Genomic DNA, 105,923 nt, shown 5'->3' on the forward strand with positions numbered 1-105,923 from the left:
GTGCGCCAGGGGAACAACGCGTACTGCTGGAACACGACCCCGCGGTCCAGACCCGGTCCGGTGACGGGTTTCCCGTCGATCAGGACCTCGCCGGACGTGGGCTTCGCGAGGCCGCCGAGGAGGTCGAGCAGCGTGGACTTGCCGGAACCGCTGGGCCCGACGAGGGAGAGGAACGTGCCTTCCTCGATGTCGAGGGAGACGTCGTCCAGCGCGGTCAGGGCGCCGAAGGTCTTGGTGACCGAGCGGAGGCTGATCTTGGCGGTCACGCGCCACCGCCTTCACGGAAGGGGTTGAACTCGTTGGTGTAGAGCTTCTTCAGATCGACCCGGTCGTTCTTGATGAACCCGGACTGCTTGAGCCAGTCCGTCCAGAGCGTGTAGTCGTTGTCGGAGATCAGCCCGCCCTTGGTGACGCCGACGCTCTTCCAGTATTTGAGCGTTTCGGTGTTCTCGTTGCGGCCGCGGTGCTGGATGATCTTGGTGAACCGGGCGATGACCTCGTCACGCGGCGTGGTGCGCGCCCATTCGATCGCCTTGGCGACCCCGGTGACGAAGGTCTTCGTGGTCTCCGGGTACTTCTTGATGAAGTCGGTCCGCAGCACGTACGGCCCACCGTTGTAGGGGCCGAACGCCTCGACGTCCTTCACGATCGGCCGCACCCCGCCGACGGAGAGGGCGCGATCCTGCAGGACCCCGTTGAGCGCGGCGACGTCGATCTGGCCGTTGCGCAGGGCCTGTTCGGTGTTGATCGGCGGCAGGACGACCAGTTGCACCTGGTCGATCTCGGCGTCGGAGAGGCCGTTGCGTTTGAGCCACGTGTCGAGGGCGGCCTCCAGGTTCGCGCCGACGGTGTTGACGCCGACCTTCTTGCCGATGAGGTCCCGGGGGTTGCGGATCGGGCTGTCTTCCTTGACGTAGAAGCCCAAAAAGGTCTTCGCGTCGGAGCCGTAGTAGTTGACGACGGCCTTGATCGGGGCGCCGGCGTCGACGAGTTTGGCGACCGCGCCGGTGAAGGCGCCGCCGAAGTCGGTCTGATCGGTCGCGGCGGACTGGATGTCCTGCGGTCCGCTGATCGTGTTGCCGACCCACTTCAGCTTGACCGGACCGAAGTACCCGAGATCTTCGGCCAGTTCGGGGAAGGTGACGTTGTTCGCCGAGCCTTGGTAACGGAGTTCGAGTTTCTCCGGTTGCCCGGCGGCGCCCGCCGGGGTCGCGGAGGCGCCGCAGCCCGACAGCGCCAGTCCGGCGAGGAGCGCGGCGATCAAGGGCACTGGTTTCTTCACGGTGGGCTCTTTCGTTCGGTTTCGCGTCGTCGAAGAAGATTCTTCGCAGGCCCGGCGGAGAGCGTCAATTTTGCGATTAAATGAAGTAATCCGGCTTTACGATGCGTTGGCGAGCTTCGTCAAAAGAGGATCTTCGTAGAGGGCGTTCAGCATGACGGCACCACCGGCCGTCGCCAGTTCTGTGCCCGGAAAACTAGACGCCACAACATTTTTGTCCGCGCCCTGGCAGATCCAAGACCGCTGGGAGACCTCGTCCCGGATCGTGGAAAGGCAGCCTTCGACGTCACGTACACTCTGGTCGAGCACGATGAGGATTTCCGGATTGAGGACGTCGAAGAGCAAGGCTGCGGCCTGTCCGATTATCCGCGCGCGTTCGTGAAAAAGGGCGACGGCGCCGTTGTTTCCCGACGCTGCCAAATGGAGCACGTCGGCGAAATTCGGCTCTTCGATGATTTGTGCTTCGACGGCTTTCCGGGCGACCGTGCGCTCGGACACCGTAGCCTCAAGACAGCCGGAACGCCCGCAGCGGCAGGGTTCTTCGCTGTCGTCGACCCGCAGATGCGCGACGGCGCCCGCGGCCGAACGCGGACCATGATGGACGGTGTCGCCGGTGGCGAAGGCGGCGTCGACCACGTTGCCGGTGAACAACTGCACGACGCTGCTGCGCGCTCTCGATTGCCCCCAAAGGCGTTCGGCGTGGATGAGTGCCCGCGAATGCCCGTCGACCCGGACGTCGAGCCCGGTGACCTCGGTGAGCAGATCGCGCAACGGGACGCCGTCCCAGCCGAGCAACCCGTGCTCCACCACCGTCCCCGAGGCCTCGTCGACCCACCCGCCGGTCGCCACCCCCAACCCGAGCGGCGCCCGCTCCGGCGCGTGTCCGATGAGGAGGTCGTCGAGCAGTTCCGCGATCTGTGCCACCTGCACGGCGGGTTCGGCGCCGTGGTGTGGTGCCTCCAGTTGCGCCAGCACTTTCCCACGCAGATCCAGCAGCCCGACGGTGAGATGGTCGACCGCGATATGCGCCCCGCACACCACGAACCGCTCCGTGTCGAGGTCCAGCGGCACACGCGGCCTGCCGACCGCGCCGGCGACCTCGGGCAGCTCGGTGAGGAAGCCACGGCGCATCAGCTCCGCCACATGTCCCGTGACGGCCGCCGCGGACAGTCCGGTGCGGCGCGCGATGGTGCTGCGCGCTATCGCCCCTTCGTCCAGCACCACGCGGAGCACCGCGCTGGCACTGGCGCTCCGCCTGCCGGTCACGGTGCCGATGTTCGCAAGCCGGTGCCGGGAGGCCTAGGGCTCTCAGCATCCGGGAGCTGTGCGCGAAGCCCTCCCAGGAATGGAACTCGGTCCTGGGAGGGCTTCGGTCAGCGCCGGTGCGGGATCAGGTGATGATGGTGCCGTTGGAGCCGAACAGGCCGCTGATCGGCGGGTAGCCGTCGTTCCAGGTGACCGTCGTGAAGATCACGCTGTCGTACCGGCCCGCGGTGCCGTCGAAAGGCACGCGGTGACCGCACGTCGTGGACGGGCTGGGAGCGGGCGGACAGGGCAGCACCGAGCCGACGACGCGGTTGTTCTTGCGGATGGCGATCTGGATGTTGATGTCCCTGACCTCGGTGGACAACTGGCCGTCGTCGGTCCACCGGCAGGCCACGGCCCACGTGACGTTCAGCGCGCCACCGGACACCGTGACGTCGTTGCCGAAGCCGACCTCGCACCGCACCGGCGCGCCCGGCGAGTTCACGACCATCTGGCCGACGACATGGAACGCGGCACGCGGCGAGCCGAGTTCCCCGGCGCTGGAGGCGGTGGCGAAGAGGGTGAAGCCCGCCATGAAGGCGGCGAGGGCGACGACAAGCCGTCTCAGCGTCCGAGAGTGGAAGAGTTTCATTCGGGGTCTCCTTCGTGAAGCGGAGACTCAATGGTGTTTCCGTGGCGTCGCCCGCGTCTTCGTGACTGAAGGAGAAACCTCACCGGCGCCGGAGCGGCGGGTTGTGGTGATGTGACAAGGCGCGTCAGGCCGTCAGCGTGCGGTAGAACTTGGCGCTGCGCTCACAGCGGTCTTCGTACCCGCGCGCCCGGTAGAAGGCGTGCGCACCGGTCCGGCGGCGGGAACTGCTGACCTCCATGGCGCCGCAACCCCACCGCAGCGCCTCCGCTTCGGCGACGGCGACCAGTTCGCGTCCGACCCCGGTACCGCGCTGGCTCTCGTCCACCACCAAGGCCACGATCCGGCCCACGGAGCCCTCCCGCTCGAGAAGAGGGATCGCGGCCACCGCGATGACACCGACCACGCCGTCGCCCGACACCGCGACGAACGCGGCGCCTTCGGGGTGACGCTCCCAGCGTTCGAGCCGGCGGCGCACGTCCTCCACCTGGTTGTCCGGGTAGCCCAGCTGGGCGAGCAACGGGGTCACGGCGGGGGCGTCGGTGGCGAGCGCCTGGCGGATCTCCATGGGCTCATTAAAGCGAAGGATCACCGAGGGTCGGTCGGTCTGGGGAGGCGGGCGCCTAGTGCTCGTGAGCTGTGACTCGGAGTGAGCGGTGTGTGGAAATAGAGACCTTGAGTGTCCCTATTTCCACACACCCTGCTCGAAGCGGAGGGTCACGCTGGCCCCCGAACCGGCCCGGACAGGCCGAGATACCAATGAACTCGCAGGTCAGAGACCTTGAGTCGGGATGACAGGATTTGAACCTGCGACCCTCCGCTCCCAAAGCGGATGCGCTACCAAGCTGCGCCACATCCCGTGACAACCCCGATCTTCCGGGGGGTGTGCGCACAGCCTAGCGGGTCACGCTAAGCTGTTTTCGCACCCGGTACTTCGGGGGCACGCGGGTGTAGCTCAATGGTAGAGCCCTAGTCTTCCAAACTAGCTACGCGGGTTCGATTCCCGTCACCCGCTCCACCGCTCCGAACGAGACCCGCAAGCCTTTGGCCTGCGGGTTCTTTCGTGTCCAGGTGGTCGTGAGTGGCAAGTGTCGCTAGAACGACACTTGCCACTCACGACCACCTGGACCGAAGCTCAGTCCGCGTTGCTTTCCGAAGTGTCCGAGGGCGTCACGGCCTGTGAGAGGCCGCTGGAAGCGGCATCGGCCTCAAGGTGCACCGCGATCAGGTCCAGCAGCTTGTCCGTGTCCACCGGCTTCGTCACGTAGTCGTCCGCGCCCGAAGCGAGGGTCCGCGCCTTGTCCTCCGCGGTCGCCTTCGCGGTGACGGCGATCACGGGCAGGTCCTCGTGCGCGGCCTCGGCGCGGATCGCGGTGATCGTGGCGTTGCCGTCCAGTTCGGGCATCATCACGTCCATCAGCACCAGCGCGGTGTCCTCGTGCCGTTCCAGCGCCCGGATGCCCGCGACGCCGGTCTCGGCGTAGATGACCTCCAGACCGTTGCGCTCCAGCACGGCGGCCAGCGCGAAGACGTTGCGCAGGTCGTCGTCGACGATCAGGATCTTCTCGCCGTGGAACCGCAGCGACGGGGTCACCGGGATCACCTGCGGGACGGCCATGATCAGCGGGACACCGCTCGCCTGCGTGGTCGGGACGATCAGGTTCGACGCGCTCACCGGAAGGTACAGGGTGAACGTGCTGCCCTTGCCGGGATCGCTGCGGACGCGCAGTTCGCCGCCGAGCAGTTCCGTCAGCTGCTGGCTGATCGACAGGCCCAGCCCGGTGCCGCCGTACTTGCGGCTGGTGGTGCCGTCGGCCTGGCGGAACGCGTCGAAGATGATCGCGAGTTTGTCCGGCGCGATGCCGATTCCGGTGTCCTCGACGGCGAACGCGAGGACGCCGGGGGCCTGGCGGAGCGAGTCGGCTTCGACCTCGCCCGGGTCGGCCATCCGGATGTGCAGGCGCACCCCGCCCTCGTCGGTGAACTTCGCCGCGTTGGACAGCAGGTTCCGCAGCACCTGCTGCACGCGGTGCTCGTCGGTGTGGATCGACGACGGCACCGGCGGGTCGATCAGGACGGCGAACTCCAGCCCCTTGTCCGAAGTGAGCGGACGGCAGATCGATTCGACGTACTCGACCAGTTCGGGCAGCGTGACGTCGGACATCTGCAGATCCAGGTGGCCCGCCTCGACCTTGGCCATGTCGAGGATGTCGTTGATCAGCTGTTGCAGGTCGCTGCCCGCCGAGTAGATCGTCCGCGCGAACTGGATCTGCTTGCCCGAAAGGTTCCCGTCCGGGTTCTCCGACAGCAGTTTCGCGAGGATCAGTGCGCTGTTGAGCGGGGTCCGCAGCTCGTGCGACATGTTCGCCATGAACTCGGATTTGTACTGCGACGCCATGGTCAGCTGCCCGGCGCGCTCTTCGAGTTCCTGCCGCGCCTGCTCGATTTCGCTGTTCTTGACCTCGATGTCGCGGTTCTGCTGCGCCAGCAGGGCCGCCTTCTCCGCCAGATCCGTGTTGGACCGGCGCAGTTCCCGTTGCTGCGCCTGCAACTGCTCGGACCGCGCGCGCAGTTCCTGTGCCAGGCGCTGGGATTCGGTCAGCAGCGCCTCGGTGCGCGAGTTCGACTGGATGGTGCTGACGTTGACCGCGATGGTCTCCTTCAGCTGCTCCAGCAGGTCGATGTGGACGGTGCTGAAGGCGTTGATCGTCGCCAGTTCCAGCACCCCGAGCACCTCGCCCTGGAACAGCACCGGCAGCACGATCACGTTGACCGGGGCGGCCGAACCCAGCCCCGAGGAGATGAGCGCGTACTCCGGCGGAGCTTCGTGGACCAGTATCGTGCGCCGGTCGACCGCGGCCTGCCCGATGAGCGACTCGCCGGGGGAGAACCGAAGGCCCGCTTGGGATTTCGCCAGCCCGTAGGTGGCGATGCTCTCCAGGACCGTTTCCTCTTGCTCGTCCTCGCGGGCGAGGAAGAACGCGCCCTGCTGCGCGGACACCAGCGGGGTCAGCTCGGACAGGATCAGCGACGCCACCGACGCGAGATCGCGGTGACCCTGCATGAGCGCGGACAGCCGGGCGAGGTTGGTCTTGAGCCAGTCCTGCTCGCGGTTCGCGCGGGTGGTCTCCTTCAGGTTCGCGATCATCTGGTTGATGTTGTCCTTGAGCTCGGCCACCTCCCCGGACGCGTCGACGGTGATGTGCCGGGTCAGATCGCCCGCGGTCACCGCGGTGGCCACCTGCGCGATCGCCCGCACCTGGGTGGTCAGGTTCCCGGCCAGCTGGTTCACGCTCTCGGTCAGTCGCGACCACGTGCCGGCGACACCGGGCACCTCCGCCTGGCCGCCGAGCGTGCCGTCCGTGCCGACCTCGCGGGCGACACGGGTGACTTCGGAGGCGAACGCCGAAAGCTGGTCGACCATCGTGTTTATCGTCGTCTTGAGTTCGAGGATCTCGCCACGCGCGTCGATGTCGATCTTCTTCGACAGATCGCCCTGCGCCACCGCGGTGGTCACCGTCGCGATGCTGCGGACCTGGCCGGTCAGGTTGTCGGCCATGACGTTCACGTTGTCCGTCAACGCCTTCCACGTGCCCGCCACGTTCGGCACGCGTGCCTGGCCGCCGAGGATGCCCTCGGTGCCGACCTCGCGCGCGACCCGGGTGACCTCGTCGGCGAACGCGCGCAGCGTCTCGACCATGCTGTTGATCGTCTCGGCGAGGACGGCGACCTCGCCCTGGGCGACGATCGCGATCTTCTTCGACAGGTCGCCGTTCGCCACCGCCGTCGTCACCGTGGCGATGCTCCGCACCTGGTCGGTGAGGTTGGTGGCCATGACGTTGACGTTGTCGGTGAGGTCCTTCCAGGTCCCGGCGACGCCGCGCACCTGCGCCTGGCCGCCGAGCTTGCCTTCGGTACCGACCTCCCGGGACACCCGGGTGACTTCGTCGGCGAACGCCGAGAGCTGGTCGACCATGATGTTGACGGTGTTCTTGAGCTCCAGGATCTCGCCGCGCGCGTCGACGATGATCTTCTGCGTCAGGTCGCCCTTCGCCACGGCGGTGGTGACCTGGGCGATGTTGCGGACCTGGTCGGTCAGGTTCTTCGCCATGAAGTTGACGTTGTCGGTCAGGTCCTTCCACGTCCCGGCCACGCCGGGCACGGCCGCCTGGCCGCCGAGACGCCCGTCGCTGCCGACCTCGCGGGCGACCCGGGTGACCTCGTCCGCGAACGCCGACAGCTGATCCACCATGGTGTTCAGCGTGTTCTTCAGCTCGAGGATCTCGCCCTTGGCGTCGACGGCGATCTTCTGCGACAGGTCGCCCTTCGCCACCGCTGTCGCCACCTGGGCGATGTTGCGGACCTGCGCGGTGAGGTTGTTCGCCATGAAGTTGACCGACCCGGTGAGGTCTCGCCAGGTCCCGGCGACACCCGGCACCTGCGCCTGCCCGCCGAGTTGACCTTCCGTGCCGACCTCGCGCGCCACCCGCGTGACCTCGTCGGCGAACGAGGACAGCTGGTCGACCATCGTGTTGACGGTCGTCTTCAGTTCGAGGATCTCGCCGCGCGCGTCGACCGTGATCTTCTGCGTCAGGTCGCCCTTGGCCACCGCCGTGGTGACCTGGGCGATGTTGCGGACCTGGTCGGTCAGGTTGTCCGCCATCTGGTTCACCGAGTCGGTGAGCCCGCGCCAGGTGCCCGCCACGCCCGGCACGGTCGCCTGCCCGCCGAGACGGCCTTCGCTGCCGACCTCGCGCGCCACCCGCGTGACCTCGTCGGCGAACGCCGAGAGCTGGTCGACCATGGTGTTCAGGGTGTTCTTGAGTTCGAGGATCTCGCCCTTGGCGTCGACGTTGATCTTCTGCGAGAGGTCGCCCTTCGCCACCGCCGTCGCCACCTGGGCGATGTTGCGGACCTGGTCGGTCAGGTTGTCCGCCATCAGGTTCACCGAGTCGGTGAGGTCGCGCCACGTGCCCGCCGCGCCGGGGACCTGCGCCTGCCCGCCGAGACGGCCTTCGCTGCCGACCTCCCGCGAGACCCGGGTGACTTCGTCGGCGAACGCCGAGAGCTGGTCGACCATGATGTTGACGGTGTTCTTGAGCTCCAGGATCTCGCCGCGCGCGTCGACGTTGATCTTCTGGGTCAGGTCGCCCCGCGCGACGGCGGTGGTGACCTGGGCGATGTTCCGCACCTGGTCGGTCAGGTTGCTGGCCATCACGTTGACGTTGTCGGTGAGATCACGCCAGGTACCCGCCACGCCCGGGACCTCGGCCTGACCACCGAGCCGTCCTTCGGTGGCGATCTCGCGGGCGACTCTGGTGACCTCGGTCGCGAACCGCGAAAGCTGCTTGATCAGGCCGTTGACCGTCTTCGCGACTTCGGCGAACTGACCCTGCAGCGGCCGTCCGCCGACCTCCAGGGGCATGGGCGCGGACAGGTCACCCTCGGCGACCGCGCCGAGGACCCGGTTGAGCTCGGCCGTGGGCCTGCTCACGTCCTCGATCAGCCCGTTGACGACGTCGACCGCGGTGGCCCAGCCGCCGGGGCCGATCTCGGCCGCGACGCGCTCGGTCAGCCTGCCTTCCTTGCCGACCGCCTCGCGGACGCGCAGGAGTTCGGTCACCAGCCGCTGGTTGCGTTCGGCGATGTCGTTGAAGGCGCCCGCGAGCTGGGCCGCGAGCCCGTCGCCGTGCGCCACGAACCGTCGCCGGAAGTTGCCGTCCCCGAGGTCACGAGCCGCCGAGAGCAGGCGTTCCAGGGTCGCTTCGTCCACCTGGCCGCCACCACCTTCCACGGGGGTCCGATGCCTTTGGGAGTGCTGTGTCATCTGTGTCGACCCTCTCCACCACGCATGCCAAGCCATGGTCGTCGCATCAGCGTGCCATGATTCGACCTACACTTCGAGCCAGTCCGCCCGCTCACGCTGCGCTACCCGCCAGGCAGGAGGAGGTCCGGGAATGGTGTCACGGCCGGCCCCGGCCTCGACGTCGCTCCCCTCGGAGCCGTCGGCAGGTACCAGCGAGGGCGCGCTGCCCGAATCCGGGAGATTCTGGCGCGAGCTGCTCGAAGACGTGCGTGACGCGGTGCTCGTGCAGGACGTCGACGGCGCTCTGCGCTGGTCGAATCCCGCCGCCCGTGAGCTGTTCGGCGGCGGTCGCCCGGTGCTGACCGCCGAAGGTCCCGACGTCGGCCACGTCGAGCACACCGGCCGCCGGTTCCCCGCGCGGATCCGGACGCTGCCCGGCGGCTGGCACGCGTGGACGGTGACCTCCGAGGTCGCGGCGGACGGTCCGCGCGTGGACGGCTTCCTCGCCTCCTCCGGACCCCGGCTCGCTTCGGCCCGGGGACGGCACGGGACGGCGAAGGTGATCGCCGAACTCGCCGCGGCCGAACTCGGCGACTGCGTGTTCGTCCTCCTGCCGACCACTCGCGGCCGGTGGGAGTGGTGGAGCTGCGACCACCGCACCAACCTCGGGCACGGCCGGATCCGCCGCGTCCCGGCCCAGCTGGCGCCGGTGCTCGCCGGCACCTTCGCCTCCACCGAGGAACCCGAAGCCAAGGCTGTCCCCGAGGAAGAGGTCGCGACGCTGCCCGCCGTCGTCGCCGAGCGGCTCGCCGTCCATCCGTCGGTCACCGTGGTCTCGCTGGGCTCCGACACCGGCACCGGCGTCACCGGGGCGGTCGTCCTCGGCAGGCGCGGCGCGCCCGCGTTCGGCGAAGACCACCCGCGCGCGGTGACCGCGTTCGCCCGCGCGGCCGGGACAGCGCTGGCGAACGCGCATCGCTACGCCCGCCAGGAAGAGGCCACGCGCGGACTGGAGACCACGCTGCGCCCGACGCCGCCGCCGGCGGTGCCCGGCGTCAAGTTCGACGTCTGGTACGAGCCGTCGAGCGGGCTGCTCGACGTCGGCGGAGACTTCTACGACGTCCTGCCGCGGGATGACGGCGGCGCGATGTTCGTCCTCGGCGACGTCTGCGGAAAGGGCGCCGAGGCGGCCGCGCTCACCGGCCGGGTCCGGCAGACCCTCGCCGCGCTCGATCTCGTCGAGCACGACAACACGACCTTGCTGAGACTGCTCAACTCCCTGCTGATCACCGGCGGCAGCGGCCGGTTCGCCACGCTGGTGCTCGGTTCGGTGCTGGCGGGCGAAGACGGCCTCGGCGTCACCCTGGCCTCCGGCGGGCATCCCGCGCCGCTGGTGGTGCGCCGCCGCGGCGGGATCGACGAGATCACCCTGCCCGGCACGCTGGTCGGGATCTCGCCGCAGGCCCGGTTCGCCGAGACGGCCATCCGGCTCGCCGAGGGCGACGTCTGCCTGCTCTACACCGACGGGATCACCGAAGCGCGCCACCACGAGCGGCCGTCGGACCTGTTCGGGGACGAACGGCTGCGCGAACTGCTGACCGGGTGCCGGGGGCTGTCCGGCCGCGAGGTCGTCGGGAGGGTCCGTTCCGCGGTGCGGGAGTGGCTCGGCAGCGGGACGCACGACGACATCGCCGTCCTCGCCATCGAGGCCTCACGCCCCGTTCAGTAGCCGCACCACCGCCCGCTCCACGATGTCGCGGGCCTCGTTCGGATCGGCCGCCTTCTCCGCTCTCCGCGTCGCACGCGCGATGGTCCGGTCCTGGTGGTACGCCGTGATCACGCGAGGGTCCACATAGGACCGGCGGGCGACGGCGGGAGTATTGCCCAAGCCTTCGGCGACCTCCGCCATCACGGCCTTCTCTGTCCGCTTCATGCCTCGCTCGCTGGACGGTTTGTCCAGCCCCGCGAACGCGGAAGCGGCGAGCACCGTGGCGTTCCAGGTGCGAAGATCCTTCGCGGTGAAGCCCTCGCCCACGAGTTCCCGGAGTCGTCCGTTGATGTCGCCCGCCCTGACCTCGTGCCAGTCGCCGCCGTCGCGGTACGCGAGCAGACGGGCGTTCCCGCCGCGCGAACGCCGCAGCGATCGGACCAGCCGCACCAGGGCTTCGTCCGGCAGCCGGACCTTGCGCTGGATCCCGTGTTTCGCGGGGTAGTCGCACACCAGGCACTCGTCGCGGAGTGCGACGTGCTCGCACAGCAGAGTCGCCACACCGTGGGTGCCGTGCTCGTCGGCGTAACTCTCTCCACCGGTGCGGAAGACGCCCAGGTCGATCATGCGCAAGGCGCCGGCGAGCACACGCTCCCGCTTCAGGCCGCGCGCGCCGAGATCCTCTTGCACCGCTTCGCGTAGTTTGGGCAGCTTCCGCGCCAGCGCTAGGACTCGCTCGTGTTTCTCCTCATCCCGAGCCCGTCGCCATTCCCCGTGGTAGAGGTACTGTTTCCGCCCGGCGTCGTCCACCCCGACAGCCTGGATGTGGGCGTTCTCGAGTGGGGAGATCCACACGCGCCGCCACGCGGGCGGGATCGCCAGCGCGTCGATTCGCTCGATCGTGTCCCGGTCCTTGAGCGGCCCGCCGTCCGGGGTCAGATAGCCGAAGCCACGACCTCTGCGCCGCCTCCGGATGCCGGGGGCCCCGAGGTCCGCTCGCCGAAGTCGCATGCGCGGCGAATACCCGCGGTGATCGCGGTTCATACCCATGGTTCGGCGGGCTCGGCCCGGGGTAGTCCGGGGGCGAGGAAGACTTCAGGAGGGAAATCCCATGACGACATCGCTGAACGGACGCCGCGTGGCCATCCTTGCCGCGGACGGAGTGGAACAGGTCGAACTGGTCGAACCGCGCGAAGCGGTCACCGATGCCGGGGCGACGGCCGAGTTGGTTTCGCTGGAATCCGGCGAGATCCAGGCCATGAACGGCGACATCGACAAGGCGGACAAGTTCACCGTGGACCGCGTCGTCAAGGACGTGACGGTCGACGACTTCGACGCGCTCGTGCTCCCCGGCGGCACGATGAATCCGGACAATCTGCGCGTGGACGAGAACGCCGTCCGTTTCGTCCGCGACTTCGTGAACAGCGGCAAACCGGTCGGGGTCATCTGTCACGGACCGTGGACGCTGGTCGAGGCCGACGTCGTCCGCGGCCGCACGCTCACGTCGTATCCCAGTGTGCGCACCGATATCCGCAATGCCGGCGGCACCGTCGTCGACCAGGAGGTCGTCAACGACAACGGCTTGATCTCCAGCCGGAATCCCGGCGACCTGCCCGCGTTCTGCGCCGAGATCGTGACCGAATTCGCCCGCTGACCCCGGATAAACGAGTGGCGCACGTCACAAATATGGGGGATCATGGTGGCAGAGGAGGAGGTGCCGCGATGACCGTGCATTCGAGACGCTACGGCCGGTGGTGCCGTGAGCATTTCGACACCGAGCCGGAGCCGGATCGGAAACGGCCCGCCGAGGCCGCGCCCCCGGACGCCACCGAGGCCCAGTCCGAGCAGGCCCAGGCCGGTGGCGCTCCGGAGGCGAAGCCGGGTTCGCTCAGCTGAGTGGCCGGCGGTACCAGACCCGCTTCGGGCCCGGCAGGCCGATCCGCGAGACGAGGTCGGTCACCACGCCGCCGATGATCAGCCACAGCAGGGCGGCGAGGCCGTCGTTGAACAGGGTGCGCAGTTTGGGGCCCTCCGGGGTGAACAGGTTGCGCAGGCCGAGTGAGACACCGCGCGACCACTGGTCGATCAGCCGCGCGAACCCGTTGGCGGGGTTGGCTTCCCCGAACACGAGCAGGATGTGCACGAGCAGCACCAGCGCGAAGATCCAGCACACCGCGTGGACGACGGCGTTGACGACGCGCACGACGCGGATCCGGGCAGGCGTCCGCTCGACGATCTCTTCCTGCGGTTCACGCGGGTCGTTGAGATAGGTCATCGCCGTCTCTCCCATCATCGTCCACAGTGGACAGCCTGGTCGAGCGGGTGCTCAGCCAGGGGGCTCGGGTCTTGTCTTCGTCTTGCTCCTGGTCTTCGTCTTGCTCGGCTTGACCGAGATGCTCGGGTCGCCGCCCGCCGCGGTCGTGTCGCTCGGTGCCGAGGTGACGCCGACGCCTTCGGTCGCTTGGGGCGGATTCGCGGAGACCGGCACGACTTCGGTCACCACGACGGTGCCGTGGGTTTCTTTCGCGCCACGGGTGGACGTTTCGGCGGCGTCCGGGGGCTGTGCTCCCTGGCTGGCCACCGGGCCGGAAGTTCCCGTCGCCGCCGGAGGAAGCATCCCGCCCGGCTGGACCGGCGGGTTCGTCGCGGTCTGGCTGCCCGTCAGCAGCACGGCGACGGTGATCGCGGCGGCGGGCGCGCTGATGGCGGCGACCACGGCCGCCCGCTTGCGGGTGCTCGGCCCGAGACGCACGACCTTCGTCCCGGTGGAGTCCTCCAGCAGGATCCGGGAGATCGCCGCCGCCGTCGGGCGCTGCGAGGGCTTCTGCGCGGTCATCCCGCGCAGCAACGTCGTCATGGTCACCGAAAGCCTGGAGGGGATCCGGGGTGGCCGGTGCAGCCGCCCGACCGCGGCCTCGACCGGCGTCCCGGTGTACTCCCGTTCCCCGGACAGGCATTCGAGCAGGACCAGGCCGAGCGCGTAGATGTCGGCGGGCGGGCCGACGTTCTCGCCGCGGACCTGCTCGGGCGCCATGTACGCGGCCGTGCCGACGACACCGCCGGTCTCGGTCACCCTGGTCGCGTCGAAGGCGTGTGCCACCCCGAAATCGCCGATCATCGGGCCGTCGTCGGCCAGCAGGATGTTCGCCGGTTTCAGGTCGCGGTGGGTGATGCCGTGCGCGTGGACGTGGGCGAGCGCGTCGGCCAGCCGGGCGGCCAGATCGACGACGGCGTCCGGGGAGAGCGGGCCGGACCGCAGGCGCTGGGCCAGGTTCGGGCCCTCGATCAGGCGCATCGTGAGGTAGGTGTAGCCGTCGTCGGAGCCCGCGTCGTACATCGGGACGAGCCCGGGGTGGCGGACCGAGCTGAGGGTCTGGATCTCCTGCTCCCGGCGGCGCTCGTCGCGGGTCATCGTGTCCGCGTGGAACAGTTTCAGTGCGACCTCACGCCGTTCGCGCAGGTCATGGGCTCGGAAGACCCTCGCGGTGGCGCCGCGGCCGAGCAGATCCCCGATCTCGTACCGGCCGGCGAGTTTGCGGGGCGGATGGTCCGGGTCGTGGACGTTCAGGCTGAAGCGGCGTTGCGTGGTCCCCGCATCGGGCTCCTCGTCGTCACCGCCAGCGCGCGAACCCGCGTCGTCCATCGGTGCTACCTCCGTCTCACCGGCCGAACGCCGGGTACCCGGTCCCGCCCCGGGCGAAACAAGGTTTGAGAGCGTACCGGAGATGATCTGAGGGTTCACCCCGAACGGTGGGCAACCCCCGCGAGGGCCGCACGTCTCGTGGTCATGAAGCCGAACCGGTGGGCCGCGCTCGCCGCCACCGCAGTGACCGCCCTGGCTGTCCGCACTCCCTCCGCCGCCGCCGATTCGCTGGTACCCAAGGGTTTCGCGCCCGCTTCGACGAGCTGGACCGGACCGCTGCGCGGGTTCGTCCTCGGGTTCTCACCGTGCGGGAAACCGGGATGGTGCGCGTCCCTGCTGTCGAGCACCGACGGCGGGAAGCGGTGGCGGCTCGTCGGTGCCCCGCCGATCTCGTTGCCGGACAACCACAATCAGGTCAAACTCACGGTGATCGACGAGCACGAGGTCTTCCTCTCCGACGGCAACCGGTTGCTCGCCAGCCACGACGGTGGCGGCACCTGGTCCGGCGTCCGGCTCGCCGGGATCCGGGAGCCGTTCTATATTTCGAAAATCACCGAAGCGGGCGCGCGGGTGTTCGCGATGGTCACCGGTTTCGGCAGCCCGTCGACGACGACGCTGTATGCCGGGCCATCCGGTACACGGGTCCTCACGCCCGTCCCGGGGTTCACCGTCACCGGCTCCGCGACCTACGGCGACGTCGCCACCAGCGGCGGCGTGCAGGTGTCGATGGGGTCGGACTACCGCGTCCAGAAGTACTGGACGTCGTCCGACGGGCTGACCTTCACCGCCGCGCCGCCGCCCTGTCCGGCGGACAGTTCGGCTCTGCTGAGCGGAATCCGGCAGGGTCGCGTGCTGGCGCTGTGCAGCGGGGGACCGGGGACACCGCATCCGGGCGCGACCGTCCGGCGGCTGTGGCGGGCGCCGAAGCTCGGCGGGCGGTTCACCGGAACGGCGCAAGCGCCCACCCTCGGGATCAACCAAAGTTTCAGTGCCGCTTCGCCCGCGGCGGCGACCGTCGCGGCGGAAGGCGGTGGCACCGGATTCCTGCACAGCACCGTCGACGGCGGGGTGACCTGGAAGACGACGGAGCTCAGCGGCCGCGGGGTCTGCCTCAACGATCTGGACTTCCCGGACGAACGGGCCGGCGTGGTGGTCGACGGACTGCCCGACGCCGCAGGGGGATCGGCCGTCTACCGCACAGTCGACGGCGGCCGCACGTGGCGCGAACTTGTCTTCAAGTGATCATCGCAGGTAGGCAAGGCCCTTGGGGAGGTTCACTTCCTCCCACGCCGTGTCGTAACCTGTGCACTGTCCGTCGATGTCGAGGGAGCCGTGGACCGTGTTCACCACGATCCACATACGGCTGAAGGGTGGAGCGTGTCCATGACTTCGGACGAGGTCCGGTCGATGCCGAGGCGCCCGCTGCCACCCCTCGACTACGACAAGCCCAATCTCGCCCGGATGAAGGACGCCCTCCTCGGCGGACACGACCACTACGAGATCGACAGGCTCGCCGTCGAGGCCTTCCTCCAGGTGGCCCCCGACGGCGCCGCGGTGGCCAAGGAGTTCCGGTCCTGGGCGAGCCGGGTGGTCCGGTTCCTCGCCGGCACCCGTGAGGTCGGCCAGTTCCTCGATCTGGGCTCCGGCATGCCCTACGTCGAGAACACCCACCAGACCGCGCAGCGGTACAACCCCGACGCGCTGGTCATCTACGTCGACGACGACCCGGTGGTCCAGGCACACGGACTGGCGTTGCTGGAAGACCACCTCGTGCACGTCAGCGGCGCGGATCTGCGCGACCCCGAGCAGACCCTGAGCGATCCGGTGATCGCCGAGCATCTCGAACTCGACCGCCCGGTCGCGGTGCTCCTCAACGCGGTGCTGCACCACATCGAAGACCTCGACGAGGCGCGGGCCATCGTCCGCGGCTATGTCGACGCGCTCGCCCCCGGGTCGTACATGCTGCTCACGCACTACTACACCGACGGCGAAGGTCCACGCGGCGCGTTCGCGCGGAAACTCGACGGCCTGATGGCCGGCATCGGCTACCCCACGGCGCACCGCAGCCGCGAGGAGGTCGAGTCGCTGTTCGACGGGCTGGAGATCCTCGATCCCGGCGTGGTCCACCTGCACGAATGGTGGCCGGAGGGGCCGCGTCTCGCGCCGCTGACCCAGTTGAACTACCTGAGCCTGGGCGGCGTTGGGGTCAAGCCGTAGGGACGTCGTAGCGCGACGTGCGCCCAGCGCACCTCAAGCGGGCGGGGCGGCGGTGACGCGTGGGTCGGGTTGGTCGTGAGTGGCAAGTGGGGTTAGAACGACACTTGCCACTCACGACGTCTGTACCGGCGCCACAAGGACAGCCTGGGTCAAGCCTTCAGCGACCTGAAGAACGCCGTCAGTTCGTCGTGGGCGGTCCCGAAGTCCTCGGTGTTGCCGGTCATCGCCAGTTCCAGCGTCTCGCCGTCGGAGAGTTCCAGCGTCAGGTAGCCGGTGAGCTTCCGGCGCGGGAAACCACCCGCGACGATGTCGGTGAACGGGATCCGCCGCGCGCCCGGTTCGGCCCGCAGATCGTCCAGGCCGCGTTCCCGCAGCTTCCGGATCCGCTTGCGGTCCGACACCCCGCGCGCCCCGATCAGCCCGGCGAGCCCCCGGCGGATCAGCACCGCCCGCGCCATCGGCAGCAGCACCACTTCGCTGTCGCAGACGACCAGGTCGTAGAGCTTCCGCTTGGCCTTCAGCGCGGTGAACATCCCGAGCATCCGGGCTTCGGCGGGGTCGGGATCCAGGCGGGGTTCCTGTTTGCAGAAGTATCCGGCGGGCACGTTCAGCAACTGCAGATTGTTGACCAGTTCGTCGACCGCGCGCGGGCTCTGCACCGCCGGGCCGACCAGCTCGGCGACGTCGAAGGGTTCGCCGTCGCCCAGGCAGAGTTCCCAGCCGCCGCCCCAGTTCAGCCGGTGCGCGGCGACCCCGTTGTCGATCATCGCGGCGGTGACGGTGTCGGCGAACAAGTCGGTCAGCAGGTCGCGGCCCTCTTGGCGGGACGGGGCCCGCAGGGGTTTGGCGAGCGCGTCGGCGTCACCGTCGCGCAGGACCCGCACGACCTCGCCGATCGTGCCGCGCGGCGCCAGCCTGCTCTCGATCCCGGCGGAGGTCAGCAGCCTCGCGCCCTCCGCCACCGACGCCCGGCCCGCGCGTTTGACGACCTCGTCCCAGTCCGCTCGCGGCCCGACGTCGTGGACCAGCACGTCCAGTTCCGCCTCGGGCACGTCGACCTTCGGCGCGCCCAGCAGCGACCAGCCCGGCCGCGCGTCCGGCTTCACCGGGTTGTCCGGCACCCCGGCCAGCGCGGCGATCCGGCGTTTCGTCGGCGGATGGCTGTCGTACTTCGAGAGCTCTTCGCCGTCGAGAAGGTCTTCGGCGTACTCGGTCACCCAGTCTCGCTGGGCCGGGTGGTTGAGGTACGAACGGAACCCCAGCAGGACCGCGGGAGTGCGCCGCGCCGTCGCGCCGAGCGAGAGATAGCGCTCGGAGTAGTCCTTCCAGAGCGGGCTCAGCGTCGCGGCCTTCCGCAGCGCGGCGGCCGCCGTCCGGCTTCCCGCGGCGAGCACGGACGCCTCGTCGGCCTGTAGTTCCTGTCGCCGGTTCGCCGACCGCGCGATGAGCAGGTACAGCTTCGAGTAGGCGGAAAGCAGGGCCCTGGCGGGACCGCCGTCCAGCCTGTCGACGGTGAAGGCGAGCGTCTGCGTGCCGCGGTAGGTCAGCGCGAGCAGCCGGGTGTGGCCACCGCTGTAGTGGCCGAGTTCGTGCGCGAGCACCGAGCGCAGTTCGCTCACGCTCATCGCGGCCAGCAACGGCAGCCCGATCAGCATCGTGCGGCGACCCGGCCGCAGGCCGAGGAACCGGGCGTCCTCGCTGACCGCCGCGTTGATCTCGCCGATCAGCACGACCTCGTCCGGCGGCCGCGTCTTCACCTGTGCGGCGAGGTCGTCGATCATCTCCCACAGCGCGGGATGGGCGTCGCGGTCGAGCCGCGGCCCTTCGATCGGGGGACGCCGTGCCCGCAGCGCGCTCACCAGCCCGAAACCGAGCGCGATCATGATCGCGAGCCCGCCGAGCATGACGTAAACGCCGGTTTTGCCCGGGATCCGCAGGCCCGCCAGCACACTGGCGACACCCACCGCGACGACCACCACTGGGAACGCCACGAGCAGAAGTGTCGCGAGGACGGCGCGTCCTCGGGCCTGCATCGTCCGGTTACCTCTTTTCGCACAAGTGCCGTCTGTGCGGCCGAATAGTAACCGGCTACGCAGCGGGCTCGTGCGGAAACAAAGCGCTACGCCCGCGACCTGGGAAAGCCCGCCCAGGACCTCGTGAGTGGCAGGGACGGTTCTAACCCGTCCCTGCCACTCACGAGACCAGACGCTTAGGCGACGTTGAAAGTGTCGGGGTCCGGCCCGGTCCGCAGACCGCGGTCCAGCACGGAAAGCGAAGCGATGTCCTCCTCCGACAGCGTGAACCCGAAGACGTCGAGGTTCTCCTTGATCCGAGACGGCGTCACGGACTTCGGGATCACGACGTTGCCGAGCTGCAGGTGCCATCGCAGGACGACCTGCGCCGGAGTGCGGCCGTGCTTGGCGGCCAGCGCCTTCACCGCGTCTTCGCCGAGCAGGTCGCCGCCCTTGGCCAGTGGGCTCCACGCTTCGGTCGCGATGCCGTGCTTCGCGTCGAACTCGCGCACCGCGGCCTGTTGCAGGTACGGGTGCACCTCGACCTGGTTGACCGCCGGGGTCACGGAACCGGCGTCGAGCAGGCGTTCGAGGTGGACGGGCTGGAAGTTGGACACGCCGATCGCGCGCACCCGGCCGTCGGCGTAGAGCTTCTCGAAGGCCTTCCACGTGTCGCGGTAGAGGTCGCGCTCCGGTGTCGGCCAGTGGATCAGGTAGAGGTCCAGCTGCTCCAAGCCCAGCTTCTCCAGGCTGACGTCGAACGCCTTCAGCGTGGCGTCGTAGCCCTGCTCGCTGTTCCACAGCTTGGTGGTGACGAACAGCTCGTCGCGGGCGATCCCGGACTCGGCGAGTGCCCTGCCGACGCCCGCTTCGTTGCCGTAGACGGCGGCGGTATCGATGCTGCGGTAGCCCGCGTCCAGCGCGGCCTTGACCGCGGCGGTGGTCTCCTCGTCCGGCACCTGGAAGACGCCGAACCCGAGCTGCGGCATCTCCACCCCGTTGTTCAGCTTGACGGTGGGAATGTCGGTCACTTGCGTTCCTTTCGTGGGGTTTGACGGGTCAGGCGGCGGGGGCCAGTTCGGCGCGACGAGCCTTTCGCCGCCCGCGGTCGAGCATGCCTGAGATGACCGCGACCAGCAGTCCGGCGAGTGCCAGCGCGGCGCCGATCCAGTTGGGCGCGGTGTAGCCGAGCCCGGCTTCGATGGCCTGGCCGCCGAGCCACGCGCCCGCCGCGTTGCCGAGGTTGAACGCGGCGATGTTGGCGGCCGAAGCCAGCGCGGGCGCGCCTTCGGCCTTGTCCATGACGCGGGCCTGCAGCGGCGCGACGGTCGCGAAACCGGCGGCGCCGAAGACGGCGATGGTGATCGAGGCGGGGAGCTGGGCGTGCGCGGTGAAGACGAACACGATCAGCACGGCCGCGAGCACGGCGAGGATGACGTAGAGGCTCGGCATCAGCGCCCGGTCGGCCGCCTTGCCGCCGAGCAGGTTGCCGACGAACAGCCCGCCGCCGAACAGCACGAGCAGCCAGGTCACCGCGCCGGGGGAGAAGCCCGCGACCTCGGTCATCATCGGGGCGATGTAGGTGAAGGACGCGAACACCCCGGCGAACCCGAGCGCGGTCATCGCCAGCGCGAGCCACACCTGCGGACGCCGGAACACGGCGAGTTCGCTGCGCAGGCCCGCGCTCTTCGTCGTCGCCTGCGCGGGGACCAGCGCGAGGATCCCGATCAGGCCGATCACGCCGAGGACGCTGACCGCCCAGAACGTCGAGCGCCAGCCGAACGCCTGGCCGAGCGCGGTGCCGGCGGGGACGCCGAGGACGTTGGCGACGGTCAGCCCGGTGAACATCAGGGCGATGGCGCTGGCCTGTTTGTTCGCCGCGACCAGCGAGGACGCGACGACAGCGCCGACGCCGAAGAACGCGCCGTGCGAGAGCGCGGCGACCACGCGGCCGGTCATCAGCAGGCCGTAGGTGGGGGCCAGCGCGGAAACGACGTTGCCGGCGATGAACAGGACCATCAGGCCGACCAGGACGGTCTTGCGCGGCACCCGCGACGCGAGGGCGGTCAGCACCGGGGCGCCGACCACTACGCCGAGCGCGTAGCCGGAGATCAGCAGCCCCGCGGAGGGGATCGAGACGCCGAAGTCGCCCGCGACCTCGGGCAACAGGCCCATGATCACGAACTCGGTGGTGCCGATACCGAAGGCGCTGATCGCCAGTGCGAGCAGAGCGGCAGGCATTGGAGGCTCACTTCTTCCCGTAGAGTGGTGTTGACTGGCGTGAGCAACTACAAGCGTCTGAAATAGTTGCACACGCCGTATATTGCACACGCTTGATGATGCACGACGCAACAAAGCTCGGGCAACCGGGGAAGAGGTGAACCGTGTCACTGGCCGACGACGCCGTGGAGGCGCGCGCGCAAGGCTGGCGGACTCTGGCCGCGCTGCACGCGCGGATCGAGGACGCGCTCGAGCGCGCGCTGGCGCAGAAGCACGAACTGTCCGTCACCGAGTACACCGTGCTGGACGTGCTCGCCCGTCAGGACGGCTTCCATCTGCGGATGAACCAGCTGTCGAACGCCGTCGTGCTCAGCCAGTCGGCGACGACGCGGCTGGTGTCGCGGCTGGAGGACCGGGGACTGCTGCAGCGCTACCTGTGCGCGGACGACCGGCGCGGGATCTACACGGAGGTCACCCCGGCGGGACAGGAGCTTCTCGCGGCCGCGAGGCCGACGCACGACACCGTGCTCGCCGAGGCGCTGGCCGCCGCCGAGGAACTCCCCGAACTCGCGCCCTTGGTCGCCGCGCTCGGGAAGCTCACCTTCGCCCGCTCTTGACCCTTCGCATTCAGAGGACGAAACGCGGACCGGCTGGCAAGGTGGGGGAGTGGACGATCTTCTGGTGCGCCGGGTCCGGGTCGGCTTGGCGGGTTCCCTGTCGGACGTGCTGATCAAGGACGGCCGGATCGCGGCCGTCGCGGGCCCCGGGCAGGCGGGTGAGGCGTCGGAGATCCTGGACGGGCACGGCGGCACGCTGCTGCCCGGCCTCGTCGACGCGCACGTGCACACCGCGCAGTGGTCGGCCGCGCGCCGCCGGATCCCGCTGGGGGAGGCGACGTCCGCCGCGCACACCGTCGATCTCGTGCTCGCCCACCTGCTGGCGCATCCCGTGCCACCCGGCGATCTCGTGCTCGGCGCCGGGTTCCGCGACGGCCTCTGGCCCGACGCCCCGCACAAGGACCTGCTGCAGAAGGCCCTGCCCGGGCACCCCGTCGCCCTGTTCGGCGCCGACCTCCACACGCTGTGGCTCAGCCCCGCCGCGCTCAAGCTCATCGGCCGCGAGCACCCGACCGGCGTGCTGCTGGAGAACGACTGCATGAGCGCGACGGCCGAACTCCCCATCGCCCCCGAAGACGTCATCGACGGCTGGGTCGCCGACGCGCTCGACGCGGCGGCCGCCCGCGGCGTCACCAAGATCGTCGACTACGAGTACGCCGACACGGTCACCGACTGGCGGCGACGGCTGGCCAGGAAACCCTTGCCGGTCCGGGTTTCCTGCGTGATCGCGAAGTACCTCCTCGAGACCGCCGTCGAACGCGGCCACCGCACCGGCGACGTCCTCGAAGACACCGGCGGACTGCTCACGGTCGGCCCGTTCAAACTGTTCGTCGACGGTTCGCTGAACACCCGCACCGCGTACTGCGTGGGGCACTACGCCGGAACCGACTCCCACGGGCTGCTCGAACTGCCGCCCGACGAGCTGGAACCGTTGATGCGCAAGGCTTTCGAGAACGGACTCGCACCGGCGGTGCACGCGATCGGCGACCACGCCAACAAGATCGCGCTCGACGCCTTCGGAGGCGTCGGGTGCCCGGGCCGGATCGAGCACGCGCAGTTGCTGCGCGCCGAGGACGTCGCGCGTTTCGCCGAACTGGGTGTCGTGGCGAGTGTGCAGCCCGCCCATCAGCCCGACGACCGCGACGTCGCCGACAGGCACTGGCACGGCTGGACCGATCGGGCCTTCCCTTACGGCGCTTTGCATCGCTCCGGGGTGACCCTGGAGTTCGGCTCGGACGCGCCGGTCGCGCCGCTGGACCCCTGGGACGCGATCGCGTCGGCGGTCAGCCGCACCGACGACGACCGCCCGCCGTGGCACCCCGAGCAGGCGATGCCGCTGGAAGCCGCGCTCACGGCGGCGTCCGGCGGCCGGACCGGAGTGGCCGTCGGGGACGTCGCGGATCTGGTCGTCACCGCGGTGGATCCGTCGAAGCTTTCCCCGGCCGGGCTGCGCGAGATCCCCGTCGCCACCACCGTGATGAACGGCCGGATCACCTACACGGCGTAAGGCGCGGCTTTTCTTCCTCCGCGGCAACGCCTTAATGGGAAGGCATGGATCACCGCCTGCTCGACCGGCTCCGGGACCTCCACGGCTCCCTGGGCACCGACATCACTTTCGTCACCCGGATGGTCGAGGACGACGTGCCACGCGCCGACGTCCTCCGTGATCTCGGGGAACGGCTCACCGACCTCGGCGCGGCCCTGCTCCGCCGCTCGGACGACGTCGACGCCGACGTGCTCGCGAAGCTGCCCGAAGACGGCTGGCTGCCCGAAGCGGGCGAGCGCCACCAGGCACTGGCCGTGGCACACCACGTCGGCACGCGGCCGTTGCGGTGCGGGCGCATCTACCTCGCCGTCTGCGGTGCGCCGTGCTTTCCCTTCTACGGCAGGGACCCCTCCGGCCGGACGGCGCGCCACGAGCGGTGCCGGACCTGCGGGGACCGCCTGTTCCGGTGACGGCGGCTGCGGCCGGCGGCAGGGTGAGGCAGGGTGAGGTGATCGCGGAGGGAGCGCCCATGAGCACCGAGAAGCTGTTCCGGATCGCCATCACCCTGAAGGGGCTCGATGGCGCCTTGCAGCTGGTGGGCGGGCTCGTCCTGATGGTCGTCCCGGCGTCGGTGATCACCGGTTTCGCGCACGCCGTGGTCACCCGGGACCTGCTCGGCGACCCCGAGGGGGCGCTGGCCCGGCACCTCGAACTCGCGGCCGGTCACTTCGTCGAGGGCCGGACCTTCGCCGTCGTGTACCTCGTCGCGCACGGGCTCATCAAGCTCGGCCTGGTCTGGGCGCTGGCGCGCAAGATCATGCGCGCCTACCCCGTGGCCGCCGTCGTGCTCTCGGCGTTCGTGGTCTACGAGGTCTTCCGCGCGATCCACACGCACTCGCTCGCGCTGCCGTTCTTCGCGGCCCTCGACGTCGTGATCGTCGTTCTGGTGCTGCGCGAGTACCGGCAACTCAAAAGGGATCGCGTCGCGGCCTGACCGCCCGGTTCAGGCCGCGACGCGAAACTTTTCCGTGGTGAGATCCGCGCTGGGCGGATCCACCACGATCGCGGTGGCGTTGTCGGAGCCACCGAGCGAGATCGCCGTCCGCACCAGCTCCGTGGCCGCCCCGCCCGGCATCCCGAGGATGTCGAGCATGGTCGGCCCGTCGAGCGTCTTGTGCACACCGTCGCTGGTGAGCAGGAGCCCTCCGGTCGTGACGGTGGCCGTGCCGATCTCGTGAGTACCGGCCGTGCGGACGCTGGTGGTGACGACGTGTTCCATCCGCGGTGTCACGGGTTGGCCGTGGTCGCGGAAGTACTGCGCGATCGTATGGTCCTTCGTCACCTGCCGCACGGTGTAACCGTCCCAAGCGTACGCCCGGGCGTCCCCGACCCACGCGACGCCATACCCCTCGTCGGTCGGGACGGCCACGACGAGGACGCAGTCACCGGTCCCGCCGAGCTCCAGAACAGCCCTCTGAGCAGCCAAAACAGCCGCGACGGCGCCCTGCTCGACCGGCGCCCGGGCCGCCGCGGAAGCCGCCGTTCGCGCCGCGTGTGCCGCGTTCGGGTGATCTCCGACTCCATCGGCCAGCGCGAACACGATTCCCGCCCCGCCCGCGGCCGCATACGCCCCGACGGCGTCCGCGTTGTGCTTGCGCGGCCCCTGCGCGCTCGCCGTGTGCCAGTGTGGAAGTTCCCTCATGGTCTTCTCCTCACCCCTGGGTGATCGCCTGCTTCCAGCGTCCGCCTGTTTCCTGTGTGGCGGCTGAGGGTTGGGTGATAACCGCCTATCGGTCGGCTACCGCAGGCGCGTGATCAACGTCCGCAGCCAGCTCTCGGCCATCGCGGGTTCGCTCCGCAGGTGCCGCACCAGCAGGTCCCGCGCGGCCCTCGAACGCCCCGCCTCGACGATCGCGACCGCCTCGGCCAGCCCGCGCAATCGCGGCTCCGAATGCTCCGGCGCGCTGCCGTTCTCGTCCGACCAGCGCGGCCGAGGGAAGGAGGCGGTGAGTTTGGCCTGCACGTCGCCGAAGTAGTGCCAGACCGGCCAGCCGAGCGAGATGTTCCGGACACCGTTCGCGGGCAGTTCGGCGGGCCAGCCGAAGTGCTGCTGCCAGCGGAACGCCGACGGGTCCGTGTCTTCGCGGATGGTGATCCCGAGGAAGCGGAGCCTGCCGCGGATGACGTTCCAGGCCTCGCGTTCGTCCTCGATCCAGTCCCGCAGCACCCCGTACAGCTCGGTGAACGTCTGTCCTGTGTAGACGAGGTCGACGAAGACCTTCGGCCGTCCGCGCGCCAGGTCGTGCGGGCTCAGCCCCGCCGCGGTGAGGTTGGCGCGCAGCCGGGCGACGTCGGCGGCCGTCAGGCCTTCGCGGATGCCCGCGAAGGACAGCGGCAGCCGGTGGATCCGTTCCCGCCACGGCGTTCCGCTCAGCAGGTCGTACACGCTGTCCGCCGAGCGGCCGACGAAGTACAGGTCCGCGTCACCGGCGCGGGCGATCACCTTCGCGGCGCATTCGATCAGCTCGTCCAGGAACCACAGCGACGGTTTTCCGGCGCGTTCGACCAGCGTCCCGAGCTGGTCGGGGCGCACGAGGTCCCAGCGGTACGGCCGATTCACGCCGTCCAGGATTCCCGTGCGCCCCAACGTTTGTCGAAGCATTTTCAGGAAAGCAGGTGGTACACCGTCTGCTCGCCGACCGTGGTGGCGGCGAAGTTCGCCGCGACCCATTCGGAGATCTCGTTCGAGCCGCCACCGGGGCCACCGCCGCGGCCGCCTTCGACGTAGTAGGTGATGTCGCCGTCGGCCACGTACTGCTGGAATTCGGCCAGGGTCGGCGCCGGATCCGAGCCGCTCCAGCCGCCGATGCCGATCACCGACTTCCCGCTCGCGAGTTCCAGGTTCGCCGCGGACTGCGAACTCGACGTCGCCGCCGCCCACTTCGTCGTGGTCGCGGCCAGCGCGGCCCCGATCTCGGCGGACGAGCCCTCTTCTTCCATACCCGGCCCGCCCATGCCGCGGTCACCGCCGGTGGCGGGGCCGGACGTCGGGATCGAGCCGGAATGCGCTTGAGAAGCGGTTTCGACGGCATACGCGGCAGTGCCGAGGCCGACGGTCAGCACGGCGACCGTCGCGACGACGGCGACGAGTTTGCGCAGCGGCGGGACACCCACCAGCACGACGGTCGCGGTCACCAGGCCGAGCCCGGTGATGATCCAGCGCAGCGCGGGCAACCAGTCGGCGTTACGGTCCAGCAGGATGTACGCCCAGACCGCACTGGCCGCGATCATCAGCGACAGGAACACCCTCGGCGCGAGATGTGCCCGGCCGCGCCACAACGAGGTCCCGGAGATCGCCACCACGGCGGCGATCGACGGCGCCAGCGCGACGGCGTAGTACGGGTGCACGATGCCGCCCATGTAGCTGAACACCAGCGCGGTGACGAGCATCCAGCCGCCCCAGACGACCAGCGCGGCCCTCGTCCGGTCGGTCCCGGCGGCCCGCCGGGTGAACCACAGCCCCGCGACCAGCCCGATCAGCGCGGCGGGCAGCAGCCACGACACCTCGCCGCCGAAGCTGGCGCCGAACATCCGGGTCAGGCCGCTTTCGCCGCCGAAGCCGACGTTCCCGCCCATGCCCCCGCCTGTGGTCTCGACCATGCCTCCGCCTGTGGTCCCGACCACCATGGTGCCGCCGCCGCGGCCTCCGCCGAAGATCCGGCCGAGCCCGTTGTAGCCCAGTGCCAGTTCGAGCAGGCTGTCGTCGGTCGAACCGCCGATGTACGGCCGTGAGCTTGTCGGCCACAGGTCGACCAGCGCGATGAACCAGCCTGCCGAGACGACCACCGAAACGACCGCGGCGAGCAGGTGGAGCAAGCGTTTGCCCAGTGACGCCGGCGCGGCGATGAGGTAGGCGAGGCCGAACGCGGGCAGCACCAGGAACGCCTGCATCATCTTGGTCAGGAAGCCGAACCCGATGGCGACACCGGCGAGGACCAGCCAGCGCGGGCTCGCCTTTTCGATCGCTCGGATCGTGCAGTACGCGCCGGCGATCAGCAGCAGCGTCAGCAACGCGTCCGGGTTGTTGAACTTGAACATCAGCGCGGCGACCGGGGTGAGCGCGAACGCCGCCCCGGCGAACAGACCGGCGACCGGCCCGGAGGTCCGTTTGACCGTCAGGTACAGCAGGCCGACCGAAGCGACCCCCATCAACGCCTGCGGGGCCAGCACGGTGAAGCTGGAGAAGCCGAAGATCCGGGCGAACGCCGTCGTGACCCAGAGCGCGGCCGGGGGCTTGTCGACGGTCAGCACGTTCCCGGCGTCGAGGGAGCCGAACAGCCACGCCTTCCAGTCCTGCGTGCCGGACTGCACCGCCGCCGCGTAGAACGAGTTGCCGTAGCCGGAGGCGGTCAGGTTCCAGAAGTACAGCAGCGCGGTGGCGGCCAGCAGGCCGAAGACCGCGGGACGGACCCAGCGGCCAGGCGGCTTCGCGACGTCTTCCTCGGCGGGGCGGGGCTCCACCCGGGAAGCGAGTGCGGTGGTCATGGGGTCAGCTCTCCATTTCGGTGGCGGGCCGGCGGCGGGACGAGCGGAAGACCCAGCCGCGCAGCAACAGGAATCGCAGAACGGTGGCCGTGAGGTTCGCGAGCACGAGCACGGTGGTCTCAAGCGGCAGTCCGGGGGCCGTCATCGTGTGCAGCAGCGCCAGCGCGCCGCTGGTGAGCGCGAGCCCGAGGCCGAACACGATGAGACCCTGGAACTGGTGCAGCCCGGCGCCTTCCTTGCCGCGGATGCCGAAGGTCAGGCGCCGGTTGAGCGCGGTGTTGCCGATCGCCGTCACGAGCAGCGCGACGAAGTTCGCCACCTGGGCGCCGGTGAACGTCCGCAGCAGCAGGAAAAGCACGAGGTAGGCGACGGTGCTGGCGACGCCGACGGCGGCGAACCGCACCAGTTGCCGCACGAGGCTCGGCGCCACTCCCGGTGCCTGTACTTGGATCGGGGCGCGGCCGAGCTGTTCGCGCAGGCCGCTGATCGGGATCCGGCCGGTCAGCGTCGCCTTGGTCAGCCGCGCGATGCCTTTGAGGTCGGCGGTCGCGGTGGCGACGATGTTCACCGACGAGTCCGGGTCGTCCACCCAGTCCACCGGGACCTCGTGGATCCGCAGTCCGGCCTTTTGCGCCAGTACCAGCAATTCGGTGTCGAAGAACCAGCCGGTGTCCTGGATGTGGGGGAGCAGCCGCTCGGCGACGTCGGCGCGGATCGCCTTGAACCCGCATTGCGCGTCGCTGAACCTCGCCGCCAGCGTGCCGCGCAGGATCAGGTTGTAGCAGCGGGAAATGAACTCCCGTTTCGGTCCGCGCACCACCCGTGCGCCGCGGGCGAGCCTGCTGCCGATGGCGAGGTCGGAGTGCCCGGACAGCAGCGGCGCGACAAGGGGGCCGAGCGCGGCCAGATCGGTCGAGAGGTCGACGTCCATGTAGGCCAGCACTGGAGCGTCCGAAGTGGACCAGACGGCGCGCAACGCCCGGCCGCGCCCCTTTTCTTCGAGGTGGCGGACTTCGACGTCCTCGAACTCGCGGCTCAGCCGTTCGGCGACGCGCAGGGTGCCGTCCGTGCTGGCGTTGTCCGCGACGGTGATCCGGAACGGGTACGGGAACTGTTCGACGAGGTACGCGTGCAGTCGTCGGATGCCCGGTTCGAGGTCGGTTTCCTCGTTGTAGACCGGGATGACGACGTCGAGAACGGCCGTGCCGGTCGGGGCGATGGCGGGGCGGCGGCCGGTTTCGGCGCCGGAGAGGATCGCGGCTGTCATAGCGTCAATCTCGGCCATCGCGCTGAGGCCGGCTTGTGCCGGAGCTGTGCCGTCGCTGTGTTCCGTCACGGGATTCACCGGCTCAGGTCGTAGACGGTGACACCGTCCACAGTGGTCGGTGTATAGGTCTCCGCGACCCATTCGGCGATCCGCTCGGCGGCGTCGCTGCCGGTCTCCCCGCGCATCATCATGCCGTCACCGAGGAAGTAGTGGATCTGTCCACTTCGGACGTACTCCTGGAACTGTTCCAGGGTGGGGGCCGGGTCCGTGCCGTTGAACCCGCCGACGGCCATCACCGGCGCCCCGCCGCCGAGCTGGTAGCCCGCCGCGTTGTTGGAGCCGACCGTCGCCGCCGCCCAGGTGTAGTCCGCGCTGTCCTTTCCCAGGAGAGCGGCGAGGTTGTCGCCGGGCAAGCTGGTGTCGAGCAGTCCTCCACCCGGTCCGCCGCGGACGATCTGCCCGCCCTGCCCGCCGATGACGAGGCTGCCGCCACCCGGGCCCATGCCGCGTCCGGTCGCCGGACCAGCCGAGGGCAGCGCGCCGGAATGCGGGGTGGCCGCTGTCGCGACCGTGTACGCGCCGGTGCCCGCGAGAACGGTGACCAGTGCGCCGACGGCGACCAGACGCCTTGCCGCATCGGATAATCGTGCGGCGAAGAAGACCAGGAACGCGCACAGGAGGCCGGCCACGAGGATCGTGATCGCCAGTCCGGGAAGCCAGTCGGATTGCCGCGAGAGCACAAGATACGCCGTCAGCGCGGTCAGCCCGATCCCGGCGCTCAAGGCACCCGCGGCGGCCGGATTCCCCCGTGCCCGCCACAACCGCGTGCCCGCGATCCCGACGAGCCCGGCGATCGCCGGGGCGAGCGCGATCATGTAGTAGGCGTGGATGATGCCGCCCATGTAGCTGAACACCACGGCCGTCACCAGGAACCAGCCGCCCCACACGATCAGCGCCGCCCGGCCGCGATCGGTGCGCGGGGCGCGGCGGGTGAACCACAGCCCGGCGCCCAGCGCGATGACGGCGGCGGGGAGCAGCCAGGCGATCCCGCCCGCCATCTCGCTGCCGAACAACCGGTCCCAGCCGGTACCGCCCCAGCCGCCGTTGCCGCCGCCGCCGACACTGCCGACCTCGTCACCGGTGATGCGGCCGAAACCGTTGTAGCCGAAGACGAGTTCCCACAGGCTGTTCTCCTGCGAGCCGCCGATGTACGGCCGGTCGGCGGCGGGCCACAGCGCCACGACGGCGAGGTACCAGCCCGCCGAGACGATCGTCGCGCCCAGCGCTCCTGCCAGGTGCAGCAGACGGCGCCCGACCGACGTCGGCGCGGCGATCAGGTAGGCGAGCCCGAACGCGGGCAGCACCAGGAACGCCTGCAGCATCTTGGCGAGGAAGCCGAATCCGACGGCGACCCCGGCCAGTGCCAGCCAGCGCGGGCTCGCCTCCTCCAGCGCGCGGACGACGCAATAGGCGCCGGCCACCAGGAGCAGGACGAGCAGGGCGTCGGGGTTGTCGAACCGGAACATCAGCGCGGCGGCCGGGGTGAGCGCGAGGACGGCGCCCGCCAGCAGGCCCGCGGCCGGGCCGGACGTCCGGCGCACCGCGGCGAAAAGCAGGGCCACCGAACCGACACCCATCAGCGCCTGCGGTACGAGGATGCTCCAGGGGTTGACGCCGAACAGGCGCGCGGAAAGGCTCATCACCCACAACGCGGCCGGTGTCTTGTCGACCGTGATCGCGTTCGCGGCGTCGCTGGAGCCGAAGAACAACGCCTTCCAGCTCAGCGATCCCGCTTGGGCCGCCGCCGAGTAGAAGGCGTTGGCCCAGCCGGATCCGCCGAGGTTCCACAGATAGAGGACGGCGGTCGCGAGCAGAAGAGCGGCGAGGGAGGGCCGGATCCAGCGCGGGTCGGCGGGCCTGCCTCGGGCGGGTGGAGCGGCTTGATCGGCTTCGTCGCGGGAGGCGAGGAGGGTCATGGCCTCAGCGTCGGATCTCGACCTGGGGTGGGGTTGTGCCGAAGCTGTGCACCCGCTGTGAGGATCCGATCACCGGAAGATGGACGGCGAACTCGGTGTGCCCGGGACGGCTGTGCACCTCGATCGTGCCGTGATGGGCCACGACGATGGCCGACGCGATCGCCATGCCGAGCCCGGTGCTGCCCGCGATCCGCGACCGCGAGGAGTCTCCGCGGGCGAAGCGTTCGAACACGCTCGGCAGGAGTTCGGGCGCGATACCGGGCCCGTCGTCGGTGACGGTCAGCACCGCCGCCCCGGTGCGGGAGCGGCCCAGTTCGGTGATCACCGTGGTGCCCGGCGGGGTGTGCGTGCGCGCGTTGGACAGCAGGTTCGCCAGCACCTGGTGCAGACGCTGGACGTCGCCGCGGACCAGCACGGGTTCCGGGGGGAGACGCAGTTCCCAGCGGTGTTCGGGACCGGCGACGTGCGCGTCCCCGACGGCGTCCGCGGTCAGCCGGGTGAGATCGGCCTCGCCCGCTTCGAGCGGCCGTCCGGCGTCGAGCCTCGCCAGCAGGAGGAGGTCTTCGACCAGGGTGGTCATCCGGGCGGCCTCGGACTGGATCCGCGACATCGAACGCGCGACCTCCGGCGGGACCAGCGCGCTGCCGCGGCCGGCGAGTTCGGCGTACCCGCGGATCGCCGAGAGCGGGGTGCGGAGTTCGTGGCTCGCGTCCGCGACGAACCGGCGGACGCGGGTCTCACTGGCCTGCCGCGCTTCCAACGCCTGTGCGATATGCCCGAGCATGTGATTCAGCGCCGAACCGACCTGGCCGACCTCGGTCCGCGGATCGGTGTCGATCTCGGGCACCCGCACGGAAAGCGCGACCTGGCCGCGGTCGAGTCGCATCGCCGACACGCGGCCCGCCGTCGCCGCGACCCGGTCGAGCGGCCGCAGCGTGCGCCGGACCGCGAACGCGCCGAGGAACCCGGCGCCGGTGACGCCTGCCGCCGCGACCCCGAACAGGATCCACCCGACCGTGGCCAAGGTGTCCTGCACCGGTTCGAGCGGGAGCCCGGTGACGACCACGCCGCCGGGGATCGAGACGGCCTGCAGCCGGTAGTCGCCGAGTTCCCCGAGCGCGAGCGACGTCGGCGGCGTGTCAACCGGAACGGACCGCAACCGCGTCTCCTGCTCGGCCGACAGACCCTCGGGAAGTCCTTTGACCGAAAGGAATCCGGCGTAGAGCACCTTGTCGCCGGTGAAGCGGACGCTCAGCGTCCCCGACGCCTGGCCCGGCGCGTTGAGCGGGTCGGGGCCGAAACCGGGCAGACCATCCGGCGGCCGGTTCGCGTAGTCGTGGGCGCGGGCCGAGGCGGCCGAGAGCTGGCTGTCGATCTGACCGGTGAGGAACGACCGCAGCGCGATTTCGCTCGCGACGCCGATCACCAGGCAGACGAAGGTCAGCAACAGCACCATCGAGCCGGTCAGTCTGGTGCGCAGGGAAAGCCGCCCGGGCCGGGACCACCGGCGCGGGCCGGGGGTCGGGACCGGACCGGGTGCCATGCCCTCGAGCGTGCGCCGAGGTCGTATGTGCGCGTTGTGTCCCGCCTGTGAGCTCGCTGTGTGCTGGGGGGCTGTGCGCGTGGGTCACAGAAAGGTCTGACGGCGGGCACAGGCCCGGCACAGCCGCGATACGGACGGTGGAGGCAACGACGAGACCACAGGAGTCGAAGACCATGAACGAAAACACGCCGACCACCCAGCCCGCTCCGTCCACTCCGTCCACTTCGGACTGGGGTGCTCCGTCGCCCGCTCGGGGCGGGAAGCGCAAGGCCGTCATCGCCGGTGGCGCTGCGGCGGTCCTCGCCCTCGGTGGCGGGGCGGCGATCTGGGCCGCCGGTTCGTCGGCCGACGCCGATGTCGCCTCCGCCGCGCCGGGCGGTGGGGCGGGTATGGGCGGGCCCGGCGGTTCCCGTGCCCTTCACGGCGAGTACGTCGTCTCGGACGGGAATGGCGGCTACACCACGCAGCTCACGCAGACCGGGAAGGTGACCGAACTGAGCGCGACGTCGCTGACCGCGGTGAGCGACGACGGGTTCAGCAAGGTCTACACGATCGACTCGTCGGTGGTGAGCGGCGTCGCGACCGGGGACACCGTCACCGTCGTCGCCACGACGTCCGGCACGACCGCGACCGCGCAGTCGGTGCGGGAGTCGACGGGGGAGGACCAGGGGCCGCCGCAGGACGGGACGCCTCCGGGCCAGTGACCGGGGTGCCATGCGTGGCCGAAGTCCGTGAAGGCCTCCTTCACTACCTTCAGGGTAGGCAAGGAGGCCTTCACGGACCAAGACTCCCTGCCGAGAAGAGCGACCTCAGCGGTCGTAGTCCACGCTCAGCTCGTCCGAAGTCGCCACCGCCCGGCAGGTCAGGATCCGCCCGGCCGCGACCTCCTCGTCCCCGAGCGCGTAGTGCACGTCCATCCGCGCGCTGCCGCGCACCACCGTCGCCCGGCACGTCCCGCAAGCCCCGCCGATGCACGCGTACGGCGCGTCGACGCCGTGTCGCAGCGCGGCGCTGAGGACGGTTTCGCCGTCCGTCGCGGGGATTTCGGCGGTCTTCCCGCCCGCGGTCACGGTCAGCACCGGGCCCGGCCGCCGCGAGGGGCGGACGGGAAGCGCGCCTTGGAACAGCTCGAAGTGGACGTTCTCTTCGGGGACGTCCCGGTCCGCCAGCGTCCGGCGGGCCATGTCGACGAGGTCGCGCGGGCCGCACAGGAACCAGTCGTCCACCTTCGCCGGATGCAGCCGGGCCTGCAGCAGCGCGCGGAGGCGGGTGCTGTCGAGACGGCCGCGCTGGTAGCGCTCGTGCGAGATCGCCAGTGCCTCGCCGACGATGTCGAACGGCTTCTCGAGCCGCGGCGTGCGCAGGTCCGGGTCGCGTTCGTCGGTGCGGTAGTGCACGACGTGCAGCCGCCCGCCCAGTTGCGCGGCGAGGACGCCGAGTTCGGCGGCGAACATCGTGCTGGCGCCGGAGGTGTTGATGTACAGCAGGGTCGCCTTGCTGTTCGGCTCGTCCCGCAAGGTCGCGGTCAGGATCGACAGGATCGGCGTGATCCCGCTCCCGGCGGCGAGCGCGACGTACCGGCCGGAGCGGCCCTTTGCGGGAGTTAGCGTGAACATCCCGTCAGGGGGCAGCACTTCCAGTACGTCGCCCGCGGCGAGCTCCCTGGTGGCGAACGTCGAGAACGCGCCGCCGAGCTGGTGCTTGATCGCGATCCGCAGCACCCCCGAGTCCGGTGTCGAGCAGATCGAGTAGGCGCGCCGCACCTCTTCCCCGTCGACCTCCGCGCGGATGACGAGATGCTGGCCGGGGGTGAACCGGAAGGTCTCCCGCAGCCGTTCCGGCACCTCGAACGTCACGGTGACGGCGCCCTCGCACAGCGGCAGGACGTCGGAGACCCGCAGCGAGTGGAACAGGCTCGGCTGCCGGGGCTCGGGAGCGGGCGGGTCCTCGTCGAACGAACCGGTGAGCTGCCGCCACTCGCGGTACTCCGTCGACGTCAGCTCGCGGCCCCACGCCGTCGCGATCGGGACGTCCCTGGCGAGGTAGGCGTCGCGGTTGTCCTTCCACGCGCGCAGGTACCGGTAGAACGGGATCGCCGGGTGGAGATGGTGCACCAGGTGGTAGTTCTGACACAGCATGATCGGCGTCATCAGCCATTCGAGGCCGACGCGGACGCGGGTGGCGCCGAACCGGTTCTGCCGCTGCTCGCCGAGGTCGTGATGCGGGAGCCAGTCGAACCACCAGGCCAGCACGGCCAGGCCGATGCGCTGCGGGATCAGGTAGACCACCAGCAGTTCCCAGCCGTGACCCGTCACGGCCAGCCAGGCGAACGCGGCGAGGCTCAGCGAGAGGACGGCCGCGGTCTCGACCCGCTCCGACGGCGGCCGCGTGCGCTGCCGCGCCACGTAGAAGCGGGCGTACCAGAAGTCGATGGTCAGCCAGCGCAGCGGCAACTGCCACCACGGGCCGTGCGCGGTCCAGGCGTCCGGATCGGTGTAGGCGTCTTCGTTGGTGTTGCGGTGGTGCTCAAGATGGATGTAGCGCACCAGGGGGAAGGAGCCGTAGCCGGCCACGAACGGCATCGCGAGCCTGCCGAGCAGTTCGTTGACCCAGGTGAACTGCCCGGCCGCGTGATGCGTCGACTCGTGCAGCACGGTGAACATCGTGAAGGTGACGAGCGCGTGCAGGGGAATGGTCACCCAGAGCGGCGCGGCTTCGTTGACCACCAGCCAGGTGGCGCCTGTCCAGACCATGGCGCCGCCGGTGAACAGCAGCACTGTCGGCACCGAGACCACCGGCAGCGGGATCCGCGGGTTGGGCACCCCGCGTCTCAGCTTTCCCGCGGGTATTCCCCCCGTGTCCTCGGACCGGGATACGGCGACGGTCATCGATCGTTCCCCTCGGTCGATGCTACCGGGACGAGCTGTCACACCGTAGACAACTAGTACTGGTTTGTAAACTTCATCTGACTGGCGAAATGCCACGTCACGGCGCCCGATGGTGAGCTGTGCCACGCATCCGTGTCCAGGGAAGGGCCGCTTCGTAACAGAGACGAACCGAAAACTGGTCCGATCGGGTGGTCCAGGTCCGGTTCGCCGGACGGCTCCCGTCAGCTGTGATCGGCGGGGGCGGACGCGGGGATGGCCCCGGGCCCAGCGCGATGAAGGACACGGCCTAGACTCGGACGGCCCGGTCTGCAAGCTGGCCAGGGCACATCCGCTGTCGACCGCTGCGGATGCTCAATCACACCGTTTACCGCTCGAGGAGAATACGTTGAAGAGCACCGTCGAGCAGCTCAGCCCGACGCGAGTCAAGATCAATGTCGAGGTGCCGTTCGACGAGCTCAAGCCGAACTTCGACCGCGCCTACCGCAAGATCGCCCAGCAGGTGCGCATCCCCGGCTTCCGCCCGGGCAAGGCGCCGGCTCGCGTGCTGGAAAGCCGGATCGGGCGAGCCCCGGTGCTCGACGAGGTCGTCAACGAGGTCATTCCGGCCAAGTACATGGAAGCCGTGCGCGCGGGCGAGGTCCGCACGCTGGGCCAGCCCGAGTTCGAGGTGACCAAGCTGGAGGACCGTGAGGTTCTCGAGTTCACCGCCGAAGTCGACATCCGCCCGGAGATCTCGCTGCCCGACCTCGAAGGCTTCTCGGTCAGCGTCGACGACGTCGAACTGACCGACGCCGAGATCGACGAGCAGCTCGACGAGCTGCGCGCCCGCTTCGGCACCCTGACCGGTGTCGAGCGCGCGGCCGAGAACGGCGACTTCGTCTCGATCGACCTCGCGGCCACCGTCGACGGTCAGGAGGTCGAGGAGGCCTCGACCACCGGCCTGTCCTACGAGATCGGCTCCGGCCAGCTCGTGGACGGTATCGACGAGGCGATCATCGGCGCGAACGCCGGCGAGACCAAGACCTTCACCACGAAGCTGGTCGCCGGCGAGCACGCCGGCAAGGACGCCGACGTCACCGTCACCGTGCAGACCATCAAGCAGCGCGAGCTGCCCGAGGCGGACGACGAGTTCGCCCAGATGGCGAGCGAGTTCGACACGATCGAAGAGCTGAAGGGCGACCTTCGCGAGCGTCTCGGCCGCGTCAAGAAGATGCAGCAGGGCGTCCAGGCCCGCGACAAGGTCCTCGAGGAGCTTCTCGAGCGCACCGAGATCGCGATCCCGGAGAAGGTCCTCGAGGCCGAGATCGAGAACCGCAAGCACGACGCGATCCACCCGTTCGACCACGACGAGGCGCAGTTCGCGCAGGCGCTCGAGGCCGAAGGCCGCACCGTCGAAGAGTTCGACACCGAGGTGCGCGAGGAGTCGGAGAAGGCGGTCCGCACGCAGCTGCTGCTGGACACCATCGCCGACGCCGAGCAGACGTCGGTCAACGACGGCGAGCTCACCGAGCGGATCATCTACCAGGCGCAGCGCTTCGGCGTCAGCCCGGACGAGTACGTCCAGCGGGCGCAGCAGTCCGGTCAGCTGACCGCGATCTACGCCGACGTCCGCCGCGGCAAGGCCCTGGCCACCGTGGTCCGCAGGACCACCGTGACCGACGCCTCCGGCTCCGCGGTCGACCTCGAAGAGCTCTTCGGCCCCGCAGCCGAGGAGACGCAGGTCACCGAAGAGCCCGCGAAGACTGCGGCCGAATAGGGAATACCCGGTCCGGTCGAAACGGACCGTAAAGCTGTAAGCGAACTTGGGCGGTGTCAGGCATTCTGCACCGCCCAAGTTCGTTAGGGTCGGTTGCAAGATCCTCAGCACCTGGACACAGCATCTGGACATACAGCGGCGGCCGAGGCACGGCTGGCCGCCGTCGGCGAAAAGGCAGGCAGACGTGACGCAGCACATGCCCGAGGCGCGGACCGGAACCGCGGGGCTCAACCTCACCGACTCGGTCTTCGAGCGGTTGCTCCAGGAGCGCATCGTCGTCCTCGGCTCCGAGGTCAACGACGAGGTCGCGAACCGGATCACCGCCCAGTTGTTGCTGCTCGACGCAGACGACTCCGAGTCGGACATCCGCTTCTACATCAACTCGCCCGGTGGCTCGGTCACCGCGGGTTTCGCGATCTACGACACCATGCAGCTGATCCGCCCGGACGTCGCGACCTACGCGATGGGCCTGGCCGCGTCGATGGGGCAGTTCCTGCTCTCCTCCGGCACGCCCGGCAAGCGGTACGCGCTGCAGCACGCGCGCATCCTCATGCACCAGCCCTCGGCGGGCGTCGGCGGTACGGCCTCCGATATCGCCATCCAGGCCGAGGTGTTCGGCAAGTGGAAGCAGGAGCTCGCCAAGATCACGGCGGAGCAGACCGGCCAGACCGTCGAGCAGATCGTCAAGGACGGCGACCGTGACCGCTGGTTCACCGCGCAGGAGGCGAAGGACTACGGCTTCGTGGATCAGGTCCTCACCCGCGAGAACCCGCTTCCCACCAGCTGACCCGCGCCGGCACACAGGAGAATTTCAATGAGCAACTTCCAGCTTCCGATCGGGTCGCAGGCGCCGGGGATGCAGTCGCGGCTCCAGCTGCCGCAGTCGCGGTACGTCCTGCCCTCGTACGTCGAGCGCACGAGCTACGGCATCAAGGAATCGAACCCGTACAACAAGCTGTACGAAGAGCGTCAGATCATGCTCGGCGTGCAGATCGACGACGCGTCGGCCAACGACGTGATGGTCCAGCTGCTGCACCTCGAGCACGAGGACCCGGACCGCGACATCATGATCCTGATCAACTCGCCCGGTGGCTCGTTCACCGCGCTGATGGCGATCTACGACACGATGCAGTACGTCCGCCCCGACATCGTCACCATGTGCATCGGCCAGGCCGCTTCGGCCGCGGCGGTGCTCCTGGCCGCCGGTACCCCCGGCAAGCGCTTCACGCTGCCGAACTCGCGCGTGCTGATCCACCAGCCCGCCACCGAGGGCACCTACGGCCAGGTGTCGGACCTGGAGATCCAGGCCAACGAGATCCAGCGGGTGCGGCGCCAGATGGAGGTCATCCTGGCGAAGCACACGAACAAGGACGCCGACGAGGTCAAGAAGGACATCGAGCGGGACAAGATCCTGACGGCCGACGAGGCCAAGGCGTACGGGATCGTCGACGAGGTACTCGAGTACCGCAAGGCTTCGAGCAGCTGATCGTGCCGGGGTCCGGTGCGTGTCGGGAGACGACACGCACCGGATCCCTGGTCTAAGGTCAGCTTCTGGCGTGCTCAGATGTGACGCGGGTTCTCCCGCCGACGGCATCGGACGGGTACCGTCAGTGGCAATGTGTGAGGCTCCGAGAGGTCATCCGTGACCGGGGTATGACAGTCAGGCACGACAGTGCAGGCGCAGACACTGCGCCGGAGGGGACGAGGTCAACGGCCATGGCACGGATCGGTGACGGCGGCGACCTGCTGAAATGTTCTTTCTGCGGCAAGAGCCAAAAGCAGGTGAAGAAGCTCATTGCCGGCCCCGGGGTCTACATCTGCGATGAGTGCATCGATCTCTGCAACGAGATCATCGAAGAGGAACTTGCCGAGGCCGGTGAGGTCAAGCTCGACGAGCTGCCCAAGCCCGCCGAGATCCACGAGTTCCTCGAGCAGTACATCATCGGACAGGACGACGCGAAGCGTTCGCTGGCCGTGGCGGTGTACAACCACTACAAGCGTGTGCAGTCCGACGACAAGGCCGGGCCGAAGGATTCCAAGGACGAGACCGTCGAACTGGCGAAGTCCAACATCCTGATGCTTGGGCCGACGGGCTGCGGCAAGACCTACCTGGCGCAGACGCTGGCGAAGATGCTGAACGTCCCGTTCGCGATCGCGGACGCGACAGCACTCACCGAAGCCGGGTATGTCGGCGAGGACGTCGAGAACATCCTGCTCAAGCTGATCCAGGCGGCGGATTACGACGTCAAGCGGGCCGAGACGGGCATCATCTACATCGACGAGGTCGACAAGATCGCCCGGAAGTCGGAGAACCCGTCGATCACTCGCGACGTGTCCGGTGAGGGTGTGCAGCAGGCGCTGCTGAAGATCCTCGAAGGCACCACCGCTTCGGTGCCGCCGCAGGGCGGCCGCAAGCACCCGCACCAGGAGTTCATCCAGATCGACACGACGAACGTGCTGTTCATCGTGGCCGGCGCGTTCGCCGGGCTGGAGAAGATCATCAACGAGCGGGTCGGCAAGCGCGGCCTCGGTTTCGGCGCGGAGATCCGCACCAAGGCCGAGATCGACGAGAGCGACATCTTCTCCGACACGATGCCGGAGGACCTGATCAAGTTCGGGCTCATCCCGGAGTTCATCGGCCGCCTCCCGGTCGTGGCGACGGTGACGCACCTGGACAAGGACTCGCTGGTCAGCATCTTGACCACGCCGCGCAACGCGCTGGTGAAGCAGTACAAGAAGCTCTTCGAGATGGACAACGTCGAGCTGGAGTTCACTCAGACCGCGCTTGAGGCCATCGCCGACCAAGCCGTGCTCCGCGGCACCGGCGCCCGTGGCCTGCGCGCGATCATGGAAGAGGTCCTGCAGCCGGTCATGTACGACATCCCCAGTCGCGACGACGTCGCGAAGGTCGTCATCACCGAGCAGACGGTCCGCGAGAACGTGAACCCGACGATCGTGGCGCGTCAGCCGACACGTCGTCGCAGCAGCGAGCGCGGCGAGAAGTCCGCCTGAGCGGCGATCTTCGTCACCGATGCCCCGGCCGGATCCTTCCGGCCGGGGCATCGGTTTCTCCGGCCAGGTCCGGCCGGTGACCGGGCCGGGATAGGATGCGATGGTGCCGCTGACTTCCACGAAGGACGAGAACGAGGCTCCCGAGCTGGCAGCCGCGAGTCCACGCGAGGTCAGGGGACTCGTCGAACTCACCGAACGCATCGTCCTCGGCGCCTATCGCGGGCATCCGTGGATCCCGCGCGCGCTGACGATCGTGCTCGGCGTGCTGGTCGCGACCTGCCTGGTGGCCGGGGTGGTCCGGCTGTCGCCGCTGCCGCTGATCCCGCTGCCCTTGTTCGCCGGTTCGGCGTACGCGCTCATCCGGATCAAGACCGCGCGGAACGCGGAGGCGAACCGCTCGCTCGTCGCCTGGACCGGATTGTTCACCGCTGCGACGCTCGCCGGGTTCTGGCTGATCTCGATGGCGGGACGCTGGCTCGGCTGAACGGCCCTGCGGACGATTTTCGAAGTTTCCTCCCTTAGCGGGGTTTCAGAACCTCTTCCACGGGGTAAGACGAGTCCGTGACAGTCACCGCGGGCCCCTTCTCTCATGTGGGCCTGCTCTACTCCGGTGACACCGAGTACCTGAACGGTACGGTTCCGTACATCCTGGAAGGCCTGGAGCTCGGCGAACCCGTCGCGGTGGCCGTCCCCGGCCGGAATCTGACCCTGATCGAAGCGGCCTTGGGCGATTCCGCCGCCGACGTCGAACTCATCGACATGACCGAAGCGGGCCGCAACCCGGGCCGCATCCTCCCCGGCGTGCTCCTCGCGTTCGCGGACAACCGGCAGGGTCCGGTCCGGATCGTCGGGGAGCCGATCTGGGCGGGCCGGTCGGCCATCGAGTACCCGGCGTGCGCGCAGCACGAGGCGCTGATCAACTTCGCTTTCGGCGACCGTGACCTCGCCATCCTGTGCCCGTACGACCGGACCCGGCTGCAAGACGACGTGCTCGCCGACGTCGAGCGGACCCATCCGACCCTGTCCGGCGCCGGCGGCGATCGCCCGAGCGAGGGTTACGCCCCCGACGCGGTCGTCGAGAAGTACAACCTGCCGCTGCCCGAACCGCGGGCGGCCGACGCGTTCCGTTTCGACCTCGCCAGGCTCGCGGCTGTGCGCCACTTCGCGCAGGAGAGAGCCGAGGAGAGCGGACTGGCCCCGGACCGGGTGGAGGATCTCGTGCTCGCCGTGGCGGAACTGTCCGCCAACAGCGTGCTGCACGGTTCGGGCCACGGCGTGGTCCGCGTCTGGCGTGACGAGGACCATGTGCTCTGCGAGGTCATCGACGAAGGCACACTGAGCGATCCGCTGGCGGGCCGCCGTCCCGCACCGCCGGGGCAGATCGGCGGACGCGGCCTGGTGCTGGTGAACCAGGTCGCCGACCTGGTCCGGCAGTACCGCAGACCGGGGTCGACCGTGACCAGGATCTATTTCCGCGTCTGACCCGCGGTCAGGCGTTCTTCGGCACGTGTTTGCCGAGGAAGGCGATCAGGCTCGGCACGACCGTCCGGTTGAAGGCGTCGCCGTGCTTGCCGCGCGCGGTGTGCGCGACCATGGGCCGCGCTTCGGAGATGAACTTCCGTACCCCGCCGATGAACGGGTCTTCGGTCCCGCACCAGATCCCGGTCGGCACGCTCTTGGTGACGTCGATGTGGCGCAACGGGTCCAGCGAACCCCAGTCGGTGGCGTCACGGAACGCGCGCCGCTTGCTCATCTCCGTCCACGACGTGATCAGGGCGGGCGCGAGCGCCGCGACCGCGGCGGGCGGGCGGCGGCGTTCCAGGCGGCGCCGGGTGTAGAGCAGGGCGCCGAAGCCGCCCATCGAAAGCCCGGTGGCGGCGAACGGCAGCCCGTCCCGGCCGCCGAGGCCGCGCGCGGCCAGCCAGCGGGGGACCTCTTCGAGCAGCATCGCCATCGGGTTGTCGCCGGGCTGGTTCTCGTGCCAGTAGTGGTCGCCGCCGTCGACCGCGACGAACCCGAACGGGGGCACCGCCTTGCGGGCGACGTCGCTGCCGAGCTGTTTGAGCAGTCCTGTCGGGGCGGCGTGCCGCGCGGTGCCGTGGAGGCCGTGCAGCATCAGCGACATCGGCAGGCCCTTGGGCGGCGCCTTGGTCGGCAGCATCAGCACGAGGTCGACCTCGCGGCCGCGGGCTTCGGAGTAGACGCGTTCGACGCGGGGGCTGCCCAGTTGGGTGGCCGGGGTCGGCGAAGCGACGCCGAGTGCCCGCTGAAGTGCTTCGCTGAACGGCAGGGCTCCGGTGGCCGTTCCGGCGGCGAGCCCCGCGACACCGAGACCGGACGCGCCGGCGATCAGCACGGAACGACGGCTCAGCCAACGGCGGGCGCCTTGCACCCCCGGCAGCGTCGCGTGCCCCTGGTCGTCGTCGTTCACCCGTCCCCGTTCCCCCGTTGATCTTCTACCAGGTCAGACGTGCGCTCTCGCTCGAAGGTTGCACGTGTCACCGACCTGTGACCGGGGTATCGCCGGATCAGGTGCCGATGTTTCCCTCTTTCGCGCGCCAGGCGTCGACCGAGACCCGCGCGGACCTCGTCGCGGCCTCGAAAGTGTCGCCGAGGCCCACCCCGAGCGCGGTGGCCAGGGGAATCAAGATGTGGTCCACACCATTCTCGCCGTCGCCGAAGTGGCCGGCGACCTCCAGCGTGATGTAGCCGTGCACGGCGCTCCAGAGCTGGGCGGCGACGGCGAACTCCGGGGCGGGACGGAACCGGCCCGCCTCGATCAGGCGGTTCGCGGCGCGGACGAGGTAGCCGAAGGCCTCGATGCCCTCTTCGCTGGCGTTCTGGCGGGTTTCCTCGCTGGTCATGTCGCCCAGCGCCGCCTTCTGCCCGTCGGGCTGGCTCTGGCCGAACGTGACCGCGTAGAGCTGCGGGTTGTCCACCACGGTCCGCCGGTACGCCAGCGCCAGGGTGAGGAGGTCGGCCGCCGGGTCCTCGGTCTCCTCGACCTCGCCCAGCTTCGCTGACAGCCGCCGGAATCCCTCGCGCGCGACCTCATCCACCAGCGCGCCCATCCCGCCGAAGTGGGTGTATACGGCCATGGTCGACGCGCCGATCTCGGCGGCCAGCTTGCGGGCCTGGAGCGCCTCCGGGCCGCCGTCCGAGAGGAGCCGGATCGCCGCCTCGATCAGCTTGGCCTTGACCTCGGCGGCGGCGGGTTTCGGTGACATGCTTGCCAGTATCCCATAACCCTGTTATAAATGTATCCATAACCACGTTATAGTCACCGAACCAGGGGGCATGTGATGGGCAACAAGTTCCTCGAGGGCAACTTCGCCCCCGTCCGCCGTGAGCAAACGATCACCGAACTGCGCGTCACCGGGCACATCCCGGAGTACCTGGACGGGCGCTATCTGCGGAACGGGCCGAACCCGCTGTCCGAAGTGGACCCGGAGACCTACCACTGGTTCATGGGCGACGGCATGGTGCACGGTGTCCGGCTGCGCGACGGCCGCGCCGAGTGGTACCGCAACCGCTGGGTGCGTAACCCCAGGCTCGCGCAGGAACTCGGCGAGAACTGGGACGGCGGGCCCGCTTCCATGGGGGCCAACACGAACGTGATCGGCCACGCCGGCAAGACGCTCGCGTTGATCGAGGGCGGCGCGACGAGCTTCGAACTGACCGACGAACTCGACACCGTCGGCGCCTGCGACTTCGACGGCACGCTCCCCGGTGGCTACACCGCCCATCCGAAGCGTGATCCGGAGACTGGCGAACTGCACGCTGTGTCGTACTTCTTCGGCTGGGGCAACAAGGTCCAGTACTCGGTGATCGACGCACAGGGCCGCGCGCGGCGCACCGTCGACGTCGAGGTCACCGGTTCGCCGATGATGCACGACTTCTCCCTGACCGAGAAGTACGTCGTCTTCTACGACCTCCCGGTCACGTTCGAGACCGAACAGGCCGTCGCCGCGTCCGTCCCGTCCTTCCTGCGCACGCCCGCGCGGCTCGTGGTGTCCGCGCTGGTGGGCAAGGTGAAGGTGCCGGACCCCCTCAGCGCGAAGCTGCGGCAGCGGATCTCGGGCAACTCGGGCCTGCCGTACCGCTGGAACCCCCGGTACCCGGCGCGGATCGGCGTCATGCCGCGGGAGGGCGGCGACGGCGACGTCCGCTGGTTCGAGATCGAGCCGTGCTATGTGTTCCACCCGATGAACGCCTACGACGACGGCGACGACATCGTGCTGGACGTCGTCCGGCACCCGAAGATGTTCGACACCGAGCTGCTCGGGCCCGCCGAGGGGCCGCCGACCCTGGACCGCTGGACGATCGACCTGGCCGTCGGCAAGGTCGTCGAGGAACGCCTCGACGACCAGGGCCAGGAGTTCCCGCGCGTCGACGAGCGGCTGGTCGGGCGGCCGCACCGCTTCGGTTACTCGGTGTCCACAAAGGATGGCTCGGCGTCCTCGGGTGCCCTGCTCAAGCACGACCTGTGGAAGCGTTCGGTGGCGTCGAGGGAGTTCGGCGCGGGCAGCCAGGTGGGGGAGTTCGTGTTCGTCCCGTCCTCGGTGGACGCGGGCGAGGACGAAGGCGTGCTGATGGGTTTCGTCTACGACCCCGCGACGCAGAAGAGCGATCTGACCATTTTGGACGCGGGGACGCTGGAGACCGTCGGCGCCGTGCACCTGCCGGACCGGGTGCCCAACGGGTTCCACGGGAACTGGGTGGGCACGGAGGGCTGAGGGGGTCGTGAGTGGCGATTCGGGTTAGAACCCGAATCGCCACTCACGAGGCCTGTACCGACGCAGTCAGGCGAGGCCGAGTACACGCTGTTCGCCGCTGTAGAGGTTCATGCTCTCGCCCCGCAGGAAGCCGATGAGCGTCATGCCGTTCTCCTCGGCCAGTTCCGCGGCCAGCGACGAAGGCGCGGAAACCGCCGCCAGCAGGCCGATCCCGGCCATGGCGGCCTTCTGTACCAGTTCGAACGAGGCGCGCCCGGACACCAGCAGACCGGCGTCCGCAGCGGGGATCCGGCCCTCCTGCAACGCCCAGCCGAGGACCTTGTCGACGGCGTTGTGCCTGCCGACGTCTTCCCGGACGACGGCGAGGTTCCCGTCGCCGTCGAACAGGGCGGCGGCGTGCAGCCCGCCGGTGCTGGAGAAGGCCTTCTGGTGCGAGCGCAGCGTGTCCGGGAGCTTCGCCAGCACGCCGGTACTCACCGTGAACCCGGACTTCTCCGGCGAGAAACGGCTTCTCAGTTTGACCGCGTCGAGCGCGGCCTTGCCGCAGACACCGCACGAAGAGGTGGTGTAGAAGTTGCGCTCGACGCCCGTCTCCGGCGGAGCGACCCCTTCGGCCAGCGCGATGTCCAGGACGTTGTAGGTGTTGCGGCCCTGGTCGTCGACGCCGTCGCAGTACCGGGCGACCGCGACGTCCTCGCGCGTGGTGAGCACGCCCTCGGACAGCAGGAACCCGTGCGCGAGTTCGACGTCGTTGCCGGGTGTCCGCATGGTGACCGCGAGTGCCTTGCCGCCGACGCGGATCTCCAGCGGTTCTTCGGCCGCGAGCGCGTCGGGCCGTCGCACGTCCCTGGTCGCGGAGATCTTCCGCACCGGGCGGCGCACCGTCACCCTGCCCACTTGTCCACCTTTCCGGCCGGTCCTTCGACAGTCGTGTACTGCAACGCCGGGAATTAAGTAATACATTCCCAGTGCACATCCTCAGAGTACGGAGGCGCCGGATGGCTGTCGGCTTCCTGGACCGTTCCCGCATCGTCGCATCACCGGGCTGGAGCCGCTGGCTGGTGCCGCCCGCCGCGCTGGCCGTCCACCTGTCGATCGGGCAGGCGTACGCGTGGAGCGTCTTCAAACCACCGCTGGAGAAGACCCTCGGGCTCAGCGGCACGGAGAGCGCGCTGCCGTTCCAGCTCGGCATCGTGATGCTCGGGCTTTCGGCGGCGTTCGGCGGGACGCTGGTCGAGCGCAACGGGCCGCGCTGGGCGATGTTCGTCTCGATGGTCTGCTTCAGCTCGGGTTTCCTGCTCGCCGCGCTCGGGGTGGCGACGTCGCAGTACTGGCTTGTCGTCCTCGGCTGGGGCGGGGTCGGCGGCATCGGGCTCGGGATCGGCTACATCTCGCCGGTGTCGACGCTGATCAAATGGTTCCCGGACCGGCCGGGCATGGCCACCGGCATCGCGATCATGGGCTTCGGCGGCGGCGCGCTGATCGCGTCCCCGTGGTCTTCGCAGATGCTGGGCACGGCGCCGTGGACGATCGGGACGGTCGCGACGGCGTTCCTCGTGCACGGCCTGGTCTACGCGGTCTTCATGAGCCTCGGCATCCTGCTGATCCGGGTGCCCGCCGACGACTGGAAGCCGAAGGGCTGGGTGCCGAAGACCGAGCACGGCAACGCGATGATCACCACCGCGAACGTGTCGGCGCGCAACGCCATCAAGACGCCGCAGTTCTGGCTCCTCTGGGTGGTCCTGTGCTTCAACGTGACGGCGGGCATCGGCATCCTGGAGAAGGCGTCGCCGATGATCGCGGACTTCTTCCGCGAGACCTCGACCCCGGTCGGCACCGCCGCCGCGGCCGGGTTCGTCGCGCTGCTGTCGCTGACCAACATGCTCGGCCGGTTCGTCTGGTCGTCCACTTCGGACCTGGTGGGGCGCAAGAACATCTACCGCCTCTACCTCGGCGCGGGCGCCCTGCTGTACCTCGTGATCGCGCTGACCACCAACGCCTCGAAGCTCGTGTTCGTCCTGTGCGCCATGCTGATCCTGTCCTTCTACGGCGGCGGCTTCGCGACCGTCCCGGCGTACCTGAAGGACCTCTTCGGCACCTACCAGGTCGGCGCGATCCACGGCAGGCTGCTGACCGCGTGGTCGATGGCGGGGGTGCTCGGGCCGCTCATCGTCAACGCCATCGCCGACAGCCAGAAGTCCGCGGGCAAGGTCGGCCCCGATCTGTACACGACGTCGCTGTTCATCATGATCGGCCTGCTGGCCGTCGGCTTCGTCGCCAACGAACTGGTGCGGCCGGTCAACCCGAAGTTCCACGAGCCGGCGCCGTCCGGCGAGCCCGCGAGGAGTGAGACCCGATGAGCGAACCGGCTCCCGAACGCAGCCGCACCGGGCTGATGGTGTTCGCGTGGCTGTGGGTCGCGCTCCCGTTCGCCTACGGCGTCTACGAACTGTTCCGCAAGGTGGTCCAGCTCTTCGGCGGCTGAGTAGGGTCGGCACGTGGGAGTTCTGGTAACCGGGGCGTCGCGTGGCATCGGCCGTGCGATCGCCCGCGCCTTCGCGGAAAAGGGCGACCGTGTCGCCGTTCACTACGCCTCGAAGCGGGAGGACGCCGAGCGGACGCTCGCCGACCTGCCCGGTTCCGGCCACGGGCTGGTCCAAGGCGATCTCTCGGATCCCGAGGTGGCGCGACGGGTCGCCGACGAGGCCGAGGCGGTCGTGGACGGCGTCGACGTCCTGGTGAACAACGCCGCCTTCGCGCCGTCTGAGGCGTCGGCCCATCCTGTCGCCGAAGTGTCCTATGCGGACTGGCAGCGGATCTGGCGGCGAATGGTCGACGTCAACGTGCTCGGCACGGCGAACGTGACCTACTGCGTGACGCGGCACATGATCGAGCGCGGCGCGCCCGGCCGCGTGGTCAACATCGGCTCGCGAGGCGCTTTCAAGGGCGAGCCCGAGTTCCCCGCGTACGGCGCGAGCAAGGCCGCGCTGCATTCGCTCGGACAGTCGCTCGCCGTCGCCCTCGCCCCGCACGGGATCGCGGTGACCTCGGTCGCACCTGGCTTCACGGCCACTGACAGGGTCGCGATGAAGCTCGATGGCGCGAGCGGTGAGGCCCTCCGCGAGCAGAGCCCGTTCGGCCGGGTCGGCACGCCGGAGGAGGTCGCGGCGGCGGTGCTCTACCTCGCTTCCGGCGAAGCCGCATGGGCCTCCGGCGCGATCCTCGATCTGAACGGTGCGTCACATCTGCGGATGTGAAGTGGATCACTCGTGCAGCAATAAGGGCTTCCCGCGCGTCCTAGGAACGTGCACAAGCTGGGGAAGGTCCTGGTCGCCGTTCTCGCGGTGGCGGTGTTCGGCGGGACCGCGTACGGATACACGACGCTGGAGTCGCTCGACGGCGTCACCCGCGAAGACGTGATCGAGGCGCCGGAGCCGGGAGAGCAGCCCGCCGACGGTTCGCTGGACATCCTGCTGGTCGGGCGGGATTCGCGGACCAACCAGCAGGGCGAACCGCTGGATCCGGCGATGCTGCGTGAGCTGCGGGTGGGCGCGAACGGCGACGACCTGACCGACACGCTCATCGTGCTCCGCATCCCCAACGGCCAGAAGGCGGTGAAGGCTTTCTCGATCCCGCGCGACTCCTTTGTCGCGGAGCCGGGGTCGAAGGACAAGACCAAGATCAACGGGATCTTCGGGCACGCCAAGTTCGCTTCGGCGAGTGCGCAGCGCGAGGCGGGCAAGACCGACAAGGCGGAGATCGACAAGGTGGCGATCACGGCCGCGCGGAAGGCGACCTTGAAGGCGGTCGAGGACCTCACCGGCGTCAAGATCGATCACTTCGCCGAGGTCAACCTGCAGAGCTTCTACGACATCAGCAACGCTGTCGGCGGGGTCGAGGTGTGCCTGAAGCGGGACACCAAGGACATCAAGTCCGGCGCGAACTTCAAGGCGGGCAAGCAGACGATCCAGGGCGCCGACGCGCTCGCCTTCGTCCGCCAGCGCGAGGATCTGCCCCGCAGCGACCTCGACCGCGTGCGCCGTCAGCAGGTGTTCCTCGCCGGGCTGGCGAAGCAGGTGCTCTCCGCCGGGACGCTCGCCAACCCGGCCCGCCTCTCCGAACTGATCGACGCGGTGAAGCGTTCGGTCGTGCTCGACGGCTCGTGGGACCTGCTCGACTTCGTCCGGCAGATGCGAGGCGTCTCCGGCGGCGGCATCGCCTTCGACACGATCCCGGTGGTCAACCCCGACTATCGCTACAACCCCAAGCAGCCGACCGCGACCGCCGTGCAGGTGGACCCGGCCCAGGTGCGGGCTTTCGCCGCGTCCCTGATCGGTGTCCAGCCCACGACACCGCAGGCGCCCGCCGGCCCCAAGGTCGACGTCGTCAACGCGAGCGGCAAGGACGGCCTGGCCGCCCGCGTCTCGGATCTTCTGGCGGAGAAGGGCTTCGGCAAGGGCGACACGACGGCCGATACCGGACGACGCACCTCCGTCGTCCGGTTCAGTGACGCGTCGGGCCCCGCCACGGAGATCGCGAAGGCGCTTGGCGGTCTGGAAACCGAGAAGGTCGCTTCCGTCGCGGCGGGTCATGTACAGGTCGTGCTCGGACAGGTCTACAAGGGACCGGGCGTGTCCGCGGGCGGCGGGGCGGCCGGGGCCCGGACCGATCAGCCGATCACTTCCGACGACACCGGATGCATCAACTGAGCCGGCTCAATCCCTCGGCGGGATCCTGCCGTTCTTGGCGACCGGAAGGCCGAGCTGGACCGGTTCGGTGATGGTGACCTCCTCGCCGGGAAGGTGTGCCAGCACCGGGTTCAGGTGGGTCAGCTTCAGCGTGACCGGTCCGATGACACTCGGCCCGGTGGCGACGTCGTACTTCGCCAGATCCAGCCACTGCAAGGTGTCGAGCACCTCCCGGGGGATCTCGTCACCGCGTTTGGCGACCGGGACGCACAGCTGCCGCGCGTTGCCGACCTTCACATCCGTCTTCGGCCGGTCGGCCAGTACCGGGTTGAGATGCCCCAGCGTCAGCGGGAAGACGCGGCCGGGGATGCCGAGGACGCGCAGGGCGTAGCACTCGAGGTCGACGTGCCGCACGAACGACAGGATCTCCGGCGGTGGCAGGACACCGTTCTTCGCGACCGGGACGCACAACTGCTCCGGCGACAGCAGGGTCACCTGGGCGTCCTGGATCCCGAGCTTCCGCACGACAGGGTTCAGCTGGCTCAGCGTCAGCGGGACGTTCCTCGCGCCGCCTTCGATCCGGTAGCAGGACAGATCCACCCAGCGGACGAAGTCGACGATCCCTGGCGGCGGGATGACGCCGTTCTTCGCGACAGGCACGCAGAATTGCTCGCGTGCCCCCAGTTTGACCGTCTCCGCCGGCAGTCCCGCGAGCACGGGATTGAGGTGGCTCAAGGTGACCGCCGTCGGTGGCGGTTTGTAGCCCTCGGTCCGGTAGCAGGACAGGTCGAGCTGGGAGACGAAGGGGAGTGGCGGTGGTACGGCCGGAGCGGCGGTGGCCGCCCCGGGCAGGACCGCGACGAGCAGGAGCGAGGCCAAGGCGGCGAAACCGCGCAGGATCGATCTTCGTGACATGGCAAGGCCTTTCCGTGAACGGGTCGCGTTTCACGGTGGACCCGGCCCGGCCTCGCCCGGCACCGCCAAGGGGGCAGCCTAAGGTGCGGCCAGCGTGCCCGAAGCCTCGATCACCTCCGGCGCGGGGCCGTCCGGACGCAGCCTTCGGCGCAGCCGCACGATCTCCGCGAGCGGGGCCCCGCCGGTGATCTCGATCGCGGCCAGCGAAGGCAGCGTGACCCCGGCGTCCAGCAGCCGCCGGACCTGCCCGTCGTCCAAGGTGAGCACACGCAGCGAGGACAGCTCGCCGACGCGCTCCAGCTCGGGCACGTCGAGACCGGCCAGACCCAGCCTGAGCAACCCCGGCAACCCGGCCAGCGGGCCGAAGTCGATCGGATGCTTCACCCCGGCGAGCGAAAGGCTCCACAGGGCGGGGTGCACGGCGAGCCGGGTGAGGTCCACCTTCGAGGTCTCGATGCTCGCCGCTTCGAGCAGAGGGAACCTGGAGAAGTCCGTGACGACGGAATCGGCGCGGTTGACCCGCAGATGACGCAACGACGACAGCCGGTTCAGCACCGCCAGATCCACCGAGCCCGGGTCGTTGAGGTACAGCTCCTGGACGAGTTCCGGATCGCCGACCTCGCCGAGATCCGTCGTCTCGCTCAGCACCTGGTCGTGGGCGCGGGCGGACTCGTCGTGGAAAGAGGCGTCGGCGACGAGATAGGGCGACTCGGGCTCGTCGTTGTCGTACTCGTCCGCCTTCAACGCGCGGATGACTTCTTCCATCATCGCGGTGATCGAGGCCGCGACGTACCGGACGGGACCCCAGACGTTCCGCCCGTATTCGAGAATCTGGCCGCTGTCACCGGCTTCCGCCGGATCGAGGTCGACAGCGACGAAATCGCCGGCGTGATCGCTGCCGAAGGTGATCCACCAGTCGTCGCGGGACAAGCGTTTCACCCGGCCCGCGGGCGAGGACTCGAAGACCACGCCCTCTTCGGAGACGGGATCTTCCCAGCCGTAGGAACCGGGATCGCCGTCGAGGTAGCGCTCGACGAGCATCGGGAGCGGATCGTGGGCGTACCGGCCCAGCAGCCCCGATTCGTTGTCCCAGCTTGTCACCCGGAACAGCGCGCGGAGATCCTCGGGCAGCCGTGCGCCTACCCGCTCCTCGGCCTCGGCGAGCTCGGCTTCCGTGTGGCCGGGCTCCCAATCCGGCGCGTGGCCTTTGATCTTCCCGTACAGCCCGGCGAATTCCGTGGCGAGCGCGGTGATCCGCGCGAGCACGGCCGGGTCGGTCGGCGCACCTGTCGGCCGGGAGCGCCCGGGCAGCGGCAGACCCGGCATCGGATGCCCCGGATAGCGGAAGCCGTCGTCGAACACGAGCCAGGCCGGGGACATCGTGCCGACGTCCGGCGTCGCGAGGAAGGCGTACTCCCCGGTGTGGCTCAGCCGGACCTCGTAGATCGACGAAGGCAAGGACCGGAACAGCTTCGAGAGCCCCGCCATGTCGGGGCTCAGGTAGCGGCCGCTCTTCGTCTCCGCCTGCACGGAGAAGCCGCCGCCGGTGTTGTGGATCCGCAGCACGGCGCTCGCGAACTCGACCGAACGCGTGCTCTCCCGCAGAAGGCGCGCCATCTCGCGGGCGATGTCCCCAGGTTCCATGGGCGTGAACCTAGCGGGAGGGTCCGACAAAACCGGTCAGGACACCGGCTCCAACCGCACCACGACCGCCTTCGACACCGGGGTGTTCGACTTGTCCGCCACCGAATCCAGCGGCACCAAGGCGTTCGCCTCGGGGAAGTAGGCCGCCGCGCAGCCTTGTGCCGTCGGATAGGAGACCACCCGGAAGTTCGGGGCCCGGCGGTCGCCGTCCCGCCACTCCGAGACCAGGTCGACCATCGCGCCGTCGGCCAGGCCGAGCGACACCAGGTCGTCGGGGTTGACCAGCACCACACGCCGGGCGTCCTCGATCCCGCGGTAACGGTCGGAAAGGCCGTAGATCGTGGTGTTGTACTGGTCGTGGCTGCGCATCGTCTGCAACAGCAGCCTGCCCTCGGGCACCTGCGGATACTCGAGTCCGGAGACGGTGAAGTTCGCCTTGCCGTTGGCGGTCCCGTTGAACTGCCGGGAATCGCGCGGCGCGTTCGGGAGGACGAACCCGTCGGGCTCGCGGACCCGCGCGTTGTAGTCGTGGCAGCCGGGGACGACGCGCGCGATCCGGTCGCGGACGAGGTCGTAGTCGCCGTGGAAGTCCCGCCACGGCACCGGATGCCCGGCCCCGAACAGCGCTTCCGCGAGATGGCAGATGATCGCGACCTCGGAAAGCAGCCGCTCACTGGCCGGGGCCAGCCTGCCGCGTGAGGTGTGCACCTGCGACATCGAATCCTCGACGGTGACGAACTGGTCGCCGCCCGACTGGGTGTCGCGTTCGGTGCGGCCGAGAGTGGGCAGGATCAGCGCGGTCTTGCCGGGCACGACGTGCGAGCGGTTGAGCTTCGTCGACACGTGCGCCGTCAGCGAGCACGACTTGAGCGCCTTCTCGGTCAGCTCCGTGTCCGGGGTCGCGGAGGCGAAGTTGCCGCCGACGGCGAAGAAGACCTTGCCCTTCCCGTCCCGCATCGCGCGGATCGCGGCGACGGTGTCGTAGCCGTGCTCACGCGGCACCTTGATGCCGAATTCGTCGTCGAGACTGTCCATGAAGGACTCCGGCATCTTCTCCCAGATGCCCATCGTCCGGTCGCCCTGGACGTTGGAGTGCCCGCGCACCGGGCACAGGCCCGCGCCCGGTTCGCCGATCATGCCGCGCATCAGCGCCAGGTTCGCGACTTCGGAGATCGTCTGCACCGCGTGCTTGTGCTGGGTCAGACCCATCGCCCAGCAGTAGATGGTCCGCCGCGACGTCGCGATCATCCGCGCCAGCCGCTCGATCTGCTCGCGCGGCAGCCCGGTCGCCGCGGCGACCTCGATCCAGTCGATCTCCCGCAGATGCTTCGCGTAGTCCTCGAACCCCTCGGTGGACGACTCGACGAACGCGCGGTCGACGATCGTGCCGGGCGTCTCCTGCTCCCACTGCAACAGGAGATGTCCGATCGCCTGGAACAGCGCCAGGTCGCCGCCGAGCCGGATCTGCGCGAACTCGTCGGCCAGTGGGGTCCCCTTGCCGATCACGCCGCGGACGTTCTGCGGGTTCTTGAACCGCATCAGGCCGGCTTCGGGCAGCGGGTTGACCGCCATGATCTTCGCGCCGTTGCCCTTGGCCTCTTCCAGCGCGGACAGCATGCGCGGATGGTTGGTGCCGGGGTTCTGGCCGACCACCACGATCAGATCCGCCTGGTGGATGTCGGCGAGCGTCACCGAACCCTTGCCGATCCCGGTCGTCGCCGCGAGCGCCGCCCCGGACGACTCGTGGCACATGTTGGAGCAGTCCGGAAGGTTGTTGGTGCCGTAGGAGCGCACGAGGAGCTGATAGAGGAACGCGGCCTCGTTGCTGGTGCGGCCGGAGGTGTAGAAGATCGCCTCGTTCGGGTCCTGCAGCGCGCGAAGCTCGTCCGCGACCAGGGTGAAGGCGTCGTCCCAGGAGATCGGTTCGTAGTGCGAGGCGCCCTCGCGCAGCACGAACGGCTCGGTGATGCGGCCCTGCTGGCCGAGCCAGTAGTCCGTCTTGTCAGCCAGCTCCTCGATGGGGTGCTCGGCGAAGAACTCACGGCCGACCCGGCGTTTCGTCGCCTCCTCGGCGACGGCCTTCGCGCCGTTCTCGCAGAACTCCGCGAGCTTGCGGTGCTCGCCGTCGACCTCGCGCGGCTCCGGCCAAGCGCAACCGGGACAGTCGAAGCCGTCGCGCTGGTTCAGCAGGCGCAGCGTCTTCACCGTGCGCGCGGCGCCCATCTGCTCCATGCCGCGCATCAGGGAGACAGCGACCCCGGGGATCCCGGCCGCCCAGCTCTTCGGTTTCCCGACCTCGAGCTGTGTCTCGTCAACGTCGTTCGCGGGTGCTTCGCGGGTCATGACCCCATCGTGCGCCTTGGCGCTCCCGGGCGCGACCGAGGGGTGCCCGGCTCGCCGTCGGGTGGGGTGGTCGTGAGTGGCGATTCGTGTTCTAACCCTCTTTGCCACTCACGACCACCCTGACCGGCGCTCAGCCCGGCGGCCGGTCAGGCGTCGGTGACGAGCCGGGTGATCTGCGATTCGTCCAACGGGAACCACGGCGTCTCGTTGACGCCGCGTTCCTGCACCGCGTTCACCGTCACCGCGGCCACGACCAGCACGATCAGGCCGGCGATCGCGGCGATCCCGGGCCACCGGCTCGCACCCGGCTCTCGGTAGCCGCCACCGGAGGCACCGGCCGCGCGCCGCTGCTTGCGGCGCTTCTTCTTGAGTTCCTTCTTCGCACCCAGCCAGGCGTCCAGCTCGGCGTGCTTCTGCCAGCTCGGGTCGACCAAGTCCGGATGGGTCTCGATCCGCCGGTCCTCTTCGTCCATCTCGGTCCTCTTCCCCAGGATTCGGCCGACTACCCGCAGGTGTCCCTCGACGGCAGGGGTTTCGTCGGGTCGTAGGTGCTGGTCTCGTCGACGGGCGGTACGCCGACGACGGGTCTGTCCTTGTCAGCGTACTGGGGCGCCAGGACGCCGGTCTTGATCGCGTCACAGGCCATGCGTGACTTGTAGCTCGCGCCGTCCCCGAAACCGAGCCCTGCGTCGGCCTTCGCGAACGGCGGCGCCTTGCGGAGCACGTAGTCCTGCTCGTCACGGACGAATGGGACGATGTCGACCGGTGACCTGGCCTCGCCCGAGCCCGCGTCGAAGGCGTAGGCGGTCGCATAGCTCGCGTGGACGATCAGCTCGCCTCCACGGCCGGCCTTCGCCGTGAGGGAGCCGGTCATCCGCGGGCGCGCCGGCAGCAGGCGGTTCGGCCCGATGAGGGTCAGGTAATTGCCCTTCTCGACGGTGAGCGGGCCCGTGAGCATCGGTTCGAGCCGGGTGCGTTCGTTCGGGGCCAGGAGGGCGAGCACTTCCGAGCCGTTTCCGTCCCGCAGCGTCCGGGGACCCAGCTTCGCTGCCGCGATGGCCTCCGTCACCTTTCGATACGCCGCGTCGACCTCCATCGCGGTGAAGTCGCCGATGTCCTGTCCCGGCGGCACGGTGATCCCGGCAAGTCCTTCGCGCCAGTCCGCGGCGGGAGTGCGGTCGAAAGGCCGGTCGAGGTCGACGCTGGTGAGGATCGGAGCCACCTTCGGAGGCTGCGCGGTTTCGGCGCGTCCCCGCATCTGCTGCACGACGATCGTGGCGGCCACGAGCACGACCACGGTCGAGACCAGGAACAGGGCCAGGACGCGACCCCGGGTCATCTGGAACCCCCTCCGGAGACGACGGCGCGGAGCCTGCTTCCGCCGCCGCTTGAGTTCCTTTTTCGCGCCGAGCCGAGCGTCACGTTCGGCGCGCTTGCGCCAGTCCGGATCCATCAGATCCGGATGCGTCTCCAGCCGGCTGTCTTCCACGGATTTCCCGCCCCTCCCCAGTGCTTCACGACAAATCCTCATCGGTGGGGAACAGCGAGCGTTACGGCCGGTGAGCAGTGCGGATGAAAAGCGGCTTACGGAGGTTCGTAGACTTGTCAACTGTGACCGAGAACGCCCAGCCGCAGCAGACCGACCTTCCGGGTACCTGGATCCCGGCCGACGAAGAAGCCTCGCTCTACCAGCGTTGGGTAGACGCCGGCTACTTCACGGCCGACCCCACGTCGGACAAGCCGCCGTTCACGGTAGTCATCCCGCCCCCGAACGTGACCGGTTCGCTGCACATCGGGCACGCGTTCGAGCACACCCTGATCGACGCCAGTACCCGCTACCACCGCATGCTCGGCGACGAGACGCTGTACCTGCCGGGCATGGACCACGCGAGCATCGCCGTCCACGCGCTGGTCGAGAAGCAGCTCCGCGCCGAGGGCACCAGCCGCCGCGAGCTCGGCCGTGAGGCCTTCGTCGAGCGCGTCTGGCAGTGGAAGAACGAGCACGGCGGCAAGATCCTCGCCCAGATGAAGCGCCTCGGCGAGGGCGTCGACTGGTCCCGCGAGCGGTTCACCATGGACGACGGCCTGTCCAAGGCCGTCAACACGATCTTCAAGAAGCTCTTCGACGACGGCCTGATCTACCGCGCCGAGCGGCTGGTCAACTGGTCGCCGGAACTGCGGTCGGTGCTGTCCGACGCCGAGGTGAAGCACGAAGAGGTCGAAGGCGAGCTCGTCTCGATGCGCTACGGCGACGGCGAGAACGCGATCGTCGTGGCCACCACCCGGATGGAGACGATGCTCGGCGACACCGCCGTCGCGGTCCACCCGGACGACGAGCGCTACACGCACCTCATCGGCACCGAGGTCGAGCTGCCGCTGACCGGGCGCAAGATCCCGATCGTCGCGGACAAGCACGTCGACCCGGAGTTCGGCACCGGCGCGGTCAAGGTGACCCCCGCGCACGACCCGAACGACTTCGAGATCGGCCAGCGGCACGACCTGCCGATGATCACGATCATGGACGAGCAGGGCCGCATCGACGGCACCGGCACCGAGTTCGACGGCATGGACCGCTTCGAGGCCCGTGTCGCGGTGCGGGAGAAGCTGCGCGAGCAGGGCCGCATCGTCGCGGAGAAGCGTCCGTACCTGCACAGCGTCGGGCACTCGGAGCGCTCGAAGGAGCCGATCGAGCCGCGGCTTTCGCTGCAGTGGTTCGTCAAGGTCGGCCCGCTCGCGAAGGCCGCCGGCGACGCGGTGCGCGACGGCCGGGTGAACGTCCACCCGCAGGAGATGGAGAAGCGCTACTTCGACTGGGTCGACAACCTGCACGACTGGTGCATCTCGCGTCAGCTGTGGTGGGGCCACCGCATCCCGGTCTGGTACGGCCCGAACGACGAGGTCGTCTGCGTCGGACCGGACGAGGAGCCGCCCTCGGGCGAGGGCTGGACCCAGGACCCGGACGTCCTCGACACCTGGTTCTCCTCGGGCCTGTGGCCGTTCTCCACCCTCGGCTGGCCGGAGAAGACGCCGGACCTGAACAAGTTCTATCCGACGTCGGTGCTGGTCACCGGCTACGACATCCTGTTCTTCTGGGTCGTGCGGATGATGATGTTCGGTCTCTACGCCACCGGCGAGGCGCCGTTCAAGACCATCGCGCTGCACGGCATGGTCCGCGACCAGTTCGGCAAGAAGATGTCGAAGACCGCGGGCAACGGCGTCGACCCCATCGAGTGGATGGACCGCTACGGCACCGACGCGCTGCGTTTCACCCTCACCCGCGGGGCCAACCCGGGCACCGACGTGCCGATCGGCGAGGAGTGGGTCGCGGGTTCCCGGAACTTCACCACGAAGCTCTGGAACGCCACCAAGTTCGCCATGATGAACGGCGCGGACGCGAACGCCACGCTGCCCGCCGCGGCCGAACTCACCGAGGCCGACCGCTGGATCCTCGGCAGGCTCGACAGCGTCGTCACCGACGTCACCGGCTACCTGGCGGACTACCAGTTCGCCAAGGCCACGGACCTGCTCTACCAGTTCACCTGGACCGAGCTGTGCGACTGGTACCTGGAGCTGTCGAAGGTCCAGGTCTTCCAGGGTGACGAGGCCCGGGTGACGGCGACGCGCGCGGTGCTCGGGCACGTGTTCGACACGGTGCTGAAGCTGCTGCACCCGTTCATCCCGTTCATCACCGAGAAGCTGTGGACGGCGCTGACCGGCCGCGAGTCGCTGGTGATCGCCCCGTGGCCGGTGGCGGACGGCTCCTACGCCGACGGAGTCGCCGACAAGCGGATCGCGGACGTGCAGAAGCTGGTCACCGAAGTCCGCCGGTTCCGCGCGGACCAGGGCCTCAAGCCCAGCCAGAAGGTGGCCGCGCGGCTGTCCGGCGACGGGTTCGCCGAGATCACCGGGCACGACGAGCCGATCCGCTCGCTGGTCCGGCTCACGCAGCCCGAAGACGGCTTCGCGCCGAGCGCGTCGATCGAGGTCGGGCTGTCGGCCGGTGTCGTCACCGTCGAGCTGGACCTGTCCGGCACGATCGACGTCGCCGCGGAGCGCAAGCGTCTGCAGAAGGACCTCGGCGCGGCGGAGAAGGAACTGGCGCAGGCCGAAGCCAAGCTCGGTAACCAGGCCTTCATCGACAAGGCCCCGGAGCCGGTGATCGGCAAGATCCGGGCCCGCCAGGAGACCGCGGTCGCCGACATCGAGCGCATCAACGCCCGGTTGGCCGCCCTCCCCGCCTCCTGACGCGTGCTATGAAAGGTCCTTTCCTTGCAAAATTTGCAAGGAAAGGACCTTTCATAGCGTTCAGCGGAGGTGGCGCAGGATCACTCCGGCCACCCCCGCCATCCCGGTGCGGTACGGGTGGTAAGCCGCCGCGGCGAGCAGTTTCGTGTGCTGCCCGTTGATCCACGCGGCCCCCTTCGGCGCGCAGGCGTCGTGCCCGGCGGACGGACCGAACGTGTCCACAAAGGACGAATCGCCGTCGGCGGCGACGGCCTTCTCGATCGCCGAGTTCAACGCCCTCTCGACGTCGTTGAGCCAGGCGTAGTCGCCCTCGGCGAAGGGCAGGATCTTCGGGCAGTAGCCGGATTCCGGCGCGATCCTCGGGTAGCCGATGACGAGCACGTCGGCGCGCGGCGAGCGGGCGTGGATGCCGGCCAGGACCCTCTCGACGTTCTTGCCGGTTTCGGCGATCTTGGCCTTGACGGTGTCGACCCCGCCGACGGTGAACCTTTCCTGGCACGGGTTCCCGGTGGGATCGCTCGCGCGCAGGGACGGGCAGGTGCCGACAAGCGTGCCGAAGACGCCGTAGTCGTTGCCGCCGATCCCGACGGTGACCAGGTCGGTGTTCGCGCGCAGGGCGCTGAACTGGGGCGGGTTGCTGCCGAGGATCACGCTCTGCCGCTCCGTCATGTCGCCGGTGTCGGCGCCGCCGCAGCTGATGTCGGTGAAGGAGCGGACCCGCAGCGCCGCGGCGAGGAGCGACGGGTAGTTCTGCGTCGATTTGCCACAGAACAGCGGGTCGAGGCGGGGGAGCGGGATGAGCGGTCCGGAAGTGTAGGAATCACCCAGCGCGACGTAGTTCCGGTAGGACCGCGTCGCGGCGGTGGCCGCCGTGGTGGAGGCGATCAGCAGGACGACGGTCGATACGGCCGCGAACAGGACGCGTCTGAAGCGCATTTGGACCCCGATCTCTCCGGACAGGATGGCCTCTCAAAAATGAACCGCATGCGCACCGGTCGGCGCCGCCGATCGGGTGGTCGAGCGTCGGGTTCACCCGCTTGGGGTGTCACATCGGGTGGTCGTCCTCCGGTCTCCGGTAGACGAGGAGATAGCGGTAGAAGAGCAGGTTCCGGACCTTGCTCCCCGGCAGCAGCCGGGCCGCGTCGCGCCGGATCCGGTTCATCGGCGGGAAGGTCTCCTGGATGGGGGCCGCGGGCAGCGGATCGATCCCGCCGTTGAGCCGCTCGCCCGCGTACACGATGACCCTGGCCAGCGCGTTGACCGGCGAGGCCACGAGGGCGCGCGCGTAGTCGGCGGCCGTGCTGGGCCTGCCGAGGCCGAGCACGGCCAGCACGCCGCCGGGGACCAGCGCGTCCCGCAGCCTCGTGACCGTGTCGAACGGCACATGATGGAGCGAAGCGAGGCAGGAGATGAAGTCGTACGCCCCCTCCGGCAGCTTCTCGGTGGCGACGTCGGCCCGCCGGTACGAGATCGTGCCGGGACCGGGTGAGCCGGCGGCACCGGCCAGGTCGATCATCGGTCCGGACCGGTCGATCGCCTCGACGTGCATCCCGGTCGCGGCAAGCCGCCGGGCGAACCGCCCGCTGCCGCAGCCCACGTCCAGCGCCACTCCCGGGCCGGGAGGCAGCTGGTCGAGCAGCAGCGGGTGGTAGTGGTCGTTGTGGTTGAACCCCATGCGTCGAGAGTGCCAGCAAAAGCCGCACGTAGACTCGGTCCGACAGGGAGCAAGGCTTAAGAGGAGAGTTCGTGCCGCGTGGTGACGGCCGGGATTCCGAAGAATTCGCGGAATCCCCGGACCTGGCAGATCTGGACAGTTTCGCCGGCGTCGACGAATTGGGGGCACGTGCCCACGATCCGGGCGACGACACCGACCCGGATCTGGACGCACCCGACGCCGCGTACCAGGCCGGTGGCGGGGCAGGCGGCGGGATCGGCGGGATCGGGCAGCTGGGGGACAACCTCGCGCTCGGCCCCGTGCCGGACCTCGTCGCCCCTGAAGACGTGGAACTGCACGAGCTGGACGACCAGGGTGACGAGCTCGCCGCGACCGAACCCAACGGGCAGCAGGCACGCCGCGAACTGCTCGCCGTCGAGGCCGAGCTGAACCTGCGCTGGCCCGAGACCAAGATCGAGCCGTCCCTCGCCCGGATCGCGGCCCTGGTCAACCTCATGGGTGAACCGCACCGCGGCTACCCGGTGCTGCACGTCGCCGGGACCAACGGCAAGGGCTCGACCACCCGGATGATCGACGCGCTGCTGACCCGCATGGGCCTGCGCGTCGGCCGGTACACGAGCCCCCATCTGCAGCTGGTCACCGAGCGGATCGCGCTGGACGGCGTCCCCGTCTCCGCCGCCGCGTACGTCGACCTGTACCGCGACGTCGCGCCGTACGTGACCATGGTGGACAACGCCGGCGGGCCCGACGCGGTACCGATGAGCAAGTTCGAGGTGCTCACCGGGATGGCGTTCGCGGCCTTCGCCGACGCGCCCGTCGAGGCCGCCGTCATCGAAACCGGCCTCGGCGGTTCCTGGGACGCCACCAACGTCGTGGACGGCGACGTCGCCGTCATCACGCCGATCGGTGTCGACCACGTCGAGTACTTCGGCGGCGATCCGGCCAAGGCCGCGGTGGAGAAGGCCGGGATCATCAAGCCCGGCAGCGTCGCGGTCATCGCCGAGCAGGACCCCGAAGTGCAGAAGATCCTGCTGGAACGCGCCGTCGAGGTCGACGCGGCCGTCGCCCGCGCCGGCAACGAGTTCGGCGTGCTGGAACGCGAGATCGCCGTCGGCGGGCAGATGCTGAAGCTGCAGGGCCTCGGCGGGGTCTACGACGAGATCTTCCTGCCGCTGCACGGCGCGCACCAGGCGGCCAACGCCGCGCTCGCGCTGGCCGCCGTCGAAGCGTTCTTCGGCGCGGGCAAGGACAAGCAACTGGTCGTCGAAGCCGTCCGTGAGGCCTTCGCCGAGGTCGAGACCCCCGGCAGGCTGGAACGCGTCCGCGCCGCGCCGACCGTGCTGCTCGACGCCGCGCACAACCCGCACGGCGCCAAGGCGCTCGCCACCACCGTCGCCGAGGAGTTCGCCTTCCGCCGCCTCGCCGCCGTGGTCGGCGTGATGGCCGAGAAGGACGCCCGGGGCATCCTGGACGCCCTCGAACCGGTCGTCTCCGAGATCGTCGTCACCAAGAACTCGTCCCCGCGCGCGATGCCGCTCGACGAACTCAACGAGATCGCCATCTCGATCTTCGGCGAAGACCGCGTCGTGGCCGAGCCGAGCTTGGACGCCGCGATCGAAACCGCCATCGGCCTCGTCGAGCAGAGCGACGACCCCGAGGAGCCCCTGGCGGGCGGAGGAGTGCTGGTCACCGGCTCGGTCGTCACCGCGGGCGAGGCCAGGACCCTGTTCGGTAAGGAGCCGGCGTGACCGACGTGACCCCGAAGCCGCCCGTCAAGGACCCGATGAAGTCCTTCCGCGGCGTGATGGCCGGTTCCCTGATCATGGAGGGCATCACCGTCGCGCTCGCGCTGCCGGTGGTGGCGAAGCTCGGCGGCGGGGTCGGCACCGTCACCGGCTGGTCGATGATCGTGATCGCGGTCGTGCTGATCGTGCTGTGCGGTTTCCTGAAGAAGCCGTGGGCGGTGCCCGCTGTGCTCGCCCTGCAGGTCGCGCTGATCGCGTTCTTCGTCGCGCTGCCCGCCGTGGCGATCCTCGGGGTGATCTTCCTCGGGTTCTGGCTGTGGCTCCTGTGGCTGCGGCGGGACGTGGCCCGGCGGATGGTGGCCGGAACGCTCCCGAGTCAGCAGCAGGCTCAGTAGCCCCGGCCGAACGGGTTGAGTCGGCTACCGTCCGTGCGTTCATCACCAGGTCGACCGCCGTTGGCCCACCGGCCGTGACCGCGGGATAGAACCGCGCCATGACCGCTTCCCACCACAATCGCCGCACGCTGCTCAAAGCCGGTCTCACCGGCGCCGGGGCCGTCGCGGGCGGACTGCTCCTCCCCGGAACTGCGACCGCGAACCCCGTCCCGCTGATCCGCCGTGACCGACCGGTGCTCACCCACGGTGTCCAGTCCGGCGACGTCACCCCCGGCTCCGGCATCGTCTGGTCGCGCGCCGACAAGCCTTCGCGGCTGATCGTGGAGGTCTCCAGGGACCCCTCGTTCCGGCACTCGCGCCGCGTGCGCGGGCCGGTGATGAGCCCGGAGACCGGCGGTACCGGCAAGGTCCGCGTCGCCGGCCTGCTGCCGGGGACCGAGGTCCACTACCGCGTGACCGCCGAATCCCTCGACGGCCGCACCCGCAGCGAGGCCGTCACCGGCCGGTTCGCCACCGCCCCGCTCGGCCGCTCGGACGTCCGCCTGCTGTGGTCCGGCGACGTCGCCGGCCAGAACTGGGGCATCAACCCCGAACGCGGCGGCATGACCATCTACCGCGCGATGGCCGACCGCCGCCCGGATCTGTTCCTCCACTGCGGGGACACGGTGTACGCCGACGCGCCGCTCACCGAGACCGTCGCGCTGCCGGGCGGACGCGTGTGGCGCAACATCGTCACCCCGGAGAAGTCGAAGGTCGCCGAGACACTCGACGAGTACCGCGGCCAGTTCGCCTACAACCTCCTCGACGACAACCTCAAGCGCTTCACCGCGAACGTGCCCGCCTACGTCCAGTGGGACGATCATGAAGTAGTCAACAACTGGTACCCGGGCGAGATCCTCAACGACCGCCCCGAATACACCGAGAAGCGCGTCGACGTGCTCGCCGCGCGGGCGTTCCAGGCGTTCCACGAATGGCACCCGATCGACCGGCGCCAGGCCGTCGACGGCCGCGTCCACCGCAACTTCCGGCACGGCTCCCGCGCCGAGGTCTTCGTGCTGGACATGCGGACCTACAAGGACGCCAACACCGCGGACCAGACCCAACCGGGCCGCATCCTCGGCGACCGGCAGGCGCGCTGGCTCGTCGACGCGCTGGACCGCAGTACGGCCACCTGGAAGATCGTCCAGGCCGACCTCCCGATCGGCCTCACCGTCCCGGACGGCAAGGGCATCGAGGGCGTCGCGAACGGCCTGCCCGGCGCGCCCGGCGGCCGCGAAACCGAACTCGCGTGGGTGCTGCGGGAGATCTCGCGGCGCCGGGTGCGCAACGTCGTCTGGCTGACCGCCGACGTGCACTACACCGCGGCGCACCACTACTCGCCGGATCGCGCTTCCTTCACCGACTTCGACCCGTTCTGGGAGTTCGTCTCCGGTCCGCTCAACGCCGGCGCGTTCGGCCCGAACACGCTCGATGAGACCTTCGGGCCGGAAGCGGTGTTCGTGCACGCGCCGCCCGCCGCGAACACCTCGCCCGCCGATGGCTTCCAGCACTTCGGCGAGGTGAACATCGACGGACGCAGCGGCACGCTCACGGTCGATCTACGGGACGCCACGGGCGCTTCGCTGTGGTCGAAGACCCTGCAGCCCCAACGCTGAGCGGTCCGACGTGAAGTGAGTGACGAAGCACCCAGTAGGCTCCGGGCGAATAGCACGAAACCCACCCAAGGAGAAATACCGCCGTGACTGAACGCACGCTGGTCCTCGTCAAGCCCGATGGCGTCGCGCGCGGCCTCGTCGGCGAGATCATCGCTCGCATCGAGCGCAAGGGCCTGAAGCTCACCGCCCTCGAACTGCGCACCGTCGAGCGCTCGGTCGCCGAGGAGCACTACGCCGAGCACAAGGAGCGCCCGTTCTTCGGCGACCTCCTCGAGTTCATCACCTCGGGCCCGCTGGTCGCGATCGCCGTCGAGGGCCCGCGCGCCATCGCCGCCTTCCGCCAGCTCGCCGGCGGCACCGACCCGGTCGAGAAGGCCACCCCGGGCACCCTGCGCGGCGACTTCGCCCTGGAGACCCAGTACAACCTGGTGCACGGTTCGGACTCGCCGGAGTCGGCCGAGCGTGAGCTCAAGCTCTGGTTCCCCGAGGTCTGACAGACTCGTGGACGGCGCGGGATCGCCGTGCCGTCCACGAATCGGGGGCCGTGATGACACCGGACGAGTACCTGGCACGACTGAGAGACCTCACCACCGGCTTCGCGCAGGTCGTGCGCACCGGTGACCACGAGGCGCCCGTGCCGTGCTGCGGCGACTGGCGGCTGCGTGACCTGATCGTCCACCTCGGCAACGTCCACCGCTGGGCGACGGAGATCGCCCGGACCGGCGAACCCGCCCCGCAGGACTTCGCCGTCGAACCGGGCGCGGATCTCGCCGCCTGGTACGCCGAATGCGCGGACGGCCTCGTCGAGGCGATGCGCGAGGCTTCGCCGGAAGACAGCGCCTGGAACTTCACCGCCGCCCCCAAGCTCAAGGCTTTCTGGTTCCGCCGCCAGGTCCACGAGACCGCGGTGCATCTGCTCGACGCGCATCGCGCGGCAGGGACCAAGTACACCCTCGACCCGGCCGTCGCCGCCGATGGCGCGGACGAGGTCCTCATCGGCATGCTGCCGAAGGTGAAACGCTGGCACACCCCGCCCGCGGTCACCGTTCCGTTGCTGCTGAAGACATCCGACACCGGACACGCCTGGTTGATCACACCGCCGGGCGAAAACGACGTTCCCGGCTCGCGGCAGGCAGATCCCTCCGAGGCGTCCGGCGCCGTCGTCGAAGGGCCCGCGGAAGGGCTGGACTTGCTGCTGTGGCAACGGGTCGAGCTCGCCGAGTCGGGCCTCGAGATCACCGGCGACGTCGCGGCGGCGAAGACTTTCCTCGCCGGGCCTTTCACTCCCTGAGCTTCGGCGCCCTACGCCGTTCGGTTCACGTTCACCCCGGGGTCTTCTCCTGGCGGTTCGCGTCCGCTGTGCTGAGCTGAGCCGCCTGTCACTCGATCGTGGGGTAATCCGTGAGAAGATCACGTCTGTTGTTGCTCGCTGCCCTGCTACCCGGATCGTTCGTCGCCACCCCGGCGTACGCCGACCCGCTGACCGCTCCGCTCGGTCCGGCGCCCGTCGAAGCCGCCCCCGCGGCCTCGTCGGCGAAGGAGGGCCCGTCCGCGTACGCCGTGGCCGCGCCCGACGACGGTCTCGTCACCACCAGCGCCACTTCGCGCGTGGCGCCGGGACTGAGCCTCACCGAGTTCGACCGGTACGACCCGGCGGGCTGGATCCGCGGCGACACCCTCGCCGTCGACCTCACCAGCAAGACGCTCAAGCCGACGTATCTCAGCCCTGGCACGGTTTCCGCGCGGACACCGCTTTCGCAGCAGATCACCAGGGCGGGCGCGGTCGCCGGGGTCAACGGGGACTTCTTCGACATCAACGCCAGTGGCGCGCCGATCGGCGTCGGTGTCGACGCCGGGAAACTCCAGACGGCGCCCGCGCGCGGCCACAACCTGACCGCGTCGATCACCGAAGGAGGCAAGGCGCGCCTCGCGGAGGTGTTCCTCGACGCGTCGGTCACCTTGCCCGATGGCAAGGTCGTGCCCGCGTCGAACTTCAACAGCCCCGTGCTGAGCGGCGCCGCGATCGGCGTCTACACCCCGCTGTGGGGCGCGGCTTCGCGTCGGACTTCGGTCGCCGGAGCCCAGCGAGTCGTCGAGATCGAACTCCGCGACGGGGTCGTCACGCAGGTCCGGCCCCAGCCCGCGGACGGCCCGATCGCCGCCGGGAGCACGATCCTGCTCGCCCGTGACGGCGGCGTGGACACGTTGTCCGGCTTGAAGACCGGCGACCGGGTGGGTGTCGCGTACGCGCCGAAGAGCGACGCCGGGAAGCTGTCCGTCTCGGTCGGCGGCAACGTCGTCCTGCTGCGCGACGGCGCGATCCAGCCGGTCGACAACGTCGCCATGCACCCCCGGACCGCGGTCGGCTTCTCCGCCGACGGCACGAAGATGTGGCTGGCCACGGTCGACGGCCGCCAGGCGGACAGCCGCGGCATGACCGAACTGGAACTCGCCCGGCACCTGAAGTCGCTCGGCGCGGACGACGCCATCAACCTCGACGGCGGCGGTTCCTCGACCCTCCTCGCCCGCGAGGAGGGCGAGCAGGCGCCGCTGGTGCGCAACTCGCCGTCGGACGGCGGGGAACGCCTGGTGCCCAACGGGATCGGCGTCGCCACCATACCCGGCAGCGGCCGCCTGACCGGCTTCTCGCCCCGTCCCGCGCAGGACACCGCCGACGCGACGCGCGTGCTTTCCGGGCTGACGCGGAAACTCGCCGCCGGAGGCCACGACGAGACCGGTGCCGCCGTCGACGGCAAGGCCCAGTGGCTCAGCACCAATCCCTTCCGCGGCACCGTGACGAACGGTGTCTTCACCGCGCACGCCGACCGGTTCCGGCCGGACGCGCCCGCGAACGTCGACGTCCTGGCGAAGCGCGGCGGCGTCCTCGGCAAGTCGACGCTGAACGTCCTCGGCTCACCGGTCCGGCTGGGCACCAGCACCGAACAGGTCGCGTTGTCCGGCGAAGGCGCGAAGAGCACCTTCAAGGTGCTCGGCTACGACGCCGACGGCTACGGCACGTGGATCGAGCCGGACGACGTCAAACTCGACTACGACCCCGCGGTGGTGCGGATCGAGCCGTCCGATGACGGGTTCGCGGTCACCGCGCTGAAGGCGTCGGGCGCTTCGGCGATCACAGCCACCGCCGGCGGGAAGGTGACGCATCTGGCGGCGTCCGTCGGTACGGAATCCCGGGTGGCGGCGTCCTTGGACGGCCCGGCGGGCTGGTCCGCCAGTGTCTTCCCCGCCGTCGTCGGCGCCGCGCTTTCCGAGGCGCCCGGCCGTAACGGCGGACGCGGTCTCGCGCTGGACTACCGGCTGAACGGGACCAACGCCACGCGCGCGGCCTACGTCAACTCGGCGGCGCCGATCGCGGTGCCGCCCGGCACCCAGCGCGTCGGACTGTGGGTCAACGGCGACGCGAAGGGCGCCTGGCTGCGGGCGGAACTCCGCGACGCCGCCAACGTTCCGTCCATTGTGGACCTGTCGCTGAGCGTCGACTGGACGGGCTGGCGCTACGTCCGCGCGGCGGTCCCGGCCGGGCTCCCCGACGGGCAGCGGCTGACGAAGTTCTACGCCGTCGAGAACGTCCCGGACCAGCAGTACGAAGGACGGCTGGTGTTCGACGACCTCACCTTCGAGGTCGCGCCCGCGGCAGCCGTCCCCGCCGATCCGGCGCCGCGTGACCCGGCGATGATCACCGACGGCGTCGCGACCGGCGGACTGCGGATCGCCGTGGTCAGCGACGCGCAGTTCACCGCCGACGACCCGAACGGCCCGCTGGTCGCCCAGGCCCGGCGCTCGCTGCGCGAGGCGGTGGCGGCGAAACCGGATCTCGTGCTGATCAACGGCGACTTCGTCGACCGCGGCACGGCCGCCGATTTCGTGCTGGCTCGCTCGATCATCGACGAAGAGCTCGTCGGCAAGGCGCCCTGGTACTACGTGCCGGGCAACCACGAGGCCGACGGCGGACACGGGATTTCGGAGTTCCAGGCGGCGTTCGGACAGACCCATCGCGTCGCCGACGTCGCCGGGATCAGGCTGGTGCTGATGGATTCCTCGCGCGGTTCGCTGCGCGCGGGCGGGTTCGACCAGATCCGGATGCTGCGCGAGGCACTGGACGGCGCGAAGGCGGACAGGCGGATCCGCGGCGTGGTCGTCGCGATGCACCATCCGGTCAAGGATCCGAGCCCCACCGGGAACTCGCAGCTGGCCGACCGCAAGGAAGCCGCCATGCTGACCGGCTGGCTGACCGCCTTCGAACGCGAATCGGGGAAGCAGGCGGCCGCGATCGCTTCGCACGCGGGCGTGTTCAGCCTGTCGCGCGTCGACGGCGTGCCGTACCTGGTGAACGGCAACTCCGGGAAGTCGCCCGCGGCGGCTCCCGGCGACGGCGGGTTCGTCGGCTGGACGATGGTCCGGTTCGAGCCGGGGGACACGGCGCAGCCGGTGCGGTTCGAGACGCGGCCGAACGTCGATTCCCTGACACTGTCCGGGCCCGCGTCGCTGGCCCGTGGCCAGAAGGCGGACATCCGGGCCGTGGTGACGCAGGGCACGCGTCAGGTGCCGGTCTCGTACCCGGTCAGCGCGGACTGGAAGGGCGGCTGGGGCACGCACGTCGCCGAGGGGTTCCTGCCCGCGATGCCATGGGACGTCGCGTCCTTCGACCCGGCGACAGGGGTGCTGAGCGCGTTGCGGCCGGGCGTGGCGAACCTTTCGGTCACCGTGAACGGCGTGACGAAGAGCCTGTCGGTCACCGTCCGCTAGTGCAATGAACGGTCCGCTCCCGCATCGGTCGGGTGGTCGTGAGTGGAATTCGGGTTCTATTGAGAGGTAAGGCGAAGGTGTCTTGCCGGTCGGGTGAAGGGGGCTTTCGTCGCATCGCCTGCGGGGAAGGTCCCCTTCGCGTCACGTCCGCAAGAGTTCCGGTGCCTGAGCCTCGACGCGGAATGTCCTGAAGGGGCCCTTCAGAGTCACCGAACCCCAGATGCCCCCGATGTGGCATTGGGGACACTCACCGTCCCCAATGCCACATTCGGCGCACACCTCAACGACACACCACTCACGACCCCCTGTACCGAAGGTCCCTTCAGCCCACGAGCGTCAGGCGGCTTCGTGCGCCTCTTCGCCCGAGCCGGGCAGCGCCGGACCCCGCGGCGGGATCGCGTCCGCGGCGGCCGGATCCACCTTCCGCACCGAACCGTCGGCCGCGCTCCGCGCGATCGCCAGCATCGAGGCCAGCGCGTCCTGGATCTGCTGCTGTTCCCGCTCCGGGATGAGGCTGAGCTCGATCAGCACGCTGCCGTTGCCGAGCAGCCCGTACCCGTTGCGCGCGATGCCCTGGTAGTCACCGCCGGGGTACTGCGAGACGTAGCCGCCGTTGCCGTCGATCGACCGCCGCACCACGACCGCGATCTGCTTCGCGAAGTCCACATCGGACGGTTTGACGCCCGCGTTCGTCGGCCACAGCGTCGAAGCGGTGATCTCCTTGCCGTCGGCGTCCCGGTACCGGCCCTGCATGTGGTAGTCGACCATGATGTCCGGCTTGAACGACGCGTTCCGCCGCTGGATCAGGCCAGCCTCGGTGGCCGGGTTGTCCTTCGGCGCCACGGCCGGGTCGTGGTAGCGGTTGATGTCGTACCCCTTGCCCTTCTCGCCGTACTCGGGAGTGGCGCCGGGGTCGAAGTTGTAGCGCCAGTCGTGCTCGTTCCCGTCGGGGTTGGCACGTACGACGATGTCGACGGTCACCTTCGAGAGCAGCTTCCGCGCCCACGGGCTGTGCCCGACGCCGACCTCGCGCAGGAACTCGAGCGCGGCCGGGGTGCCGAGCGGCTCGTCGCCGTGCTGCTGGGTGACGTATTGGATCCGCGTCTTGCCGTGGCCGACCCTGGCCGCCCAGACCGGGCGTCCCTCGTTGCTGCGGCCGATCTTGTCCACCCGGATCTCGCCGTGGCTGAGCAGGGCCAGCTTGTGCAGTTCGAAGGCCAGCTTGGCGGTGGACGGCCGCGGGTCGACGGTCCGGCCGTCCACAGCGGTCCCTGCCGCGGTGTTCTCGACGGCCTGCGCGGCGGGCGCCACCAGGAGCCCGGCGCTGACAAAAACGGACAACAGGGCGATTCTGGGCTTGAGACTCATGGTCGGTGAGTATCGACGAGCCGGGAGCGTCCAACAAGGGTGCGCTTAAACCGGTCGAATTTTGTCGGTGGCAGGTTCTAGGGTGCCTACCGTGGGTGACTCAGAGCACGAACCGGCGATGGTGCAGGCGAAGGCGTTGGTCAAGCGTTTCGGCGACTTCGAGGCCGTACGTGGTATCGATGTCGAGGTCCGCCCGGGGGAGGCCTTCGGCTTCCTCGGGCCCAACGGCGCCGGCAAGTCCTCCACCATGCGGATGATCGCGAGCGTGTCCCCGCGCACCGACGGTGACCTGCGGGTCCTCGGCATGGACCCGGACGTCGAGGGGCCGAAGATCCGCGCCCGGCTCGGGGTCGTGCCGCAGCAGGACAACCTGGACGCTGAGCTCACCGTCCGGCAGAACCTGCAGATCTACGGCCGCTACTTCGGGCTCTCCCGCGCGCACGTGCGGAGCAAGGCCGAGGAGCTGATGGAGTTCGCCCAGCTCACCGACAGGGCGAACGCGGAGGTCGAATCGCTCTCCGGCGGGATGAAGCGGCGGCTGACCATCGCGCGGTCCCTGGTCAACGACCCCGAGCTGCTCCTGCTCGACGAGCCGACCACGGGGCTGGACCCGCAGGCCCGCCACCTGTTGTGGGACAGGCTGTTCCGGCTCAAAGCGGGTGGGACCACGCTGATCATCACCACCCACTACATGGACGAGGCCGAGCAACTCTGCGACAGGCTGGTCGTGATGGACAACGGCCGCATCGCCGCCGAAGGCCCGCCCGCGGACCTGATCAGCCGGTACTCCACCCGCGAGGTCGTGGAACTGCGCTTCCCGAACGGCGAGCAGGAAGCGGCCGCGAAGCAGATCGAGGGCCTCGCCGAACGTGTCGAGGTGCTGCCGGACCGGGTCCTGCTCTACACGATGACCGGCGAGGCCACCCTCGAACAGGCGCACGCGCGCGGGCTGCGTCCGCTGTCGAGCCTGGTCCGCCGGAGTTCACTGGAAGACGTCTTCCTCCGCCTCACCGGCCGGACGCTGGTGGACTGATGACCACAGCGCAGACGAAGGCGTCGACAGGCCGCGTGGTCTCGCGCTGGGCGGGAGCCTGGTTACGGGTCGAAGGCCATTGGATGTGGTATCGCCGGTACTGGGTGTCCACCTTGTATTCGACGGGCCTGCAGCCGGTGCTGTTCCTGGCCGCGATGGGGCTCGGGTTCGGCTCCCAGGTCCAGGCCGGCGCGGCGACGGGCGGGTTCTCGTACCTCGAGTACGTCGCCCCCGCCCTGCTCCTCGCCGGCGCGGCGCAACTGGCGGTGGGGGAATCGAGCTATCCGGTGCTGTCGGGTTTCAAATGGCAGCAGGACTACGTCGCCGTCACCGCCACCCCGATCACCCCGGGACAGGTGCTCGGCAGCCAGATCCTGTGGGTGAGTCTCCGGCTGACCCTCGCCGGCACGATCTACGCCGTCATCGCGGCCTTCTTCGGCTCCTGGACGAGCTTCGGCGTGCTCGTGGTCATCCTGATCGGGACGCTCACCGGCATCGCCTGCGGCACCCCGGTGATGGCGCTCGCCGCGACCACCTACGACGAAGGCGCCCGGTTCGGCCTGGTGTTCAGGTTCGTCCTGATCCCGATGACGTTGTTCTCCGGAACGTTCTTCCCGATCACCGAGCTGCCGGTCCCACTGATGTGGATCGCTTGGCTTTCCCCGCTGTGGCACGGGAACGAGGCCGCCAGGGCGGTCAGCCTCGGCACCGTCGGACCGCTCGCCACGCTGGGCCACCTCGCCTTCCTGGTCGTGCTGGCCGGGGCGGGCTGGGCGCTGGCCCACAAGTACTTCTACCGACGGCTGGTGGTCTGAAATGGCAGTGCTCACCGAGACGTTGCGAAGCGGTAAGCCGAAGCGTGGCGTGCTGCTGCGCGTCCTGCCGCCGTCGATGTACAGCGGCCGGTCGAAAGCGGTGCTGGAACGCACGTTCCTGACGTACTCGCACTTCTGGATGCTGTTCGTGTCCGGCGCCTTCGAGCCGCTGTTCTACCTGATGGCCTTCCAGCTGGGCTTCGGCAAACTCGTCGGAGAGGTCGTCGGCCCCGGCGGCCAGGCGATGAGCTACGTCGCCTTCGTCGCGCCCGGTCTGCTCGCGGCGTCGGCGATGAACGGCGCGATCCTCGATTCGACGTACAACCTGTTCTTCAAGTTGAAGTACGCGAAGCTGTACGACGCCATGCTCGCCACCCCGATCGGGCCGCTGGACATCGCGCTCGGCGAGGTCGGCTGGTCGGTGCTGCGCGGCGGGATCTACTCGGTGACCTTCCTCGGCGTGATGACGGCGATGGGGTTGCCCGGGTCGTGGTGGGCCGTGCTGATGATCCCGGCGGCGCTGCTGATCGCGATGGCGTTCTCGGCCGTCGGCATCGTGCTGGTGACCTTCCTGCGGTCGGTGTCGCAGTTCGACTACATCAACCTCGTGCTGATGCCGCTGTTCCTGTTCTCCACGACCTTCTACCCGCTTTCGGTCTACCCCGAGGCGATCCAGTGGATCGTGCGGATCTTCCCGCTGTACCACGGGATCGAGCTGATGCGCGGCCTCTCGGTCGGCGTGCTGTCGTGGAGCATGGCCGGGAACATCGGGTACCTGCTGGCGCTGGCGGCGATCGGCATCTACGGGGCGTCGAAGCGGTTCGGCAAACTCCTGCTGCGCTGACCATTTCTCGCATTCAGAGGACGAAACGCGGGAAGTCAGGGGGTCATCGGGCCGGATTCGAACTCGCTCGCCGGGGCGCCACCGCGGCCAGCGCGTCGACCATCCCGTGCCCGTAGAAGCCGTTGAACCCCGCGTACCCGGTGCAGTACGCGTCCTGCGTGCCGTCGCCGGTCAGGTCGTAGTCGGCGGGGCAGGCGATCGGTGCCGCCTGGGCGTCCAGCGTCCGTTTCAGCTGCCGGGCGCCGTAACCGGGATGTTTCGAAGCGAGCAACGCCGCGACACCGGCGACGTGCGGCGCCGCCATCGACGTCCCGCACAGCGGCGCGTACCCGCCGGGAACGGTCGAAAGCACGCACTGCCCGGCTTCGCCGCCGGGAGCGGTCACGTCGATCACACCCAGCCCGTACGAGCTGTAGCCGGCCTTGACCCGCTCCGCGCTCACGGACGACACCGCGACGACGTCCCGCAGGCCGGCGGGCAGCGCCTGACAGCCTTCGGCCTGGGTCCGGGAGCCTGACCGCGGCGACGGGGCGAGCCCGACGGCTTCGTTGGTCGCCGCCGCGACGTTGAGCGTGCCCTCCGAGGTCGCGTACTCGACGGCCCGCGCCATGACCTCGTTCACCACACCCCGCTCGTCGTCGTGCGCGCACGAGAGTGACCACGGATCGACGAAGTAACTGCTGTTCGTCACGGCCATGCCCTGTGAAACGGCCCACATCAGGCCGCAGACGGCGGCCTCCGGGTCGGCGTACCCGCGGTCGTCGATCACCTTCACCGAGGCGACCCGCACCCCGGGCGCCACTCCGGTGATGCCCTTGCCGTCGTCGGCCGCGGCGATGATCCCCGCCACATGCGTGCCGTGCACCGACGTCGTCGCGGCCCAGTTCCGGTCGGGGGCGCCGGTCAGGCAACCCGCCGACTTGCCGGGGTCGAGGGCGGTCTTCAGCTCGGGGTGGGTGGCGTCGATGCCGGAGTCGAGGACGCCGACGACGACGTCCGGACTGCCCGGCTCGATCACGTGCGCCTTGTCGGCGCCGATCGCGCGCATGTCCCACTGCTCGTCGGTGCGGTCGGCGGAGGGCACCTTCGCCGGATCCGTCGGCTCGATTCCGGCGCGCGCGGGCGCGGTCTTGGCGGCTGGGGTCCTGGTGGACGGCGTCCTGGTGGATGGCGTGCCGTTGGCCCGCTGCACCGCCAGCCGTTCCGCCTGCGCGCTGAACGCGGCGGCGGGCCGGACCAGTTCGGCGAAGTCCTCCTCGGCCGAGGTCGCCACGGCCACCGCGATCTGCGGGTAGTAGGTCGTCGTGCTGCCGCAGCCACCGGCGACGGCCGCCCTGGCTTCGGCCTCGGAAGTGCCCCGGTCGAAGGCGACGACGTAGCGCAAGGCCCGGCCTTCGGGATGACACGAGGCCTCGGCCTCGGCCTCGGCCGTCGCGACAGCGGCGACCGAGCCGCAGAGCACCATGAAGGCGCAAACGGCCGCTCGCAGGGACTGCCCCAGCAGGGACACCGGACCTCCCACCGGAGAACAGAGGACGACGGGGGCACCGCGGCCTGGGCTGGGCTGGGTTTCGGGACCCCCGAGCGGCACGCTAGCCACCCTCGGCCGGGTCGACAAGCTCTCCCGCGAAGTTCGCTCGGCCGGTGGCCGCGGCGCGCCCGGGAGTCAGGTCTGTGGCACCGAGTACACCGGAGTGGGACAAGGGTGTGGGATACTCGCGGTGGCCGCTGGCCGACGGGCACACGTGAGAGGTGGCGCTCGCGGTCTTGGGGCCCGGTGGTGTGCTGCACATCCTCCACACGCGTCGCCGCTGCATGCGGCTCGACGACGTGGCGGGCGGCCCGATGTCGCGAACGTGGCCAGCGCTCCGCCGAGCAGACCTTCAGCCGTACGCGGCGCCCGGACCATCCCGGCGCCGTCGCGGTGCCGGGCAAGGATTCCCGCTGCTGGTGACCACCACGGCGGAACGAACAGAAAGGGGCCCCTGCGCGGCCGCGTCGAGCCGGTGTGAGCCAGCCGACGCGCCCGGGGGCGGAGGAGATATATGTCGAACGCGGACTCACCCGCCGTCACCGGCGGGAATACCGCCACACCCATCGCAGGCCAGCTGGCCGAACTGCCTCCCCGGATCCGGGTGCACGCCCTGGCGAAGCTCCTGGGATCCAACAGCCGTGAACTGATGGCCAAGCTCGGTGAGCTCGGCGAGACCGTCCGCAGCGCGCAGTCCAGCGTCACCCGCGATGTGGCCCTCAAGCTCGCCGAAGCCCTCACCGGCGGAGACGAGCCCGAAACCACCGAAGCCGCCGAAGCGGCCCCGGCGGTCGAAGCTCCCGTCGTCGAGACCCCGAAGGCCCCCAAGGCCGAGGTCAAGCCGGAGCCCGAGGCCGAGCCGGAGCCCGCTCCGCAGGTCGAGGCGCCTTCGCGGCGTGTGCCGCCCGCGCTGGCCGCCCCGGTGAGCCCGGAGCCGCCGCACCGGAGCACCAGGCCCGCGAAGGCCGCCGTGCACGTCCCGGTGTTCGCGGCGCCGTCGCCGGTGTTCCTGCCGCCGGAGCCCGTCGTGGCGAAGCCCACCCGCAAGCCGGAGCCGGCCTTCACCCCGGTCGAAGAGCCCGTCGCCGACGAGGACGAGACGCAGGACGAGCAGGCCGAAGGCCACGGCATCGACGAGGACGGTGACGACGCCAACGGCCGTCGCCGTCGTCGTCGCGGCCGCCGTGGCCGTGGCCGGGGCAAGGGCGGCGACGAGAACTCGGCCGAGTCCGAGAACGACGACGAGCAGCCCGAGGAGCCGCGAGCCCCGCGTGGCCGTCAGCAGCGCGCGAAGGACAAGGACACCGAGGCCGAAGAGGCCGGCGCCGAGAACGCCGAAGAGGCGTCCGCCGCGTCTGATTCAGTCGAGTCCGATTCGGACAACGACGCCGATTCCGACAACGGCAGCAAGCGCCGCCGTCGCCGTCGTCGCCGCAAGGGCGGGGACGACGACAACGCCGAGGCCACCAGCGACGACCCGCCCAACACGGTCACCCACGTGCGGCAGGCCAAGGCCGCCGAGACCGAGCGCCCCGCGCGCGACGAGGTCCGCAGCGTGCGCGGCTCGACCAGGCTCGAAGCCAAGCGCCAGCGCCGCCGGGACGGCCGCGAGGCGGGCCGCCGTCGTGCGCCGATCCTGTCCGAGGCCGAGTTCCTCGCCCGCCGCGAGTCGGTCGAGCGCACCATGGTCGTCGCCGAGAAGGGCGACTCCACGCAGATCGGCGTGCTCGAGGACGGCGTCCTGTGCGAGCACTTCGTGACCTCGTCGGGCACCGGTTCGATCGTCGGCAACGTGTACCTCGGCCGCGTGCAGAACGTGCTGCCGTCGATGGAGGCCGCCTTCATCGACATCGGCCGCGGCCGCAACGCCGTGCTCTACGCCGGTGAGGTCGACTGGGACGCCGCCGGTCTCGAGGGCAAGGCCCGCAAGATCGAGCAGGCGCTGTCCACCGGCGACTCCGTGCTGGTCCAGGTCACCAAGGACCCGGTCGGCCACAAGGGCGCCCGGCTGACCACGCAGATCTCGCTGCCGGGCCGCTTCCTGGTCTACGTGCCCGCGGGCGGTGCCACCGGCATCTCCCGGAAGCTCCCGGAGAACGAGCGCCGCCGTCTGAAGGACATCCTCAAGCGCATCGTCCCCGAAGACGCCGGTGTGATCATCCGCACCGCGTCCGAGGGCATCAGCGAGGAAGAGCTGGACCGCGACGTCCGCCGCCTCACGGCGCAGTGGGAAGTCATCAAGGAGAAGGCCGAAGCCGGCAACGGCGGCAAGAAGAACAGCGCCCCGGTCATGCTCTACGAAGAGCCGGACCTGCTGGTCAAGGTCGTGCGTGACCTGTTCACCGAGGACTTCGCCAAGCTGGAGATCCAGGGCGACAAGGCCTGGGACACCATCTACAACTACGTGCAGCACGTGGCGCCGGACCTGGCGGACCGGGTCAAGCGGTACACGGGCACCGGTTCGGCCTTCGCCGACCACCGGATCGACGAGCAGATCACCAAGGCGCTGGACCGCAAGGTCTGGCTGCCCTCGGGTGGCTACCTGGTCATCGACCGCACCGAAGCGATGACGGTCATCGACGTCAACACCGGCAAGTTCACCGGATCGGGTGGAAACCTCGAAGAGACGGTGACCAGGAACAACCTGGAGTCGGCGGAGGAGATCGTCCGCCAGCTCCGGCTCCGGGACATCGGCGGCATCATCGTCATCGACTTCATCGACATGGTGCTCGAATCCAACCGCGAGCTGGTGCTGCGCCGCCTGACCGAATGCCTCGGCCGCGACCGCACCCGCCACCAGGTCGCCGAGGTCACCTCGCTCGGCCTGGTGCAGATGACCCGCAAGAAGATCGGCACCGGGCTGATCGAGGCGTTCTCGACGCCGTGTGAGCACTGCAAGGGCCGCGGTGTGGTCATCTCGACCGAGCCGCAGCGCACCGGTGGCGGCGGCAACGGTCACAGCCACGGTGGTGGCAGTGGCGGTGGCGGGGGCGGCAAGGAGCAGGGCTCCCGCCGGTCCCGTGGCCGGGGTAAGGGCGAAGACCAGGGGCAGAACGAGCCCGTGGCGGCCAAGACCGAGGCTCCGCCGGCTTCCGGCCAGCGTGAAGCGGTGGTTTCGGCGGTCCACGCCGTCGCCAACGCCGCCAAGGCGGCCAAGGGCGAGCACCCGCACGAGGTCACCGAGAACGTCGAAGGCGCCGCGCTCAACGGCCACGCCCCGCAGGCGGCTGAGTCGTCGAAGGAAGCTGAGGGGTCTTCGGAGCCCATCGCCGACGCGACCGTCGAGCAGGCGGCCGAGGCGGCCGCTGAGCCGGTTTCCGAGCCGATCGCCGAGGCACCCGCGACCGAGGTCGCCGGCGAACCGGTGACGACTCCGGACGACGAGGCTCCGGCAGCGCGCGAAGAAGAGGTCGCCGCTGTCCGGGAATCGAGCCCGGCACCCGAAGCCCCCGAGGTTCCGGTGGCTCCTGAGGCTGTGGTGACGGAAGAGGTTTCCGAGCCCGAGGTTCCGGTGGCTCGGGAAGAGACCGAACCCGAGGTGGACGTCCCGGCCCCGGCCGGTCGCTCCACCACCCGCCGTCGTCCGCGACGGACGGCTTCGCGGCCGGCCGGTCCGCCGGTCGAGGCGTCGGAAAAGAGCTAGTGAACACCGTGGGGCACCCCGGTGTGATCGCACCGGGGGACCCCACGTAACCTATAGAACGGCCCGCCACCTAGAGGCGGGCACCTTGCGCAGAATCTGGACCACCGAGAATTCCCGGTGGGCCGGTCACGCAAGCCCCCACCCGTTGTCGAGTAAGCAGGAGACTTCCGTGTCGGCGTACGCGATCGTCAAGACTGGCGGCAAGCAGTACAAGGTGGCCGTCGGCGACGTCGTCGAGGTCGAGAAGCTCGAAGGCGAGCCTGGTACCGAGCACACCTTCCCCGCGGTCCTTTTTGTGGACGGTGGCGACGTCACCACGGACGCCGATGCACTGGCGAAGGTTTCGGTCACCGGCAAGGTCGTCGAGCAGACCAAGGGTCCGAAGATCCGGATCCACAAGTTCAAGAACAAGACCGGCTACCACAAGCGCCAGGGTCACCGGCAGAAGCTGACCCGCGTCGAGGTCACCGGCATCTCCAAGTAGAACTTTCTCCGGATCTTCGTCAGAAAGAGGATTGAGCCATGGCTCACAAGAAGGGTGCGTCCAGCTCCCGCAACGGTCGCGATTCGAACGCGCAGCGACTGGGCGTCAAGCGCTACGGCGGCCAGGAAGTCAACGCGGGCGAGATCCTGATCCGCCAGCGTGGCACCAAGTTCCACCCCGGCGTGAACGTCGGCCGCGGCGGCGACGACACGCTGTTCGCGCTGGCCGCCGGTGCGGTCCAGTTCGGCGAGAAGCGTGGCCGCAAGACGGTCAACATCGTGCCGTCCGAAGCCTGAATTTCGGCTTCGAGTTAGAACCTCTGACGAGGGGTGGGCCGGAATATCCGGGCCCACCCCTCGTTTGTTTTGTATATCCCTTCTCGCGAGTGAATAGAGGCAAGTCATGGCGTCCCGTTTCGTGGACCGCGCGGTGATCCATCTGACCGCCGGTGACGGTGGGAACGGCTGCGCCTCGGTGCACCGCGAGAAGTTCAAGCCGCTCGGCGGCCCGGACGGCGGCAACGGTGGCAACGGCGGCGACGTCCTGCTGATCGTCGACCCGAACGTGCACACCTTGCTCGACTTCCACTTCCGTCCGCACGCCCGCGCCGGCAGCGGCAAGATGGGCCAGGGCGGCAACCGCGCCGGAGCGGCGGGCGACACGCTGGAGATGCGCGTCCCGTCCGGCACCGTGGTGATGACCGAGGACGGCGAGATCCTGGCCGACCTGGTCGGCTCCGGCGCCACCTTCGTCGCCGCGCAGGGCGGACGTGGGGGCCTCGGCAACGCGTCCCTGGCCTCCAGCACGCGCAAGGCCCCTGGGTTCGCGCTGCTGGGCGAGCCGGGGGAGAGCCGGAACCTCGTCCTGGAGCTGCGTTCGGTCGCCGACGTCGGCCTGCTGGGCTTCCCGTCCGCGGGCAAGTCTTCGCTGATCTCGGTGCTGTCCGCGGCCAAGCCGAAGATCGCCGACTACCCGTTCACCACCCTGGTGCCGAACCTGGGCGTGATCACCGCCGGATCGACCGTGTTCACCATGGCCGACGTGCCGGGCCTGATCCCGGGTGCGAGCGAGGGCAAGGGCCTCGGCCTGGACTTCCTGCGCCACATCGAGCGGTGCGCGGTGCTGGTGCACGTCATCGACTGCGCGACCTTCGAGCCAGGGCGCGACCCACTGTCCGATATGGACGCCCTCGAAGAAGAGCTGGCTCGCTACACCCCGAGCCTCGGCGGCGACCTCGCCGACCGGCCGCGGGTGGTGGTGCTCAACAAGATCGACGTCCCGGACGCCGCCGAACTCGCCGAGTTCGTCCGCCCGGAACTGGAAGCCCGCGGGCTCAGTGTGTTCGAGATCTCCACGGCGTCCCGCCAGGGGCTGAAGGAACTGACCTACGCGCTCGCCGCCGTGGTCGAGAAGTACCGCGCCGAGCAGCCGGAACCGGAGCCGGAGAAGGTCGTGCTGCGGCCGATGGCCGTCAACGACGCGGGCTTCACCGTCGAAATCGACCCGGAGGAGGAAGGCGCCTTCATCGTGCGCGGTGTCCGCCCCGAGCGGTGGATCCGGCAGACGACCTTCGGCAACGACGAGGCCGTCGGCTACCTCGCGGACCGGTTGCAGCGGCTCGGCGTCGAAGAAGCGCTGGCCCGCAAGGGCGCCGTACCGGGGAGCCCGGTCACCATCGGCGACGTCCAGTTCGAATGGGAGCCGTCGACCCCGGCCGGGGTCGCGGTGCACATGTCGGGCCGTGGCACGGACGTGCGGCTGGAGAACAACAGCCGGATCGGTGCCACTGAGCGCAAGGAAGCCCGCCGGATCCGCCGTGACGGCCCGGACGGCGTCGAAGACGAATCGGACGACGAGTGAGCCCGACCCGGGCGGCGATCGCCGACGCGAAACGCGTGGTCGTCAAGGTCGGTTCGTCCGCGCTGACGACCGCCGGCGACGGTCTCGACGTGGCCAGGCTGGACGCGCTGGTGGACGCGATCGCCGACCGGGTCTCCCGCGGCGCGCAGATCGTGCTGGTGTCCTCGGGTGCGATCGGCGCGGGACTCGCGCCGCTCTCGCTCGGCAAGAGGCCTCGTGACCTCGCCACCCAGCAGGCCGCGGCCAGTGTCGGCCAGCTCGCGCTGGCCCACGCCTACGCCGAGTCGTTCGGCCGGTTTTCCCTGACGGTGGGCCAGGTCCTGCTGACGTCGGACGACGTCGTGCGCCGTGCGCACTACCGCAACGCGCAGAACACGTTCACCCGGCTGCTGGCCCTCGGCGCGGTCCCCGTGGTCAACGAGAACGACACCGTGGCCACCGAAGAGATCCGCTTCGGCGACAACGACAGGCTGGCCGCCCTGGTGGCTCACCTGATCGGCGCCGACGCGCTCGTCCTGCTGTCCGATGTGGACGGTCTGTACGACGGGGATCCCCGTGACGGCGCGACCCGCAAGATCGCCGAGGTCGCCGGGGAGTCCGATGTGGACGGGATCACTGTCGGCATGTCGAGCTCGGGGCTCGGCACCGGTGGCATGGTCTCGAAGCTCGCCGCGGCCCGCACCGCCGCCGGCGCCGGGATCCCGGTCCTGCTCGCCGCCGCTTCCGAGGCCGCACGCGCCCTCACCACCGCCGAGGTCGGCACCGCGTTTGCCGCCGCCGACTCCCGCCTTTCGGCCCGCCGGTTCTGGCTGGGCTACGCCGCGGGCGCGTCCGGGAAACTGCACCTCGACGACGGCGCGGTCGCGGCCGTCGTCCGCCGTCGCCGCTCCCTGCTCGCCGCCGGGATCACCGGTGTCGACGGGGACTTCCAGGCCGGCGACGTCGTCGACCTGGTCGACCTCCGGCAGCGGACCGTGGCGCGGGGCGTCGTGGCCTTCGACTCGGGTGAACTGCCCGACCTCGTCGGGCGCTCCAGCCACGACCTTCCCGCCGAACAGCGGCGCGAGGTCGTCCACGCGGACGACCTCGTCCCCCTTCGCCGCTGAATGTCAAGCTTTTCCTTCGGGGGAGCGGGGGACCTTTGCTATCGCCGTTCACAGCATCTGGTGTGCAGTTGGCGACAGCAGGGCCAGATGTGGTGGCGAAATCAACCTGGGTTGACGCATGACGTGACCGGTCACGCGGTTTCGGGTGTGCTGGTCACGGGGTCAGGCCGTCGGTCAGCGCCATGTCGCGGACCTCGGCCTCGGTCACCGGGGGCGCCGGACTGTCCACGGGGTCGTTGAGCCCGTCGCCCTTGGTCAGGACGCCGCTGTTGTTCGCGGCGACGATGAGGATGTACTTCGGCGTGGTGAGAGTCGCCGCGTGGAGGACCAGGCCTTTGTCGTTGCGATAGGTGACCTCCGTCAGCAGCCCTCGGGGGTACTGGTGCGCCGAGCACTTCTCCGGTTTGGGCGTGCTTTCGTCTTTGCAGTCATACGCCATGGTTCCGGGGAACGGCAGTAGCTTCACGTACACCGACCCCGCGCCGTGCTCGTCGCTCACGCGCACGCCCATGTGGTAGATGAATCGACCGCTGCCCTGGTCTTCGATCGGATCGGCGATCAGCAGGAAGGGATCCGCGGGCGGGATCTCGCCGGGAATCGTGAGCCTCTCGATCCGTTTGCCGGGGGCGATCCGTGACCGCACGGCCGCGCTGACCACGCAGCTCAAGCGGAGTTTCGTCTGCTCCGGAGTCTCGACGGCAGACTTCGGCTTACACGTGGACCCCACGACGTCGCTGACCGGCACAGGAGTGGCGATCGCGTAGGTCGCTCCGATCGCCGCCACCACGGCCAGCGCTGCCCCCGCGACGGCCGTCGTGAGGCGTCGCCGTCGCGACCGCCGGCCGGCGGCGAGCACCGCTTCTCCGGTGAGTCCGATCGGAGGTTCGGCTTCGAGCACATAGGTGTTCAGTGCGGAGCGGACCTCGAGGTCATCCATGGTCACTCCTTGGTCGTAGGGGAGGGCAGGACGGCGCGCAGGGCTGCGATCCCACGAGCCGTCTGGCTTTTGACGGTGCCTTCGGCGACGCCGAGCAACTTGGCCACCTCGGTGACCGGAAGGTCTTCGAGGAAACGGAGCACGACCATCGCGCGCTGGCGAGGGGCCAGGTCGCCGAGTACCCGATCGAGGTCGATCCGGTCGTCGCTGTCGTGGCCCTGCCTCACGGGGCGTTCCGGCGGCTCCGCGGTCACTCGCTCACGGCCGCGTTTCCGCCGTCCGGTAAGAAAGGCGTTCACCAGGATTCGGCGCGCGTAGGCGTCGACCGTGTCCGGGCGGACACGCCGCCAGTGCCGATACAGCTGGACGAACATGCCTTGCACCAGGTCTTCGGCGCTGTGCCAGTCTCCGGACATCGCGAAGGCGAGCCTCCGGAAGCGCTGCACGCGCGCGGCGAAGTACTCGCTGAAATCGACGTCTCTTGGTGTGCCCACTCGGTGCCTCCCCTGGGGTCTTGCCCCTACTAGGGCGTGAGAGGCGCCGGAGGTTCAAGCGATTCCCGAATTTTGCGAGACGGGATCCTTGTCATCGCTTCCCGGGATCGGCGAGGTGGCCGACGAGCCGCGACAGCTGTTCGCCATAGGCCTCGGCGAATTCGGCCGAGTTCGGGTCCTGGCCCGAGACGGCCCGGACGACGCGGGGGAATGCCAGCGCGGCACTGGACGCGGCCATGAAGATCACCAGCAGGAACGCCGGATCGAGGTCGGCGGGGAAGTCGCCCGCGGCCTGGCGGGCCCGGACGTACTCCACCTGGCGCTGGAGGAATCCGCGCTGGCCATCGACGCCGATCGCGTCGGGGGCGCCGTCGGTCAGGTTCTCCCAGAGGAACAGTTTGGCGAGATCGTGGTCCCGGATCCCGGACTGGACGAAGAACCGGACCACCTCCGCGAACGGTGTCGAGTCGTCGGAGGCCGCGACGTAGTCGTCGTACATCGTCGCGGTCAGCGCGTTGTAGAGCCCTTCCTTGCCGCCGAAGTAGTACGAGATCAGCTGCTTGTTCACGCCCGCCCTCGCGGCGATCTCGCTGACGCGTGCCGCGGCGTAGCCCTTCGCGCCGAACTCGGCCTTCGCCGCCTCCAAGAGCTGTGCCTTGGTGCGCTCGGGATCGCGCTGGCGTTCGACGGGAGCGCGGCGAGGACTGCGCGGGACGGCTTCGGGCATGGGGGTCACCTTAGTCGCTGACTCTTTCAAACGTTTGGTTGACTTTATTATCCATATGGTTGATAGTTGCGGCGGAGAGAGGAGATCGCATGACCACGAGAATCGCGATCATCGGCGGCGGAACGGGTGGGCTCTGCTTGGCGCAAGGGCTGCGCAAGGCGGGGATCGACGTATCCGTCCACGAACGCAGCCGCACCCGGACCGAGCGGCTGCAGGGCTATCGCGTGCACATCAACCCGCACGGCTCGGCCGCCCTGCACGAATGCCTGCCACCCGAACTCTGGGAACGGTTCTTGTCGACCACCGGCGCCACGGGCGGTCCGTTCACCTTCGTGACCGAGCGGTTGAAGGATCTGATGGTGATCGACAGTGAACTCACGTCGAGCCCCGATCCCGCGTCGAGCCACCACTCGGTCAGCCGGATCAGCCTGCACCAGGTGCTGTCCGACGGGCTCGACGGAGTTCTGCGCCACGGCAAGGAGTTCGTCGGCTACCGCCGCGAGGGCGAGGTGGTCATCTGCGAGTTCGCCGACGGCAGCACCGTCGAGGCCGACCTGGTCATCGGCGCGGACGGGGCCAACTCCCGGGTGCGCAAACAGTTCCTGCCCGAAGCCGAGCGGGTGGACACCGGGATCATCGCGATCGCGGGCAAGCATCCGCTGGCCGAAGAGACCCGCAAACGCTTGCCCGCCAGGCTCACCGACGGTCCGAGCATGGCGATGCCGCGGACCGGGGCGGGGCTGTTCAGTGCGCCGCATGAGCTGAAGGGCACCCCGTCGGTCAACGACGAGACCGCCGACCACGACCCCGTCCTGTTCGACAACACCTCGAGTTACGTCATGTGGGCTTTCGCCGCGGACAACCGGCGCTACCCGGATGACTTGTCCTCATTGGACGGTGAATCCCTGAGGACGCTGGTGCTGGAATTGATCGATGGCTGGGCTCCCGCGTTCAAGGAACTGGTCGCCGGCTCGCCCGCGGGGTCGGTGTCCCGGCTGCCGATCTTCACCTCGAAGCCCGTCAAGCCGTGGCCGACGAGCAACATCACCCTGCTCGGTGACGCGATCCACAGCATGACACCGTTCCGCGGCGTCGGCGCGAACACCGCGCTCCGGGACGCGCGACTGTTGTGCCGCAACCTCGTCGCGGCACGCGAGACCGGCGCGACGCACACCGCGATCGCCGCCTACGAGCAGCGGATGCGGGACTACGGCTTCGCGGCTGTGCGCGACTCGGAGCGCAGCGCCCGCCAGTTCGTGTCGGAAAACCGCGCGGGCCGCACGATGGCGCGGGGGATGTTCCGCTTCTTCCAGGCCGTTCCCCCGTTGAAGCGCAAGGTCTTCAGCGACCACGGCGACTCATAGCCGGGCCGGAGTGGAGATGCCCAGCAGGGACAGCCCCAGCGTCAGCGTCTTCGCGGTGAGTTCGGCCAGCAGCAGGCGTGAGGCGCGGACGCCGGGTCTTTCCGCGTCCAGCACCGGGCACTGTTCGTAGAACCGTGAGAACACGACAGCGGTCTCGTAGAGATAAGTGCACAGCTTGTGGGGGAGATGTCCGGCGGTCGCCGCGCCGACAGCCTCGGGGAAGCGCGCCAGGGCACGTAATCACGCTCGCGATCGCCGGAAAGGTCGGCGTACTTGATCGCGCCGATCCCGATCGCCTTGGCGACCTCTTCCCTGACCTCGGGGGAGAGGCCGCCCCGGCCGTCGATCACTTCGGCGGCATGGGAAACCGCCTCGGTGAGCAGGTCGGAAAGACGGACCGACGCACCCGCCCGGGTCTTCATGGCATGGCCGTCTTCGCCGAGCACAGAGCCGAACCCGATGTGCTCGGCCCGGTGTTCCTCGCGGAGCCAGCAGACGGCGAACACCATCGCGAAGTGCTGCGCTTGCGGCGCTCCGACGACGTAGAGCAGATCGGTGACCCCGCGTTGTCCCGTCCAGTACCGCAGGGTCGCGAGATCGGTGGCCGCGTAGCCGTAACCGCCGTCCCGTTTCCGCACGATGAGCGGCAGCGGCTCGCCTTCCCGGTTACGGAAACCGTCAGGGAAGACGCAGACCGCGCCGTCGCTGATCTCGGTCAACCCGGCGGCGGTCAGATCGTCCACGACCGCGGCGAGGAACGGGTCGTAGAAGCTCTCGCCGTAGACGTCTTCACTCGACAGGCCGATCCCGAGAAGCTCGTAGACCTGAGTGAAATGCCGTGTCGACTCGTCCACCAGATGCCGCCACAACGACAACGTCTCCGCGTCGCCGCCTTGAAGGAGCACCACACGTTCCCGCGACCGGGTCGCGATGTCCCCGCCGGTTTCGAACTTCGACCGGGCGGCCTGATAGAAGCCGTTGAGATCCCCGATCGTGTAAGGACCCGACGGGTGTTCGTCGAGCAGATGCTCGATCAGCATGCCGAACGGAGTACCCCAATCGCCGAGATGGTTGTGGGGGACGACGTCGTGCCCGGCGAACCGCAGCAGCCGCGTGATCGCGTCACCGATGACGGTGGACCGGAGATGCCCGGCGTGCATTTCCTTCGCCACGTTCGGGCTGCTGTAGTCGATGGCGATCCGCCGCGGCCGCGGTGTCGCCGAACAACACGGTGTCCCTCCTTCGCGCTCGTCGTAGGAGCGCGAGGGTAGCCACCTCGTCTGTCGTCGGCGACGGAGTTTTCAGCGCAGGTCGCTGCCCTTGGTCTCCGGCAGGGTCCGGATGACGAAGAACGCGATCGCCGCTCCGACTGCCACATACCAGAAGAACAACGTCGACAAGCCGGCGTCGGACAACGCGGTGAGCACCAGGGGAGCGGTACCGCCGAACAGCGCGACGGTCAGGTTGTACCAGGCGCCGATGCCCAGACCGCGCAGTTCGGTGGGGAACAGCTCGCTCATGATCGCGGGTGCGATCGACGTCATCGCCGTGTACAGGCAGAGCCCGACGCAGAACACGACCAGCAGCCCCGGCAGTCCTGGACGGACCAAAGTGGACAGCGGGACGATGAGGATCGCGGTCGCCGCCGACCAGACGAGCAGCTGTGGCTTGCGGCCGAAGCGGTCCGACAAGGCGCCCATCGGGTATTGAAGCGCGACGAACAACGCCGTCGCGATCGACAACGCGAGGAACACATCGACGTCGTCGGCCTTGCGGGTCTTGACCGCGAACGAGGTCAGGGCGCTGAAGAACGTGTAGTAGCAGAGGGTCGACAGCATCGAGAAGCCGACGAGCTGCACGACAGCACGCGGGTGCTCACGAAGAGTGGTTCGCAGCGGCCGCTCGACCCGGCGCGCGGTCGACTTCTTCTCCTCGAAGATCTCGGTCTCGGCGAGACTGCGCCGCAGCCACAGGCCGATGATGCCGAGAACACCGCCGAGCAGGAACGGGATCCGCCAGCCGTACGCCGTCAAGTCCGCTTTGGACATCGTCCGCGCGAGCACGAAACCGAGGACCGAGGCGATGAGGACAGCTGAACCGGTCGAGATGTAGAAGAAGGCGGAGTACCGCCCGCGACGGGAGGGTGGCGCGATCTCACCCAAGTACGCCGAAGCGTTGGAGACCTCGCCGCCGAGCGACAGCCCCTGTGCCACCCTCGCCAGCAGCAACAGGATCGGGGCCAGCCAGCCGACCTGGTCGAACGTCGGCAGGAGACCGATGGCCACCGAACCGCCCGCCATCAGCACGATGGTCAGGATCATCGCCGGCTTCCGGCCCCTGACGTCGGCGAAGCGGCCGAGCAGCATCCCTCCGAGCGGCCGGAAGAAGAACGCCAGCGCGTACGTGGCGAAGGTGTTGATCATCGCCAGCGCGTCGTTGCCCTTCGGGAAGAACTCGCTGGCGAAGTAGATGCTGAAGGTCGCGTAGATGGTCCAGTCGAACCACTCCAGAGCGTTCCCGACACTGGCGGCGAACAGTTTCTTCACCGGGAGCCGGTGCCCGAGCCGCTCCGTCGTTGAGTCCGCCATCGGCACCTCCGTACTCGCACGTGGACGGAACCTTGCCAGAAAGTCCGCAAGCGGGAAAGAACCTGTCGGATACCGGGACGAGGCGACTCAGGAGGTGCTGGCCAGAGCGAACGGCAAGACGGCACGAGCCCCGGCCTGGCGCAGCAGGCGTGCGGCCAGGGTCACCGTCCACCCGGTGTCGATCAGATCGTCGACCAGCAGGATGGGGCCTTCGGCCGCGGCGACCTTGGCGGCGAGGTCCTCGGGAAGGCTGAGTCGCTTCCACAGATCGGCCAGCCGTTGCGCGCTGTTCGCCTGACGCGGCGGCGGCCCCGCGGAGGCGATGGTGCCCAGATATTCCAGGCGTCCGATCGAGGCCAGCTTCGTCGCCAGACTGTGGACCAGCTGGGGCCTCGTGGCGGACGGCACTTCCACCACCGCGACCGGCCGCTCCGTCCATTGCCAGCCCTTGAGTACCTCGATACAGGCTTGGAAGACCGCATCGGGGAGTTCCGTGTCCGCCGCGGACGGACCGACGAGTTCACGCAGCCGCGTGCCCCAGCCGACGTCGGTCACCCGGCCGACGACCTGACCGGTCTCGGCCTGCTCGCCCGCCGGTAGCCGCCCGGACAGCGGGACGTCCAGGCCGGCCATCCCCGTCGGCCACATCTTCCGCGGCGCGACTTCGACCCCGGGACGGCGCAGCCGTTGCCTGGTGGCATCGACGACGTCGTCGGAAATCGCGGTGTCCCACCGCTTTCCGGTGCAGTTGTCGCACCGTCCGCAGGGGGTCGCTTCGGGATCGTCCAGCTGCTTCCGCAGGTACTCCATCCGGCAGCCGGTGGTTTCGAGGTACGCGAGCATGGCGTTCTGTTCGTTGGTCCGCGCCGCGCTCACGCGCGCATAGCGCTCCTTGTCGTAGCGCCACTCTTCGCCGGTGCCTTCCCAGCCGCCCTTCACCCGGCGGACGGCGCTGTCGACGTCCAGCACCTTGAGGACCATCTCCAGCCGGGACCGGGACAGCTCGACGAACGGTTCGAGCGCGGGAGTCGACAGTGGACGGTCCGCGTACGCCAGCGCGTTGAGCACCTGGGTCACCCGCAGCTCGTCCGGGAACGCCAGCGAGCCGAAATACGCCCAGATGTCTTTGTCCTCGTGGCCCGGCAACAAGATCACTTCGGCGCGATCGACGCCACGTCCGGCACGGCCGACCTGCTGGTAGTACGCGATCGGGGACGACGGGGCACCGAGGTGGACGACGAAGCCCAGGTCCGGCTTGTCGAACCCCATGCCCAGCGCCGAAGTGGCCACCAGCGCCTTGACGTTGTTGTTCAGCAGATCGTCTTCGGCCGCCTGCCTGTCCGCCGGGTCGGTCTTCCCGGTGTACGCGGCGACCGGATAGCCACGCTCGGTCAGCAGGCCCGCCACGTCGTGCGCGGCCGCGACGGTGAGCGTGTAGATGATCCCGGATCCGGGCAGCTCCTCCAGGTGCTCGGCCAGCCACGCGAGCCTGGCCTGCGACGTCGGCAGCTTGGCCACCGACAAATGGAGACTCTCGCGGTCGAGGGTGCCGCGCAGGACGAGGGTGCCACCCCCGTTGCCGATGCCGAGTTGCTCGGCGACGTCGGTGGCCACGCGGTCGTTCGCGGTCGCGGTGGTGGCGAGCACGGGAACGCCTTCGGGCAGATCCTTCAGCAGTGTCCGCAGCCGCCGGTAGTCCGGCCGGAAGTCGTGGCCCCAGTCCGAGATGCAGTGCGCCTCGTCGACCACGAGCAGGCCGGCGCTCGCGGTCAGCTTCGGCAGGACGGTGTCACGGAAGTCCGGGTTGTTCAGCCGCTCCGGACTGACCAGGAGGACGTCGACCTCGCCCGCCGCGATCGCGGCCTGCACGTGGTCCCACTCCTGCTGGTTCGCGGAGTTCATCGTCACCGCGCGGATACCCGCTCGCGCCGCCGCGGAGATCTGGTTGCGCATCAGCGCGAGCAGCGGCGAAATGATCACAGTCGGGCCGTTGCCACGCTCTCGCAGCAGCGCGGTGGCCAGGAAGTACACCGCCGACTTGCCCCAGCCGGTGCGCTGCACGACGAGCGCTCGACGGCTGTGCGCGACCAGTGCCTCGATCGCCGTCCACTGGTCCTCGCGCAGCCGGGCGCCTTCGCCCGCCAAAGACTGGAGGAGGGTCTCGGCGCGGTCCCGGAGAGTCGATGTGTCCACGCCCCCACCTCTACCCCATGCCACCGACGAAGTCGCGATCGGCATGTCGTGAACGGACCGTTCATCCATGGAACGGACTGTAATGTGATCCAGATCACCACTGATCGGTGGGTTCGGCGACCCGCGCGTGAAGCCACCTGCGGTGTATAGGCTCACGACCCATGTCACCACGCAGGATCGGGGTCATGGGCGGCACGTTCGACCCCATTCACCACGGGCACCTCGTCGCGGCCAGTGAGGTCCAGTCGCGGTTCGCGCTCGACGAGGTCATCTTCGTGCCCACCGGCCAGCCGTGGCAGAAGTCGGACAGGGTGGTCACCCGCGCCGAGGACCGCTACCTGATGACGGTGATCGCGACGGCGTCCAACCCCGTGTTCTCGGTCAGCCGGGTCGACATCGACCGCGTCGGGCAGACCTACACCGTCGACACCCTGCGCGACCTGCGCGCGGAGTACCCGGACGATCAGTTGTTCTTCATCACCGGCGCGGACGCGCTCGAACAGATCCTCACCTGGCGCAACGCCGACGAGCTGTTCGACCTGGCGCATTTCATCGGCGTCACCAGGCCCGGTTACCGGCTCAATTCGCAGCATCTGCCGAGTGGGAAGGTGAGCCTGGTCGAGGTGACCGCGATGGCGATCTCGTCCACCGCCTGCCGCGAGCGGGTCGAAGGCGGGGAACCCGTCTGGTACCTCGTCCCCGACGGTGTGGTGCGCTACATCGCCAAAAAGGACCTCTATCGCAAAGACCCGGGTGCCTGACCGGGTACCCTCGTCGGGCGCACCCGCGAGTAAAGCAATCTGTTTGAGGAGAACTGTGACAGCCACGTCCGAGGCACGAGAGCTGGCCGTAGCGGCCGCCCATGCGGCGGCGGACAAGAAGGCGAGCGACGTGGTCGTGCTGGACGTGTCCGACCAGCTGGTCATCACCGACGCCTTCGTGATCGCGTCCGCGCCCAACGAGCGACTGGTCGGCGCGATCGTCGACAACGTCGAGGAGCAGCTGCGGATCGGCGGGCACAAGCCCGTCCGCCGTGAAGGCGCCCGTGAAGGCCGCTGGGTCCTGCTGGACTACGTCGACGTCGTCATCCACGTCCAGCACCAGGAGGAACGCTCCTTCTACGGTCTCGAGCGGCTCTGGAAGGACTGCCCGCGGATCGAGGTCGAAGGGTTGGAGACACCTGCCGAGGAGGACCCCGCCGACGCGCAAGGCGCCTCGTGAGTCCGCGGCGGCTGGTGCTCTGGCGCCACGGCGAGACCGACTACAACGCGGCGGGCCGGATGCAAGGGCATCTGGACTCCGCGTTGACGCCGGTCGGCTGGAACCAGGCCAGGTTCGCCGTCCCCGCGCTCGCCAGGTTCTCCCCGGATCTGGTGATCGCCTCGGATCTGCGCCGGGCGACCGACACGGCCACCGTGCTCACGGAGGCTCTCGGCGTCCCGCTGCGGATCGACAAGCGTCTCCGGGAAACCCATCTGGGTGAATGGCAGGGCTTCACCGGTCAGCAGGTCGACGAGGCCTACCCCGGTGAACGCGCGCGCTGGCGAGTCGACGCGACCTGGGCGCCGCCCGGCGGCGAGTCGCGGGTGGACGTCGCCGAACGTGCGATGGAGGTCGTCGCGGACCTGGACCAGCCCAATGCCGACGCCGGCGATGCCGTACTGCTGGCGACGCACGGCGGTCTGATCATCGCGCTGACCGCGAAACTGCTCGGCCTGCCGGTCGCGTTGTGGCCGACTCTGGGCGGGATCGTCAACTGCCATTGGGTCGAGCTGACCCGGCGGGACGGGAATTGGCGTCTGGCCGCCTACAACGCGGGAATCACCGGCTGATCCATGGCCCCGCGCCTGCTGGTGTTCGGCGATTCCCTCAGTTTCCACGGCCCGGACGGACCGCTCGCCGCCGACGACGCGCGCCTGTGGCCCAACATCGCCGCCGAGGCGCTCGGTGGCGGCGGTGTGGACCTCGTCGCCGGGTTCGGCTGGACCGCCCGGGACGCCTGGTGGTCGTTGATCGGTGACCCGCGTGTCTGGGCCGATCTCCACCACGCCGACGCCGTCGTGCTGGCCGTCGGAAGCATGGACACACTGCCTTCGCCGCTGCCCACCTACCTGCGCACGGGTCTGCGTTACCTGCGTCCCGACCCGCTGCGGCGGGTGGTGCGCAAGGCATATCTCGCCGCTCAGCCGCGGCTCGCGATCGCTCTTCGAGGACGTCCGGTGGTCTTGCCTTCGAAGCTGACCGTCCAGTACCTCGACACCGCCGTCGGGGCCTTGCGCGTGCTGCGACCGGAACTGCCGATCTTCGGCATCCTGCCGTCCGTCCACCGGTCCGACGCCTACGGCCGCGTCCACACCGCCCGGGCCGGTGCCGTCGCCGCCATCGCCGGATGGGGACGGCGCGTGGACGTCCCGCTGCTGGATCTCGGAGCCGTCGTCGGCGACCACGTGCTGAGCGGCCGCGGCAATCCGGACGGGATGCACTGGGGCTGGGAAGGACATGCCTCCGTTGGCGCCGAAATGGCCCGCCTGATGGCCCCGGTGCTGCGCCCCGCGGCAACGTAGGCTGGCTGCCGTGCCGGTCGCCGTTGTCACGGATTCCACCGCCCACCTGCCGGAAGGCTTCGCCGAACGGAACGGGATCCGGGTGGTCCCGTTGCACGTCCTCGTCGACGGCGTCGTGTTTCTCGACGGCGTCGAAATGGGTCCTGCGGCCCTGGCCGAAGCACTCGGCAAACGCAGCCTGGTGACGACGTCCCGGCCGACACCCGCCGAATTCGTCAAGGAGTTCCGGGCGGCGCTGGCCGAGGGCGCGGACGCCGTCGTGTCGGTCCATCTGTCCCGCGAGTTGTCCGGGACCTGGGAAGCGGCGGTGCTCGCGGCCCAGGAGGTCGGTCCGGACAAGGTGCGCGTGGTCGATTCCCGCAGCACCGCGATGGGACTGGGCTTCGCCGCCCTCCGAGCGGCGAGTGCCGCCGCGGACGGGGCCGATCCGGCCGAGGTGGAGGCCGCGGCGGTCGACGCGGTGAGCCGTTCGGAAACCTTGTTCGCCGTCGAGACCCTCGAATATCTGCGCCGCGGCGGCCGGATCGGCCCGGCGGCCGCCCTGCTCGGCACGGCGCTCGCGGTGAAGCCGGTGCTCCACATGTCCGAAGGCAGGATCCAGCCGCTGGAGAAGGTGCGGACGATGAACCGCGCGGTGGCGCGGCTGGTCGAGCTCGCCGTGAAAGCGGCCGAAGGCGGGCTCGCCCACATCGCCGTCCATCACTTGGCCTCGCCGGAGCGCGCCGTCGAGCTGGCCAACCGGCTGGAGGAGTCCATCAGCTGCCCGGAGGGGTGCGTGGTCTCGGAGATCGGCGCCGTCATCGGGGCCCACACCGGTCCCGGCGTGCTCGGCGTCGTGATCCAGCGGGCGGGTTAGAAACCGGCCAGCGTCCCATACGACCCCGACGGAAACCGGCGATCCGGTCTCGGCAGGGGCCGGGTTGTCCACAACACCCCACTTGTCCACAACTTCGGGAATCACCACTGCCGCCCGCCGCCCCCGCTCCGTAGCGTCGTTCACGTGTTCGACCAAACCGCCCGGTCATCGGGTCCCTCCGTCAACGCCAGGCTGGCGTGGCTGGCCGCGCAGCTGTCGCCACCCACCCAGGGCCCGCCCGTGGGCAGGCTCGTGCGCCGCTGGGTGCCAGCCCGGTTCACGGCGGACGGGATTCCGGTGAACCGGCGGTGGCTCGCCGTGGTGGCCGTGCTGATCGCGGTGGCCGTGATCGTGACCGGCGCGGTCGCTTTGTTCGGACACCGGCCAGGGGCGGAGACCCCACCGCCCCTGCCGTCGGCGAAGGCCGCCGGAGACGCCCCCGCCGCGGCGGTCAAGGCGCCTCTGGTGATCAGCGTCGTCGGCCGGGTGCTCAAACCCGGCCTGGTCACCGTCCCTCCGGGCGCACGGGTCGCCGATGCCCTCACGGCGGCCGGTGGGGCACCGTCCGGAACGGATCTGACCGGGCTGAACCTGGCCCGGCGGCTCACCGACGGCGAGCAGGTGGCCGTCGGCGTCCCCGGTCCGGCCGCGGCCGGACCGGGGACACCAGTGGGGAAGCTCGACCTGAACACGGCCACGGCCGAACAACTCGACACCCTGCCCGGGGTCGGTGAGGTGATGGCCAAACGCATCGCCGGCTGGCGGTCCGAGCACGGCGGGTTCACCACGGTCGAGCAACTCCGTGACGTAGAAGGGATCGGCGAATCCAAACTGAAAAAACTCCGGGAATTGGTGTCCGTCGGATGAACCCGTCCGCCGATCCGTCCGAAGTGGACACCACGTCGTGGCGAGGTCAGGACCTGCGGTTGTTACCGGCCGCGGCGACGGCCTGGCTCGGCACTCTTTCCGGGCTGCTCGGCGGCTGGTGGATCACGATGCTCTGCGGTGCGGCCGCCGTGGTGCTCGCGATCATCGCCGGTGTCCGTGCCCGCCGGACGGCGTCCCGGTGGGTGGCGGGCCTGGGCGCGCTCGCGGTCCTCGGTGTGCTCACCGCCGGTCCGGTGGCGTTGCGGATCCGGGCCGCCGAGCATGACGACCTCCGTGCCGCCGCCTCACGGGGGAGCGACGCCACCGCGAGGGTGGTGGTCACCGAGCGGCCACGTCCGGTCCGTGGTGCCGGATACGCCGATCGCCGGGCAGGCACCCGCCTGGTGGTCATCGCCGCGACGGTGGACACCGTGGTGGCGGCGGAGCGGGTGGTGGATTCGGCCGGCCGGATCCTCCTGCTCGCTCCCGCCGAGGGGTGGGTTGACCTGCTGCCCGGGCAGCAGGTCACCGCCTCCGGGCGGCTCGCACCGGCGAAGGGGGCCGAACTGACGGTCGCGGTGCTCTCGGTGCGAGGCCCGCCGTCGGCCCTGTCGCCGGCGCCCTGGTGGCAGCGGGCCGCGGAATCGCTACGCACCGGCCTCCGGGGCCTGTGCGCGGTCCTCCCGGAGGAGCAGGCCGGTCTTGTGCCCGGACTGGTCGTGGGGGACACGAGCACGCTGTCCCCGAGGGTCGAGCGCGAGTTCACGGACTCCGGCATGTCCCACCTGATGGCCGTGAGCGGTGGGAACGTGGCGATCGTCTGCGGCTCGATCCTGCTCCTGTTGAAAGTGCTCCGGGTCGGGCCGCGGACCTCCGCCGCCGCGGCCGCCGCGGGGCTCGCCGGGTTCGTGGTCCTCGCCGGACCCGCGCCCAGCGTGCTCCGCGCCGGGGTGATGGGGGCGGTCGGGTTGCTGGCGCTGGCCCTGGGACGCCGGGGTTCGGCGCTGCCCGCGCTGGCGTTCGCGGTGTCGGCGCTCGTCGTGGCCGACCCCGCGATGGCCGCCGACTTCGGGTTCGCCCTTTCGGTACTGGCGACGGCGGGGCTCGTGCTGCTGGCCCCGCGGTGGGCCGAGTGGCTGGTCGGACGCGGTGTCCCGGCCGGCTACGCCGAGGGGCTGGCCATCCCGCTGGCCGCGTTCGTGATGACCGCGCCGGTCATCGCGGGCATGGCGGGATCGGTCAGCCTCGTTTCGGTGGTGACCAACGTGCTCGTCGCGCCGGTGGTCGCCCCGGCCACCGTGTTCGGCGTGCTCGCCACCGTCGTCGGACCGTGGTGGCCGTCGGCGGGCAGGCTGCTGGTCCGCTTGACCGAACCCGAGGCGAGCTGGCTCATCATCGTGGCCCGCCACGGTGCCCGGGCGCCGGGAGCGGTCGTGGACTGGCCGGACGGCTGGTGGGGTGGCCTCTTGGTGGCAGGGCTGCTCGTCGTGGTTCTCGTCGCCTTCCGGCTGCGTCACGCCAGGATCCTGCTGGCGGTCGCGTTGGCGGGTGGACTGCTCGTCTTCGTGCCGGTGCGGGTGCTGGCCCCGGCGTGGCCGCCGGCGTCGTGGAGCGCGGTCGCCTGCGACGTCGGACAGGGCGATGCCGTCGTTCTGGCCACGGGTGAGCCGGGGAGGGCGGTCCTGGTCGACACCGGGCCGGAACCGGGACCGGTCGACGAATGCCTGAGCAGGCTCGGTGTGGACCGGGTTCCGCTGATCGTGCTGAGCCATCTGCACGCCGACCACATCGGCGGTCTCGAATCCGTCTTCGAGGGCCGGTCGGTCGGGGCGGTCGCCGTCGGCCCTGGCAGGGCTCCCGCGTGGGCGTGGCAGCAGGTCGCGGACGAGACCGCGCGTCGCGGGATTCCCTTGCTGGAACTGGGGATCGGGCAGCGGCTGGACTGGCCGGGGCTGTCACTGGACGTACTGGGGCCGCGTTATGTCACCCGGCGCTCGGTTCGCGAACAGGACGGCACGGTGATCAACAACGGGTCGGTCGTCCTGCGCGCCGTGACCCCGGCGGGCCGGTTGCTGCTGACCGGCGACGTCGAACTCGCCGCGCAGGCCGATCTGATGGCCGAGGGCGCCGATCTGCGTGCCGACATCTTGAAGGTCCCGCATCACGGAAGTCGCTACACGGCACCGGATTTCCTCAACGCCGTCGCGCCACAGGTCGCGCTGGTGAGCGTCGGTGCCGGAAACCCCTACGGTCATCCGAACAAGTCCACTTTGGATAGTTTGACGGCCGTCGGTGCTTCCGTCGCCAGGACGGACACGGACGGCGACACCGCTGTCGTCGCCGACGCGCGGGGCCTTGCGCTGGTGCGCCGGGGTGAGCCCCGCGGCCCGCCTCGTTCTTGAGGCGGGCCGGCGGGAACTCAGATGCCGAGAGCCTCGCGGACCGCGTCGGCCGAGGCGCCGACCGTGGCCTTCGGGCCGACCTTGTCCTCGATGGCGTCGAGGGTCTTGAGGCCGTCACCGGTGATGAGGAGCACGATCTCCTCGTCCGGGTTGAGCTTGCCGGTCTCGATGAGCTTCTTGGCCGTCGCGACCGTGACCCCGCCTGCGGTCTCGGTGAAGATGCCCTCGGTGCGGGCGAGCAGCCGGATACCCTCGACGACCTCTTCGTCGGTGACGTCTTCGATCGCGCCGCCGGTGCGATTGACCACGTCGAGGACGTAGGGGCCGTCGGCCGGGTTGCCGATCGCCAGCGACCGGGCGATCGTGTCCGGCTTGACCGGCTGGACGACGTCGTGACCCGCGCGGAAGGCAGCCGAGACGGGGGAGCAGCCGGTGGCCTGCGCGCCGAACACCTTGTACGGCGTTTCGTCGACGAGGCCGAGCTGCCCGAACTCGCGGAAACCCTTGTCCACCTTGGTGAGCTGGGAACCGGAGGCGATCGGCACCACGATCTGCGGGGGAATCCGCCAGCCGAGCTGTTCGGCGACCTCGAAGGCCAGGGTCTTGGAACCTTCGGAGTAGTAGGGCCGGACGTTCACGTTGACGAACGCCCAGCTTTCCTGCTCGGCCGCGAGCTGGGTGGCGAGCCGGTTCACGTCGTCGTAGTTGCCGTCGACCGCGATCAGGTCGCCGTCGTACACGGCGGTGGTGAGGATCTTGGCGCGCTCGAGGGTCTTCGGGATCAGCACGACCGACCGCCAGCCGGCGCGGGCGGCCGCGGCGGCGACCGCGTTGGCCAGGTTGCCGGTCGACGGACAAGCGAGCACGTCGAACCCGAACTCGCGCGCGGCCGCCAGCGCGACGGCGACCACGCGGTCCTTGAACGAGTGGGTGGGATTGCCGGTGTCGTCCTTGACCCAGACCTTCTTGACACCCAACGCTTTCGCGAGCCTGTCGGCCTGGACGAGCCGGGTGGCGCCGGGCTCGGTGTTGGGGATTTCTTCGACGTTCGAGGGAACGGGAAGGAGTTTCTTGTAGCGCCAGATGTTCTTCGGCCCGGCTTCGATGTCCTCACGGCGCACGCGGCCGAAGTCGTAGGCGACTTCGAGCGGCGAGAAGTCTTCGGCGGAAACGAATTCGGGGGCGAGCGGCTGCCGGTGTCCCTCTTCCTTCGACACCAGTTCGACGGCCGGTCCGAGATCCGGGGTCTTGGTGGTGGAGGTCGTGCCGAGGGTTGCGGTCATCGCGAGGTCCTTTCCTCATCTGCCCCGCCGTGGCGGGCCGGAATTGGCACCGTGTTCGTCAGCTATCCCGCGATCGCGGAATGACAGGCTGACGCCGGTTGCCGGGGCTTCATCGGGCCGTTCCCTCTGCCCCTCTGGATGAGCGGTATTCGATTGTCGGCACGCGCATGATCGCGTCGCCTCGCCAACACCGTACGACATGAGCCTCAGGTGGGGCCACCGTGCCCGGAACACATCACCGGACAAAGCACACGAGAGGAGGAGTGGGAGGATCGTCACCGTGACGACGCAAGCTTCCGCCCCATCGCCGCTGGTCCTGGTTCTCGGTGAGGAAGAGCTGCTGATCGAACGCGCGGTCCGCGCCTCTTCGGACGCGGCCAAAGCGGCCGACCCGACGGCGGATCTCACCCGGATCCGGGTGTCGGACCTCACAGTCCCCGCCCTCGCGGAGATGGTCAGCCCCTCGCTGTTCGCCGAGGGCAGGGTGATCGTCCTCGAATCCGCGCACGACATCTCGCAGGAGCTCTCCGACGGGGTGATGGCCTACGTCAAGGCGCCCGCCGACGGCATCGTGCTCGTCGTCGTGCACAGCGGAGGCGGCCGGAGCAAGGCCGCGAAGGCGCTTCCCGCGGCCTTGAAGAAGGCCGGGGCGGAGATCGTCGAATGCCCGAAACTGACCAAGGCCGCCGAGCGGGAATCCTTTGTCCGCAACGAGGTCCGCCGGGTCGGCGGGAAGATCGACGGTGCGGCCGTGCTCGCGCTGATCGACGCCGTCGGTTCGGATCTGCGCGAGCTGTCGTCGGCCGCGACCCAGCTCGTCGCGGACGCCGGTGGAACGGTCGACGAGCAGGCGGTCCGCCGCTACCACCGGGGCCGTGCGGACGTGAACGGGTTCGCCGTCGCCGAGAAGGCCGTCGCCGGCGACATGGCGGCGGCCCTGGAATCGCTGCGCTGGGCGATGCAGCTGGGTGTTCCGCATGTGCTGGTCGCGGATGCTCTGGCCGACGCAGTGCGGACGATCGCGCGGGTGTCCGGTGCCGGCCGCGGGAACCCGAACCAGATGGCGGGCGAGCTGGGGATGCCGCCGTGGAAGGTGCGCAAGGCGCAGGGGCAGGCCCGTGGCTGGGGCCAGGACGGTCTCGCCACCGCGATGCGGGTCGTCGCCCGGCTCAACGCCGAGGTCAAGGGTGCTGCGGCCAACCCTGAGTACGCGCTGGAACGTGCCGTCCTGCAGGTCGTCGACGCCCACGGCACAAGCCGCTGAACATGGCGAAGGGCCCTTGCGGCGCGAGTCGCAAGGGCCCTTCGAAAACCGATCAGAGAGAGTTCGCGCGCTTCGCGAGCGCGGACTTCTTGTTGGCGGCCTGGTTGGCGTGGAGAACGCCCTTGGTGACGGCCTTGTCCATCTTCTTGGCCGCGTCCTTCTGCAGCTCCAGGGCCTTGGCCTTGTCGCCGGCGTCGGCGGCCTCGCGGAACTTGCGGATCGCGGTCTTCACCGAGGACCGGATCGCCTGGTTGCGCTGACGCGCCTTCTCGTTGGTGGTGATGCGCTTGATCTGCGACTTGATGTTGGCCACGGGGGCGCTCCTCTTGAATCTCTCGGTGGTTTCACCGCCGCGCTGTGACCGGCCCTGCGCGCTCGTGAAAGCGGCGCGGGTTTCCTCCATGACGGAATGCCACACAGCGGTGAAGGGCCAGCTTAACAGTCGTCCCGGGGCGGATCGTGGCCGCCTCCGCGCGTGCTGGTGCGGTACGGTGAAGATCGTAGTGCCTAGGGTTCCGCCGCCTGTCCGCACAGCGAAACACACAATCAGGACAGGCGGGACAGGTCCGAGCGGCACCATCGGCGGGGCCGGAAGCGTCGCCGTTCATCTGACGGGACAAAAGCCTGGAGGACCGGGTTTTCCGCATGCGCGGAAAACGTGAAAGGTCCGTCGTGAACGCCACCGCTCTGTCCCTTGTCATCGTCGCCGCCGTCATCCACGCGGGCTGGAACCTGGCCGCCAAGCGGATCCGCCGGGGCGGCGCCAGGTTCGTCTGGGCTTACTACAGCGTCTCCGCGATCCTGCTCATCCCCGTCATGGCGGTCTCGCTGGCCGTGGAGCCGCAACGTCCACAGTGGACTTGGCTGCTCGCCGCCGCGGTCACCGCGGTGTTCCACGTCACCTACGGAGTCGTCCTCCAGCGGGGTTACGCCGTCGGTGACCTGTCCGTCGTGTATCCCGTCGCCCGCGGGACCGGGCCGCTGATCTCGGTGCTCGCGGCCGTCGTGCTGCTCGGCGAGCGGCCGGGGGTGCTCGGCCTGGTGGGCGCGTTCCTCGTGGTCGCCGGGGTGCTCGTCATCGGCACCGGGCGAGCGCCGGCCCATGCCGACGCCGCTGATCACGCCGCTCGCCGCAAAGGCGTGGCGTACGGACTGCTGACCGGGCTCACGATCGCCGCCTACACGCTGTGGGACGCGCATTCGGTCACCGGTCTCGGTGTCCCGCCGATCATCTACTTCGGGACCGGCGCGATCGTGCAGAGTCTGCTCATGGCGCCGTACGCCCTGAAGGACCGCGAAGAGGTCTCGTGGCTCTGGCGTGAGCACAAGCGTGAAGTCCTCATCGTCGGACTGCTCTCACCGGTCGCCTACCTACTGGTCCTCTACGCCCTCCAGATCGCCCCAGTGAGCCTCGTCGCACCGGCGCGGGAGCTGAGCATCGTCCTGGGCGGCCTGGCCGCGTGGCTGGTCCTGAGGGAGGCGAACGCCGTCCGGCGGCTGGCCGGGTCGGCGGTCGTGCTGGCGGGGATCACCGCGATTGCGATGGCCTGAACCCATCGGGTAGGGATTGAGCCATGGACGTGCTGAGCAGCAGGGTGCTGATCCACCCGAAGGACATCGACGTGTCGACGGCGTTCTATCGGGACACCCTGGGCCTGGCCATCGACAAGGAGTTCCCCGGCGGGACGGTGTTCTTCGCCGGGAACGGGTCGATCGAGATCGTCGGCACCGGGAAGACCGGCCCGACTCCCGACGTCGCCTTGTGGCTCCAGGTCCGGGACCTGCCCGCGGCGCTCGAGGAGCTCGCCGCGAAGGGCTTGGACCCTGTCCGCGGAGCGCGCCGTGAGCCCTGGGGCCTGGACGAAGCGTGGATCGCCGATCCGGACGGCACCAGGATCGTGCTGGTCGAGGTCCCGCGTGAGCATCCGTTGCGCACCGACCCGCGTTAGGCCGTGGGTTCGGCCGCGCAGGGTTTGACCGCGCGCAGCTGAGCGGCGAGGGAAGCGCCGATACCCGGCGGATCCCAGGTCCAGGTCTGCAGGTCGGTGAAGCCGGCTGCCGCCGCTTCGTCGGCCAGCTCGTGCCGGGACACCGGCAGCCACTTCTCGTGCGCCGACAGGAGCAGCCTGCCGCCGGGTCGCAGCACGCGGACCAGCTCGGCGAACCCGGCCGCCCGGTCCTCCCAGAGCTGCACGTTGTTGACGGTCAGGACCACGTCGACACTCTCGTCCGGCTCGCCCGTGGAGTCCGCGGTACCGGCCTTCAGCTCCACCTTGTCGCCGCACCGGCGCCGGGCGCGGGAGAGCATCTCCGGGGACGGGTCGACGCCGATCGCGCGGCCGGCGCGCTCGGCGGCCGCTCGCAGGCCGATACCCGGACCGGGGCCCACGACGAGGGCGGTTTCACCGGATTCGATCGACGCCAGTTCCACGACGCGAAGTTCGGTGGCAGCGTTGCCGTGCGCCATCGCCAGGCCACCGAACCGGCCGAGCAGTCCCCCGGGATGGCCGAACGTGCGATCGAGCATTTGGGACAGTGAAGTACTCATACTTCGAGGGCACCACAGCGCACCACGGGCCGCATCGGGGATGACCCCCACTCGCACCCGGAGCGGCATGGGACCATAGGGGTGGCACACCCCGACCTTCGCGAGGAAACCCGTTGACGACGTTCGCCGACACGACCTTCACGCCCCCGGAGCTCATCCGGAACTTCTGCATCATCGCGCACATCGACCACGGCAAGTCGACCCTGGCCGACCGGATGCTGCAGCTCACCGGTGTGGTCGAGGAACGGGCCATGCGCGCGCAGTACCTCGACCGCATGGACATCGAGCGGGAACGCGGGATCACCATCAAGGCGCAGAACGTGCGCCTGCCCTGGAAGGTCGACGGTCAGGACCACGTCCTGCACATGATCGACACTCCCGGGCACGTCGACTTCACCTACGAGGTCTCTCGCGCGCTCGAAGCGTGTGAAGGGGCGGTTCTGCTGGTCGACGCCGCGCAGGGGATCGAGGCGCAGACGCTCGCGAACCTGTACCTCGCGCTGGAGAACAACCTCCAGATCATCCCGGTGCTCAACAAGATCGACCTGCCGTCGGCCGACCCGGACAAGTACGCCGCCGAGATCGCGCACATCATCGGCTGCGAGCCGTCGGACGTGCTGCGTGTGTCCGCGAAGACCGGTGTCGGGGTCGGCGAGCTCCTCGACGCGGTCGTGCAGCAGGTACCCGCACCGCAGGGTGACGCGGACGCCCCGGCACGCGCGATGATCTTCGACTCGGTGTACGACACCTACCGGGGCGTCGTGACCTACATCAGGGTCGTCGACGGCAAGATCACCCCGCGCGAGCGGATCAAGATGATGTCCACCGGTGCCACGCACGAGCTGCTGGAAGTCGGGATCATCTCGCCTGAGCCCAAGGCCAGCAAGGGGCTGGGCGTCGGCGAGGTCGGCTACCTGATCACCGGTGTGAAGGACGTCCGCCAGTCCAAGGTCGGTGACACGGTGACCTCCGAGCGCAACGGCGCGAAGGAGGCCCTCGCGGGCTACCGCGAGCCGAAGCCGATGGTCTACTCCGGGCTGTACCCGGTGGACGGTTCGGACTACCCCGAGCTGCGTGAGGCCCTGGACAAGCTCCAGCTCAACGACGCCGCGCTGGACTACGAGCCCGAGACGTCGGTGGCGCTCGGCTTCGGCTTCCGTTGCGGCTTCCTCGGCCTGCTGCACCTGGAGATCACCCGTGACCGGCTGGAGCGCGAGTTCGGCCTCGACCTGATCTCCACCGCGCCGAACGTGGTCTATGACGTCGTGCTGGACGACGGCAAGGAAATCCACGTGACCAATCCCTCGGACTGGCCGACCGGGAACAAGATCGACAAGGTGCTCGAGCCGGTCAGCAAGGTGAGCATCCTGGCGCCGTCCGAGTTCATCGGCACGATCATGGAGCTGTGCCAGAACAAGCGCGGTCAGCTGCTCGGCATGGACTACCTGTCCGAGGATCGCGTCGAGCTGCGGTACAACATGCCGCTGGGTGAGATCATCTTCGACTTCTTCGACACGCTGAAGTCGCGGACACGCGGCTACGCGTCGCTGGACTACGAAGAGGCAGGCTCGCAGGCGGCGGATCTGGTCAAGGTGGACATCCTGCTGCAGGGCGAGGGCGTCGACGCGTTCTCCGCGATCGTGCACAAGGACGACGCGTACAACTACGGCAACCGTATGGTCAACCGGCTTCGCGAGCTGATCCCGCGGCAGAACTTCGAGGTGCCGATCCAGGCCGCCATCGGGGCCCGCATCATCGCCCGCGAGACCATTCGCGCGATCCGCAAGGACGTGCTCGCGAAGTGCTACGGCGGTGACATCTCGCGTAAGCGCAAGCTGCTGGAAAAGCAGAAGGAAGGCAAGAAGCGGATGAAGACCGTCGGCCGGGTCGAGGTCCCGCAGGAGGCTTTCGTCGCCGCACTGTCCACAGAGGATTCCGGTACCAAGAAGAAGTAGGCGCTACTCACGGAAAAGGCCGCCCGGCAACGCTTCGGGCGGCCTTTTCCGGTTCAGCGATTCCCGCTGACGCGGTTCGCCGTGACGAAGACGGCGACGCGGCGTTCGGCGGCCATCACGCGGTCGTACTCGTCCCAGTCGTCGTGGGTTCCGGTCGCCGCGACGAAGACCTCGCGCAGCAGCCGGGGAAGCCCGGCGGGGTCGAAGCCCGGATCCGGGTCGTCCGGGCCGATGAGGTGGGTTTCGCCCTGGACCGCCGCCCACTCCCAGCCACGCCGGAAGGTGATCGTGGCGTGGCCGGCCCGGCGGAACAGGTCGAGTTTCTTCACCCCGCCCATCGCGACGAAGGCGACTCCCGGCGCCTTCGTGACCGGGTCTTCGAAGACCCCGGCGTTGACCACCGAGGAGTGCACGGTGCCGTCCGCGCGGACCGTCGAGACGGTCGCGAGTCCGTTTTCGCGCAAGGAAAGGGTGCGGACGAGTTCGAGGTCTGCGGCCATGGATCCACCGTAGCCCGCCCGGCCGGTATTGGGGGCCGAGCGGGCGAGCGGAGCGGATCAGCAGGTGCCGTCGTCGCGCCAGACACCCCATTCGCCGGTGGTTCCGGGCTCTTCGGCCCGCGTCCACCACTTCGCGTACCACTTGTGCCCGTTGTGGGAGACGCTCGTGCCACCCGTGTAGGCGGCAGCGCGGTCCCATGCCGGGAGTGAGCAGGTGCCCGGGTTGCCGGATCCGGTTTCCCAGGGCACCTGGCTCGACTTGTAGTAGCCGAGGCCCTGCGCCTGCCAGCGCGGGGCCTGCGCGCCGAGGCGCACCCGGAAGGCGTTCCAGTCGTGCGTCGACCACGGCGACCAGCCGAGTTCGGCGTGCGCCGGGAGCCGGGGGAAGGCGAGGTAGTCGATGTTCGCCGGGGTCACCACGGTTTCGGTCCACAGCGGGGATTCGACGCCGCGGACGGCGGATTCGGGCACGCCGGAGAGGTAGGCGCCCGGATTCCAGTTGTAGGCGTCCTGGACCTCGATGTAGCCCGCCCACGAGAGCCCGATCGGCGTGCTGGAGTTGTACTTCATGTCCAGGTACGCCTTGTTGGCCGGCGACATGATCACCTTGCTGCCCCTGGCGACTGCGTTCGAGACCTCCGTGCTGGACGTCGTCGTGCCCCAGAACTGCGGGGTCGCCGTGGCGGGCAAGGTGGCCTTGCCGATCTCGTGCCAGCCGACGACCTGCTTGCCCGCGGCGGCGACCATCGGCAGCACGCGGTTCATGAAGGTGCGGTAGTCGGTGTCGCTGGTGGCCTGGGCCTCGTCACCGCCGAGGTGGAAGTACGGCCCGGGGGTCAGCGCGGCGATCTCCCGGATGACGTCGTTGACGAAGGTGTAGGTGTTCTCCTTCGAGATGCAGAGCGAGCTGTAGCCGACAGCGGTGTCGGTGCGCAGCGGGGGAGCGGTGTTGTTGCAGTTCAGCTCGGCGTACGACGCCTGGGCGGCGTTGGTGTGCCCGGGCATGTCGATCTCCGGGATGACCGTGATGAACCGCGAAGCCGCGTAGTTGACGATCTCGGTGTACTGCGCCTTGGTGTAGTAGCCACCGGCGCCGCCTCCGACCTGGGTGCTGCCGCCGTAGGTGGCGAGCCGCGGCCAGCTGTCGATCTGGATGCGCCAGCCCTGGTCGTCGGCCAGATGCAGGTGCAGGTTGTTGATCTTGTATTGGGCCAGCTGATCGATGTACCGCTTGACGCTCGCGACCGGGTGGAAGTGCCGGGCGACGTCGAGCATCGCGCCCCGGTAGCCGAAGCGCGGGTAGTCCAGGATGTCGGCGCCCGGGATCGTCCAGGGACCTTCCTGGACCGTGGAGCTCTCGATCTTGCCGGGCAGCAACTGGCGCAGTGTCTGTACGCCGCCGAAGAGGCCCTGGGCCGTCGTCGCGCGCAGGACGACGGAAGAGGACGTCGAGTTCAGCTGGTAGCCCTGGTCGCCGACGCGCGCGTCGGCGCCGGACAGCAGGAGCGAGATGCCATCGGTGGGCGTGCCCGAAGGCGCGTCGGAGACGGGCAGGGCGAAGCCGGTGGACGTGCGGAAGACCCCGGCGAGGTAGTCGCCGACGGCCTTGGCCGGTGCTGAGCCGGCCTGGGTGTAGATCTTGGTGTTCGCGGTCAGGGAGTGGTCGGCGCCGGTGACCGCTTGGGCCGAGACCGGTACCGGGACGATCGCGTGCAGTGGCGGGGTGGCCGCGTCGGCGACGGGGGCGGCTGCGGTGGTGACGCCGGCGAGCAGCGTCACCCCGACGAAGGCGCGGCCCAGCCGCGCTCTCAAGGTCTTCACCGGGGCCTCCAGGGGACGGGGAGACGTGACCCACGTCACGACTGGTCAGATAGTCGCATCTCCCGCCCTAAAGGTCTAGACCACCAAGGGGGAACCTTCAGGGTCCCGGCAAAGTCGGTTTGGGTCTGCATGAGGGCAGGCACGGTCTCTGGTTGATCATGTGAGTGTCTAAGTCCCATGATCGTGTGAGAGAACCGTGCCT

At 69.4% G+C, this 105,923-nt stretch carries 89 protein-coding genes, 2 tRNA genes, 1 pseudogene and 1 riboswitch (1 of these 93 only partly in view); of the genes and pseudogenes, 49 read left to right on the forward strand and 43 right to left on the reverse strand.

Going from position 1 to position 105,923, the window contains the following annotated elements; genetic code table 11:
* The 6 genes from ACFOSH_RS00385 to ACFOSH_RS00410 all read right to left on the reverse strand — a co-directional run.
* Positions 1-266 carry the 5' portion of an ABC transporter ATP-binding protein gene (locus tag ACFOSH_RS00385; RefSeq protein WP_378236534.1) on the reverse strand. The gene continues 496 nt to the left of window position 1, outside the view, so only the first 266 of its 762 coding nucleotides appear in the window; its start codon is at positions 264-266; the stop codon falls past the left edge of the window.
* On the reverse strand, positions 263-1,282 hold the full coding sequence (locus ACFOSH_RS00390) for an ABC transporter substrate-binding protein (protein ID WP_378236535.1): 1,020 nt from the start codon (positions 1,280-1,282) through the stop codon (positions 263-265). The genes ACFOSH_RS00385 and ACFOSH_RS00390 overlap by 4 nt, the downstream gene beginning before the upstream one ends.
* Before the next feature lie 96 nt (positions 1,283-1,378).
* Complete coding sequence (locus tag ACFOSH_RS00395; protein WP_378236536.1) at positions 1,379-2,545, reverse strand: ROK family transcriptional regulator; 1,167 nt, start codon at positions 2,543-2,545, stop codon at positions 1,379-1,381.
* Between the two features lie 124 nt (positions 2,546-2,669).
* Positions 2,670-3,176: a hypothetical protein gene (locus ACFOSH_RS00400; RefSeq protein WP_378236537.1), complete on the reverse strand. Its 507-nt coding sequence runs from the start codon at positions 3,174-3,176 to the stop codon at positions 2,670-2,672.
* A gap of 124 nt (positions 3,177-3,300) precedes the next feature.
* On the reverse strand, positions 3,301-3,741 hold the full coding sequence (locus tag ACFOSH_RS00405) for a GNAT family N-acetyltransferase (RefSeq protein WP_378236538.1): 441 nt from the start codon (positions 3,739-3,741) through the stop codon (positions 3,301-3,303).
* A gap of 218 nt (positions 3,742-3,959) precedes the next feature.
* Positions 3,960-4,033 (reverse strand) — tRNA-Pro (locus tag ACFOSH_RS00410).
* Between the two features lie 84 nt (positions 4,034-4,117).
* Between ACFOSH_RS00410 and ACFOSH_RS00415 the strand changes: the two genes are divergently transcribed.
* Positions 4,118-4,191: transfer RNA gene (locus ACFOSH_RS00415), tRNA-Gly, on the forward strand.
* Between the two features lie 117 nt (positions 4,192-4,308).
* Here the strand turns inward: ACFOSH_RS00415 and ACFOSH_RS00420 are convergent.
* Positions 4,309-8,946: a HAMP domain-containing protein gene (locus tag ACFOSH_RS00420; protein ID WP_449224173.1), complete on the reverse strand. Its 4,638-nt coding sequence runs from the start codon at positions 8,944-8,946 to the stop codon at positions 4,309-4,311.
* A gap of 184 nt (positions 8,947-9,130) precedes the next feature.
* Here ACFOSH_RS00420 and ACFOSH_RS00425 point away from each other — a divergent pair, with 184 nt between their 5' ends.
* Positions 9,131-10,708 (forward strand): SpoIIE family protein phosphatase, encoded by a 1,578-nt coding sequence (locus tag ACFOSH_RS00425; protein ID WP_378236540.1) that lies wholly within the window; start codon positions 9,131-9,133, stop codon positions 10,706-10,708.
* Here the strand turns inward: ACFOSH_RS00425 and ACFOSH_RS00430 are convergent.
* Entirely contained in the window at positions 10,691-11,698 is a 1,008-nt protein-coding gene (locus tag ACFOSH_RS00430) for a DNA topoisomerase IB (RefSeq protein ID WP_378236541.1), read from the reverse strand. The genes ACFOSH_RS00425 and ACFOSH_RS00430 overlap by 18 nt on opposite strands.
* 100 nt (positions 11,699-11,798) lie before the next feature.
* Between ACFOSH_RS00430 and ACFOSH_RS00435 the strand changes: the two genes are divergently transcribed.
* Both ACFOSH_RS00435 and ACFOSH_RS00440 read left to right on the forward strand, forming a co-directional pair.
* Positions 11,799-12,341, forward strand: coding sequence for a type 1 glutamine amidotransferase domain-containing protein (locus tag ACFOSH_RS00435; RefSeq protein ID WP_378236542.1), 543 nt, complete (start codon positions 11,799-11,801; stop codon positions 12,339-12,341).
* 68 nt (positions 12,342-12,409) lie between these two features.
* Positions 12,410-12,583, forward strand: a complete 174-nt coding sequence (locus tag ACFOSH_RS00440; protein ID WP_378236543.1) for a hypothetical protein — start codon at positions 12,410-12,412, stop codon at positions 12,581-12,583.
* Here ACFOSH_RS00440 and ACFOSH_RS00445 read toward each other — a convergent pair.
* Complete coding sequence (locus ACFOSH_RS00445; RefSeq protein WP_378236615.1) at positions 12,576-12,962, reverse strand: hypothetical protein; 387 nt, start codon at positions 12,960-12,962, stop codon at positions 12,576-12,578. The two genes, ACFOSH_RS00440 and ACFOSH_RS00445, sit on opposite strands and share 8 nt — an antisense overlap.
* Before the next feature lie 51 nt (positions 12,963-13,013).
* A complete protein-coding gene (locus ACFOSH_RS00450) occupies positions 13,014-14,330 on the reverse strand; it encodes a serine/threonine-protein kinase (protein WP_378236544.1) in 1,317 nt (438 codons plus the stop codon).
* A 144-nt stretch (positions 14,331-14,474) separates the two neighbouring features.
* On the opposite strand from ACFOSH_RS00450, the gene ACFOSH_RS00455 reads away from it, so the two are divergent.
* Both ACFOSH_RS00455 and ACFOSH_RS00460 read left to right on the forward strand, forming a co-directional pair.
* Complete coding sequence (locus tag ACFOSH_RS00455) at positions 14,475-15,572, forward strand: sialidase family protein (protein ID WP_378236545.1); 1,098 nt, start codon at positions 14,475-14,477, stop codon at positions 15,570-15,572.
* A gap of 141 nt (positions 15,573-15,713) precedes the next feature.
* Entirely contained in the window at positions 15,714-16,547 is an 834-nt protein-coding gene (locus ACFOSH_RS00460; protein WP_378236546.1) for an SAM-dependent methyltransferase, read from the forward strand.
* Between the two features lie 149 nt (positions 16,548-16,696).
* On the opposite strand, the gene ACFOSH_RS00465 is transcribed toward ACFOSH_RS00460, so the two are convergent.
* The 3 genes from ACFOSH_RS00465 to ACFOSH_RS00475 all read right to left on the reverse strand — a co-directional run bounded on the left by ACFOSH_RS00465 (position 16,697) and on the right by ACFOSH_RS00475 (position 20,800).
* Positions 16,697-18,580 carry a M48 family metallopeptidase gene (locus ACFOSH_RS00465; RefSeq protein WP_378236547.1) on the reverse strand — a complete coding sequence of 628 codons (1,884 nt, stop codon included), beginning with the start codon at positions 18,578-18,580 and terminating at the stop codon, positions 16,697-16,699.
* Positions 18,581-18,756: 176 nt separating this feature from the next.
* On the reverse strand, positions 18,757-19,590 hold the full coding sequence (locus ACFOSH_RS00470) for an aldo/keto reductase (RefSeq protein WP_378236548.1): 834 nt from the start codon (positions 19,588-19,590) through the stop codon (positions 18,757-18,759).
* Between the two features lie 28 nt (positions 19,591-19,618).
* Positions 19,619-20,800, reverse strand: a complete 1,182-nt coding sequence (locus ACFOSH_RS00475; RefSeq protein WP_378236549.1) for an MFS transporter — start codon at positions 20,798-20,800, stop codon at positions 19,619-19,621.
* A gap of 143 nt (positions 20,801-20,943) precedes the next feature.
* Here ACFOSH_RS00475 and ACFOSH_RS00480 point away from each other — a divergent pair, with 143 nt between their 5' ends.
* Genes ACFOSH_RS00480 through ACFOSH_RS00495 form a run of 4 tightly spaced genes read left to right on the forward strand, consistent with a single transcriptional unit; the run spans position 20,944 to position 23,876 of the window.
* On the forward strand, positions 20,944-21,396 hold the full coding sequence (locus tag ACFOSH_RS00480) for a MarR family winged helix-turn-helix transcriptional regulator (protein WP_378236550.1): 453 nt from the start codon (positions 20,944-20,946) through the stop codon (positions 21,394-21,396).
* Positions 21,397-21,445: 49 nt separating this feature from the next.
* Complete coding sequence (locus ACFOSH_RS00485; RefSeq protein WP_378236551.1) at positions 21,446-22,903, forward strand: amidohydrolase; 1,458 nt, start codon at positions 21,446-21,448, stop codon at positions 22,901-22,903.
* 44 nt (positions 22,904-22,947) lie between these two features.
* Positions 22,948-23,352, forward strand: coding sequence for a hypothetical protein (locus ACFOSH_RS00490; RefSeq protein WP_378236552.1), 405 nt, complete (start codon positions 22,948-22,950; stop codon positions 23,350-23,352).
* Positions 23,353-23,411: 59 nt separating this feature from the next.
* Positions 23,412-23,876 (forward strand): DUF2127 domain-containing protein, encoded by a 465-nt coding sequence (locus tag ACFOSH_RS00495; RefSeq protein ID WP_378236553.1) that lies wholly within the window; start codon positions 23,412-23,414, stop codon positions 23,874-23,876.
* Positions 23,877-23,885: 9 nt separating this feature from the next.
* On the opposite strand, the gene ACFOSH_RS00500 is transcribed toward ACFOSH_RS00495, so the two are convergent.
* The 6 genes from ACFOSH_RS00500 to ACFOSH_RS00525 all read right to left on the reverse strand — a co-directional run bounded on the left by ACFOSH_RS00500 (position 23,886) and on the right by ACFOSH_RS00525 (position 32,213).
* Entirely contained in the window at positions 23,886-24,584 is a 699-nt protein-coding gene (locus ACFOSH_RS00500; protein WP_378236554.1) for a PP2C family protein-serine/threonine phosphatase, read from the reverse strand.
* Positions 24,585-24,680: 96 nt separating this feature from the next.
* The gene (locus tag ACFOSH_RS00505) at positions 24,681-25,502 is read right to left on the reverse strand and encodes a hypothetical protein (protein WP_378236555.1); all 822 of its coding nucleotides are present in this window, start codon (positions 25,500-25,502) and stop codon (positions 24,681-24,683) included.
* A gap of 44 nt (positions 25,503-25,546) precedes the next feature.
* Positions 25,547-27,427, reverse strand: coding sequence for a glycosyltransferase family 39 protein (locus tag ACFOSH_RS00510; RefSeq protein WP_378236556.1), 1,881 nt, complete (start codon positions 27,425-27,427; stop codon positions 25,547-25,549).
* Between the two features lie 4 nt (positions 27,428-27,431).
* Positions 27,432-28,694: a glycosyltransferase gene (locus ACFOSH_RS00515; protein ID WP_378236557.1), complete on the reverse strand. Its 1,263-nt coding sequence runs from the start codon at positions 28,692-28,694 to the stop codon at positions 27,432-27,434.
* A 74-nt stretch (positions 28,695-28,768) separates the two neighbouring features.
* Entirely contained in the window at positions 28,769-30,670 is a 1,902-nt protein-coding gene (locus ACFOSH_RS00520) for an ArnT family glycosyltransferase (protein WP_378236558.1), read from the reverse strand.
* A gap of 4 nt (positions 30,671-30,674) precedes the next feature.
* A complete protein-coding gene (locus ACFOSH_RS00525) occupies positions 30,675-32,213 on the reverse strand; it encodes a sensor histidine kinase (protein WP_378236559.1) in 1,539 nt (512 codons plus the stop codon).
* Positions 32,214-32,386: 173 nt separating this feature from the next.
* Here ACFOSH_RS00525 and ACFOSH_RS00530 point away from each other — a divergent pair, with 173 nt between their 5' ends.
* Complete coding sequence (locus ACFOSH_RS00530) at positions 32,387-32,917, forward strand: hypothetical protein (protein ID WP_378236560.1); 531 nt, start codon at positions 32,387-32,389, stop codon at positions 32,915-32,917.
* Between the two features lie 105 nt (positions 32,918-33,022).
* Here the strand turns inward: ACFOSH_RS00530 and ACFOSH_RS00535 are convergent, their stop codons facing one another.
* On the reverse strand, positions 33,023-35,035 hold the full coding sequence (locus ACFOSH_RS00535; RefSeq protein ID WP_378236616.1) for a fatty acid desaturase: 2,013 nt from the start codon (positions 35,033-35,035) through the stop codon (positions 33,023-33,025).
* Positions 35,036-35,486: 451 nt separating this feature from the next.
* Between ACFOSH_RS00535 and tig the strand changes: the two genes are divergently transcribed.
* From tig to ACFOSH_RS00565, 6 genes are all read left to right on the forward strand, one after another.
* A complete protein-coding gene (gene tig / locus ACFOSH_RS00540; RefSeq protein WP_378236561.1) occupies positions 35,487-36,857 on the forward strand; it encodes a trigger factor in 1,371 nt (456 codons plus the stop codon).
* A 184-nt stretch (positions 36,858-37,041) separates the two neighbouring features.
* On the forward strand, positions 37,042-37,644 hold the full coding sequence (locus tag ACFOSH_RS00545; RefSeq protein ID WP_026466638.1) for a ClpP family protease: 603 nt from the start codon (positions 37,042-37,044) through the stop codon (positions 37,642-37,644).
* A 27-nt stretch (positions 37,645-37,671) separates the two neighbouring features.
* The gene (locus ACFOSH_RS00550) at positions 37,672-38,343 is read left to right on the forward strand and encodes an ATP-dependent Clp protease proteolytic subunit (protein WP_016332354.1); all 672 of its coding nucleotides are present in this window, start codon (positions 37,672-37,674) and stop codon (positions 38,341-38,343) included.
* Between the two features lie 230 nt (positions 38,344-38,573).
* A complete protein-coding gene (gene clpX, locus ACFOSH_RS00555; protein ID WP_020629490.1) occupies positions 38,574-39,869 on the forward strand; it encodes an ATP-dependent Clp protease ATP-binding subunit ClpX in 1,296 nt (431 codons plus the stop codon).
* Between the two features lie 100 nt (positions 39,870-39,969).
* Entirely contained in the window at positions 39,970-40,353 is a 384-nt protein-coding gene (locus tag ACFOSH_RS00560) for a hypothetical protein (protein WP_378236562.1), read from the forward strand.
* A 77-nt stretch (positions 40,354-40,430) separates the two neighbouring features.
* Positions 40,431-41,351, forward strand: coding sequence for an anti-sigma factor RsbA family regulatory protein (locus ACFOSH_RS00565; RefSeq protein ID WP_378236563.1), 921 nt, complete (start codon positions 40,431-40,433; stop codon positions 41,349-41,351).
* 7 nt (positions 41,352-41,358) lie between these two features.
* Here ACFOSH_RS00565 and ACFOSH_RS00570 read toward each other — a convergent pair whose 3' ends face one another.
* A complete protein-coding gene (locus ACFOSH_RS00570) occupies positions 41,359-42,300 on the reverse strand; it encodes an alpha/beta hydrolase-fold protein (RefSeq protein ID WP_378236564.1) in 942 nt (313 codons plus the stop codon).
* Between the two features lie 97 nt (positions 42,301-42,397).
* Positions 42,398-43,096: a TetR/AcrR family transcriptional regulator gene (locus tag ACFOSH_RS00575; protein ID WP_378236565.1), complete on the reverse strand. Its 699-nt coding sequence runs from the start codon at positions 43,094-43,096 to the stop codon at positions 42,398-42,400.
* Between the two features lie 75 nt (positions 43,097-43,171).
* On the opposite strand from ACFOSH_RS00575, the gene ACFOSH_RS00580 reads away from it, so the two are divergent.
* Positions 43,172-44,605 carry a carotenoid oxygenase family protein gene (locus ACFOSH_RS00580; RefSeq protein ID WP_378236566.1) on the forward strand — a complete coding sequence of 478 codons (1,434 nt, stop codon included), beginning with the start codon at positions 43,172-43,174 and terminating at the stop codon, positions 44,603-44,605.
* Between the two features lie 66 nt (positions 44,606-44,671).
* On the opposite strand, the gene fdhD is transcribed toward ACFOSH_RS00580, so the two are convergent.
* Positions 44,672-45,502 (reverse strand): formate dehydrogenase accessory sulfurtransferase FdhD, encoded by an 831-nt coding sequence (fdhD, locus tag ACFOSH_RS00585; RefSeq protein ID WP_378236567.1) that lies wholly within the window; start codon positions 45,500-45,502, stop codon positions 44,672-44,674.
* Between the two features lie 101 nt (positions 45,503-45,603).
* On the opposite strand from fdhD, the gene ACFOSH_RS00590 reads away from it, so the two are divergent.
* From ACFOSH_RS00590 to ACFOSH_RS00605, 4 genes are read left to right on the forward strand one after another with little or no spacing between them, the layout of a single operon-like run.
* Positions 45,604-46,965, forward strand: coding sequence for an L-lactate MFS transporter (locus tag ACFOSH_RS00590; RefSeq protein ID WP_378236568.1), 1,362 nt, complete (start codon positions 45,604-45,606; stop codon positions 46,963-46,965).
* A complete protein-coding gene (locus ACFOSH_RS00595; RefSeq protein WP_378236569.1) occupies positions 46,962-47,090 on the forward strand; it encodes an MFS transporter small subunit in 129 nt (42 codons plus the stop codon). Before ACFOSH_RS00590 ends, ACFOSH_RS00595 begins: the two co-directional genes overlap by 4 nt.
* A 13-nt stretch (positions 47,091-47,103) precedes the next feature.
* The gene (locus ACFOSH_RS00600; RefSeq protein WP_378236570.1) at positions 47,104-47,862 is read left to right on the forward strand and encodes an SDR family NAD(P)-dependent oxidoreductase; all 759 of its coding nucleotides are present in this window, start codon (positions 47,104-47,106) and stop codon (positions 47,860-47,862) included.
* 48 nt (positions 47,863-47,910) lie between these two features.
* Positions 47,911-49,314 (forward strand): LCP family protein, encoded by a 1,404-nt coding sequence (locus tag ACFOSH_RS00605; RefSeq protein WP_378236571.1) that lies wholly within the window; start codon positions 47,911-47,913, stop codon positions 49,312-49,314.
* 6 nt (positions 49,315-49,320) lie between these two features.
* Here ACFOSH_RS00605 and ACFOSH_RS00610 read toward each other — a convergent pair whose 3' ends face one another.
* The 5 genes from ACFOSH_RS00610 to ACFOSH_RS00630 all read right to left on the reverse strand — a co-directional run bounded on the left by ACFOSH_RS00610 (position 49,321) and on the right by ACFOSH_RS00630 (position 55,684).
* Positions 49,321-50,208, reverse strand: coding sequence for a hypothetical protein (locus ACFOSH_RS00610; protein WP_378236572.1), 888 nt, complete (start codon positions 50,206-50,208; stop codon positions 49,321-49,323).
* A 78-nt stretch (positions 50,209-50,286) separates the two neighbouring features.
* Complete coding sequence (locus ACFOSH_RS00615; RefSeq protein ID WP_378236573.1) at positions 50,287-51,852, reverse strand: SMI1/KNR4 family protein; 1,566 nt, start codon at positions 51,850-51,852, stop codon at positions 50,287-50,289.
* Positions 51,853-51,888: 36 nt separating this feature from the next.
* Positions 51,889-54,195: an FdhF/YdeP family oxidoreductase gene (locus ACFOSH_RS00620; RefSeq protein WP_378236574.1), complete on the reverse strand. Its 2,307-nt coding sequence runs from the start codon at positions 54,193-54,195 to the stop codon at positions 51,889-51,891.
* A gap of 146 nt (positions 54,196-54,341) precedes the next feature.
* Positions 54,342-54,668, reverse strand: a complete 327-nt coding sequence (locus ACFOSH_RS00625; RefSeq protein WP_378236575.1) for a hypothetical protein — start codon at positions 54,666-54,668, stop codon at positions 54,342-54,344.
* A gap of 29 nt (positions 54,669-54,697) precedes the next feature.
* The gene (locus tag ACFOSH_RS00630; protein ID WP_378236576.1) at positions 54,698-55,684 is read right to left on the reverse strand and encodes a hypothetical protein; all 987 of its coding nucleotides are present in this window, start codon (positions 55,682-55,684) and stop codon (positions 54,698-54,700) included.
* A 122-nt stretch (positions 55,685-55,806) separates the two neighbouring features.
* On the opposite strand from ACFOSH_RS00630, the gene ACFOSH_RS00635 reads away from it, so the two are divergent.
* Positions 55,807-58,440, forward strand: a complete 2,634-nt coding sequence (locus ACFOSH_RS00635) for a valine--tRNA ligase (protein WP_378236577.1) — start codon at positions 55,807-55,809, stop codon at positions 58,438-58,440.
* A 60-nt stretch (positions 58,441-58,500) separates the two neighbouring features.
* Here the strand turns inward: ACFOSH_RS00635 and ACFOSH_RS00640 are convergent, their stop codons facing one another.
* Both ACFOSH_RS00640 and ACFOSH_RS00645 read right to left on the reverse strand, forming a co-directional pair.
* Positions 58,501-59,376, reverse strand: a complete 876-nt coding sequence (locus tag ACFOSH_RS00640) for an SGNH/GDSL hydrolase family protein (protein WP_378236578.1) — start codon at positions 59,374-59,376, stop codon at positions 58,501-58,503.
* A gap of 109 nt (positions 59,377-59,485) precedes the next feature.
* Positions 59,486-60,115, reverse strand: coding sequence for a class I SAM-dependent methyltransferase (locus ACFOSH_RS00645; protein WP_378236579.1), 630 nt, complete (start codon positions 60,113-60,115; stop codon positions 59,486-59,488).
* A gap of 71 nt (positions 60,116-60,186) precedes the next feature.
* Here ACFOSH_RS00645 and folC point away from each other — a divergent pair, with 71 nt between their 5' ends.
* The 6 genes from folC (at position 60,187) to ACFOSH_RS00675 (ending at position 68,674) form a co-directional block, all read left to right on the forward strand.
* Complete coding sequence (gene folC / locus ACFOSH_RS00650; protein WP_378236580.1) at positions 60,187-61,863, forward strand: bifunctional tetrahydrofolate synthase/dihydrofolate synthase; 1,677 nt, start codon at positions 60,187-60,189, stop codon at positions 61,861-61,863.
* Positions 61,860-62,255 (forward strand): DUF4233 domain-containing protein, encoded by a 396-nt coding sequence (locus ACFOSH_RS00655; RefSeq protein ID WP_378236581.1) that lies wholly within the window; start codon positions 61,860-61,862, stop codon positions 62,253-62,255. Before folC ends, ACFOSH_RS00655 begins: the two co-directional genes overlap by 4 nt.
* A gap of 98 nt (positions 62,256-62,353) precedes the next feature.
* Positions 62,354-63,910 carry an alkaline phosphatase D family protein gene (locus ACFOSH_RS00660; RefSeq protein ID WP_378236582.1) on the forward strand — a complete coding sequence of 519 codons (1,557 nt, stop codon included), beginning with the start codon at positions 62,354-62,356 and terminating at the stop codon, positions 63,908-63,910.
* Between the two features lie 83 nt (positions 63,911-63,993).
* Positions 63,994-64,404, forward strand: a complete 411-nt coding sequence (gene ndk, locus ACFOSH_RS00665; RefSeq protein ID WP_378236583.1) for a nucleoside-diphosphate kinase — start codon at positions 63,994-63,996, stop codon at positions 64,402-64,404.
* Positions 64,405-64,457: 53 nt separating this feature from the next.
* Entirely contained in the window at positions 64,458-65,201 is a 744-nt protein-coding gene (locus ACFOSH_RS00670) for a maleylpyruvate isomerase family mycothiol-dependent enzyme (RefSeq protein ID WP_378236584.1), read from the forward strand.
* Positions 65,202-65,329: 128 nt separating this feature from the next.
* Positions 65,330-68,674: a phosphodiester glycosidase family protein gene (locus tag ACFOSH_RS00675; protein WP_378236617.1), complete on the forward strand. Its 3,345-nt coding sequence runs from the start codon at positions 65,330-65,332 to the stop codon at positions 68,672-68,674.
* Between the two features lie 336 nt (positions 68,675-69,010).
* Here the strand turns inward: ACFOSH_RS00675 and ACFOSH_RS00680 are convergent, their stop codons facing one another.
* Positions 69,011-70,042, reverse strand: coding sequence for a M14 family zinc carboxypeptidase (locus tag ACFOSH_RS00680; protein ID WP_378236585.1), 1,032 nt, complete (start codon positions 70,040-70,042; stop codon positions 69,011-69,013).
* Positions 70,043-70,160: 118 nt separating this feature from the next.
* On the opposite strand from ACFOSH_RS00680, the gene ACFOSH_RS00685 reads away from it, so the two are divergent.
* Genes ACFOSH_RS00685 through ACFOSH_RS00695 form a run of 3 tightly spaced genes read left to right on the forward strand, consistent with a single transcriptional unit; the run spans position 70,161 to position 72,734 of the window.
* Positions 70,161-71,075 (forward strand): ABC transporter ATP-binding protein, encoded by a 915-nt coding sequence (locus ACFOSH_RS00685; RefSeq protein ID WP_378236618.1) that lies wholly within the window; start codon positions 70,161-70,163, stop codon positions 71,073-71,075.
* Positions 71,075-71,890, forward strand: a complete 816-nt coding sequence (locus ACFOSH_RS00690; protein ID WP_378236586.1) for an ABC transporter permease — start codon at positions 71,075-71,077, stop codon at positions 71,888-71,890. The genes ACFOSH_RS00685 and ACFOSH_RS00690 overlap by 1 nt, the downstream gene beginning before the upstream one ends.
* A 1-nt stretch (position 71,891) precedes the next feature.
* The gene (locus ACFOSH_RS00695; protein ID WP_378236587.1) at positions 71,892-72,734 is read left to right on the forward strand and encodes an ABC transporter permease; all 843 of its coding nucleotides are present in this window, start codon (positions 71,892-71,894) and stop codon (positions 72,732-72,734) included.
* 43 nt (positions 72,735-72,777) lie between these two features.
* Here ACFOSH_RS00695 and ACFOSH_RS00700 read toward each other — a convergent pair whose 3' ends face one another.
* Positions 72,778-74,244 carry a S8 family peptidase gene (locus tag ACFOSH_RS00700; RefSeq protein WP_378236588.1) on the reverse strand — a complete coding sequence of 489 codons (1,467 nt, stop codon included), beginning with the start codon at positions 74,242-74,244 and terminating at the stop codon, positions 72,778-72,780.
* A 535-nt stretch (positions 74,245-74,779) separates the two neighbouring features.
* Between ACFOSH_RS00700 and ACFOSH_RS00705 the strand changes: the two genes are divergently transcribed.
* The 5 genes from ACFOSH_RS00705 to proB all read left to right on the forward strand — a co-directional run bounded on the left by ACFOSH_RS00705 (position 74,780) and on the right by proB (position 81,358).
* The gene (locus tag ACFOSH_RS00705) at positions 74,780-77,908 is read left to right on the forward strand and encodes a translation initiation factor IF-2 N-terminal domain-containing protein (RefSeq protein WP_378236589.1); all 3,129 of its coding nucleotides are present in this window, start codon (positions 74,780-74,782) and stop codon (positions 77,906-77,908) included.
* Between the two features lie 169 nt (positions 77,909-78,077).
* On the forward strand, positions 78,078-78,392 hold the full coding sequence (gene rplU, locus ACFOSH_RS00710; RefSeq protein ID WP_005158538.1) for a 50S ribosomal protein L21: 315 nt from the start codon (positions 78,078-78,080) through the stop codon (positions 78,390-78,392).
* A 38-nt stretch (positions 78,393-78,430) separates the two neighbouring features.
* Positions 78,431-78,688 (forward strand): 50S ribosomal protein L27, encoded by a 258-nt coding sequence (gene rpmA / locus ACFOSH_RS00715; protein ID WP_003067129.1) that lies wholly within the window; start codon positions 78,431-78,433, stop codon positions 78,686-78,688.
* Positions 78,689-78,794: 106 nt separating this feature from the next.
* Entirely contained in the window at positions 78,795-80,252 is a 1,458-nt protein-coding gene (gene obgE / locus ACFOSH_RS00720) for a GTPase ObgE (RefSeq protein ID WP_378236590.1), read from the forward strand.
* A complete protein-coding gene (proB, locus tag ACFOSH_RS00725; protein ID WP_378236591.1) occupies positions 80,249-81,358 on the forward strand; it encodes a glutamate 5-kinase in 1,110 nt (369 codons plus the stop codon). Before obgE ends, proB begins: the two co-directional genes overlap by 4 nt.
* A 154-nt stretch (positions 81,359-81,512) precedes the next feature.
* On the opposite strand, the gene ACFOSH_RS00730 is transcribed toward proB, so the two are convergent.
* The 3 genes from ACFOSH_RS00730 to ACFOSH_RS00740 form a co-directional block, all read right to left on the reverse strand.
* Positions 81,513-82,295: a hypothetical protein gene (locus ACFOSH_RS00730; protein WP_378236592.1), complete on the reverse strand. Its 783-nt coding sequence runs from the start codon at positions 82,293-82,295 to the stop codon at positions 81,513-81,515.
* Between the two features lie 2 nt (positions 82,296-82,297).
* Positions 82,298-82,789, reverse strand: coding sequence for a SigE family RNA polymerase sigma factor (locus ACFOSH_RS00735; protein WP_378236593.1), 492 nt, complete (start codon positions 82,787-82,789; stop codon positions 82,298-82,300).
* 91 nt (positions 82,790-82,880) lie between these two features.
* Complete coding sequence (locus ACFOSH_RS00740) at positions 82,881-83,516, reverse strand: TetR/AcrR family transcriptional regulator (protein WP_378236594.1); 636 nt, start codon at positions 83,514-83,516, stop codon at positions 82,881-82,883.
* An 89-nt stretch (positions 83,517-83,605) separates the two neighbouring features.
* Between ACFOSH_RS00740 and ACFOSH_RS00745 the strand changes: the two genes are divergently transcribed.
* Positions 83,606-84,880: an FAD-dependent oxidoreductase gene (locus ACFOSH_RS00745; protein WP_378236595.1), complete on the forward strand. Its 1,275-nt coding sequence runs from the start codon at positions 83,606-83,608 to the stop codon at positions 84,878-84,880.
* Here the strand turns inward: ACFOSH_RS00745 and argS are convergent.
* The 3 genes and pseudogenes from argS to ACFOSH_RS00760 all read right to left on the reverse strand — a co-directional run.
* Positions 84,875-86,163, reverse strand: a pseudogene (gene argS, locus ACFOSH_RS00750) (arginine--tRNA ligase domain-containing protein); the annotation flags it as partial. The gene ACFOSH_RS00745 and the pseudogene argS overlap by 6 nt on opposite strands.
* Before the next feature lie 18 nt (positions 86,164-86,181).
* Positions 86,182-87,468 carry an MFS transporter gene (locus ACFOSH_RS00755; RefSeq protein ID WP_378236596.1) on the reverse strand — a complete coding sequence of 429 codons (1,287 nt, stop codon included), beginning with the start codon at positions 87,466-87,468 and terminating at the stop codon, positions 86,182-86,184.
* Between the two features lie 87 nt (positions 87,469-87,555).
* Complete coding sequence (locus tag ACFOSH_RS00760; protein WP_378236597.1) at positions 87,556-89,661, reverse strand: RecQ family ATP-dependent DNA helicase; 2,106 nt, start codon at positions 89,659-89,661, stop codon at positions 87,556-87,558.
* A gap of 161 nt (positions 89,662-89,822) precedes the next feature.
* Here ACFOSH_RS00760 and nadD point away from each other — a divergent pair, with 161 nt between their 5' ends.
* The 7 genes from nadD to ACFOSH_RS00795 all read left to right on the forward strand — a co-directional run bounded on the left by nadD (position 89,823) and on the right by ACFOSH_RS00795 (position 96,350).
* A complete protein-coding gene (gene nadD / locus ACFOSH_RS00765) occupies positions 89,823-90,422 on the forward strand; it encodes a nicotinate-nucleotide adenylyltransferase (protein ID WP_378236598.1) in 600 nt (199 codons plus the stop codon).
* A gap of 55 nt (positions 90,423-90,477) precedes the next feature.
* Positions 90,478-90,882, forward strand: coding sequence for a ribosome silencing factor (gene rsfS, locus ACFOSH_RS00770; RefSeq protein ID WP_378236599.1), 405 nt, complete (start codon positions 90,478-90,480; stop codon positions 90,880-90,882).
* On the forward strand, positions 90,879-91,493 hold the full coding sequence (locus ACFOSH_RS00775) for a histidine phosphatase family protein (protein ID WP_378236600.1): 615 nt from the start codon (positions 90,879-90,881) through the stop codon (positions 91,491-91,493). The genes rsfS and ACFOSH_RS00775 overlap by 4 nt, the downstream gene beginning before the upstream one ends.
* 3 nt (positions 91,494-91,496) lie before the next feature.
* Complete coding sequence (gene octT / locus ACFOSH_RS00780; protein ID WP_378236601.1) at positions 91,497-92,225, forward strand: diglucosylglycerate octanoyltransferase; 729 nt, start codon at positions 91,497-91,499, stop codon at positions 92,223-92,225.
* A 10-nt stretch (positions 92,226-92,235) separates the two neighbouring features.
* Positions 92,236-93,081, forward strand: coding sequence for a DegV family protein (locus ACFOSH_RS00785; RefSeq protein WP_378236602.1), 846 nt, complete (start codon positions 92,236-92,238; stop codon positions 93,079-93,081).
* A 144-nt stretch (positions 93,082-93,225) separates the two neighbouring features.
* A complete protein-coding gene (locus tag ACFOSH_RS00790; protein ID WP_378236603.1) occupies positions 93,226-93,948 on the forward strand; it encodes a helix-hairpin-helix domain-containing protein in 723 nt (240 codons plus the stop codon).
* A complete protein-coding gene (locus ACFOSH_RS00795; protein WP_378236604.1) occupies positions 93,945-96,350 on the forward strand; it encodes a ComEC/Rec2 family competence protein in 2,406 nt (801 codons plus the stop codon). Before ACFOSH_RS00790 ends, ACFOSH_RS00795 begins: the two co-directional genes overlap by 4 nt.
* A 17-nt stretch (positions 96,351-96,367) precedes the next feature.
* Here ACFOSH_RS00795 and thrC read toward each other — a convergent pair whose 3' ends face one another.
* Positions 96,368-97,633, reverse strand: a complete 1,266-nt coding sequence (gene thrC / locus ACFOSH_RS00800) for a threonine synthase (protein ID WP_378236605.1) — start codon at positions 97,631-97,633, stop codon at positions 96,368-96,370.
* Between the two features lie 12 nt (positions 97,634-97,645).
* A riboswitch (SAM riboswitch) is annotated at positions 97,646-97,778 on the reverse strand.
* Between the two features lie 135 nt (positions 97,779-97,913).
* On the opposite strand from thrC, the gene holA reads away from it, so the two are divergent.
* Positions 97,914-98,897: a DNA polymerase III subunit delta gene (gene holA, locus ACFOSH_RS00805; RefSeq protein ID WP_378236606.1), complete on the forward strand. Its 984-nt coding sequence runs from the start codon at positions 97,914-97,916 to the stop codon at positions 98,895-98,897.
* A 52-nt stretch (positions 98,898-98,949) separates the two neighbouring features.
* On the opposite strand, the gene rpsT is transcribed toward holA, so the two are convergent.
* Positions 98,950-99,210, reverse strand: coding sequence for a 30S ribosomal protein S20 (gene rpsT, locus ACFOSH_RS00810; RefSeq protein WP_125786046.1), 261 nt, complete (start codon positions 99,208-99,210; stop codon positions 98,950-98,952).
* A 332-nt stretch (positions 99,211-99,542) separates the two neighbouring features.
* Between rpsT and ACFOSH_RS00815 the strand changes: the two genes are divergently transcribed.
* Positions 99,543-100,448, forward strand: coding sequence for an EamA family transporter (locus ACFOSH_RS00815; RefSeq protein WP_378236607.1), 906 nt, complete (start codon positions 99,543-99,545; stop codon positions 100,446-100,448).
* A 23-nt stretch (positions 100,449-100,471) separates the two neighbouring features.
* Positions 100,472-100,846 (forward strand): VOC family protein, encoded by a 375-nt coding sequence (locus tag ACFOSH_RS00820; protein ID WP_378236608.1) that lies wholly within the window; start codon positions 100,472-100,474, stop codon positions 100,844-100,846.
* Here the strand turns inward: ACFOSH_RS00820 and ACFOSH_RS00825 are convergent.
* Positions 100,843-101,445, reverse strand: a complete 603-nt coding sequence (locus ACFOSH_RS00825) for a class I SAM-dependent methyltransferase (RefSeq protein ID WP_378236609.1) — start codon at positions 101,443-101,445, stop codon at positions 100,843-100,845. The genes ACFOSH_RS00820 and ACFOSH_RS00825 overlap by 4 nt on opposite strands.
* A gap of 113 nt (positions 101,446-101,558) precedes the next feature.
* Between ACFOSH_RS00825 and lepA the strand changes: the two genes are divergently transcribed.
* Complete coding sequence (gene lepA / locus ACFOSH_RS00830; protein WP_378236610.1) at positions 101,559-103,400, forward strand: translation elongation factor 4; 1,842 nt, start codon at positions 101,559-101,561, stop codon at positions 103,398-103,400.
* Between the two features lie 53 nt (positions 103,401-103,453).
* On the opposite strand, the gene ACFOSH_RS00835 is transcribed toward lepA, so the two are convergent.
* Positions 103,454-103,900 (reverse strand): pyridoxamine 5'-phosphate oxidase, encoded by a 447-nt coding sequence (locus tag ACFOSH_RS00835; protein WP_378236611.1) that lies wholly within the window; start codon positions 103,898-103,900, stop codon positions 103,454-103,456.
* A 57-nt stretch (positions 103,901-103,957) separates the two neighbouring features.
* Positions 103,958-105,721 carry a family 20 glycosylhydrolase gene (locus ACFOSH_RS00840; protein WP_378236612.1) on the reverse strand — a complete coding sequence of 588 codons (1,764 nt, stop codon included), beginning with the start codon at positions 105,719-105,721 and terminating at the stop codon, positions 103,958-103,960.
* Positions 105,722-105,923 lie beyond the last annotated feature (202 nt).

The organism is Amycolatopsis speibonae (assembly GCF_042647925.1).
GTDB classification, from domain to species: Bacteria; Actinomycetota; Actinomycetes; order Mycobacteriales; family Pseudonocardiaceae; genus Amycolatopsis; species Amycolatopsis speibonae.

Bases quoted from the DNA above. Each gene is read 5' to 3' on its own strand.
- ACFOSH_RS00400 (WP_378236537.1), bottom strand. From the start codon at position 3,176: ATGAAACTCTTCCACTCTCGGACGCTGAGACGGCTTGTCGTCGCCCTC.
- ACFOSH_RS00405 (WP_378236538.1), bottom strand. From the start codon at position 3,741: ATGGAGATCCGCCAGGCGCTCGCCACCGACGCCCCCGCCGTGACCCCG.
- ACFOSH_RS00425 (WP_378236540.1), top strand. From the start codon at position 9,131: ATGGTGTCACGGCCGGCCCCGGCCTCGACGTCGCTCCCCTCGGAGCCG.
- ACFOSH_RS00430 (WP_378236541.1), bottom strand. From the start codon at position 11,698: ATGCGACTTCGGCGAGCGGACCTCGGGGCCCCCGGCATCCGGAGGCGG.
- ACFOSH_RS00435 (WP_378236542.1), top strand. From the start codon at position 11,799: ATGACGACATCGCTGAACGGACGCCGCGTGGCCATCCTTGCCGCGGAC.
- ACFOSH_RS00440 (WP_378236543.1), top strand. From the start codon at position 12,410: ATGACCGTGCATTCGAGACGCTACGGCCGGTGGTGCCGTGAGCATTTC.
- ACFOSH_RS00445 (WP_378236615.1), bottom strand. From the start codon at position 12,962: ATGACCTATCTCAACGACCCGCGTGAACCGCAGGAAGAGATCGTCGAG.
- ACFOSH_RS00450 (WP_378236544.1), bottom strand. From the start codon at position 14,330: ATGGACGACGCGGGTTCGCGCGCTGGCGGTGACGACGAGGAGCCCGAT.
- ACFOSH_RS00455 (WP_378236545.1), top strand. From the start codon at position 14,475: ATGAAGCCGAACCGGTGGGCCGCGCTCGCCGCCACCGCAGTGACCGCC.
- ACFOSH_RS00460 (WP_378236546.1), top strand. From the start codon at position 15,714: ATGACTTCGGACGAGGTCCGGTCGATGCCGAGGCGCCCGCTGCCACCC.
- ACFOSH_RS00465 (WP_378236547.1), bottom strand. From the start codon at position 18,580: ATGCAGGCCCGAGGACGCGCCGTCCTCGCGACACTTCTGCTCGTGGCG.
- ACFOSH_RS00475 (WP_378236549.1), bottom strand. From the start codon at position 20,800: ATGCCTGCCGCTCTGCTCGCACTGGCGATCAGCGCCTTCGGTATCGGC.
- ACFOSH_RS00490 (WP_378236552.1), top strand. From the start codon at position 22,948: ATGGATCACCGCCTGCTCGACCGGCTCCGGGACCTCCACGGCTCCCTG.
- ACFOSH_RS00495 (WP_378236553.1), top strand. From the start codon at position 23,412: ATGAGCACCGAGAAGCTGTTCCGGATCGCCATCACCCTGAAGGGGCTC.
- ACFOSH_RS00500 (WP_378236554.1), bottom strand. From the start codon at position 24,584: ATGAGGGAACTTCCACACTGGCACACGGCGAGCGCGCAGGGGCCGCGC.
- ACFOSH_RS00510 (WP_378236556.1), bottom strand. From the start codon at position 27,427: ATGACCACCGCACTCGCTTCCCGGGTGGAGCCCCGCCCCGCCGAGGAA.
- ACFOSH_RS00515 (WP_378236557.1), bottom strand. From the start codon at position 28,694: ATGACAGCCGCGATCCTCTCCGGCGCCGAAACCGGCCGCCGCCCCGCC.
- ACFOSH_RS00520 (WP_378236558.1), bottom strand. From the start codon at position 30,670: ATGACCCTCCTCGCCTCCCGCGACGAAGCCGATCAAGCCGCTCCACCC.
- ACFOSH_RS00525 (WP_378236559.1), bottom strand. From the start codon at position 32,213: ATGGCACCCGGTCCGGTCCCGACCCCCGGCCCGCGCCGGTGGTCCCGG.
- ACFOSH_RS00530 (WP_378236560.1), top strand. From the start codon at position 32,387: ATGAACGAAAACACGCCGACCACCCAGCCCGCTCCGTCCACTCCGTCC.
- ACFOSH_RS00550 (WP_016332354.1), top strand. From the start codon at position 37,672: ATGAGCAACTTCCAGCTTCCGATCGGGTCGCAGGCGCCGGGGATGCAG.
- clpX (WP_020629490.1), top strand. From the start codon at position 38,574: ATGGCACGGATCGGTGACGGCGGCGACCTGCTGAAATGTTCTTTCTGC.
- ACFOSH_RS00560 (WP_378236562.1), top strand. From the start codon at position 39,970: ATGGTGCCGCTGACTTCCACGAAGGACGAGAACGAGGCTCCCGAGCTG.
- ACFOSH_RS00575 (WP_378236565.1), bottom strand. From the start codon at position 43,096: ATGTCACCGAAACCCGCCGCCGCCGAGGTCAAGGCCAAGCTGATCGAG.
- ACFOSH_RS00580 (WP_378236566.1), top strand. From the start codon at position 43,172: ATGGGCAACAAGTTCCTCGAGGGCAACTTCGCCCCCGTCCGCCGTGAG.
- ACFOSH_RS00590 (WP_378236568.1), top strand. From the start codon at position 45,604: ATGGCTGTCGGCTTCCTGGACCGTTCCCGCATCGTCGCATCACCGGGC.
- ACFOSH_RS00595 (WP_378236569.1), top strand. From the start codon at position 46,962: ATGAGCGAACCGGCTCCCGAACGCAGCCGCACCGGGCTGATGGTGTTC.
- ACFOSH_RS00610 (WP_378236572.1), bottom strand. From the start codon at position 50,208: ATGTCACGAAGATCGATCCTGCGCGGTTTCGCCGCCTTGGCCTCGCTC.
- ACFOSH_RS00615 (WP_378236573.1), bottom strand. From the start codon at position 51,852: ATGGAACCTGGGGACATCGCCCGCGAGATGGCGCGCCTTCTGCGGGAG.
- ACFOSH_RS00620 (WP_378236574.1), bottom strand. From the start codon at position 54,195: ATGACCCGCGAAGCACCCGCGAACGACGTTGACGAGACACAGCTCGAG.
- ACFOSH_RS00625 (WP_378236575.1), bottom strand. From the start codon at position 54,668: ATGGACGAAGAGGACCGGCGGATCGAGACCCATCCGGACTTGGTCGAC.
- ACFOSH_RS00640 (WP_378236578.1), bottom strand. From the start codon at position 59,376: ATGCGCTTCAGACGCGTCCTGTTCGCGGCCGTATCGACCGTCGTCCTG.
- ACFOSH_RS00645 (WP_378236579.1), bottom strand. From the start codon at position 60,115: ATGGGGTTCAACCACAACGACCACTACCACCCGCTGCTGCTCGACCAG.
- ACFOSH_RS00660 (WP_378236582.1), top strand. From the start codon at position 62,354: ATGACCGCTTCCCACCACAATCGCCGCACGCTGCTCAAAGCCGGTCTC.
- ACFOSH_RS00670 (WP_378236584.1), top strand. From the start codon at position 64,458: ATGACACCGGACGAGTACCTGGCACGACTGAGAGACCTCACCACCGGC.
- ACFOSH_RS00680 (WP_378236585.1), bottom strand. From the start codon at position 70,042: ATGAGTCTCAAGCCCAGAATCGCCCTGTTGTCCGTTTTTGTCAGCGCC.
- ACFOSH_RS00685 (WP_378236618.1), top strand. From the start codon at position 70,161: ATGGTGCAGGCGAAGGCGTTGGTCAAGCGTTTCGGCGACTTCGAGGCC.
- ACFOSH_RS00690 (WP_378236586.1), top strand. From the start codon at position 71,075: ATGACCACAGCGCAGACGAAGGCGTCGACAGGCCGCGTGGTCTCGCGC.
- ACFOSH_RS00695 (WP_378236587.1), top strand. From the start codon at position 71,892: ATGGCAGTGCTCACCGAGACGTTGCGAAGCGGTAAGCCGAAGCGTGGC.
- ACFOSH_RS00705 (WP_378236589.1), top strand. From the start codon at position 74,780: ATGTCGAACGCGGACTCACCCGCCGTCACCGGCGGGAATACCGCCACA.
- rpmA (WP_003067129.1), top strand. From the start codon at position 78,431: ATGGCTCACAAGAAGGGTGCGTCCAGCTCCCGCAACGGTCGCGATTCG.
- obgE (WP_378236590.1), top strand. From the start codon at position 78,795: ATGGCGTCCCGTTTCGTGGACCGCGCGGTGATCCATCTGACCGCCGGT.
- ACFOSH_RS00730 (WP_378236592.1), bottom strand. From the start codon at position 82,295: ATGGATGACCTCGAGGTCCGCTCCGCACTGAACACCTATGTGCTCGAA.
- ACFOSH_RS00740 (WP_378236594.1), bottom strand. From the start codon at position 83,516: ATGCCCGAAGCCGTCCCGCGCAGTCCTCGCCGCGCTCCCGTCGAACGC.
- ACFOSH_RS00745 (WP_378236595.1), top strand. From the start codon at position 83,606: ATGACCACGAGAATCGCGATCATCGGCGGCGGAACGGGTGGGCTCTGC.
- ACFOSH_RS00755 (WP_378236596.1), bottom strand. From the start codon at position 87,468: ATGGCGGACTCAACGACGGAGCGGCTCGGGCACCGGCTCCCGGTGAAG.
- nadD (WP_378236598.1), top strand. From the start codon at position 89,823: ATGTCACCACGCAGGATCGGGGTCATGGGCGGCACGTTCGACCCCATT.
- octT (WP_378236601.1), top strand. From the start codon at position 91,497: ATGGCCCCGCGCCTGCTGGTGTTCGGCGATTCCCTCAGTTTCCACGGC.
- ACFOSH_RS00795 (WP_378236604.1), top strand. From the start codon at position 93,945: ATGAACCCGTCCGCCGATCCGTCCGAAGTGGACACCACGTCGTGGCGA.
- thrC (WP_378236605.1), bottom strand. From the start codon at position 97,633: ATGACCGCAACCCTCGGCACGACCTCCACCACCAAGACCCCGGATCTC.
- ACFOSH_RS00815 (WP_378236607.1), top strand. From the start codon at position 99,543: ATGCGCGGAAAACGTGAAAGGTCCGTCGTGAACGCCACCGCTCTGTCC.
- ACFOSH_RS00820 (WP_378236608.1), top strand. From the start codon at position 100,472: ATGGACGTGCTGAGCAGCAGGGTGCTGATCCACCCGAAGGACATCGAC.
- ACFOSH_RS00825 (WP_378236609.1), bottom strand. From the start codon at position 101,445: ATGAGTACTTCACTGTCCCAAATGCTCGATCGCACGTTCGGCCATCCC.
- ACFOSH_RS00835 (WP_378236611.1), bottom strand. From the start codon at position 103,900: ATGGCCGCAGACCTCGAACTCGTCCGCACCCTTTCCTTGCGCGAAAAC.